The sequence below is a fragment of the Paenibacillus eucommiae genome, from assembly GCF_017874215.1.
GTDB classification, from domain to species: domain Bacteria; phylum Bacillota; class Bacilli; order Paenibacillales; family NBRC-103111; genus Paenibacillus_AI; species Paenibacillus_AI eucommiae.
In genome coordinates this window covers 1-115,343 of record NZ_JAGGLB010000033.1, presented here as the reverse complement: position 1 = coordinate 115,343, position 115,343 = coordinate 1, and the positions used below count along the sequence as shown (strand labels likewise).

The 115,343-nt window shown below is 46.5% G+C and carries 87 protein-coding genes, 1 pseudogene, 1 riboswitch and 1 other annotated feature (1 of these 90 running past the window's edge); of the genes and pseudogenes, 67 read left to right on the top strand and 21 right to left on the bottom strand.

The annotated features are described in order from the left end of the window. The 11 genes from J2Z66_RS33875 to J2Z66_RS33825 form a co-directional block, all read left to right on the top strand. Positions 1-573: the 3' end of an amidohydrolase gene (locus J2Z66_RS33875; RefSeq protein WP_209977203.1), read on the top strand. It extends 1,062 nt beyond the left edge of the window; the window shows 573 of its 1,635 coding nt (coding positions 1,063-1,635); the start codon falls outside the window, past its left edge; the stop codon is at positions 571-573. Next, positions 545-1,693, top strand: coding sequence for an ABC transporter ATP-binding protein (locus tag J2Z66_RS33870; protein ID WP_209977202.1), 1,149 nt, complete (start codon positions 545-547; stop codon positions 1,691-1,693). Before J2Z66_RS33875 ends, J2Z66_RS33870 begins: the two co-directional genes overlap by 29 nt. Further along, entirely contained in the window at positions 1,693-2,541 is an 849-nt protein-coding gene (locus tag J2Z66_RS33865; RefSeq protein ID WP_209977201.1) for an ABC transporter permease, read from the top strand. The genes J2Z66_RS33870 and J2Z66_RS33865 overlap by 1 nt, the downstream gene beginning before the upstream one ends. 1 nt (position 2,542) lies before the next feature. Then, positions 2,543-3,325, top strand: a complete 783-nt coding sequence (locus J2Z66_RS33860) for an ABC transporter permease (protein ID WP_209977200.1) — start codon at positions 2,543-2,545, stop codon at positions 3,323-3,325. Positions 3,326-3,467: 142 nt separating this feature from the next. After that, positions 3,468-4,154, top strand: a complete 687-nt coding sequence (locus J2Z66_RS43910) for a GntR family transcriptional regulator (protein WP_209977199.1) — start codon at positions 3,468-3,470, stop codon at positions 4,152-4,154. Positions 4,155-4,194: 40 nt separating this feature from the next. Beyond that, entirely contained in the window at positions 4,195-5,388 is a 1,194-nt protein-coding gene (locus J2Z66_RS33850; protein WP_209977198.1) for a tRNA-dihydrouridine synthase, read from the top strand. A gap of 113 nt (positions 5,389-5,501) precedes the next feature. Further along, complete coding sequence (locus J2Z66_RS33845) at positions 5,502-6,890, top strand: aminotransferase family protein (protein ID WP_245376050.1); 1,389 nt, start codon at positions 5,502-5,504, stop codon at positions 6,888-6,890. Positions 6,891-6,924: 34 nt separating this feature from the next. Then, positions 6,925-8,382, top strand: coding sequence for an NAD-dependent succinate-semialdehyde dehydrogenase (locus tag J2Z66_RS33840; RefSeq protein ID WP_209977196.1), 1,458 nt, complete (start codon positions 6,925-6,927; stop codon positions 8,380-8,382). Positions 8,383-8,434: 52 nt separating this feature from the next. Then, entirely contained in the window at positions 8,435-9,334 is a 900-nt protein-coding gene (locus J2Z66_RS33835; RefSeq protein ID WP_209977195.1) for a DUF6282 family protein, read from the top strand. Between the two features lie 18 nt (positions 9,335-9,352). Next, entirely contained in the window at positions 9,353-9,688 is a 336-nt protein-coding gene (locus J2Z66_RS33830) for a cupin domain-containing protein (protein WP_209977194.1), read from the top strand. Then, a complete protein-coding gene (locus J2Z66_RS33825; protein ID WP_209977193.1) occupies positions 9,675-10,466 on the top strand; it encodes an HpcH/HpaI aldolase family protein in 792 nt (263 codons plus the stop codon). Before J2Z66_RS33830 ends, J2Z66_RS33825 begins: the two co-directional genes overlap by 14 nt. A 212-nt stretch (positions 10,467-10,678) precedes the next feature. Here the strand turns inward: J2Z66_RS33825 and J2Z66_RS33820 are convergent. After that, a pseudogene (locus J2Z66_RS33820) lies at positions 10,679-11,491 on the bottom strand (Rpn family recombination-promoting nuclease/putative transposase). Positions 11,492-11,676: 185 nt separating this feature from the next. On the opposite strand from J2Z66_RS33820, the gene J2Z66_RS33815 reads away from it, so the two are divergent. The 6 genes from J2Z66_RS33815 (at position 11,677) to cysI (ending at position 17,592) form a co-directional block, all read left to right on the top strand. Beyond that, entirely contained in the window at positions 11,677-12,084 is a 408-nt protein-coding gene (locus tag J2Z66_RS33815) for a hypothetical protein (RefSeq protein ID WP_209977192.1), read from the top strand. 108 nt (positions 12,085-12,192) lie between these two features. Continuing rightward, positions 12,193-12,642, top strand: coding sequence for a YdeI/OmpD-associated family protein (locus J2Z66_RS33810; RefSeq protein ID WP_209977191.1), 450 nt, complete (start codon positions 12,193-12,195; stop codon positions 12,640-12,642). A gap of 400 nt (positions 12,643-13,042) precedes the next feature. Beyond that, positions 13,043-13,219, top strand: coding sequence for a hypothetical protein (locus J2Z66_RS33805; RefSeq protein WP_209977190.1), 177 nt, complete (start codon positions 13,043-13,045; stop codon positions 13,217-13,219). A 363-nt stretch (positions 13,220-13,582) separates the two neighbouring features. Next, a complete protein-coding gene (locus J2Z66_RS44365; RefSeq protein WP_512699958.1) occupies positions 13,583-13,696 on the top strand; it encodes a hypothetical protein in 114 nt (37 codons plus the stop codon). Positions 13,697-13,987: 291 nt separating this feature from the next. Next, a complete protein-coding gene (locus J2Z66_RS33800; RefSeq protein ID WP_209977189.1) occupies positions 13,988-15,832 on the top strand; it encodes an assimilatory sulfite reductase (NADPH) flavoprotein subunit in 1,845 nt (614 codons plus the stop codon). A 35-nt stretch (positions 15,833-15,867) separates the two neighbouring features. Then, complete coding sequence (cysI, locus tag J2Z66_RS33795) at positions 15,868-17,592, top strand: assimilatory sulfite reductase (NADPH) hemoprotein subunit (RefSeq protein WP_209977188.1); 1,725 nt, start codon at positions 15,868-15,870, stop codon at positions 17,590-17,592. A gap of 672 nt (positions 17,593-18,264) precedes the next feature. Here the strand turns inward: cysI and J2Z66_RS33790 are convergent. Next, complete coding sequence (locus J2Z66_RS33790) at positions 18,265-19,179, bottom strand: polysaccharide deacetylase family protein (protein ID WP_209977187.1); 915 nt, start codon at positions 19,177-19,179, stop codon at positions 18,265-18,267. A gap of 133 nt (positions 19,180-19,312) precedes the next feature. Next, on the bottom strand, positions 19,313-19,741 hold the full coding sequence (locus tag J2Z66_RS33785; RefSeq protein ID WP_209977186.1) for a hypothetical protein: 429 nt from the start codon (positions 19,739-19,741) through the stop codon (positions 19,313-19,315). Between the two features lie 123 nt (positions 19,742-19,864). On the opposite strand from J2Z66_RS33785, the gene J2Z66_RS33780 reads away from it, so the two are divergent. The 5 genes from J2Z66_RS33780 (at position 19,865) to J2Z66_RS33760 (ending at position 34,626) form a co-directional block, all read left to right on the top strand. Next, positions 19,865-22,342 carry a family 78 glycoside hydrolase catalytic domain gene (locus J2Z66_RS33780; RefSeq protein ID WP_209977185.1) on the top strand — a complete coding sequence of 826 codons (2,478 nt, stop codon included), beginning with the start codon at positions 19,865-19,867 and terminating at the stop codon, positions 22,340-22,342. 317 nt (positions 22,343-22,659) lie between these two features. After that, a complete protein-coding gene (locus tag J2Z66_RS33775) occupies positions 22,660-24,696 on the top strand; it encodes a cohesin domain-containing protein (protein ID WP_209977184.1) in 2,037 nt (678 codons plus the stop codon). A gap of 122 nt (positions 24,697-24,818) precedes the next feature. Then, complete coding sequence (locus tag J2Z66_RS33770) at positions 24,819-25,889, top strand: S-layer homology domain-containing protein (protein ID WP_209977183.1); 1,071 nt, start codon at positions 24,819-24,821, stop codon at positions 25,887-25,889. Positions 25,890-26,664: 775 nt separating this feature from the next. Next, positions 26,665-31,239 carry a DUF4838 domain-containing protein gene (locus J2Z66_RS33765; RefSeq protein WP_209977182.1) on the top strand — a complete coding sequence of 1,525 codons (4,575 nt, stop codon included), beginning with the start codon at positions 26,665-26,667 and terminating at the stop codon, positions 31,237-31,239. A gap of 198 nt (positions 31,240-31,437) precedes the next feature. Then, positions 31,438-34,626: a carbohydrate binding domain-containing protein gene (locus tag J2Z66_RS33760; protein WP_209977181.1), complete on the top strand. Its 3,189-nt coding sequence runs from the start codon at positions 31,438-31,440 to the stop codon at positions 34,624-34,626. A 4-nt stretch (positions 34,627-34,630) separates the two neighbouring features. On the opposite strand, the gene J2Z66_RS33755 is transcribed toward J2Z66_RS33760, so the two are convergent. After that, positions 34,631-35,488, bottom strand: coding sequence for an AraC family transcriptional regulator (locus J2Z66_RS33755; RefSeq protein ID WP_209977180.1), 858 nt, complete (start codon positions 35,486-35,488; stop codon positions 34,631-34,633). A gap of 925 nt (positions 35,489-36,413) precedes the next feature. On the opposite strand from J2Z66_RS33755, the gene J2Z66_RS33750 reads away from it, so the two are divergent. The 4 genes from J2Z66_RS33750 (at position 36,414) to J2Z66_RS33735 (ending at position 42,741) form a co-directional block, all read left to right on the top strand. Continuing rightward, positions 36,414-37,730 (top strand): ABC transporter substrate-binding protein, encoded by a 1,317-nt coding sequence (locus tag J2Z66_RS33750; RefSeq protein WP_245376049.1) that lies wholly within the window; start codon positions 36,414-36,416, stop codon positions 37,728-37,730. Positions 37,731-37,839: 109 nt separating this feature from the next. Beyond that, complete coding sequence (locus tag J2Z66_RS33745) at positions 37,840-38,718, top strand: carbohydrate ABC transporter permease (RefSeq protein WP_209977179.1); 879 nt, start codon at positions 37,840-37,842, stop codon at positions 38,716-38,718. After that, positions 38,711-39,541, top strand: a complete 831-nt coding sequence (locus tag J2Z66_RS33740) for a carbohydrate ABC transporter permease (RefSeq protein WP_209977178.1) — start codon at positions 38,711-38,713, stop codon at positions 39,539-39,541. The genes J2Z66_RS33745 and J2Z66_RS33740 overlap by 8 nt, the downstream gene beginning before the upstream one ends. Positions 39,542-39,606: 65 nt before the next feature. Next, entirely contained in the window at positions 39,607-42,741 is a 3,135-nt protein-coding gene (locus tag J2Z66_RS33735; protein WP_209977177.1) for a glycosyl hydrolase, read from the top strand. Positions 42,742-43,054: 313 nt separating this feature from the next. Here J2Z66_RS33735 and J2Z66_RS33730 read toward each other — a convergent pair whose 3' ends face one another. After that, a complete protein-coding gene (locus J2Z66_RS33730) occupies positions 43,055-43,198 on the bottom strand; it encodes a hypothetical protein (RefSeq protein WP_245376048.1) in 144 nt (47 codons plus the stop codon). An 88-nt stretch (positions 43,199-43,286) separates the two neighbouring features. On the opposite strand from J2Z66_RS33730, the gene J2Z66_RS33725 reads away from it, so the two are divergent. Next, a complete protein-coding gene (locus J2Z66_RS33725) occupies positions 43,287-44,189 on the top strand; it encodes an AraC family transcriptional regulator (RefSeq protein WP_209977176.1) in 903 nt (300 codons plus the stop codon). A gap of 154 nt (positions 44,190-44,343) precedes the next feature. Further along, complete coding sequence (locus tag J2Z66_RS33720; protein WP_209977175.1) at positions 44,344-50,139, top strand: S-layer homology domain-containing protein; 5,796 nt, start codon at positions 44,344-44,346, stop codon at positions 50,137-50,139. A gap of 153 nt (positions 50,140-50,292) precedes the next feature. Here the strand turns inward: J2Z66_RS33720 and dapA are convergent, their stop codons facing one another. Further along, positions 50,293-51,168: a 4-hydroxy-tetrahydrodipicolinate synthase gene (dapA, locus tag J2Z66_RS33715; protein ID WP_209977174.1), complete on the bottom strand. Its 876-nt coding sequence runs from the start codon at positions 51,166-51,168 to the stop codon at positions 50,293-50,295. Positions 51,169-51,319: 151 nt separating this feature from the next. Here dapA and J2Z66_RS33710 point away from each other — a divergent pair, with 151 nt between their 5' ends. The 3 genes from J2Z66_RS33710 (at position 51,320) to J2Z66_RS33700 (ending at position 53,762) form a co-directional block, all read left to right on the top strand. Next, positions 51,320-52,189 (top strand): LysR family transcriptional regulator, encoded by an 870-nt coding sequence (locus J2Z66_RS33710; RefSeq protein WP_209977173.1) that lies wholly within the window; start codon positions 51,320-51,322, stop codon positions 52,187-52,189. Positions 52,190-52,228: 39 nt separating this feature from the next. Continuing rightward, positions 52,229-53,137 carry a MerR family transcriptional regulator gene (locus J2Z66_RS33705; protein ID WP_209977172.1) on the top strand — a complete coding sequence of 303 codons (909 nt, stop codon included), beginning with the start codon at positions 52,229-52,231 and terminating at the stop codon, positions 53,135-53,137. Between the two features lie 106 nt (positions 53,138-53,243). Then, entirely contained in the window at positions 53,244-53,762 is a 519-nt protein-coding gene (locus J2Z66_RS33700; protein WP_209977171.1) for a GrpB family protein, read from the top strand. 13 nt (positions 53,763-53,775) lie between these two features. Here the strand turns inward: J2Z66_RS33700 and J2Z66_RS33695 are convergent, their stop codons facing one another. Next, positions 53,776-54,231: a VOC family protein gene (locus J2Z66_RS33695; protein ID WP_209977170.1), complete on the bottom strand. Its 456-nt coding sequence runs from the start codon at positions 54,229-54,231 to the stop codon at positions 53,776-53,778. A gap of 168 nt (positions 54,232-54,399) precedes the next feature. On the opposite strand from J2Z66_RS33695, the gene J2Z66_RS33690 reads away from it, so the two are divergent. Continuing rightward, positions 54,400-54,834, top strand: coding sequence for an Lrp/AsnC family transcriptional regulator (locus J2Z66_RS33690; protein ID WP_209977169.1), 435 nt, complete (start codon positions 54,400-54,402; stop codon positions 54,832-54,834). A gap of 143 nt (positions 54,835-54,977) precedes the next feature. Then, entirely contained in the window at positions 54,978-55,898 is a 921-nt protein-coding gene (locus tag J2Z66_RS33685; protein ID WP_209977168.1) for a polyprenyl synthetase family protein, read from the top strand. 294 nt (positions 55,899-56,192) lie between these two features. On the opposite strand, the gene J2Z66_RS33680 is transcribed toward J2Z66_RS33685, so the two are convergent. Then, positions 56,193-57,317 carry an ROK family transcriptional regulator gene (locus J2Z66_RS33680; protein WP_209977167.1) on the bottom strand — a complete coding sequence of 375 codons (1,125 nt, stop codon included), beginning with the start codon at positions 57,315-57,317 and terminating at the stop codon, positions 56,193-56,195. Positions 57,318-58,454: 1,137 nt separating this feature from the next. Between J2Z66_RS33680 and J2Z66_RS33675 the strand changes: the two genes are divergently transcribed. From J2Z66_RS33675 to J2Z66_RS33650, 6 genes are all read left to right on the top strand, one after another. Beyond that, positions 58,455-59,387 carry an ABC transporter permease gene (locus J2Z66_RS33675; RefSeq protein WP_245376047.1) on the top strand — a complete coding sequence of 311 codons (933 nt, stop codon included), beginning with the start codon at positions 58,455-58,457 and terminating at the stop codon, positions 59,385-59,387. 12 nt (positions 59,388-59,399) lie between these two features. After that, on the top strand, positions 59,400-60,284 hold the full coding sequence (locus tag J2Z66_RS33670) for a carbohydrate ABC transporter permease (RefSeq protein ID WP_209977166.1): 885 nt from the start codon (positions 59,400-59,402) through the stop codon (positions 60,282-60,284). 125 nt (positions 60,285-60,409) lie between these two features. Next, positions 60,410-61,210 carry a sugar phosphate isomerase/epimerase family protein gene (locus J2Z66_RS33665; RefSeq protein ID WP_209977165.1) on the top strand — a complete coding sequence of 267 codons (801 nt, stop codon included), beginning with the start codon at positions 60,410-60,412 and terminating at the stop codon, positions 61,208-61,210. A gap of 70 nt (positions 61,211-61,280) precedes the next feature. Then, positions 61,281-62,411 carry a Gfo/Idh/MocA family protein gene (locus J2Z66_RS33660; protein WP_209977164.1) on the top strand — a complete coding sequence of 377 codons (1,131 nt, stop codon included), beginning with the start codon at positions 61,281-61,283 and terminating at the stop codon, positions 62,409-62,411. A gap of 32 nt (positions 62,412-62,443) precedes the next feature. Further along, a complete protein-coding gene (locus J2Z66_RS33655) occupies positions 62,444-63,625 on the top strand; it encodes an MFS transporter (RefSeq protein ID WP_209977163.1) in 1,182 nt (393 codons plus the stop codon). Positions 63,626-63,782: 157 nt separating this feature from the next. Continuing rightward, positions 63,783-65,300, top strand: coding sequence for an ABC transporter substrate-binding protein (locus J2Z66_RS33650; RefSeq protein ID WP_209977162.1), 1,518 nt, complete (start codon positions 63,783-63,785; stop codon positions 65,298-65,300). A gap of 743 nt (positions 65,301-66,043) precedes the next feature. On the opposite strand, the gene J2Z66_RS33645 is transcribed toward J2Z66_RS33650, so the two are convergent. Both J2Z66_RS33645 and J2Z66_RS33640 read right to left on the bottom strand, forming a co-directional pair. Further along, positions 66,044-66,670, bottom strand: a complete 627-nt coding sequence (locus J2Z66_RS33645; RefSeq protein ID WP_209977161.1) for a hypothetical protein — start codon at positions 66,668-66,670, stop codon at positions 66,044-66,046. 2 nt (positions 66,671-66,672) lie between these two features. Then, entirely contained in the window at positions 66,673-67,278 is a 606-nt protein-coding gene (locus tag J2Z66_RS33640) for a DUF2087 domain-containing protein (RefSeq protein ID WP_209977160.1), read from the bottom strand. 342 nt (positions 67,279-67,620) lie between these two features. On the opposite strand from J2Z66_RS33640, the gene J2Z66_RS33635 reads away from it, so the two are divergent. After that, positions 67,621-68,244 carry an AAA family ATPase gene (locus tag J2Z66_RS33635; protein WP_209977159.1) on the top strand — a complete coding sequence of 208 codons (624 nt, stop codon included), beginning with the start codon at positions 67,621-67,623 and terminating at the stop codon, positions 68,242-68,244. Then, positions 68,225-69,157 (top strand): acetamidase/formamidase family protein, encoded by a 933-nt coding sequence (locus tag J2Z66_RS33630; RefSeq protein ID WP_209977158.1) that lies wholly within the window; start codon positions 68,225-68,227, stop codon positions 69,155-69,157. The genes J2Z66_RS33635 and J2Z66_RS33630 overlap by 20 nt, the downstream gene beginning before the upstream one ends. A 72-nt stretch (positions 69,158-69,229) precedes the next feature. Here J2Z66_RS33630 and J2Z66_RS33625 read toward each other — a convergent pair whose 3' ends face one another. The 4 genes from J2Z66_RS33625 to J2Z66_RS33610 all read right to left on the bottom strand — a co-directional run bounded on the left by J2Z66_RS33625 (position 69,230) and on the right by J2Z66_RS33610 (position 72,983). Beyond that, the gene (locus J2Z66_RS33625) at positions 69,230-70,417 is read right to left on the bottom strand and encodes an amidohydrolase (RefSeq protein WP_209977157.1); all 1,188 of its coding nucleotides are present in this window, start codon (positions 70,415-70,417) and stop codon (positions 69,230-69,232) included. Between the two features lie 511 nt (positions 70,418-70,928). Beyond that, positions 70,929-71,420, bottom strand: coding sequence for a DinB family protein (locus J2Z66_RS33620; RefSeq protein ID WP_209977156.1), 492 nt, complete (start codon positions 71,418-71,420; stop codon positions 70,929-70,931). A 6-nt stretch (positions 71,421-71,426) separates the two neighbouring features. Continuing rightward, complete coding sequence (locus J2Z66_RS33615) at positions 71,427-71,909, bottom strand: DinB family protein (protein ID WP_209977155.1); 483 nt, start codon at positions 71,907-71,909, stop codon at positions 71,427-71,429. 75 nt (positions 71,910-71,984) lie between these two features. Beyond that, complete coding sequence (locus J2Z66_RS33610) at positions 71,985-72,983, bottom strand: aliphatic sulfonate ABC transporter substrate-binding protein (RefSeq protein WP_209977154.1); 999 nt, start codon at positions 72,981-72,983, stop codon at positions 71,985-71,987. A gap of 125 nt (positions 72,984-73,108) precedes the next feature. Here J2Z66_RS33610 and J2Z66_RS33605 point away from each other — a divergent pair, with 125 nt between their 5' ends. The 5 genes from J2Z66_RS33605 to J2Z66_RS33585 all read left to right on the top strand — a co-directional run bounded on the left by J2Z66_RS33605 (position 73,109) and on the right by J2Z66_RS33585 (position 77,536). Further along, positions 73,109-74,014 carry a LysR family transcriptional regulator gene (locus J2Z66_RS33605; RefSeq protein WP_209977153.1) on the top strand — a complete coding sequence of 302 codons (906 nt, stop codon included), beginning with the start codon at positions 73,109-73,111 and terminating at the stop codon, positions 74,012-74,014. A 125-nt stretch (positions 74,015-74,139) separates the two neighbouring features. Beyond that, on the top strand, positions 74,140-74,910 hold the full coding sequence (locus tag J2Z66_RS33600; protein WP_209977152.1) for an ABC transporter ATP-binding protein: 771 nt from the start codon (positions 74,140-74,142) through the stop codon (positions 74,908-74,910). Positions 74,911-74,939: 29 nt separating this feature from the next. Beyond that, positions 74,940-75,713, top strand: coding sequence for an ABC transporter permease (locus tag J2Z66_RS33595; RefSeq protein WP_209977151.1), 774 nt, complete (start codon positions 74,940-74,942; stop codon positions 75,711-75,713). Positions 75,714-75,715: 2 nt separating this feature from the next. Continuing rightward, entirely contained in the window at positions 75,716-76,657 is a 942-nt protein-coding gene (locus J2Z66_RS33590) for a DMT family transporter (RefSeq protein WP_376774533.1), read from the top strand. Between the two features lie 120 nt (positions 76,658-76,777). Next, on the top strand, positions 76,778-77,536 hold the full coding sequence (locus J2Z66_RS33585) for an alpha/beta fold hydrolase (protein WP_209977150.1): 759 nt from the start codon (positions 76,778-76,780) through the stop codon (positions 77,534-77,536). A 196-nt stretch (positions 77,537-77,732) separates the two neighbouring features. Here the strand turns inward: J2Z66_RS33585 and J2Z66_RS33580 are convergent, their stop codons facing one another. Continuing rightward, the gene (locus J2Z66_RS33580; protein ID WP_209977149.1) at positions 77,733-79,412 is read right to left on the bottom strand and encodes a glutamine--tRNA ligase/YqeY domain fusion protein; all 1,680 of its coding nucleotides are present in this window, start codon (positions 79,410-79,412) and stop codon (positions 77,733-77,735) included. A gap of 69 nt (positions 79,413-79,481) precedes the next feature. Beyond that, positions 79,482-79,735: a binding site (T-box leader), on the bottom strand. A 170-nt stretch (positions 79,736-79,905) separates the two neighbouring features. Between J2Z66_RS33580 and J2Z66_RS33575 the strand changes: the two genes are divergently transcribed. Next, complete coding sequence (locus tag J2Z66_RS33575; RefSeq protein ID WP_209977209.1) at positions 79,906-80,352, top strand: GlcG/HbpS family heme-binding protein; 447 nt, start codon at positions 79,906-79,908, stop codon at positions 80,350-80,352. 23 nt (positions 80,353-80,375) lie between these two features. Here the strand turns inward: J2Z66_RS33575 and J2Z66_RS33570 are convergent, their stop codons facing one another. Beyond that, positions 80,376-80,726 (bottom strand): VOC family protein, encoded by a 351-nt coding sequence (locus J2Z66_RS33570; RefSeq protein ID WP_209977148.1) that lies wholly within the window; start codon positions 80,724-80,726, stop codon positions 80,376-80,378. Between the two features lie 580 nt (positions 80,727-81,306). Here J2Z66_RS33570 and J2Z66_RS33565 point away from each other — a divergent pair. Further along, a complete protein-coding gene (locus tag J2Z66_RS33565) occupies positions 81,307-82,248 on the top strand; it encodes a methylenetetrahydrofolate reductase (RefSeq protein ID WP_209977147.1) in 942 nt (313 codons plus the stop codon). A 35-nt stretch (positions 82,249-82,283) separates the two neighbouring features. Here J2Z66_RS33565 and J2Z66_RS33560 read toward each other — a convergent pair whose 3' ends face one another. Both J2Z66_RS33560 and J2Z66_RS33555 read right to left on the bottom strand, forming a co-directional pair. Continuing rightward, positions 82,284-82,937 carry a DUF2238 domain-containing protein gene (locus J2Z66_RS33560; protein ID WP_209977146.1) on the bottom strand — a complete coding sequence of 218 codons (654 nt, stop codon included), beginning with the start codon at positions 82,935-82,937 and terminating at the stop codon, positions 82,284-82,286. A 130-nt stretch (positions 82,938-83,067) separates the two neighbouring features. Further along, complete coding sequence (locus J2Z66_RS33555) at positions 83,068-83,586, bottom strand: DUF3231 family protein (protein ID WP_209977145.1); 519 nt, start codon at positions 83,584-83,586, stop codon at positions 83,068-83,070. 806 nt (positions 83,587-84,392) lie between these two features. Here J2Z66_RS33555 and J2Z66_RS33550 point away from each other — a divergent pair. From J2Z66_RS33550 to J2Z66_RS33530, 5 genes are all read left to right on the top strand, one after another. Continuing rightward, positions 84,393-87,137, top strand: a complete 2,745-nt coding sequence (locus tag J2Z66_RS33550; RefSeq protein WP_209977144.1) for an alpha-mannosidase — start codon at positions 84,393-84,395, stop codon at positions 87,135-87,137. Between the two features lie 78 nt (positions 87,138-87,215). Next, positions 87,216-88,115 carry an ABC transporter permease gene (locus tag J2Z66_RS33545; RefSeq protein WP_209977143.1) on the top strand — a complete coding sequence of 300 codons (900 nt, stop codon included), beginning with the start codon at positions 87,216-87,218 and terminating at the stop codon, positions 88,113-88,115. Continuing rightward, the gene (locus J2Z66_RS33540) at positions 88,109-89,053 is read left to right on the top strand and encodes a carbohydrate ABC transporter permease (protein WP_209977142.1); all 945 of its coding nucleotides are present in this window, start codon (positions 88,109-88,111) and stop codon (positions 89,051-89,053) included. Before J2Z66_RS33545 ends, J2Z66_RS33540 begins: the two co-directional genes overlap by 7 nt. Before the next feature lie 64 nt (positions 89,054-89,117). Then, positions 89,118-90,725, top strand: coding sequence for an extracellular solute-binding protein (locus J2Z66_RS33535; protein ID WP_209977141.1), 1,608 nt, complete (start codon positions 89,118-89,120; stop codon positions 90,723-90,725). A gap of 94 nt (positions 90,726-90,819) precedes the next feature. Then, positions 90,820-95,784: a hypothetical protein gene (locus tag J2Z66_RS33530; RefSeq protein WP_209977140.1), complete on the top strand. Its 4,965-nt coding sequence runs from the start codon at positions 90,820-90,822 to the stop codon at positions 95,782-95,784. Positions 95,785-95,860: 76 nt separating this feature from the next. On the opposite strand, the gene J2Z66_RS33525 is transcribed toward J2Z66_RS33530, so the two are convergent. Together J2Z66_RS33525 and J2Z66_RS33520 are read right to left on the bottom strand one after the other, a co-directional pair. Continuing rightward, positions 95,861-97,945, bottom strand: a complete 2,085-nt coding sequence (locus J2Z66_RS33525; protein WP_209977139.1) for a hypothetical protein — start codon at positions 97,943-97,945, stop codon at positions 95,861-95,863. A gap of 211 nt (positions 97,946-98,156) precedes the next feature. After that, positions 98,157-99,248, bottom strand: coding sequence for a GntR family transcriptional regulator (locus J2Z66_RS33520; RefSeq protein ID WP_209977138.1), 1,092 nt, complete (start codon positions 99,246-99,248; stop codon positions 98,157-98,159). A 167-nt stretch (positions 99,249-99,415) separates the two neighbouring features. Here J2Z66_RS33520 and J2Z66_RS33515 point away from each other — a divergent pair, with 167 nt between their 5' ends. The 12 genes from J2Z66_RS33515 to J2Z66_RS33460 all read left to right on the top strand — a co-directional run bounded on the left by J2Z66_RS33515 (position 99,416) and on the right by J2Z66_RS33460 (position 112,431). Continuing rightward, positions 99,416-101,998 carry a glycoside hydrolase family 2 protein gene (locus J2Z66_RS33515; RefSeq protein WP_209977137.1) on the top strand — a complete coding sequence of 861 codons (2,583 nt, stop codon included), beginning with the start codon at positions 99,416-99,418 and terminating at the stop codon, positions 101,996-101,998. 61 nt (positions 101,999-102,059) lie between these two features. Then, positions 102,060-102,794, top strand: a complete 735-nt coding sequence (locus J2Z66_RS33510) for a phytanoyl-CoA dioxygenase family protein (RefSeq protein WP_245376045.1) — start codon at positions 102,060-102,062, stop codon at positions 102,792-102,794. Between the two features lie 163 nt (positions 102,795-102,957). Next, positions 102,958-103,746: an SDR family oxidoreductase gene (locus J2Z66_RS33505; RefSeq protein WP_312894904.1), complete on the top strand. Its 789-nt coding sequence runs from the start codon at positions 102,958-102,960 to the stop codon at positions 103,744-103,746. Next, positions 103,743-104,567, top strand: a complete 825-nt coding sequence (locus J2Z66_RS33500; RefSeq protein WP_209977136.1) for an acetoacetate decarboxylase family protein — start codon at positions 103,743-103,745, stop codon at positions 104,565-104,567. The genes J2Z66_RS33505 and J2Z66_RS33500 overlap by 4 nt, the downstream gene beginning before the upstream one ends. Then, positions 104,567-105,034, top strand: a complete 468-nt coding sequence (locus J2Z66_RS33495; protein ID WP_209977135.1) for a RidA family protein — start codon at positions 104,567-104,569, stop codon at positions 105,032-105,034. Before J2Z66_RS33500 ends, J2Z66_RS33495 begins: the two co-directional genes overlap by 1 nt. Then, on the top strand, positions 105,031-106,002 hold the full coding sequence (locus J2Z66_RS33490) for a C-terminal binding protein (protein WP_209977134.1): 972 nt from the start codon (positions 105,031-105,033) through the stop codon (positions 106,000-106,002). The genes J2Z66_RS33495 and J2Z66_RS33490 overlap by 4 nt, the downstream gene beginning before the upstream one ends. Beyond that, positions 105,999-107,099 carry a mandelate racemase/muconate lactonizing enzyme family protein gene (locus tag J2Z66_RS33485; RefSeq protein WP_209977133.1) on the top strand — a complete coding sequence of 367 codons (1,101 nt, stop codon included), beginning with the start codon at positions 105,999-106,001 and terminating at the stop codon, positions 107,097-107,099. Before J2Z66_RS33490 ends, J2Z66_RS33485 begins: the two co-directional genes overlap by 4 nt. Before the next feature lie 27 nt (positions 107,100-107,126). Further along, positions 107,127-107,888, top strand: coding sequence for an SDR family NAD(P)-dependent oxidoreductase (locus tag J2Z66_RS33480; RefSeq protein ID WP_209977132.1), 762 nt, complete (start codon positions 107,127-107,129; stop codon positions 107,886-107,888). Between the two features lie 18 nt (positions 107,889-107,906). Next, on the top strand, positions 107,907-108,983 hold the full coding sequence (locus J2Z66_RS33475) for a DUF4432 family protein (RefSeq protein ID WP_209977131.1): 1,077 nt from the start codon (positions 107,907-107,909) through the stop codon (positions 108,981-108,983). 26 nt (positions 108,984-109,009) lie between these two features. Continuing rightward, entirely contained in the window at positions 109,010-109,759 is a 750-nt protein-coding gene (locus J2Z66_RS33470) for an SDR family NAD(P)-dependent oxidoreductase (RefSeq protein WP_209977130.1), read from the top strand. Between the two features lie 48 nt (positions 109,760-109,807). After that, the gene (locus tag J2Z66_RS33465; protein WP_209977129.1) at positions 109,808-111,202 is read left to right on the top strand and encodes a neutral/alkaline non-lysosomal ceramidase N-terminal domain-containing protein; all 1,395 of its coding nucleotides are present in this window, start codon (positions 109,808-109,810) and stop codon (positions 111,200-111,202) included. Between the two features lie 14 nt (positions 111,203-111,216). Beyond that, entirely contained in the window at positions 111,217-112,431 is a 1,215-nt protein-coding gene (locus J2Z66_RS33460) for a Gfo/Idh/MocA family protein (RefSeq protein ID WP_209977128.1), read from the top strand. A gap of 408 nt (positions 112,432-112,839) precedes the next feature. Here the strand turns inward: J2Z66_RS33460 and J2Z66_RS33455 are convergent, their stop codons facing one another. Further along, positions 112,840-113,334, bottom strand: coding sequence for a hypothetical protein (locus J2Z66_RS33455; protein ID WP_209977127.1), 495 nt, complete (start codon positions 113,332-113,334; stop codon positions 112,840-112,842). Positions 113,335-113,539: 205 nt separating this feature from the next. Continuing rightward, positions 113,540-113,619: riboswitch (ZMP/ZTP riboswitch) on the top strand. A 77-nt stretch (positions 113,620-113,696) separates the two neighbouring features. Here J2Z66_RS33455 and J2Z66_RS33450 point away from each other — a divergent pair. Beyond that, positions 113,697-114,143, top strand: coding sequence for a hypothetical protein (locus tag J2Z66_RS33450; protein ID WP_209977126.1), 447 nt, complete (start codon positions 113,697-113,699; stop codon positions 114,141-114,143). Between the two features lie 176 nt (positions 114,144-114,319). Beyond that, positions 114,320-115,087, top strand: coding sequence for an HAD-IIB family hydrolase (locus tag J2Z66_RS33445; protein ID WP_209977206.1), 768 nt, complete (start codon positions 114,320-114,322; stop codon positions 115,085-115,087). Positions 115,088-115,343: the final 256 nt, after the last annotated feature.

The following is a 115,343-nucleotide window of genomic DNA, read 5'->3' as shown; positions in this document are numbered from 1 at the left end:
CAGCATCCGAGAGCGGATTCCCGGCATCGCATCGAGCATTGCAAGCTGAGCCATCCGGGCATCACAGAGCGTATGCAAAGGTCAGGCATCATTCCAGTTCCGCAGCCCGCTATTTATCATCAGGCTGGGGATGTCTACAATCAGATTCTGAAACCGGATATATTGAAGGATTACTGCCCGCTGCGTTCATGGCTGGATGCAGGTCTTAAGCCGCCGGGCAGCTCGGATTGCCCTATTGTTTCATGCTCTCCCTTGCTGGGGATCTATGCGGCAATCACACGTAAAACGCGATCAGGAGAAACGATCGTCCCGGAGCAAAGCATTTCCTTATACGAAGCGCTGCAAATGTACACGAGTCATGGGGCTTACGCTTCTTTTAGTGAAGATGAGCTTGGAACCTTGGAACTTGGGAAGATGGCTGACCTGGTTGTTCTGCCCAAAGGCTTTATGGATTTTTCCGCTGAGGAAATCAAGAATACGGAAATCGAGATGACGATTATAAACGGAAAGGTATGTTATGAAAAGAAGCAAGGAGGTCCATCGGATGGCAATTGGAGCGAGCTTGGAAATTGATGGCGTATCCAAATACTATAAAAAATTTGCAGCTGTAGACAAGGTAAGTTTTTCGGTTGAAAAAGGTGAGTTTTTCACGATACTGGGTCCCAGCGGCTCCGGGAAAACATCTCTATTGAAGCTGATCGCGGGTTTCGAGGAAGCCGATCAAGGATGCATTCATTTAAATGGAATAGATATTACGCATATTAAAGCGTTCCGCCGCGATATCGGGATGTTGTTCCAGAATTATGCCCTGTTCCCGCATCTGAGTGTTTTTGATAATGTGGCCTACCCGCTGAAAAACAGGAAATTTTCCAAGAGCGAGATCAAGGAAAAAGTAAAAGATGTACTGAAAATGGTGAAGCTGGATGGCTTTGAAGCCCGCTTCCCCAAACAGCTGAGCGGGGGACAGCAGCAGCGTGTAGCACTTGCCCGTGCGATTGTGTACGATCCGCCCCTGCTGCTGCTGGATGAGCCCTTATCCGCTCTTGACAAAAATTTAAGGCAGCAAATGCAAATGGAAATTAAGCGGATTCAGAAAAAAGTCGGAATTACAACGATTTGTGTAACGCATGATCAAGAAGAGGCGCTTACGATGTCCGACCGGGTATGTGTGATGAATCAAGGGGGAATCGTTCAAATCGACACCCCGGAACAATTGTATACCTTCCCCAAAAGCAAATTTGTGGCCGAGTTTATTGGCGAAACGAACCTGATTCGCGGAACCGTTGCAAGTGCAACCCGTACACAAGCGGCTGTGCAAACGGAAGGGGACGTCGCCTTGTCTGTGAATCTTCCTGCTGACGGAGACAAGGCAAATTGGAAGCCGGGCCAAGAGATATGGATTGCAGTAAGGCCCGAACATATCCATGTCGTGACGCAGCCTGATCAATTCGATACGATCCTTGATGGTACGGTTGAGGAAACCATTTATGTGGGGGAAGCGATTAAAGCGAAAGTAAAAACATCATTCGGCAAAGAGCTGCACATGAAAGTGTCTACCAATTATGCTGCGCATTTGAAATCAGGCATGCCGATCCGTGTCGGATGGGATAGCCATCATGTTTCTCTTATTCCTGACGATCACGCGGAAGCTGCCCCTACGGATAAATCGGTTGAACCGCAGGTGGCTGTATGATGGGTTTTGCAAAAGTTCCCGGTCTTAAATGGTTACTTCTTGTTATCCCGGTCTTATTCGTTCTTGTTTTTATGGGTTATCCGTTACTGGGCGTTTTAAAATTGAGTGTTACGGATCAAAATGGGTTTACGCTAAATAATTTCATTCGTATTTTTCAGGAACCGATTTACTTTCAGGTCATTGTGAATACCCTCAAGGTTTCGTTCATTGTGACTGTTTGCGCACTTATTCTTGGATATCCGGTGGCCTATTTGCTTACCAAGACGCAGTCCAACCAGTTGAAAATATGGATTACGGCGGCAGTATTGCTGCCATACTGGACAAGTGTGCTTGTTCGTACGTATGCATGGACGTTCATGCTGCAATCCAATGGGATCGTGAATAAATTGCTGATGGCGCTAGGTCTTGTTGGGGAACCTGTGAAATTACTGCATAACATGCTGGGTACTACCATAGGCATCACTCATGTTTTACTTCCTTATATGGTGTTGAATTTATACGCCGTTATGCAGGGGATCGATCGTAATTTGGTCAGGGCGGCTGAAGGCATGGGCTCAAGGCCTGCAAAAGCATTTTGGACCGTATTTTTCCCGCTTTCCTTGCCTGGAGTCATCTCAGGGTCGCTGCTTGTTTTCGTACTAAGCTTAGGCTTTCTGATAATTCCGGCTATCTTAGGCGGACCCAGCAGTCTTATGATTTCTACATTAATTGAAACGCAAGTGAATCAATTGTTGAATTGGAACTTCGGATCAGCGATTGCTGTCGTGCTGTTGATAATAACCCTGCTATTGACCGGAATATCATACCTCATTGTAGGCAAGTATCCCGGGGCAAAGGAGTTGAAATAAAATGTGGCTGTTGATCGTCGTTGCCATTATCCTGATTCTGATCGTGGTTCCAATCTTGATCGTGATTCCGTTGTCTTTCAGTTCATCGAGTTTCATTACGTTTCCTCCTCCCGGCTATTCCTTGCAGTGGTATCAAAAAATATTCGAGCAGGATGCTTGGATCGAGGCTATCATTCGCAGCTTGGAAATTGCTGTGGGCTGCGTAATCCTGTCGCTGATTCTGGGAACGATGGCGGCCTTGGCCATGACCAGACTGCAGTTTAAAGGTAAAAATGTGGTCATGGCGCTTATGCTTTCCCCGATGATTATTCCTACAGTTATTTTAGGAATAGCGATGTATCGTTTTTACTCGATCACGCATCTCTACAACACGCCGCTAGGCTTGCTTTTTGCTCATACGCTAATTGCACTGCCCATGGTTTTCATCACAGTATCGACAAGCCTGCGGGGAGTCGACCGCAATTTGGAGCTGGCGGCTATTGGGATGGGCTCCACTCCGGTCGGGGCGTTCTTTAAAATCGGTCTTTCGTTAATCAAACCAGGATTGTTATCCGGAGGGCTGTTCGCCTTCGTCACTTCGCTTGATGAAATCACGGTCACTTTATTTATTGGAGGGTCCAAATCGACGACACTTCCAAAGCTGATGTGGGAAGGCATGCAATCGGAGACTAGTCCGATCATATCGGCCGTTTCAGCACTGCTTATCGCCTGTACCTCTTTGCTGTTTGTGATTCAGGCATTTAGCAGCAGGAGAAAGAAAAATAAAAATTCATTGGCAGCCTAACAGGCTTATGGATTACAGACATTTGGATTAGATATGATTTCGACGAAAGTATATATGTTTGGCAAGAAAATAGCGTATAATTACAAATGACAATATTTTCAAAAACCATACTATTATATAAAGGTAAGGTCAGGTGGTCAAAGTGGAGACAAAGCCAATCAAAAACGTGGAAAGCGAAGCAAACAGCAAATCGGATCAAGTGTATGAATACATCAAAGAGAAAATTATTAACAATCTGCTAAAGCCTGGTCAAAAAATCGTCATCCGGGAAATAGCCAAGCAATTGGGGGTCAGCGATATCCCCGTGCGGGAGGCGTTAAAAACATTGGCGTCCGAATCTTTGGTCGAATTCAAAACGAATAGCGGAGCCAAGGTGGCCACTTTTGATATCAAAGCATTGGAGCAGATTTTTCTAGTCCGGACAGAGCTTGAAACTTTAGCCTCCCGTTTAGCCGTTTCGGTAATAACCGAAGAAGAAGTAGCTGAATTGGAACAATTAATCGAGCTGATGAACGAGTGCTATGCGGAAGATGAGGTTTTCAAGTTCGGGATCTATAATCGTAAGTTCCATAATATTCTTTATCGGGCCTGCCGGATGCCAGTACTCATTGAAATTATTGATAATCTCTACGCCAGAAGCAGTCGCTCGCAAGGTGTATTCAATACGGATCGGGACCGGCTTCGCCATTCCAATGAAGAGCATATTGAAATCGTTCAAGCACTTAAGGAACGTGATGAGGCGAAGGTAGCGCAAATCATTCGTGAACAAAAGGAAAAAGGATTTAAGAAGGTATTACAAACGCTGCGTGATATGATAGCTTTTTTTTAAAATATGATTTCTCGATCCCCTATAAATTGGAGGAACAAAGATGAAGCCGGATTTATCTACAGAATTTATGGGAATGCAGCTTAAGAATCCAGTCTGGCTAGGGGCAAGTGATGCAACGAATATCGCCAGTATAGAACGGGCGATCGCGTCCGGCGCGGGTGCTGTCGTTATGAAGTCTGTAACGGATTTGACGGAGTATCAGCAAAGCGCGATCACCCGCTATTATCTCCTTGATGAGCACAATAAGCCTGCCCATGGGGAGCCGAAGGGGATGTACACCTTCTTCTCCAGGGGTGGCCCGATGCAATCCATCGATAGCATGCTTCCGCAAATGCCTGAGTGGAAAAAACAAGCCGTCAACCGCGGTGTGCGTCTGATCGGGAGCATTAGCGCCGGAACACTGGAAGGCTGGAAACAGCTTGCTATCCAGCTGGTAGAAGGCGGAGCGGATGCATTGGAGCTCAATTTCGGCAATCCGCACGCCCGCTTTACCAGTCATGTTATGGGTCTTAAAATCAGCCAATCCACCGATTCATCAGCAGAAATTGTCCGTCTGGTGAAAAGTGTGGCTGATGTACCTGTTATGGTGAAGCTGAGTCCGCATGCTTCGAATTTCAAAGGCGTGGCCGAAGCGGTCTATGGCGCCGGTGCAGCAGGTGTTACCATCATGCACCGGTTCCAAGGCCTGATGATGGATATTGAAACAGGCCGGCCCGTGCTCGGTGGCTATAACGGTGTTGGCGGCCCTTGGATGAAGCCGATTTCGTTATATTGGATTTCCCAGGTTTATAATGAAATCGGCTGCCCGGTTATTGGGGGCAATGGGATTGATTCCTGGGAGGATGTGGTTGAATTTCTATTATCAGGCGCTGGTGCCGTACAAATTTCAGGTGGTGCCATTGTCAGGGGATATGAATTTATTGATCGTATCTTATGCGGTCTCGAATCGTATTTACAGAGAAGAAATGTACCTCGGATTACGGAGCTTATAGGGGCAGGCGCCAAGCATCTGCTCGGCCAGGAGTCCGTAACATACCCTGCCCAAAATTTGCTCGTTGATACAAATACATGCGCGAAGTGTTTGGATAAGCCATGTGCAGACGCCTGCTTTTTCGGGGCATTATCGCTGGAAAACGGCGCACCGGTCATTCATAGCCATTGTAACGGCTGTAGTATGTGTGCTTCCCTATGTCCTTATGAGGGAACCCTTACATTTCAACCGCTAGGAGGTTAAGAATATTTCATTTGACGATAGTTTTATTATTATATATAGTTTAATTACAAATCATATATAATAACAAATTTATTATATATTAAAAAATGAATTATCATATGGAGGCGTATATCATGAGCACACAGGATAAAAACGCGGCAATCGAAGAACTGAAGCAGCTGGATCGCAAGCACTATCTTCATCCCACATCGTCTCTCAAACAGCATCAAAAAGACGGTCCCGCACAAATTTTTGTTGAAGGCAAAGGCATTTACCTGACAAATATAAACGGAGAAACCTTTATAGACGGAGTATCGACACTGTGGAACGTCAACGTTGGACACGGGCGTGAAGAGCTTGCCGAGGCGGCCAAGCAGCAAATGATGAAATTGGCCTACACCCATTCCTTCCATACGTATTCTCATGAGCCTGTCATCCGCTTGTCGCAAAAATTGGCATCCATGGCGCCAGGGGATTTAAACGTCAGCTTTTATACATCAGGCGGATCGGAATCCAACGACACAGCCTTCAAACTCGTCCGCAATTATTGGAAGCTGAAGGGTCAGCCTAATCGTACCAAAATCATTTCCCTGGAGCGTGCTTATCATGGAGTTACAGTCGGAGCTACGAGCGCAACCGGTCTCCCGACCTTCCAGGCATTTGCGAACGCGCTTGCGCCCGATTTTTACCAGGCGAAGCCATTTAGAACAAATGCTGAATTAGGGGATAAATCAGACCCGGATTATGAAGGAAGTATTCGCGGTACGATTGAAAAGCTGGGTTCTGAAAACGTTGCGGCGGTTATCGTGGAGCCTGTTCAAGGAACGGGGGGCGTACATATTCCTCCAGCCGGGTATTTACAAGCCGTTCGGGCGCTTTGCGATGAATTCGGTATTTTCATGATAACGGATGAAGTGATTTGCGGATTTGGCAGAACCGGTACGATGTTCGGTGCCGACAATTGGGATTTCGTCCCCGATCTGATGTGCATTGCCAAGGGGATTACAAGCGGTTACATCCAATTGGGCGCCGTCATGATGAAAGAGTCGTTCCGGGATGAATTGGTGGAAATGACCAGCGATATCTTCTTTCATGGTTTTACGTACAGTGGTCATCCGACAGCATGCGCAGTTGCTTTGCGTAACATTGAAATTATTGAGCAAGAAGGCTTAGTAGCGAATTCATTGGAAATGGGCAAAGAGTTAGAAAAAGGGCTTGCTTACCTGGAACAAACCTTCCCTTTTATCGGAAAAGCAAGATCCATCGGCTTGATGGGAGGCTTTGAGCTCTTCAAGGATGCTGCGAGTGGTGATAAGTTTGAGCCTTCTATGAGAATCGCCCACCGGTTTGCGCAGGCTTGTCTGGACAGAAAATTAATTCTTCGCCCGATCGTCTACGAGGGCTCTTATGTAGTCGCTATCGCGCCACCGCTTATTATCACCAAGCAGGAAAACGATAAAATGTTTGACATTATCGCTGATGCAGCTGCGGCTATGCAAAAGGAATTAGGACTTGGCAAATAAATATCTCAAATAAATATCATTAGGAGGGAATCATATGTCTGCTGCTGAAACAGCCCAACAACATCAATTATTCATTAACGGTCAATGGACCGAGCCTTCTTCAGGTCAATATTTTGACGTTATTAACCCGGCAACCGGAGAAATCGTCGGGAAAGCGGCAATAGCTGACGATAGCGATGTAACGAAGGCGATTGAAGCCAGCCATCGGGTATTTCCTGAATGGGCAGCGAAGCCGGCAGCTGAAAGAGCAAGAACGCTCCGAAAACTGCAGCAGCTGTTTCTGGAGAACAAGGATCAATTGGCGCGCACGGTTAGCTTGGAGACAGGCAAGCCCCTTCAACAAGCCTTAATGGAAGTGAATACCTGTGCAGAGTACTTGCTATGGAATGCTGAGGAAGGAAGAAGGGTATACGGTGAAACCATCCCGGCCGGAGTTGGCAACAAAAGGTTGAAAACGATCCGGCAGCCGGTAGGTCCGGTGGCAGCGATCACCCCCTGGAACTTCCCGCTGTCCATGGTTATTCGGAAGATTGCTCCTGCTCTTGCCGCAGGCTGCACGGTTGTCCTCAAGCCAGCGGAGCTTACACCTGGCAGTGCTGCGCAGGTATGCAGGCTTGCGGAACAAGCAGGCGTACCGGCAGGCGTACTTAATATGGTAACCGGAAACCCGGCGCAAATAGGCAATGTGCTGTTAAGCGACAAACGTATTCGCAAGGTTACCTTTACAGGATCTACACCAGTTGGCAAGCTTCTGCTAAAGCAGGCTGCCGATCAGGTGAAGAAAGTATCCATGGAGCTCGGCGGTCATGCTCCCTTTATCGTCTTCGAAGATGCAGATATCGAGAAGGCTATTGCCGGGATTACACAGGTGAAATTTTTCAATTGCGGACAAACCTGCATATGTCCAAACCGAATCTTTGTGCAAAATTCCATAAAAGATAAGTTCATTGCTCTTTTTAAGGAGAAAGTGCAAGGGTTGAAAGTTGGGAATGGCATTGAGGGTAACGTTGATGTAGGTCCACTTATTAATCAAGCCGGGCTGGATAAAGTGTCGAGACATGTGGAAGATGCGGTCGTAAAAGGGGCAACGCTGGTCGTCGGCGGGGAAAAGCTTACAGGCGAAAATCACAAAGATGGATTTTTCTATTCGCCAACGATTTTAAGTGATATCAAGGAAAATATGCTCGTTTCCACTGAGGAAACGTTTGGTCCTGTCGCTTCCATCCTCACCTTCGAGACGGAACAGGAAGTGATTGATAAAGCCAATAGTGTAGATGTTGGACTCGCCGCCTATTTCTTTACGAATGATCTGTCGAGGTCGATTCGGGTATCGGAGGCTTTGCAATACGGGATGGTCGGCATTAATGATACGGCCCTTGCCCAAGTTGAAATTCCTTTTGGCGGAGTCAAAGAAAGCGGTATGGGGCGGGAAGGCGGACCTGGAACGTTGGATGATTTCCTCGACTTGAAATTGATTGCTACAACGATTTAATTGCCCTTTTTTATAAAAAATAAACATAGATGTTTGCAAAGGAGAGAATACAATGTCAGTTAGTGATTTGATGAAAGGTGCTCTCGATGTTCATATGCATGCAGGTCCATCTGTTATTCCGCGGATCATCGATGTGGTGGAAGCGGTCAAAGAAGCGCAGGAAAACGGGATGCGTGCATTGGTCATCAAAGATCATCAAGTTCCGATGGTTGGTGTGACGGAATTGGTACAAAAACATCATGTGGATCAAAAAGGTTTTCGGGTTTTTTCCGGAATTGCGTTAAATAACCATATTGGCGGGTTGAATTTGTTGGCACTGGATACGGCACTCGTCATGGGAGCCAAAATGGTATGGATGCCTACGATTTCCTGTGAAAATCATCACGTGAAGCATGCACAGAGAGGTCTTAAGTTCCCGGCTTCCAAGAAAGGCTCCGGCGTTCAAGATCACCACCATATTCATATTCTTGAGGGTGGCGTATTAAGTGATCAAATCAAGAAGGTTATCGATCTAACGCTTTCTTATGAAGATGTCGTCATCGGTACGGGGCATGGTACAGCCGAAGAAGTTGATGCCATTATCAACTATGCCTTGTCTAGGGGGGCCAAAAAAATTATTGCGAATCATCCGGGATATATGATTGATGCAACGGTCGAACAAATGAAAGACTGGGCATCCAAGGGAGTTTATATCGAGATTTGCGCGACGACTTCCGATCCGCGTTCCAACTTTTACACGCTTAACATTGACCAGACTTGTGAAATTATTCAGCAGGTCGGTATGGATCAAATTATCGTTTCCTCCGATTATGGTCAAATCAATAACCCGAGACCTTATCCCGGCTTTGTTCAATTTGCTGACTTGCTTTTGGAAAAGGGTTTTTCGACCCATGATATTACTACGATGATTAAGGATAATCCGTTGAAGGTCTTGAATATGGACCATCTCTAGGAATCTGGGAGGAGAACTATGAAAGTAGCTAATTGGACCGCCATGGAAGAAGTATTCGTACGTGAGGGAGTAACCCGCAAAGGATTTACCGGAGAAGGAGCAACACTTGCCCTGCATACGCTGCAGCCTGGTCACGAGCCCAAACCGCATAGTCACGCTTACGAACAAATTGTTTATATTTTGAGTGGTAAAGTGAAGTTTCATATTGAAGATAATTTTACGATTTTGGAGGAAGGCGGATTACTGGTTGTCCCTCCCAATGTGATGCATTATGCGGAAGTTCTGGGAGATGAGCCGGTGCTCAATTTAGATGTCTTCACTCCTAAAAGAGCTGAGTACGATGAACAAGGGTAGACGGGTGGAGCTATCATTTAAACAAAGCTTAAATAATGGGCAATGTTTACATGGAACCTTTGTCAAAACGCCTTCTCCGGAAATCATTGAAATATTAGGTTTGGCCGGGTTCGATTTTATTATCATTGATATGGAGCACACCACGTTATCGTTTCAGGATGTGGAACGAATGGTGCGTGTCGCGGACTTGCACGGTCTGCATGCAATCGTACGCATCCATGGCAACTTGGGGTCGCACATTTTGCACGCTTTGGATTTAGGGGCAACCGGTGTCCAAGTACCGCAAATTGATACGGCTGAAGAGGTAGCCTCCCTTGTGAATCATACCAAGTATCCGCCACTCGGAATTCGCGGAGCTACTTCAGCCCATCGGGCAGCGAACTACGGTTTTTCGGATATAAAAGAGTATCTGGACACTGCGAACGCTTACAGTACGGTCGTCGCTCATATTGAAACCAGAAGGGCTTTCGAAAATATAGAAGAAATTTGTCAAATCGACGGACTTGATGTCGTATTCATCGGTCCGCTGGATCTCTCGATTTCGCTCGGAACAGATATGAATATGGTGAATGGGCAATTATCGGAATATGTAATGCAAATTATCCATACCTGCAAGGAATATGGGAAATATATAGGAACCGTTGTAAACAGCGAAGCGGAGTACAAATTTGCCATGCAGCACAATATTCCTTACATCGTCTGGGGCTCAGACCTAAGCTTATTCAAAAGTGCAGTAGTTAAGGCTATGGATGTTATGAAACAAATTCAGAGTGGTTGATTGAGCCTTTAGGGGATACTATTTAAAATACATGGGTTATTTACACATCGTATTATGTCCAATAAAAAGATGTTATACTATATTTTACCTTTTTATCATTTGGGTTGGCACTTAGTGTTTCGTTTCAATGAATATGAATAGAGGAAATCGATGGAGTGATATTCCTTCCATTGATTTCCTCTATTTCTGCTTTTTTAGGCGAGGCCAATGCCTTATTGCTCCAGCGTCAACGCTTTTATATCATCCTGGGGCAGCTCAGTTATATCTGCTACAGCGGCGATATCGTAACCACGAGCGAGAAGTTTTCGGGCAGTCTGTTGCTTGCCTTGAATAAAGCCTTCCGCTTTTGCACCTTCTACTCTCGATGCTTCATCACGAAGAAACTTCAGCCTGGCTTCGTATTCCATTCGTGTCTGTGCGTCCTGACTCAGGAATTCTAAAGTATCCATCGCTTTTTTTAGCATGGGTTCGTTCATCGTCAACGCCTCCCAGTTTGTTTTATCGACACCTTTTAAAAATAATAACCAGTTCACCAAGCCGCCTTTCACTGGAATCGCGTGCTCCTCCAGCTTTGTAAGTTCCATCACATGGACTTCGATATCATCAATCAGCGGGATGAGGGTATGATCCTCACGTAAATGAAAAATATTATGGTAACGATCATTTGGCAGACAAGAATAGTTCAGAATGTTGATAGTTACACATTTTTTCAAATGGCTGTAATTGGAACCTTCTTTAATCTGATGGAAGTACATCCCGCTCCAGTAAAACAGCGTCCTTTTTTCCATATGATACGGGTTGAACAATTGCATTTCAATATTAATCAGCTTGCCTTCGGCTGTTCTTGCTTTAATATCCAATATAGACTGCTTGTCCTGGGGGTTGTCTTTGTCTGTGTAGGGTTCATCAAAATAATCTCGGCAAGTGGCAACTCTCCAGCCTCTATAAACGTACTGTTAAGAAACGCAAGTAGCGAATATTCGCTTGAAAATAAAGTCATTGCGAGGATCCAGCAATTCCAATATTATCAACTCCAATCCTATGTTTATTATACCATGTATCGTAATTTACATGAAATCGATTCGTGCTAATTAATTTTAATATTAATTATTCAGTGTATACATTGTGTGCACATGGTGTTGACAATGCAATCACAAATGTTTTATTATTAGCATATTCTTTGCTTATTCTTTAAGGAGGTATTAGTTGCATGGATGCCAATTTGCACATACGAATGTCGAAAGAATTGAAAGATGTTTTTCAACAGATTGCAAAAGAAAATAATAAAGATACCTCATCCTTAGTGAGAGACTGGATTTCAAATTATGTAGCTGAACATCAGAAATGTAATGAAGATCTAGCGGCAGATTTGTATCTGGCAGGGTACCAGCTGCAGCAAGCGTTTGGGGGTAGGGAAAAGGTTGATAAGGAATTTGCAAAGCAATTGCAGGAACACTCTTTAACGAATCAAAAGGAATTCACACAGCAAATACTTTCCACTTACTTGGACCTTGACCTGACCATTCCATCCGTAGTTTCAAAAACGTCAACTGGGTTCGCTTATTCTCAAATGTTTTTACTGGGCTTATTAGGTGATAAACCGAAAGAAGTATTCTAGGGCTGTTTAGGTTCAGCGCGGGCGAATGAATAAGACTTATTAGACTTTTTGCAAAACAGGAAATTTGATGTGTTTCTCGAATATTCACAGATAGGAGGGGATTCGAACATGGGAGTAACGTTCACTACCGCTATTATGAAAGCACAGGGGAAAAACGCCACTGGAATTTCGGTTCCAAACGAGGTTATAGCCGCGCTGGGTGGACAAAAGAAGCCTAGTGTCACTGTAAGTCTGAACGGTTATACGTATCGTAGTACGGTAGCTGTTATGGGCAATGAGTTTCTCATTCCCTTGAGTGCTGCCCACAGGGAAGCTTCAGGCTTGAGTGCAGGTGAGCAGGTGGAAGTCACACTTGAGCTTGATCTGGAGCCTCGTACTGTTGAAATACCGAATGACCTCATGACAGCATTGTCAGCTCAAGAAGGCGCGATAGAGGCGTTTGAAGCTTTGGCTTTCTCGAAGCGCAAGGAGTTTGTTCGTCAAGTGAACGATGCAAAAACACAAGAAACCCGGGAGCGACGGATCATGGGAGTTGTCGCCAAGCTGAGTGAATCCTAACGCGGCCCAATGGTTAATTTTGGGAATATCAATGTACCATGAATAAAACTTCTTATCCGCGAGCAATAGGGCGGTAGGGAGTTTTATTATTTTGTAAGAGGTGCTTTGCAGCGGTGAAGTGTTAGGGCTATAGCGTATTCGGAGCAGGGGGCACCATTGGAGTAGGAGTGTTAGTAGTGTTAGTAGCAGTGATAGTAGTGATAGTAGTGATAGTAGTGATAGTAGTGATAGTAGCGTCTAAAAGAAGTCAGGCTTCCGCCGAAATGAGCGTGTGCTTCACTTAACGATGTTTTTCATCGTTAAAGCGAGTGTTTTCCAGGTCAATCAGCACGCTAACGATGTTTTTCATCGTTAAAAGAGGTCAGACGGCCACATCTGGGTGGATAACAGGGAGTTAACGATGAAAAACATCGCTAAAGCAAGGATGTGGAGAGGACCTGGTGGTTTAACGATGAAAAACATCGTTAAAGTAGCAGACTCCTCTCGGTTGTGCGTGCTGGCGGGGCCGTTCTTCATTCACGGTGCCTTTGCCACCAGGAAATCGCCCCTATCAAGAGAAAAAAACCTTGTTGGCTGACCGTTTGAGTTTGGTTTGAGCTTGCTTGAGCTTGCTTTTAGCCTGCTGTTCGTACGATTCGTGCGATTGTAGCTGAGAAGGGGGAATGGCTGTGGGTGGAAGGGCGTTAGCGCCCGCCTTTAAAGATTTGTTCCAACCTCTCCATCTTTTCCATTGAAGTGAACAAATCTTTAACAGCGGCTGGAGGCCACAGCCATTCCCTCCGCAACACACCAAAGCCATGAACAAGCACCTCAAAGAACGCCGCAAGCGTTTTTCTTATTCAAAAAGACACATTCCACTGCAGCGATTATGGACTCAATCAGTTATAATTAGATAAACATTGTGCTATGTTGACAGCATAGAGGACGGGGGGTAAGAATCATGCTTGTGCCTACATGGATTTGGGTAGTATCGGTCATTGTTATTATCGTTGTCGTTTGGATGACCATATGGGTAACTAACAAGGCCTATTCCAAAAAATGGGAAGATGAATAAAGCAGATGAATAAAACTGACGAATAAGGCTGATCAATAAGGCTGATGAATAAAATTTCCGAATAAAATTGCTGAATAAAGGGATTGATAGCTTCTTTTTCACATAAATAGTCGGTTTAATGATTAGTTTGCTCTTGAATGTTCAATTTATCAAAATTATTGATATTACTTATAAAATCATTCTAATTGATCCATTTCCCATACTATGATAGGGTCAGTAGAGGTAAAATGAACTGAATATGAAAATTAGCTGTTACACTAATCATGGTATGGCTACGCGAGGTGGATATCGTTGGAACTTCATGTAACAAACAGTCCTTTTAATCAGGATCAAGTAGAATTGCTCAATCGGCTTATGCCTACGCTTACAGAAACACAAAGAATCTGGTTAAGCGGCTATCTTTCGGCATTTCAAGGAGCATCTGGAGCGACGACTGGAACGGCTGGTGCGGTGGCACCCGGCGCTGCGCCGCTAGCAACATTGTCAGCGAATGCAGTAGTAACCCCCAAAGAAGTAACCGTGCTTTTCGGTTCGCAGACCGGCAATTGTCATGGGCTGGCGAAGAAGCTGACCAAGAAGCTGGAAGATCAAGGCTTTCAGGTAACCCTATCCTTGATGAGCGATTTTAAACCGAACGGATTAAAGAAGGTCCAAAACCTGCTTATTCTGGTGAGTACTCATGGAGAAGGCGATCCTCCGGATAACGCTATTTCCTTCTATGAGTTTCTCTATAGCAAGAGAGCGCCTCAATTGGAAGGCATGCCTTATTCCGTGCTGGCACTGGGAGATACCTCCTATGAGTTTTTCTGCCAAACGGGTAAGGATTTCGACAATCGCCTGGAAGAACTGGGCGGCAAACGGATTGTTCCGCGTGCTGATTGCGATGTGGATTTTGACGCGTCTGCTGCGGAATGGATGAATAATATTCTAAGCACTCTAAGTGAAGGGTCAGCGGCTCCAGTGATCGCAAGTGGGGGCAGCGCGGCTCTTGACAATGGAACAGAGTCGGAATATTCAAGGACGAATCCATTCCAGGCCGAGGTTCTTGAGAATTTGAATCTGAACGGCCGCGGTTCGGACCGGGAAACTCGCCATGTTGAGATATCCCTCGAGGGTTCGAATCTTCAGTATGAACCTGGTGATAGCTTAGGCATTTATCCAGAGAATCATCCAAGACTTGTCGATGAATTTATCGAAGCTATGGGCTGGAAAGCAGAAGAGCCCGTTGCCATCAATAAGAATGGTGAAAAGCAAGCTTTGCGAGAAGCACTGCTTCGCCATTTTGAGATCACTGTACTGACGAAGCCATTGCTCACTCAAGCGGCATTGTTCGATTCAAGCAATAGGCTGAAAGAGCTTCTGGAAGCGGGACAGGAACTGGAGCTCAGGACTTATCTTAACGAGCGGGATTTACTGGATTTAGTGCAGGATTATTCGCTTAAGGGTGTTCCTGCCAATGAATTTGTCTCCATTCTTCGGAAAATGCCTGGGCGCTTGTACTCCATCGCCAGCAGCTCGAAAGCATTCCCGGACGAGGTGCACGCGACAGTACGCGCAGTTCGCTACGAAGCTCATGGAAGAGAGCGCTATGGAGTCTGCTCTGTTCAGCTTGCGGAGCGGGTGCAAGCAGGCGATACTTTGCCGGTTTACATTCAGCATAACTTGAATTTCAAGCTTCCGGAAAGCTCGGATACGCCGATCATTATGATTGGGCCGGGCACGGGTGTGGCTCCGTTCAGAGCCTTCCTGCAAGAGAAGGAAGAAACCGGAGCGAGTGGGAAGACTTGGCTGTTTTATGGCGATCAGCATTTTTCTACAGACTTCCTGTACCAGGTTGAATGGCAGCGTTGGCTGAAGGATGGTGTCCTGACTCGTATGGACGTCGCGTTCTCCCGGGATACCGACAAGAAAGTGTATGTACAGCATAGGATGCTTGAAAAGAGCAAGGATCTTTACCAATGGCTGCAGGATGGGGCTAGTGTATATGTTTGTGGTGATGAGAAGAAGATGGCGCATGACGTTCATGCGGCTCTGGTAACGATCCTCGGTCTTGAGGGCGGTTTGAGCCCGGAGGAAGCTGCGGAATATTTGACCCGTATGCAACAGCAGAAACGTTATCAGCGGGATGTTTACTAAGCAGAGTCCAAAGATCGTGAGAGGAGAGGGCAAGCATGTCGGAAAATAATTTACTTTCATCGAAAAGTGCGCCGCACAGCGATGTTGAACATATTAAGATAAAGAGCAATTACTTGCGGGGAAGTCTTACCGAGACCCTTGAGGATGTTATCACAGGTTCGATACCCGAAGATGACAACAGATTAATGAAGTTTCATGGCAGTTACATGCAGGACGATAGAGATTTGCGCAATGAACGGAGCAAGCAGAAGTTGGAGCCGGCCTATCAGTTCATGCTGCGCGTGCGCGCGGCGGGCGGGGTAGTCTCGCCGGAGCAATGGCTGATGATGGACCGTGTAGCACAGAAACATGCCAACGGAACGATTCGCCTTACGACCCGGCAGTCCTTTCAAATGCATGGCATCATCAAATGGGATTTGAAGAAAACGATTCAGGAAGTGAACGAAGCGCTGCTGAGCACGTTAGCCGCATGTGGAGACGTGAACCGTAACGTGATGTGCAACCCGAATCCATATCAGTCGGAAGTTCATTCCGAAGTGTACGATTGGGCACGCCGGGTTAGTGATCATCTGGATCCACGGACAAAGGCCTATCACGAAATCTGGCTTGACGGCGAGAAAGTGGTCGACAGCCTGGATAACGGGGAAGTGCAAGAACCGATTTATGGACCTGTTTATTTGCCGCGTAAGTTCAAAATCGGGATGGCTGTCCCGCCTTCCAACGATGTAGACGTATTCTCCCAGGATCTGGGCTTTATCGCCATTATCGAGGAAGGCCGCCTGAAGGGTTTTAACATCACGGTAGGCGGCGGAATGGGAATGTCGCATGGCGATACCAAAACCTATCCCCAAGTGGGCCAGTTAATTGGGTTCTGCACACCTGAGCAGATTATCGACGTGGCGGAGAAGACAGTTATGATCCAGCGTGATTACGGGGATCGTGCGGTTCGGAAGCACGCCAGGTTCAAGTATACGATAGACGATCGCGGTATTGATTGGTTCATCGATGAATTGACCCAGCGTATGGGGTGGAAGCTCGAGGATGCGCGTCCTTACCATTTTGACCACAATGGGGATCGCTATGGCTGGGTAAAGGGAAGCAATGGAAAATGGCATTACACCCTTTTTATTCAGAATGGCCGGATCAAAGACGAGGATGACTATCTTCTGATGACGGGTTTACGGGAAATCGCCAAGGTCCACACCGGTGACTTCCGCCTTACCCCGAACCAGAACCTGCTCATTGGCAGCATAAGCACCCACAAAAAGAAAAAGATCGAGGAATTGCTCACGAAGTATGGGCTTAATGATGGGGCTCACCATTCCGCATTGCGGAGAAGCTCCATGGCCTGCGTAGCATTCCCGACTTGCGGGTTGGCGATGGCCGAGTCTGAGCGTTACCTGCCTACGCTGCTGGATAAGATCGAGCCGATGCTGGAAGCTGTTAGCTTGCGTGATGAGGAAATCGTCATTCGCATGACTGGCTGTCCAAATGGCTGTGCCAGGCCGATGCTTGCAGAAATCGCGTTCATTGGCAAAGCGCCGGGCAAATACAATATGTATTTGGGTGGCGGATTTACCGGGAACCGGCTGAACAAGCTGTATAAGGAAAACATTGGCGAAGAGGAAATCCTCGACTCACTGCAGCCGATTCTAGGCCGCTTTGCGAATGAACGCCATACAGGCGAGCATTTTGGTGATTTTGTCATTCGTGCTGGGTATGTTAAAGAAGTTCGTTCGGGGCAGGATTTCCATTCTTAAAATGTTCCATTGTGAAATGAAATACAATTATGAAGGCCGCGGAAATCGCGGCCTTTTCTCCATGTGGTATTATTAAAATTAAAAAAAAGCGCTTTACAGCGGCTGGAACCCACGGCCCTTACCTTTCTCCATGCACTTAGTAATGAACACGCACCTCAAAGGATTTGAACTATAAGTAAGTTTAAGTTTTTGGGGAAGATCAGCCGCGCAGGCAGCCGGCCTCCCCCGAATGCAGCGTGTGCTTCACTTAACGATGTTTTTCATCGTTAAAGTAACTGTTGCAAGGTCATTCAGTCACTTTAATGATGATTTTCATTGCTAAAAGTGGCCCGAAGGACTATTTGAGTGGGTGAAGTGACTTTTAACGATGTTTTTCATTGTTAAAGTAAGCATTGGAGACGAGCTGGTGCTTTTAACGATGAAAAACATCGTTAACTCAGCAGCGCTTCATCCCAACTTCCCGGCATTGGATGTGGTGACAGAGTGAGGGCGAGGGGGGAACCAACTGATGACTAATACAACTGGTGTTTTCATTTTCATCAATTAAACGCGATAAAGCGTTAATGTATTAATTCATTAATGTATACGGAAATGGAATCCTACGTCAACTCAGATTCTCATATGTTAGATATATCTTCACTATCCCGTAGCCTCAGGTACGTTCGTTTTTTCTTACATTAAGGTGTTCTTGCCATTTGCACAACGCTGGCTATCACGGAGGTCTTTCCAGGATATTAGCTGAATATTCTCTTCATTGAGCAGCTTTTTGATTTCTCCATCTCTAAAAATTTGGTACTCTATTTCTCTTTTTTCCCAGTGTGGAGTCATGGCTCTTAGTTCGGGCGTATTCTCTGAAGGATGGATGACAACTTCTGTTATCCCTTCGTGTACACTTCGTATAGCTTTGAACATTTTATCTTGAATGACTCTGTAATTTTCCCCGTTCTCCATTTGATAAGGAAGACAGATTAAATCGTCGATTAATGAAATACCCCGCTTATGTGCTGATTCAATCCTATTTTGGAATAACTTTTTCATATCGGAATGGATAAAGGGTTGATTTACTATATTTTTGGGCAGTTTAAACGGCAATTGAAACTCTTCACATAAATCGAATGCGACCTCTAAAAAATCCCGCCCTCTCGCCAGCCCTAACAAACTACCGTCATGACTATCCAGGTGCGTCGGGTTTATCTCTAGCTGAATTGCCATTTCGATCTGATTTCGAATTTCCGTTTTTACCGCTTCTTCAGTTGCTTGCTCCTCAACATCGGATGCGGATTCTAGAAGATAGCCATCTGTAGTGGTTAACGACTTGATGCTCGGATTTTTCGTAACAGGACCCCATCTATGGCTGGGTGAACCAGAAGTAAGTGTAAGATGAATACCAACGTTTGCTTCCGGATGCAGCTTAGCATAATTTGCAGCGTGTTTTGCCCATGGACATGGCATCATAATCATAGCGGAATTAATGGCGCTTGCTTGAAACAGGTTTATGATCGCTTTATTCATGGAACTGCTCATGCCAAAATCATCTGCGGTAATAATTAAAAATCGGCCATGCACACTTTGGTTGTTAGCCAGCATCTTCGCCCCTCCATTTTCCAAAATAAAAAGATGATACTCAAGCTGACATGCTGCTATACGTTATTGCCTGCGAAGTCTAAGAAGTCAAGAGCCGCGGCGCTAGAAGACTAATAGACCCATTGATTTAGTGCTATTACGGTTTAGCATCCATTAAAACAATTTCTTTTGCATCGAAGCTTCTATGATCCTGACTTATATTTTTCGGCTTAGAGAGAATGATTCGAATTATATCCCCTTGAGAAAAATCTTTGAATTGTATAGAATTTCCTTCGCTATCTTCCAATTTTGTTGTGCTAGTAACGCCTACCTTGCACAAATAACCTAAAGAATTTATAGGCCCCTTCTTATCTCTGTTCACCTGATCTGAGCAGTTTACTACAAATTCATTTGTATTTATGCTGTCAATGGTCTCCTCAAATGATTGGATTGGGTTACGGTTACATGCTGTCATTATTAGGAAAACCACGACTAGCAGTACGGATATCCTTTTGATAAGAACCCTCCTCACATCTCCCTGTGTAAAATTATTCCAAATTATACTTATATAACGTTGCTGATTCAATTATTGTTGCACCAGAAGATGATAATATCAGCATAGCAAGTTGAATAGATCATCCTGCATTTCTCAGGACTTTATGTAGTAGAATACTAGCGCAGACTACTTTGTAATGGGTAACAGGAGGATATGATGTTTGAAAATAGCAGAAAATCAGGTTGGATTTGGTTCGATTCGGAAGATATTTCGGGTAATTTCCCGGGGAATGTATTTATGGAGGCCCGAAAAATTATACACCTGAGTGGTGCCATTCGTAAAGGTAGTATCCAGATTAGCGCCAATCAAGAGTACATGCTTTATGTGAATGGATGCTTCGTTGGAAGAGGACCATCTCCCTGCGATTACCGGTGGCAGTATGTGGACACGTATGAGATCGGTGATCTTCTGCGGGAAGGTCAAAACTGTTTAGCTTGCCTCAGCTACCATATCGGGCAAAGCGAATCGACGATTGCGTACGAGCGCGGACCGGGTGGGCTGTTCGTGCATTTAGAAGCGGAAACGACGGAGCAAACCGTTGAGATCGGGACAGATACGACCTGGAAAATACGCCGCTCACCGCGTTGGGTCCAGCAAGTTAAGCAAATCAGCCGCTGGGGCGGGTTTAAAGAGGTATATCTGGCGGATCAGGAAGACGATTGGATGTTGGTTGATTATGACGACCAGTCCTGGTTGATCCCCGGCATTGTTGCTGCTGAGAGTGGTTCGGAGAACGATTCTGAAATCGATGATGAAAACGATATTGAAAGTCCATTTACGCAGATGCTTCCAAGGGAAATTCCACATCTTCACAGGGAAGTGCTGGCCCCGAAAACGGTAGTGAGGGTGGATAACAATCTTGGTACTGTACTAGGTGCTGAGCGGTTATTGGACAGCTCGGAGTCCTTGCAGGTTCAATCGGACGGTTCGGAGCGATCAAAGATTGAGCCGGATAGCTCGGAGTTATTGCAGCTCCAATTGAACATTTTTGCCCCTTTGCATGTGAAGCTGGACGCTTCGACAGCGGGTTCGTTCCCGGGCTTTGTGCTTGATTTTGGCAAGGTGGTAGTCGGCTACCCGCAGCTGCGGATTTACGCAGCAGAGGGAGGCGTAGTCGACATCCGTTATGGCGAATCGCTTGATGTCCAGCATGTGGACACGGTGATTTTACAGGCTGGACTGAATGAATGGTCGCCTTTTGGCCGTCGTGCTTTTCGGTACATGCAAATCAACGCTCATGCCTGTCCTGTGCCGATTGAGATACAGCATTGTGCGATTGAGCAGGTGCATTACCCGTTTGGGCAAGAGGGGACTTTTGCCTGCAGCGATCCGTTGTTAAACCAAATATGGGAGACGGGGAAGCACACGGTTGTGATGAACAGCCAAGAGCATTTGGAGGACTGCCCCTGGCGGGAAAAGGCGTTATGGGTCGTTGACGAGCTCATTATGGCCAAAGTGATTTATTATGTTTTTGACGATAGCAGGCTTGTTCGTAAATCGCTGCTGCAAGGAGCCCGCATTCAAAAAGAGAATGGTGCTATCCCTGCGACTGGACCGGAATCCAATTCATCGGTATTTGTTGATTTTTGCATGTATTGGCTGCTTGCGGTGTGCGATTACTGGAAATATGCATCCGATGTGCAAATGATCGATACGATTCGTCCTCATATAGAACTAACGCTGGACTGGCTGGCGAAGCAAGAGGATGAACAGGGACTGCTGCATATTCCGGATGACCATTGCTTTATTGACTGGGCACCTTCGATTGATCGGCGGGAGAAAGTGACAGCGGTATCTTGCTTGTACATGAAAACGCTGTTGGAGCTGGCCCATTTGGCGAGAGCATTCGGCTGGACGAACCAGTCTGCCATTTGGGAAGAAAAGGGGAATGTGACGCGGGCTGCAATTCGAACGTATTGCCTGGAGCCGAAGCGCGATCTCTTTGTCGACTGCGTAACGAATGAAGGGAGATCTGAGAGCATTTCATTGCAGACCAATTTTTTGGCTGCCTGGTGCGGAGTGATGACGCAGGCGGAGGTGGAACGGTTTATTCATTTTTATGAGCATCAACAAGAGCTGCCGACGATCAAAAGCCCGTTTTTTCACCACTTTGTGCTGGAAAGTTTATATGACTGTGGCAATGACAAGTTGATGCTCCAAGTGATGCGGAATTACTGGGGAGCTATGCTGGCGCGCGGAGCGACAACCTGGTGGGAAACGTTCGATCCGGCGACGCCAGACTGCACGATTCCACACCGCTTCCAAGGAAATACACCGACTTATTTGCGTGATCATGTTCCTGTGAGCCATTGCCACGGCTGGGGCGCGGCGCCTACGTATATATTGATGAAGATGCTTTTGGGGATTGATGCGAGCAATAGGAATCATCTATGCAATACGGTACTTTTTCGCCCACGGTTGGCAGATATCGACTGGGTACAAGGTTCAGTGGCGACGAAATACGGCTTCATTGAAATTGCCTGGCGGCGAGAAGCAAACAACTCGTGGGAGTGCTCAATCCATGCCCCCGATTCTATTAAACTGGAAATGGATTTAAGCGATTTAGACGCTCAAGGAATAGGCTCTAAACAAGTTTATTTAAATGGGAAGGCTTTATTCCAGCAAAATTAAAACATCTTTTGAGAATCTGGATGGAAGAGATGAGTGATTTCCTTGCACTAATTTCCTTAATAGGGCAGGAAATCATGCACTCTTCGTAACTTCAGAGGTCTTAAGTGAATCATGATGAAATCAGCACCTAAAAATGCAAATATCAACTTATATATTTTAGCCGGTAATCGATTAAGCTTAACAAAGAAACATGATAGCGGTTTCAAATGATATCGGTATTTGATAACTGAGGAGGGACGGAAGTATTTAGTCAGTCTGATTATAAGCTTTTTGTATCAAAGTTTGAAAATATGAATGAAGAAAAGGATGTGTGGAGGATGAAGCAAGCAAAAAGGTTAATAGGTATGATGATCGTTTTAGTATGTATAATTTGGCTGCCCAGTTTTCAGATTGCATTTGCAGACGCGGTAGAGGTTAACGTCACCGATTACGGGGCTCTAGGCGATGATGCCATTGATGATACAGTGGCCATTCAGAATGCGATTGATCATGTAAACGCTAACGGAGGTGGAACCGTTTTTGTTCCATCCGGAACTTATTTAGTCAGTAATTTAAAGCTGTACAGCAATATGGAGTTAAAAGGAACGGGATGGAATTCGATTCTCAAGCAAAATGGGGGCGTCTATGTCGTCTCGGTTAATCCTGGCGCAGAAGGTGTAGGTAATACCAAGTCGAATATCCAGATCAAGGACATTCAATTGATGGATAGAAGTGGTGAGGGTGCAGCCTTCTCGGAGCATCAACATATCCTTAACATTAATGCTGCAACCGATGTACTGGTGGATCGTGTGAAAGTAACCGGCTTCCTGGGCGATGGGATTTATATCGGATCCAGCAATGTCGGCGGAGTTGAAGTGCATAATGAACGAATAACGGTAAGGAATTCTTACATTGACGGGGTTACGAAAGATAACCGAAACGGAATCTCCATCATCGATTGTGACGGTTGTACGGTTGAGTATAATCATTTCACGCGCACAACCCGGCCGAATATGCCTGGAGCTGTCGATCTTGAGCCGGATCATGATTACAGTATTATCAAAAACATTACGATTCGCAACAACACCTTCGATGATATCGGTGGCAACGTTGGCATGATCTCGGTTGTGCTCGGTATTGCGCAGAACAATATGATTGTGCCTTCCGAGAACATAGTCATCGAAAACAACCGTGGCGAGAATTTGACCGTTAACTCAAGAGCCATCACCGCGTTGCAAAGAAATTCCGGGGAACCGCTCGTTGCCAATGGTATAATAATCAGGAATAACACCGTGAGCAACTCGCTTACCGGGGGAGTCGGACTGTTTGGCGTGAAGGGCGTTACGGTGGAAAATAATTATTTCTCTAATCTGGAAATGCCCAATTATATCGGCTATGACGGTTCACCAACCTGGGATGTGAATTACGTCAACAACGTGTTTCATAACACGGGTAAGGGGTCTGGAGAAGGTTTAAACATTTTTTCAACGGAACGGCTGCTGCTGGATGGGAACAGGTTCGAAAACGTGGGGAAGGTAAATGGAACCCAAGGCTTTGCCATTAATTTTATTGCTAAAGAGAACGCAGCTCCTGGTGAGGGCTCTCACTTGAAACTAAAAAACAATACATTCATTTCGTTCGGACGAACGACGTATGCGATTAAAAATTCAGGGTATCTATTTACAGATCCCACCACAAATGAGTTTACGAACAATACGTTTATCAATGTATCAGGGAATGATTTTCAATATAGTGTGCCTGAGCCAACAGCAGCTCAAACTTCGTTAACTGGAGTAAGCTCGGCTGCAGTAGGGCAGGAATTTACCGTTAACTACGGACTGAACGGAGTTGCTGGTGCTGTTTACGCACAAGATATCAAGCTGGACTATGATTCTAACGTTATGGAATTCGTATCTGCAAGATCCCTAATCGAAGGGGTAGCTCTTGTGGAGACTGTTAAGGAACCAGCAGGAAAGCTTCGTTTGATTGTGGCCAGCCAAGGCTCTGAACATGCTATTACAGGTAATGGCCAAATCATAGAGCTTACCTTCAAAGCGAAAAATGTTCCGCAAACGACTGCAGGTTTGATTTCGATTACGAGTGCTGCTCTAGGAGATGTAGAAGGAAATGAGCTTCAAGCAGCTTCTGCTTCTATAAGCGTTAATATAACCGCAGGAGGAAGCTCGGGTGGAAGCATAGGGGACATCAATCAGGATGGCATCGTATCCGTTGGTGATTTGGCTCTCATTGCTGCACATTACGGCAAAGACAGCAGCAGCCCTGATTGGCAGCAAGCCAAGAAAGCGGATGTGAATGGAGACGGCAAAATCGATATTCTGGATCTCGCAGCAGTAGCCAAGAAAATAGTGGAGTAACGAAAAGAATAGACGGGGAGGGGGATAATCTGGATCTGGGGATGATCCTCCTTCCTGTTTGTTTAAAGAGATTCCCAAAAAAAGGACGGCTCAGAGCCGTGTAACCGTGAATGGAGGATACTATGAACCATAAACCGCATCAATGGATTGCTTCCATAATTGCTTTTTTTCTCATTACACTGCTCTATTTGCCCATGCTGCCAACTGGAACCGCCCAGGCGGAGGCCGCACCATCCTTTCTTTTAACGGCTAATAAACCTGTTGATGGTAAAATTACCGTAACTATGAGTGGTACAAATATGAAAGATTTATATGGCTATGAGGCGCGATTTACATTCGATCCTGATCTGCTTGAGCTGGTGGAAGCCAAATCCAAGCTGGACGGTTTTTCCGTTTCGCCAGTCATCAAGAACAAGGAGATCCTGATTGCTCATACCAAGATAGGTAATGTAAAGGGAGAAAGCGGGGATGTCACCATTGGTACCCTGACGTTTAAGACGAAGAAGCAAGGAACCTCTACCGTAAAGTGGGAATCCATTAAAGCGGTAGATTCTAATTTGTCACATCAAACATATTCCGTAGAAAAGAGCGTTTCAGTTGTTGTTGATGTTCCTGTTCCATTTAAACCAGGTTTTGTTGATCTTGAGGGTCACTGGGCTAAGGCAGATATAGAGCTGCTCGCATCCAAAGGCATTATTGAGGGAATGGATGAAAAACATTTTGTACCGGAAGCTCATGTAACAAGAGCTCAATTCGCGGCGATGATTTCAAGAACACTGAATTTGAATCTAAATTTGAATTCAACAGCAAATACGAAGCCAAATCCGTTTATCGATGTTGGCCCTGCTTCCTGGTACAGAGATGTCGTAAACAGCGTATATTCAGCAGGTATTGTTGAAGGTATGACTGCAACGAGCTTTGCTCCGGACAAAGAAATTACAAGGGAAGAAATGGCTGTGATGATTGTGAGAGCGAAGCTCAATCTGGAGGACTCTACTCTAGAGAAAAGTGTGCCCACTGAAGGGCTGAAGTTCGATGATATGAACACCATAAGCGATTGGGCACTCAAACACGTTCAACTTGCGTTCAGCTCGGGCATCATAAATGGTCGAACAGACCAGTTGTTTGTTCCTCGAGGGAATGCCACCCGAGCGGAAGCTGCCGTAATGATTAGGCGATTATTATCCAATTAATTAAGGATGAGGGGATATCCTTTCTGACTGAACTATAAGGGAAGAGCATACCGGAAAGCAGTCCGCCCTCTGCCGAAATGAGCGTGTGCGCCACTTAACGATGTTTTTCATCGTTAAAGTAAGTGTTCCAGGTCAATCCGTCACGTTAACGATGATTTTCATCGTTAAAGGAGAGCGGATGGCTCCATCTGGGTGGATAGCAGGGATTTAACGATGAAAAACATCGTTAAAGCAAGGATGTGGAGTGGACCTGCTGTTTTAACGATGAAAAACATCGTTAAAGCAACAGGTCCTTCTCAACTACCCGCGTCCTCAGTCCCAGCGGCTTAGCCCGCGGGGAAATCTCCTCCAATCAAGAGAAAAAACCTTGTTGGCTGTCTGTTGGAGCTTGGTGTTCGTGCGATTCGTACGAATCGTACGATTGTAGCTGAGAAGAGGGACTGGCTGTGGGCGGAAGAGCGGTAGCGTCCGCCTTTAAAGATTTGTTCCTACCCTCCTCATCTATACCGTTCAAGGGAACAAATCTTTAACAGCGGCTGGAGCCTACAGCCACTCCCTTTCGAAATGCTCCCTAGTTTCAACGATGATAGGATTGCCCTGTATTAATGATCATATAGCCATGGATGTACAATTCTTATTTTTGCTAAGATAGGGATTGTTAGAAACGAAAGGAGGCAAGTCAAAGCATACCAGCTATGCAAGTATGTAATCGTTTTACAGTACGTGCTGCAGATGTTAGCGGCATGACATCAATTTATTTAGAGGGAGCAAAGATATGAGAATAGCTCGATTATTTGTTAAGTGTGTCGCGTCTATCCTGATCATGTGCATGCTGATTTCAAATTTCGTAATGGGAACGCAGTTAGGAAATATCGCGTACGGTAGCGCTGTAGCGGCATCCAATGATACGGGAGTTCCTTTGTTTTCTGACACGAAGGGGCACTGGGCTGAGAAACAAATTGCTGACTGGGCAGCTAAGAAGTGGGTTCAAGGTTATTTGGACGGGAAGTTCGAGCCAGATGCGACTGTAAGTCGCGGAGAATTTATGGCATTTATTAATCGTTCCTTCGGATTTCAAGAACGAGCCTCGATTGACTTCTCGGATGTAACCGCTTCCGATTGGGTGTACGATGAGGTTGCCAAAGCCGTCCAAGCTGGATATATCAACGGCTATGAGGATGGAACGGTCCGGGCAAATCGTCCGATTAGCCGTCAGGAAGCAGCTGTAATCGTGGGTAGACTGTTGAAGCTGGATGAGACGGCTAACCGCGAAGCCGCAGATGATTTCAAAGATGCCGCTCAGATTGAGCAGTGGAGCCAGGGAGCGGTAGGTGCTGTGGCCGAAAAGGGTCTGATGGCAGGATACGGGGATCAGAGCTTTAAGCCCAACGGCTTTATTACAAGAGCCGAGGTGGTGGTGACGTTGGATCGCGCAATCGCCGTAAGATATACGGTCACCTATGATCAGGCCGGTACATACGGACCTTCAGCAGGTAGCGAAATCGTTAGCCAAGACGTTGTTGTGAATGTACCTGGAGTCACACTTAGAAACATGAAGATTACAGGGAACCTGATATTGGCCGAAGGCATCGGCGAGGGCGATGTTTTCCTTGACAATGTTCAGGTCGAAGGGGTAACAACTCTAAAGAGTGGATCCGGGAATAGTCATTTCAACAATTCCACATTGACGAACTTCATCATCGAAGGGAAAGATGGCAACGCCAAAATTGTCGTCAAAGGGAAATCAACGATTGCCAAGTTGAACATCCTGTCCACAGCAACAGTGGAGCTTCAGCAGGGAACGGTAGAGGAGCTGACGATTTCCAAGCAAGCAACCGGCGTAAGCCTGGACATCGGGTCGGAAGCGACCGTTGCTGTACTGAATCTGGAACGTTTGTCCAAGATTGTGGGCAAAGGTACAATCAAGCTTGCTGTCATAAGTGAAGAAGCACGGGAAACAATCTTTGAGAAGCAGCCAGAACGTAAGGAAGGACCAGGATCGATAGCGAAGCCAACATCAGGAGGAGGAAACAACCATGTCGTGACACCGACGACGGAGCCGACACAGACACCGGAGCCAACCCAGACACCAGGGCCAACGCCGACGCCGCAAAATCAGTATGAAATCGTAAAAGATGGTGCGGCAAAAGCTGTGATTGTCATCCCTAGTCAACCGAATACGGTTGAGAATTATGCCGCTGGCGAGCTGCAATATCACATCAAGGAAGCCACGGACGTAACGCTGCAGATCATAAAAGAATCTGAAACATTGCCTGAAGGGGCTCTTCCGATCTATCTGGGTAGAACTGAATCTGCATTGGCAGCCGGAATTGACGCAAGCGCCTATGAACCACGGTCTTACGCCATTCGCACAACGTCGCAGGGGATCTACATTTCCGGCCGCGATGAAAGTGGATCGTTCTCCTATGAGGAAGAACCTCAAGGAGCTGGAACGTTGTTAGGCGTATATGAGATTCTTCGCAATGATCTGGAAGTGAAGTGGCTTTGGCCTGGCAAATTAGGAGAGGTCATACCGCATACCGCTTCCATTTCCCTTGGAGAGTATGATGTCAAGAATGTAGCGCAGCTTAAGCATGTACGATGGAGAGATGCTCCTTTTGCCATGGGTGATGTGAGCGGCGTTTCCTCAGAGGTAAAGATGAAATTCGTTGAAGATCAACTTACTTGGCTTCGCCGGCACGGGTTTACTCAAGGGATCAGCCTGGAGTATGGGCATGCATTCGAGGATTACTGGGATCGCTTTAAAGATTCGAATCCCGAATATTTTAACTTATTACAGGACGGAACACGCCGTCCGGGGCATCCTTTTTATCCAGGTGCCGGGAGCTTGATCTCCATGAATGTCGGAAATGAAGGGTTTCAAAATCAGGTCATTCAGGAATGGCTGAATAATCGCACGGTGAAAAGACCTTATGTGAACGGTGCTGAGAACGATACTCCCGGAATGGACCGTTCACCTGAATCGCTGGCTCTGGACAATACCACGAATCCATATCCCATTCCGGTTGGCAAGGAAGATGTGTATTTACCTTATTACGTATCCGACAGGTACGCCAAATTTTGGCTGGCGCTTCTGGAGAAAGCGAAAGTTCACAATCCCGACGTCAAAGTAATCGGCTATGCCTATGAAAACTATAGTGCACCTCCAGTCGATACCCAGCTTAACGAGGATATTGTGATCGCGATTGTGCCGGAGTACATCTTTCCGTGGTCTGAGCAGAACAGGCAAACATTCAGGGAACAATGGAACGGTTGGTATAACAAGGGAGCTTCATTATTTTTAAGACCTAATTATACGTTGTCTGGTCATAACATGCCGATTCAATATGCGAAAGCGTTCGGGGAAGATTTCAACTATGCGTATGATAGAGGCATGATGGCAACCGATTTTGACTCTCTTACTGGCATGTATGGTACACAAGGGCCAACTTTATATATGATAGCCCGATTAAACGAAGAGCCTGGGACAGATGTAGACACCATTTTAAAAGAATATTACGAAGCTTTCGGTCCAGCCAAACCCAAAATTGAAGAGTACTTTAGCAAGTGGAATGAAGTAACAGTACGAGCAGAAGCTACATTCAAAACGCTTGATCTTTCAAAGGAGCATGTCGATAGCATTTATGCCGATTTCAATCAAATTATTGATTCGTTATTTACACTTAGTGATTTCATCGAGGCTCAGAGCGTGTTAGACGATGCGAAAATTTTAGTTTCGGGAAGCGACTCGAAGTATGTACAGAGGGTCGAATTTCTGGAGAAAGGATTGACGGATGCCAAATTGACATGGGAGTTGGTCACGAAGTTTAAGGAATCCAAGCTTGACCCCAGCAAAGAAACCGAGATGGTCCATGCTCTGCAAGAACTGGACAATTACAGAAAAAGTATTGCTTCATCAGGAGCAAGCAATATCTGGTACTCGAACTGGGCCGAGAATCGGACGATTAACCGGAAGCTCTACCAGCAGTTAGATGATAAAGAGCTTATTGAGGTACTTCCGAAAACATGGAGCTTCAAATGGGATCCTCTTGAGGTTGGGGATGCCGAAGAGTGGTATTCCGAATCGGCCAACACGGCGTGGGATTCGATCGCCATTGACAATGTATGGCAGAAGCAGCCGATCGGTTTGCAGTGGAAGAACGACCATGGCACGGATTACACCGGTGTAGCCTGGTACAAGACGACGTTCGAGGCGGGAGCGGAGACGTTGGGTAATTTGGCGCTCTTGTTCGGTGCCGTCGACAAATCGAGTAAGGTTTGGATCAACGGGCAGGCTGCAGGAGAGAACATCTATGATCCGGTGACTAGCCCGAATGCTTGGGAGGATCCGTTCCAGATTGCGCTTGCTGATCATATCAGACCTGGGACGAATACGGTGGTCGTAAAAGTGGAGAGCAGATTCGGCGTAGGCGGCATATACAAGCCCGTATGGTTCGTTCGGAATAAAGTATCCGCTCCGATCTCGTTGGCCGATTGGGTGCTTGCACCCGGACTGGCACAGGTAACGACTCCATCGTCGGTTGAAGAAAACATATATGATGGCTTCAACGCCTATATTCTTCATGATTCGGAAGCAGAAGGCATTGAGCTGATGCTGGATCAAGGGGCTCCCTTCGAGGTTCAAGCTTTGCAAGTGGTAAACCGTGGTGATACGGCCACGAATTTGAATATCGCAGGCATGAAAATAATGGTAGGCTCTTCAGACGATGGGATTCAGTTCGATCAAGAAATATTTAACGGGGCCGTACCGGGCGGCATCGATGCAGGAATAATGCGGCAGGTAATCGTAGACAAGGTGAAGAAGCGGTACTTCAAAGTCATCGTGACGTCCAATTTCCTAGGCCCGATCACGATGGAGATTGCCGATCGGGATCGCATTCATACGGGGGCTTTCAGTTTCGTCAGAACCCCCCCGGTGTCTCCCGTTCAGCCTACATTCAAAGCCATACATGACGGTTTTGTCATGTATACGAATCCGGATGCGGGGGCGTTAGGCTCTATCGAGCTTGCGATAGATTTGGGACAGGTGGAGAAGGTGGCAGCGCTGCAAATCAAGAATAGACCGATGGCAACTTCGCTTTCTGTAGCCGCGGTGAGCGTATGGGTAGGATCGCAGGATGATGGGGTGCACTTCGACCAGGAAGTTTATAATGGCGGTATTCCCGGAACTATCAGGGCGAATGAGGTGCGTCCTATCGAAATAACGCCAAGCACGAAACGGTACTTCAAGATCAAGATAACCCATAATTTCTTTGGACCGATTAACGGAAATGCCAATCAGGACACGGTCCAGTTCACAGAGCTGCGATATACCAAACAGTTGGATTAATAAAGCTTCACAAAGGCTTCCGGCTTAGGGGCGAAATGCCCCTTGAGCTTGGAAAGAAGAAAGAAGCAAGCAAGAGCAGGCGGCATACTCAAAGGAATGATGAGGAATGCCGCCTGTTTAATAGAAACAGGGGGCTTGATTGAGAGGAAAGTTTAGCAATTTCAAATTGTAATGAAAACAATGAAGGAGGTTTTGATGATGTCAAAAGGATTAATAAAAGTAAAAATAGTAATGACCCTATGGGTGCCAGCCATGCTTGTTCTAGGTTTACTTAGTTTGCTGCCTGTCTTACAGCAGCCTGTTAGGGCCCAGTCTTATGAGAATTTACAAACAAATCCCGGATTCGAATCCAATTGGACGGGGTGGGCTGTCAACGGGACTGCAGTTGTGGACGCGGCTGCGGCACACAGCGGTTCCAAAAGTGTCAAAATTGCTGCTGATTCACAAAACGAATGGAATGTAGTTGCTTCAGGTACACGAATGAAGGCTGTTGAAGGGCAAAGCTTTCGTCTGGATGCCTACATCAAGGATACGATAACGGCTTCTTCCTTGATGATAGGGCTGAGATTTTCCAATGCAAGTGATGGGACTGTTCAATATTTGTGGCATCCTGCTGGCCACTCAAGTAATTGGACGAGACAGGGAGATACTTTTACAGCTCCTAGGCATGCAACAAACGTTCAAATCTATATTTGGATGCCTTCAGATACAGTGGGGACAGCATGGATAGATGACTTGCAGTTAAGTACAGATAATTTAGCATCCGATCCAGGATTCGAGTTAAATAACGGGAGCTGGTCTGGACCGGCAATTGTGTATGACGCTTCCACCGCTAGAACGGGCTCCAAATCTGCTAAAATGGCTGGTTCCTCACATACCTTTAATGTAATCAGTACGACAGCAGCTCTGCCTAGTAATGAAAATCAAGAGTTTATTTTGAAGGCATTCAGTAAAGATACGATCACTTCGGGCACTTTTCAAATGGGCTTGCGCTACATAGATGCCACCGGAACGTCAATTTCTTACGATTGGGTCACGGCTGCAAATTCAAGTAACTGGCATCAAACGGTTCTAAAAGCGAGAACACCTGCCGGGACAAAGTCTATTCAAATCTATTTCTGGATCAGTCAACATGCGACCGGAAGTGTATGGATCGACGATGTGGTCTGGCAGTCTCAAAATGTATTAATAAATCCCGGGTTTGAGAACAACTACGATGGCTGGAGTTCACTAGAGGGAGTGATAGATACAACCACTTATTATGAGGGGTCAAAATCTTTTAAATTAGTAGGTAATAGCACTCAACCCTGGAATGTTGTCGCGGATTCGAATCTGATTTCTGCCAAAGCAGGAGAAAGCATGAAGCTTCAAGTGGTAATGAAGAGTACGCTTACTGCAGGCAGCTTGAAAATGGGAATACGTTATATCAAACCTGATGGAGTTACATCCATATCTTTTGCCTGGTATGATGCCGCACTATTAAGCAGCTGGAAGATGAATGAGGAAGTATTTGTGGCTCCCGCTGACACGGCCTATGTGCAAGCTTATTTTTTGCTGAGTCAAGATGCGGTCGGATCTGTGTGGATAGATAACACAATTTTATCGAAGGAGCCCGATCCCTTTCGTTTTCAATTGACTGAAAAGCATAAATGGAGCAATGAAACTACGGTAAATGCTAATTTTGACATCACACTGGCTAAAGGCCAATTATCGGATTACAAAGTAAAAATCGAAAGATTTGACTTTGGAGGAACAGTTCCGGTTTTTACAAAGGAATATACCTCACCAACCGCAAGCTTTACAGATTCGTTTGCTCTGTCCGGTCTTCCACTCGGATATTCGACTTATAAAGCTCATTTGATCAGGAAAACGGATGGAGTGACAATGTTTACAGGAATTCAGGAATTACAAAAAGTAGATCCCTACACATACCCAGTGCTTCCAAACACAGCAAGCGTAACATTCAGCCCTAATAAGGCTGAGCTGCTTAACGGAAATTCGTTTATAACCCGCAATCTTTATAATGTAGGACCAGCCAATTTCGCTGCCGTTAAGGCCAGAGGCTTCAACACAGTACTGGTTGCGGAAAGAGATGGCTATACGATGACACAGGTTCTCGATATGGCTCAAGCAGCGGGCTTGAAAGCATCAGCCGCCCTCTTCCTTGATACTTCTAATGTTGATCTCACTTATATCGAGAATACGGTGAATACAGTTAAAAATCATCCCGCATTGCTCTATTGGGTATTAAACGATGAACCGGATGGAAACGGGGTCTCCCCGGCCAATATGCAAGCAGCTTATAATCTGGTTAAAAGCTTGGATACCAGCCATCCTGTAACCTTTGTATTAACATTTAAGAAGTCTATCACCAATGGGACCTATAACGGGGCCACAGATATGATAAATAGCGATCCCTATCCGGTTCCCTACTTTGACCTGGACACTTATGTAAGGAATCGAGTAGACGCTGCTGCCGCAACTGGAAAACCAGTTGCCGCGACGATCCAATCTTTTGGCAGGTATGCTGCTTGGCCCAGAGAACCACTGCCGGAAGAGACTCGTGCAATGACTTATCTCGCTATCAATCACGGAGCGAAATCAACAGCGTTCTACTCCCTCGTAGATGTAGATGGGCTAGGCGGATATTTGTGGAATATGCCAGTGGATAGTCCCCAGCTATGGGCCTTGTACAAAGTATTAAATCAGGAATTGGAACTATTAAAGGATGTGATCGGTGCAGCTGGCGTTCCGCAAACGATAACGGCTTCCTCTGCGGATATTGACCTCAAACTGCGAAGTTATAATGGTGCGGATTATTTATTCGCGGTTAATAAAACCAACAAAGAGGTTACTGCCACATTTTCTGGTGGAGGTTTGTTGAATAAGGCCTCAGCCGATGTTGTTTATGAAAATAGAGCCAAGACCATAAGCGGCAGTGCTTTCAATGATACATTTTCACCTTATATGGTTCATATTTATAAGCTGCAGGCTGACTACTTGCCTATATCTCCAACTGTAGTGACCCAATTCGATGGTTTTAGGCAATTCAATAGTTCAGGCAGTGTAGATATTAAACTATCGCTCAGTATGGCCACACCGGTTCAAAAACTGATGATTCAGAACCGGCCGGATACAGCGACAAATCTCAATATTAAACATGTGCAGGTATTTGTTGGATCTACGGACGATGGCTCAACTTTTGATACACTGGTTTTTAACGGTGTTGTGCCGGGAACGAATACTGCCAATGAAGTTCGCGCAATTGACATTACAGATGTAACAAAGCGGTATTTCAAAATAGTTGTTACCGAAAACTTCTGGGGTACTCTTAATAACACTGTAGATCGCGATAAAATCCATGTGGGTTATATAAATTTTCAATAAATGGTTAAATTTTATTGCGGTATTGGCGGGGGGTAACCCCCATTTTTTTTTTGAACAAACGAAGAAAAAACTGCATGTCGTTGTAACCGACGTGATTGGCAATGTCCTGGATCGTTAAGGCGGTAGTTCGAAGCAGCTTGCAGCTTTCCTCCATGCGCAAATTTTGCACAAATTCGATGAACGTTTGGCTGGTCGTTTTTTTGAACAAGCGATGAAAATGACTGGGGCTCAAATACACCATGGCGGCCATTTGCTCCAGCGTTAAGGGCAGGTGATAATTCTTTTTAATGTATGAAAAGACTGTGTCCAAGCGATGGGCGGCCGGAGGCAGCTCTTGCGCGTAGGAATCATTTTCAAAGCGGTAGAGGAGGATGAGCAGCTCAATCACCCGCATGATCAGCAGCGTTCTGTATCCTAGCCGATGCTGAAGAAACTCTTTGTGCAGTTGTTCAAAAATAGTTTTGGCTTCATGCTGACTATCATGATAACGATAATAATCCTGGGTGGACTGGGCAAACATGCGCTCCCCGTCAAACGGGTGAGGAATCGATTGACACCAGGTCATCAATTGTTCGGCAGGAAAGACACAATTGTATACAATAAGCGGGGCGTTGCTTTGTGTCGATGCCGGACGATACACATGGGCGGTTCCTACCGGAATTATAAAGATATCCCCGCTCACGACGGGCAGCACTTCCTCATTGATGTAATGAAACCCCGATCCTTCAGCAATATAGTTAATTTCCAGGAAGTTGTGAGTGTGCATACGAGAATCAAAATTTTCATGAAACCGGTTCACATAAATGTCGACCTCGGAATCAAAGTAAATATTCGTATTGTTGAAATACACACGTGGGTTCATCTTGCACCTCTTGCTTCAATGATTTTGGGACTAAAAAAGTATGAATGCTTTCTAAGTAATGAAAGATCATGCTCCGAAAGTGCTTGCCTTTACTGTAAGACAATCTATGAAAATAGTAAAGAAGTATGTTTACACGATTTCTAACCTCAATGGGATCATGGTAAAATCAGCACCTAAAAATGCTAATATCAACTTATATATGCTGACCCATAATCGATTAAGATGAAGAAAGAATGAAACAGCGCATAGTTACAAGGCGGAGGTGATGCTTGTGCTGCTGCTTGTGCTGCTGCTTGATTAGATCTTCCACATGGAAGGCTAGAAGAGAGCGGTGGACTATAGTTTGTTGTGAAAAGAAATCGATTACCATATCGTTTGTGTCATTCTATTTATGTCATTCTATTTGTTCATTTTCATTTGTTTTTGTTCATTTCGCAATTAAAAAAGGCTCAACCTAATAATCAGTGCTTGACAGTCCAGCTAACATTCGATGGCGGTTAAATGCTACGAAAATGCCAGCTTATCGGCGAGGGTAACACGTGCGCTAATGGTCACCGAAGTCCGTTAGAAGCGGAAATGCAGCGAAATGAGATTGTAACGGTCACGGATGCCCCTTACAGGCTGAAAAGGGGACGATTGTGGGGAAACCGCCTTCTAATGGTCGCGGATGTCCACTAGAATCGTGAATATGTAAAAAGCAGCCTATAAAGGTCAGCGGTGACCGTTAGAGACAGGTCCTTTCCGTATCTGGAAGATATCTTCCGTCGTTGTGATATACGGATTCTGCATCGGTCTATTCCTCTTTTGTTGTTGGGTAGGACTTTTAACCGTACAGGATTGGCAGATGTTTTTCCAGTTTTAGCTATCCATTTATTTGTCAAGCACTGATTGTGGTGTTGAGCCTTAAAAAAAAGGAGGGTTTATTTTGAAGAAAATTTTAACCATATGTATGACAGCCGTGTTATCGCTTTCACTCGCAGCTTGCGGAAGCAGCAATGGGGGTTCCAAATCGCCGGAAGGCACTAAAGCACCTGAAGCAACCAAAGGGGCTGAAGCTTCTGCTGCTCCGAAAGAAATGAAGCTGAAGATTGGTCTGCCCGGCGGCTATGACGTTACGAAGAAGGAAATTATCGATGACTTTATCGCGAAATTCCCGAATATCCAAACGGAGATTGTCGAAGCTCCTTGGGAGGATTTCTCAACGAAGATTACGACAGAAATCGCTGGCGGAACCGCGCCTGATATTTGGTTTCAAGAAAACGCCATTATTCTTGGATATGGCAAACGCGGCGTTGCCGAGGATCTGACTCCTTATATCGAGAAGGATCTTAAGGCTGAAGACTACAGTTCAGGTCTGTATGCAGCTAAAGCAACAGATGGCAAAGTATACGGCATCCCGCACGGACTCAATCCTGTAGCGCTTGCTTACAATAAGCAAATATTTGCAGACGCCGGGGTTCCGCTGCCAACCGATGACTGGACGTACGACGACATGATTGAAGCAGCCAAGAAGCTAACGAAGCCAGATCAATATGGGTTTGCTGCTTCATATGGGATTACCCAAGGCTGGTATCCGTGGACGCGCTCTCAAGGCGGACAGGTCCTCGATGATACGAAGTCAAAAGCGATGTTTACCGATCCTAAATCCATTGCTGCTGTAACAACGTGGGCAAACCTTGTGAAGGAAGGCACTGCGCCGAACTTGGACTTCTTGAGTGCTGCAGGAGGCGAATGGAAAGTGTTCGGATCCGGCAAAGCGGCGATGTTCTTCATGCAGTACAGCAATCAAGTTATTATTAATAAAGATTTTGGAACGTTGGATTACGATACAGTGATGATGCCGAAAGGTACAGATGGCAAGCGCATAGTGCCAAATATTTCGAATACATGGATGATTTTCTCCAAAGCCAAGCAAGATAGCAAAGAGGCTGCATGGGAATTCCTTAAGTACTACTTAGGTGTTGAAGCGCAAACTCAGCTTGCAGAAAGCGGCAGTTCATTACCCGTTAATAAAGCTGCAATCTCTGCACTGGATACAAATGTGAATCCAAAAAACAAAAAGGCATTTAGCGAGGGCGTCGATCAAGCGGGTGCAACTACAGATGAAAATCCGGTTTGGAATGAATGGAGAACCGCTGCCCAACCGATCTACTCCGATATTTTCAACCAAAAGCTTTCGCCTGAAGAGGGTATGAAGAAAATTCAAGAGAAAGTCCAAGCTGTATTGGATCAAAACAATTAAATTCGTTTAAACATGGCGGAGAGTCCCTGCAGAGGGCTCCGCCATCATTATTTTGATATTCAATTTGATCAGCATTTTCATGATCATTTTTTGCCGGGAGGAATCAAAATTGAACAAACAGGGACACTGGGGCTATATCCTCACGTTGCCGTTTACTATCCATTTTTTCGTGTTTTTCGCATTTCCTTTTGTATTCTCCTTCTATTTGACCTTTACGCAATGGGATATGTTCAATGCCCCTAACTGGATCGGGATGAAAAACTGGACAATACTTTGGAATAATGAAGCATTCTGGTTTTCCATTCGCAATATATTGTTTTTCACTGTCCTGTTTGTTCCGCTGCAAACGATCATTGCACTCGTACTTGCTTACTTTTTAAATCAGTCTATTCGCGCCAAATCCTTCTACCGGTTGCTCTTTTTCCTTCCTGTCGTCACGCCTTGGCTTGCCGGGGGCATGATGTGGAGTTGGATGATGAACAAAACGTACGGTTTGTTTAATTATGTACTGAGTATAATGGATATAGCGCCTATCGATTGGCTGGACAGCAGTCACTGGTCGGTTCCGATTGCAAGCATTGCGCTAGTGAACGTATGGAAGGGGATCGGCTCCTCCATGATCATCCTGCTGGCTGCGCTGCAAGGTGTGCCCAAAGATCTTTATGAAGCCGCCTCCCTGGAGGGGGCGAAGCGACTGGATATGTTCTGGCACATTGTGTTCCCGATTGTGTCCCCGATGATTTTTCTGGTTTTAATTTTATCGACCATTTCCTCCTTCCAAGCCTTTGATGTTTTTCTGGTCATGTTTGAGGCACCACATCTTGTACCTGATCAGCGATTGACGCCGAACATTTTAATTTTCCGAGATGCTTTCCAAAACTTCAGGATGGGCTCTGCATCTGCCATGGCCTGGGTGCTGTTTATTTTGATTTTGACGGTTACTCTGGTGCAAAAGCAGTTTGAGAAGAGGTGGGTTCATTATGATTAAGCGATATAACTTGAAAAATTTCTTCATTCATGTTTTGCTGATTGTAGGAGGTCTGGCCATGTTCCTTCCCTTCTATTGGATGGTTGCCACCTCCTTGAAGTCCGGTGGGAATGTTACGCAAATACCTCCACAATGGATTCCGAACCCGTTTGTCTGGAGCAATTATGAGACGGTATGGTTCAAAGTTGATTTCGCGAGGTATACGCTGAACAGTTTCTTTATCGTTATCCTTGATATCGCCGGAATGGTCCTCTCGTGCTCCATGGTTGCATTCGGGCTGGCTATGTTTGATTTTAAGCTAAAAAAGTTTCTTTATATAGCCATGCTATCCACGCTTATGCTGCCGTTTCAAATTACGATGATTCCAGGGTATTTCATATGGAAATCGTTTGCCGCTTTGGACACCTATATACCGCTCATCGCTCCCAGCTTTTTGGGTGGTGCTTTCGGTATTTTTTTACTGCATCAGTTCTATAAAAGCACACCCAGAGAGCTGTTCGAAGCGGCGGCCATTGACGGTAGTGGGCCTTGGACCACGTTATGGCGCATTTATTTCCCGATTTCACGCACCGTACTATCCGCACTTGCCGTGTTTACGTTCATGGCAGCGTGGAGCAATACAATAGGCCCGTTATTATATTTGCATGACAAGAAATTGTTTACACTGCCGCTCGGGTTATTATTCCTGACAAGTGATACGGGGATAGAGCCGCAAATTCTGATGGCTGGTGCCGTTATTGTTACGCTGCCTGTCGTTATTGTCTTTTTATTCGCCCAAAAGCAATTCGTTGAGGGGATCGCTTCGAGCGGGTTAAAAGGGTGAGTAATTGAATGTGAGTTGGAATGAGCTTGGGCATGAGAAGAGAGTATGAGAAATGAGGAGAGCGTATGCTATCATTTTGGTTTTTGAATCATGATCTGGAAGATGATGAGCTGCGATGGCAGCTTGATGAAATGAAAGCAAAGAAGTTCACGGGTATTTTCATTCATCCGCGGGATGGTCTTAATGTGCCGTATGCGACTGAATTATGGTTTGCAAAAGTCACCGTTATTTTGGAGCATTGCGAGCGTATTGGCCTGCAAGCGTGGCTTTACGACGAGGAGCCTTTTCCGAGCGGTGCTGCTGGCGGGCAGGTTTTTTTCGATAAGCCGGAGTATAAAGCACGGTATCTGACGATGGAGAAGTTTGAAGTCCAGGGCGGGAGAGTGAAGCTCGATTTCACCCCAGGCCGGTTCTTAAAGACAGTAGCTATTCCCCGTACGCATAACGGGCTCAGCAGGGATTGGCTCGATTTGACAGCTCATACCGGACTGATGCGTAGTGAATGGATATCAGGGTATGTGAATCATGGCATTTACTACCCGCCGTATGGGGATTCGGGCAATCCGCATTGGCGCTCGGGCACGATACAACCTCACTTTCGCGTTGATTGCGTGCTTCCTGAAGGGGAGTGGATGGTATGCGCTTTTGTGGAACGGGAGCTGACTTCAGGCTGCTGGGGTTCTTATACGGATTTGATGAATCCCGACGCGACCCGCTATTTTATTGAGCTTACCCATGAAAAGTATGCGAAACGTTACAAGCATTTATTCGGAGGTGTGATCCCCGGGATATTCACCGATGAATTTAAAGTCATCCATGATGTGGCTTGGTCACCGGTTTTAAGCCCTTTTTTCCGCGAGCAGTTCGGGTATGAGATTGAAGACAGGCTTCCTGATCTGTTTCTCACCATCGATGATAGTACAGCACAAGTTCGCTATGATTACAGGCTTGCGCTAAGCAAGCTCTTGAAGTCATCGTTTATCGATCCGGTCGTCAAATGGTGCCAGGAGAACAATCTGATCATGACCGGCCACATTAGTCCCGAGGAAGACCCTGTCGGCCAGACGAAATGGACGCCTCATTTGCTTTCTTTGTTAAAAGGCTTCCATCTTCCAGGCACGGATCTTATCGCAGGGCAAATCGGCAGCACCGAATATCCGCTGCTGCATTTGGGGCCGAAGATGGCAAGCTCAGCGGCGCATCATACAGGGAAGCGCGAGTCGCTGGTTGAAGCTTATGGAGCGAATGGCTGGGAAACCGATTTTAAATCGATGATCAAAATGGCCGATTGGCTGTTCGTCATGGGCGTAACCGAAGTGGTCGTTCACGGCCAATTTTACTCGATTGACGGGCTTCGTAAAAAGGAAGCGCCGCCTTCCTACTTTTATCAGTCCAGTCATTGGCCTTATTTTGGCGAGTTTTCGGAATATATATTGCGCATGTCCGCTTTGTTGAAGGAAGGGGAGCCTCGCTGCAGGCTGCTCGTTTATTATCCGCAAGCTGCGTTTAGCGCGCTGATTCCAGACCGGTTCGAAGAAGCTGACGAGCTGCGCCGCAAGCTGGGCGCTTTGCTGCATGAGCTGCTCAGCAATCAATGGGATTTTGACCTTGTTGATGAACAGACATTGCTGGAGATGAGTGTGAAGGACGGCCAGCTGCAAGGGGTAAGCAACAACTATGATTTGCTGCTGCTGCCATATTCCGATGTTTTGGAAAGTGGAGCGGCTCGTTTTTGTGAAGCTTTGGCACATCAAGGCGTTGCTGTTTGGCGCGTGGGAGAGAGCCCAGTAGTTATTGCGTCTGAAGGTGAGGTGCGGTTTGAGGAAGCTTTGGATTTGGCGTCTGAAGGAAGGGTGCGATTTGAGGAAACTTTGGATGTAGCGTCTGAAGGTGAAAAGCAGTTTGGCGCAGCCTTGGATATTAATGGTGATCATGATCATCATGATGGTCTTGATGTAAGTTGGACAAAAGTTGTGGAGATGGAGCACATTGTCACTGCGTTAAATGAGAAGATTACCAGGGACATTATACTTTGGCGCTGTCTGCCTGATGGAACCGGGCTTATGGAACCAGCAAAAGTATATGTACAGGCGCGTAAAGTAGACTCCGTTCAACGAATGATGTTTACGAATGCGCTGGACGAAACACAGTGGACTCTGCTGAAGCATCCATCCTGCGATATATGCAAGGATGAGCTCCGAATGAAGCTGCCGCCAAATGGCTCAATGCTTGTTGATGTGCATCCGGATCGACTGGAAGTGATCGTTGCTGCCGGGCATTGGACTTCGGATGGTATGACGCTCAATTCCGTGCACCATTCAGAATTCAGTTCAACGCTCGATTTGTCTCGCAATTGGCAAATGAAGCCGAATGCGGATAATGTGCTGAATCTTTCTCATTGGCATTTCCGGGAAACAGCTCCACAGGGAGAAGAAGGGATAACAGCGGCTCCAGTTGTGAATATGATTGAGAATCCAGGTCCTATTTTTGAAAAAGAAGGCTATGGCTACTGCAGGTTTTATACCCGTGGCACTCCGGGACCGACGTATTTGGTCTATGAGCTGTCAGCCTGGGAAGGAGACTGCTGCGTTGCAGTCAACGGACAGCTGCTTCAACCAGCTCAAAAGGTGCGGCGTTATGACGTCAATAACTTTGAAGTTGACATTACGCCATTTTTGCACAAAGGAAACGGCAGGCAAATAAATATAGTCGAAGTTCGATTTTCGAGTGGTGGCCAGTTAAAGGAGCCGTTCCGATTGTATGGTGATTTCACGGTTTCGTTTCCATATACGGGATTTCCGCCAGGGCAGCTATCGTATGAGCCGCAGACAGGACATTTATCCGAGCTCGATAGCTGGGACGATCTGGGGTTTCCGCATTATGCAGGGACAATGACATATATCAAAGACATTACGCTTCAGGAGGAGTGGTTGAAGGGAGCAGGCGGGACCGGTGGAACTGGGGGAACCAGCTCCATATGGCTTCAAGCAGCTGAAGTGAATGATGTGGCGCGTCTGTTCATCAATGGAGTGGAGCAGGGGACACGATTGTGTGAGCCATTTGCATGGAATGTGACGAACAGTTTGAAAAGCGGTGAGAATCGGATCACCTTCGAGGTGGCCAACAGCCCGATTACCTTCTTTGAAGGCAACCGGAAACGAGCAGGGATTCGCGGTGCAATTTCCTTGACGAGACATTGAGCCTGCCTTAATCGGTTGAAATAAAGGAGGCTCAAAGTCCAACACCGGTTTACAGGCCCAAAAAACGCAACTGTACATCTTTTGGGCGCTGTATAACCAGGTAAAAGGAATTTCTGCAAATATAGTTACTACTCAGGACCTTTAACTACAATTGTTGCAATTTTACATATTTTTCAAGTAATTCAAGCTCAAATGACGCGAATTTCTGCAAAATTACATTAATTTTTCATTATTTACAATTGATGCAGGCGATGGGCTGAAAAGCTGCACTTTTGCAGGAATTAGCAGTCTAGAGCGATCAAATGGGCAATTGCTAGTAGAAAAACTGCAGATTTGAGATTTGCAGGAAGCGCTCTTCTCCCAAGACAGTCGGTGATTCCCCAGTAATCCTGTTAATGACCAGGCCTTGAATGCTGTACTCCAGCAGTTTCCCCAAATAGTTTTGATATGAAAGCAAAAAAAAAATCCCGAATTTGGTGAGACCTGAGCGGTAACTCAAAGGATATGCTATAATCCAATGTAAATACATTAGAGGTGGACGTCTAATGAAGCAGCTCGAAAGTAAAAATTTCATGAACGCAGACTTTCCATTTTGGATTCATCGCTACATCCATGAAGGGGGAGTAACTTTTACACATATTCATGATTTTATAGAGCTTGTGTACGTGACAAGTGGTCGTGGACAGCATACGTTTGAGGGTACGGCCTATGAGGTAGAAACGGGCGATGTGTTCATCATTAATCCTGGTGAGTCACATGGGTATACCGTGGAGGAAGGCGGTAAGCTCGAAGTCATTAATTGCTTATTCTGGTCAAGCCTGATCCATGACACGCTGCTGCATGAGATGGGCATTACCCAGACAATGGACTACTTTTTTGTTCATCCTTTTTTGGATCATGAGGAACGGTTTCATCATCGTATTAACTTAAAAGGGCGCATTGCGGACGTTGTACTTACCTTACTAGAGGCTATGCTTCAGGAGAATAATTATCGTGATCCAGGATTTGAAGTCATTCTGCGAATCAAAATGATTGAACTGTTAATTCTCTTAAGTCGAATCTATCATGCGCAACTAAATGGCAGACAGACGATGGAGACAAATAAGCATACTTTATTGGTGAAACGGATTTCTGGCTATCTGGAACGAAACTACGAGCAGCGAATGGGTGCTGAACAACTGGCTGCGTTATTTAAAATAAGTGTGCGGCAATTGCATCGGATTTTCAAATTAGAAACGAATCAAAGTATCATTGAGACATTACATCGGATTCGGATCGATAAAGCAAAGAGTTTACTGATTGAGACAGATGAAAAAATCATTACGATCGCAGGTTTGGTAGGTTATGATGACCACGCCTTCTTTAGTCGATTATTTGTACGTTATGTGGGTTGTTCGCCAGGTAAATATCGTCTTCGTAGGTTGAAAATCGAAAATCAAGAAGTTTAGTGTGCGATATGGCTTTAGGGATGGCCGAATCGACTACAAAATGTCTGAATGAACAATGAAGCAACAAAATGAAATCGTATACAATAATGGGGAGAATGCCTTTGTGTGATCAGCAGGGCATACTCCTTATTTTATGTTGAAGGAGAAATGTCGGATGAAGAAATTAATGTCCAAGGTGCAAGCTGCAATCTTGTCGCTGAGTCTGATTACGTCTATGACTCTCTCGTCTGTATCTGCCGAGCAGTTGCTGCTTGGTGTGTATGTGCCGCCGCAACCTGGTTTCATCAATGACGAACAGTATGATTTATTGCAAGAAGCTGGAATTAACTGGATTCATGGCGGTATCGGTTTTACAGAGCAAGAAATGAACGAGATGCTCGATTTGAGCGATGAACGAGATATAAGAGTGTCGGTAGGTGATTTGGATTACTTCGGTATGGGGAATACAACCGATGACAAATTAAGCATGTTAGCAAAACGTTATAAGGATCATCCAGCGACAGGCGGTTATTCTGTGCGCGATGAACCAAGTGCGTCCATGTTTAGGGGTTACGCATATGCGTATAACTATATGGCCCAAGAACATCCAGAAAGTAAGCCATATCTTAATTTGTTCCCGAATTATGCGTCAGATCTTCATATGGGGATTAGTCTTAACCCGATGTTTGCGCAAAAGCAATCCAGCGCTGCGAAGGCTGTTTCTAGCGCGAATGCTTTAGGGCAAACGTTCATGACAGATGTGGATACCCATTTTATTGATACGATTGAACTGTTTATTCCGAAAGCATCTTGGGTGTCGGGCTTGTTAACGCTCTCGCTGTGGGATTCTCCTGCGAAAACAACGAAGCTCGCTTCTAGTAAACTAGCCTATACGAATAACGGTCATTACCCGAGATTCCAACTGCATGCAGGCGTGTCCCCGAATACGGCTTATTATTGGGAGCTAACCAATGATCAAGGGATAGCAAGTACGGTTGCTCAAGTGCAGCATGCAACAACGGATGTGTATGCACAAGGTACCGCTTATGAGAATGGCAGTTCGCTAAGCGATCAGGACTTTTATTTCATCATCTACAACGGGACGAAGTATAGTCCGGCAAGCTCCTTTCAGTGGTGGAGTGGTAACGCCACAGTGGTGAAGCAAGAGCAACCCGTTGGTCAATCATTCTATAATCCAAAGTGGAATTCGAAGATCAAAGCCATCGATGTATATCTAGATAGCTGGAGTTGGGACGAAGGGGAAGAATTGACACTCAGCTTATATGACTCCCCTGCGAAGAACAATTTAATTGCTAGTGAGATGCTGCCTAGAAGCAATAATTTGAATTATCCAACTTTTGAACTGAACGTAGACGTTGAACCAGATACCTCGTATTATTGGGAGCTTGCCCATAACGGTGGCGGAGATAATTCCGTTTCTAGTATACAGGCATCGACGGTTAGCCGCTATTCAGATGGTGCTGCTTATGTAGCTGGTGTTGAGCAAAACTGGGATATTGTCTTTAATGTGTATTCGGAGGACATTCCTTTCGAGAAAGCTTCAGCAATGGGGCAATATGATACATCACGCAATGAAATTGCTGTAGGAGATGGAACATTCGATGGGGATGTAGTGGGTGAAGCTCCCGTTATGTTTTCCCCTGATAACCTCGGGATCGACCTGTCGACGAATAAGCAAGTACGTATCCGGGTGAAGAATGACACAGCAGGTGACATCGGACAACTCTTCTTCATAACCACAGAAGATCCGAATTATGATGAAGAGAAATATCACTCATTCTATATAAAACCTAATGATACAGATTATTCGGAATATGTTTTTGATATGTCCTACCTGTCCACATGGACTGGCACGCTTAAGGAGCTACGGATTGGTCAGTTTGGTGGAACGAGCGGTACAATGAGTGTTGATTATGTGAAAATCATGCCAGCTGGCAAGGAGTGGAATTTCACTTCGGAGGTTGAAGGTTGGCAACCTAATGAGCAGATTACGAATGTGAGCATCACTGATGGTGCTTATCAAGGTGAAGTTACGGGCGGTGATCCGAGTCTTTATTCGCCGGACAATTTGAATTTGGATGCAAGTAAGGTCAAACTTGTGAAAGTCCGCTTGAAGAATGAAACGAATAGTGCGCTTGCACAAGTCTTTTTTACAACGAATAGTGATCCGACCTATAGTGGGACGAAGGTTCTGAATTTCGATATTCTTCCAAATGATCCGGTCTATCGTGAATATATCGTAGATATGTCCTATATACCAGGGTGGACGGGTACGATTAAGCAGTTAAGGTTCGATCCGAATGTTGAGGCGACGTCTGGTACATTCAGTATCGATTATATTCACTTGATGCCAGATGCGACAAAAGCATGGTATTTTTCGCAAAATACAGAGGGTTGGAGAACGGAATGGGGCATGGTTAACGGTCGTCATGTGTCCAAAAGTGTCGGTCAAACCTTCACAACCCCGAGTCAAATTGATCGACGACTAGCATATATCGAAGTTGCAATGGATGAAGCAAAATGGGCTGCCAATGGTGATGTAACTTTGACGCTCTATGAGGGTACAGCGAAGAAGCAAATCGTTGGACAGGCGAAGCTTTCGAAAAGCAATAGTGGTAATTATCCGAAATTTTATGTAGATGCCAAATTGGAACCGAGTACTTCCTATTATTTTGAACTCACGCAAAATGGTAGTGGGGACGTATGGGTAAGTGGTTCGACCGCTGATGCTTATGCAGAGGGGACTGCGTATAACAATGGTATCGCACAGGATTATGATTTGTATTTTAGAACGGTGTTCTACTCGACTTATCAAGATTATGTAGATGCGTTTATTAGGGAAGTAGGAGCTGATAATCTAAGTTACCTGAGTGTGGACAACTATCCCTATTCGATTACGGAAGGGTCATTCAACGCAGATTATTTCGCTAATCTAGAAATGATGAGAGACGCTGCAGTTCATCAGAATATTCCGATGCAGTTCTACATGCAATCCGTCGGTATACCGGGCGGGCTCAGACTGCCTAATGAAGCGGAGCTGCGTTACAATGTGTACAATTCCTTGGCCTATGGGATGAAATCGTTGCAATATTATATTTGGGCAACGATTGAGGGACACACAGATGCGATTATAAAAGCAGATGGTACACCATCGCCACTGTATCCGATTGTGCAAGGATTGAACAATGAAGTATTGGCGCTGGGACCTACATTAATGGATTTAACCTCACAAAGTATATATCACGCAGGAGATATGCCGCGGGGGACATTAAGTGTACCGGTAGACTTTTTCTGGCAGCCTGTGTCTAACATGGATCAAGTCATCCTCTCCTACTTCTTGGATTCAGAAGGGCGTAAGTATGTAATGGTCGTCAATAAAGACTATGCGCATACGCAGTCCTACACGTTCGACATCGATCAGGAAGTTGAAGCAGTTTATGAAGTTTCTAAAGAAACCGGCGAGAGGGTGACGACGAATTATGATGATTCGACAGGCGAGCTTTCGGCCTCGTTCTTGCCGGGAGAAGGCAAGCTGTTCGCGCTAGCGTATCCTTATGATGCTGGACCGCCCGTGAAGGAGTGGGAATTCTCCACAAACGCGGATACAGAGGGCTGGATGGCCAATAATGAGATCAGCGCTTCACGTGTGAGCTTTGGCAGCTTGAATGGGAAGGTGACAGGCGATAGTCCAGCGCTTACGTCGGCAGATGATTTGAATACGGATATCAGTAATCATGCTGTGATCAAGCTTAAGATGCGTAATGGCACGGAAAGTGCGATGGGGCAAATTTATTTCACAACGACAGATGACGCCGTATGGGATGAGGCGAAGTCACTTCCTTTTGCCCTTGTACCGCATGATCGTAAGGAAAGAGAATACGTGCTTGATCTCTCTGGCGTAGCAGGCTGGGACGGTACGTTGAAGCAATTGCGCATCGTACCAAGTGCAGATGTAGAAAGAGGTACTTTCAGTATCGATTATGTGCGTATTACAGATACCCCTGCGAAAGTATGGCGCTTCTCCGTCGATGAAGAAGGCTGGGCAGCGAGTGGCGGGTTAACGAATGTGACGGTTGACGGCGCTTACAATGCAAAGCTCACGGGCACACAATTGGCCGAAGTTACGAATACGAACGAACTAGGCATTGATATTAGCAATAATAAGCGCGTCGAGCTTGTCATTAAGAACAATTCGAATCGTTCGGACGGGCAATTGTCATTTACGACAAAGACAGATGCCGTCTGGAATAATGAGAAGCGGGTCGATTTCTCTCTTGTTGCGAATGACACAGCAGCTTATACGACTTATGTCGTTGATCTTTCTGCTACAGCTGGTTGGACAGGAACCTTGAAAAATCTGAAAGTTGGTTTTGCAGGCGGGGGTGATTCGGGCTCCATTCAAATCGATGAGATTCGAATTGCCAATAGCAGCAGCAATGAGGCGGCCGTCTATCAAGGTCAATTGAATGTCCTTATTGCGAAGGCGGAAGGTACGCTAGCCGGGGTTGTTGAAGGGACAGAGCCAGGGCAATATCCGGTTGGTAGTATGGCGGCTTTGACCCAGGCGATTGAGGATGCAGCGTTGCTTCTGCAGGAAGGTACTGCAGTTGAACGTAAGCAAGGTCTTGCGGCTTTACGTCAAGCCATTGTGGACTTTAGCAAGGCGCTGATTGTGGATCCAGAACTGCCTTTCTGGACGGATGGCAGCTTGACTGCTACGAACATCACATCCTCAAGTGTGACGTTGACATGGTCTGGTGCGGATGATTTAACAGGCGTAACGGGCTATAGGATTTATCGAAATGACCAGCAGGTGGCGCAGGTTGCAGGCTCAGTGACTCAATACACGGTAACGGACTTGACACCAAGCACAAGCTATACGTTCGGCGTTGAAGCAGTCGATGCTGACGATCAGTTGAGTATGGACGGTCCACGGTTAATTGTACACATGTTGGCATCGAGCGGCGGTAATGGTGGAGGCAGTATCGTACAGCCGCCAGTTGAACCTGAAGCAGGTGTTGAAGCGGAACTAGTCTTAGAGCCGGGGGCAGGTGGTCGCGCAGGCATTGAAGGGGAAATTGTCGTGACGATCCCTTCAGGTGCAACGAATCAAGCGTTAAAGATGATGATTCAACGTGTATCGGATCTTAGTGGCTTGGCGCAGGCTTATCAACCGTTAGTCAGCCCGGTATTTGATATTGTTAAAAATTTTAAGGAACCTTTTGATAAGTCTGTGACGGTTACACTTACCTACGATGCGAGCAAACTTCGTGCATTTGAGAAGCCTGTTATTTTCACTTATGATGCGTCCACAGGTCAGTGGGTTGAAGTGACAAGTGTTGTATTAGAGAACAATCAAATCAGTGCGGTCGTAGACCAACTCGGTAAATTTGCCGTATTCGCAGTGAATCCAAGCCTTGTGCTGACAGACATTACGAATCATTGGGCAGAGGCTTATATCCGTGAGGCTGCGGCGCTTGATATTGTACGCGGTTATTTGGATTCGACGTTTAAACCGAATGCAGAAGTGACGAGAGCAGAGTTCGTCGTCATGTTAACGAGAGCATTAGGACTACAAGGATCTGGCACTACGCTGAACTTTAAGGATGATGCAAGTATTGGCGTATGGGCGCAGTCAGCGGTTGCGCAAGCACTAGAAGCAGGGATTGTGAATGGGTATGCTGATCAGACTTTCCGTCCGAATGCAGCGATTTCGCGTACAGAGATGGTGACAATGGTGATGAGAGCACTACAGATAACCTTGCCAGAAGCATCTGTGACTTCGTTCAACGATGATCGCGCGATTCCAGCTTGGGCGAAGGCATATGTACAAGGGGCATTTAACGAAGGGTTGATTTCAGGCAGAAGTGGTAATCAGTTTGCACCGAATGAAACGGCCACTCGTGCAGAGGCGATTAAAGTACTGATGACTGCAAGGAATAGCTTGTAAACGTTCAAAGTAATGTTTGCCTACTCATTCATATCAAAAAACCAACCTTGTTTGCGAGGATGGTTTTTTGATATGGGAAAAGGAGGAATTGCAAGGTTGGCAAATAGCCTTCTATGCTCACAGGTGGACTTCAACTATGCAAAGAGGAGCTGGTCATGAATTCAGCCAACGTTCCAAAGACAGCTTCAGTTCATAGGTGATCGGCGCCATTGGTAATCGTACAGTGTCGTGAGCTATCCAATTTTTGCGGGCAAGCAGCCATTTTAGGGGTGCTGGATTGGATTCTTGGAACAGGAGCTGGATCAAAGGCAGCAGTTGATCGAATGCTTTTTTGGCATCGACAAATCTATCTTTGTCGGCAAGACGAAACACGTTGATAAAGGCGTCTGTTTCCACATTTGCGGCCGCCAGTATGCCGCCGGAAGCTCCTGCCGCTAACATGGCATGGAACAAAATGTCCTCACCGCAAAGCACAGGCTTGCAATCGAAACGGGTCAATTCGGAAATGAGTCCGATACTGCCCGAGCTATCTTTTAAACCGATCACACCATCCAGCTCCATAATTCTCCTCGTAGTATCAGCGGTTAGCCGAACGCCGGTACGGGAAGGGATTTCATAGGCTATAACGGGGACTCCAACCTGTGCGGCTCTCCTGAAATGCTCGATAATTCCCTCTTGGGATGGGCGGCTATAGTACGGAACTACGACAAGAACAGCATCGGCGCCAAGTCGTCCTGCCATTTCCGTTCGTTTCACGGTAGAGGCCGTATCATTGGTTCCTGTGCCGATAATGACAGGTATGCTGCTGCCTGGCATGCTTTTTTTGGTCGCTTTCACGAGGGAGGCCACTTCCTCCCAAGAGACAGTCGGCGATTCCCCAGTTGTCCCGTTAATGACCAGGCCTTGAATGTTGTGCTCCAGCAGCTTCCCCAAATAGTTTTGGTACGAAGCTAAATCAAGCCCCCCGTTTGGCAAGAAGGGAGTAACAACAGGTACAAAAATCCCTTTCAGATCTTCTTCATTCAACATAAAACAACACCTCCAGTAATTTGATGATTTGCGCTTTGTGGCTTGTGGTTTGCGCTTTGTGATTTGTGAGTTCATAATAACATGGATTTTGTCATCACAGTTATCTATAATAAATGATGAGTGTTATCAATAATATTGAAGTGGTGAGGAAATGGATTTAGTCTATTTGCATACATTCCGGGAGGTGGCCATGCGCCAAAGCTTTACCCGGGCAGCTGAAGAGCTGGGATACGCGCAGTCTAGTGTTACTACACAAATTCAAAAGCTGGAGAAAGCATACAATGTGAAATTGTTCGAGCGCTATGGAAGAGGGCTTCGTCTTACTTCATCCGGAGAGGAGCTGCTAAAAATTGCTGTGCCCATGCTTGATCTGTATCAGCAGTCGAAGGAAACGATAACCCGGCAGGCAGGGGGAACGCTATCGATCGGATCGATTGATTCCATTGCTTCTTACTACCTTCCACCTTTTATTCAACAAATTAGGCATAGGTTTCCTGATCTCACGATTCGTCTGCTGCCTGACCAGGAATCTTTAATCGTAGACAAGGTTAAGGAAGGCGATATTGATGTTGGTTTTGTGCTGGACAATAAACCGGCGGACGCCTCTCTTCAATGGGTAACCATTAGAGAAGAACCTCTGATTCTGATCTGCAGGCCCGGGCATTCCCTTACTGCGCTTGAGCAAGTAGGCATCGATGATCTCAGCGGCGTGGAATGGATTATGGCCGAGGATAGCTGTAATTATCGGATCATGCTGGAAAAGGTACTAAGAGGGAAAAAAATAGCATACCGAATTGGTTTGGAGCTTGGGAATCCGGAAGCGATTAAACGGTGCGTCATGTCTGGTTCCGGGATTTCGTTACTGCCGCGAATTGTGGCCGAAGAGGAGGTAAGGAGAGGGGAGCTGGCTGTACTGCCTTTTTCACACCCTGATATCCGCTTGGATCTGCAAATGTGTATTCACCCCAAGAAGTGGATGTCGCGACCCTTGCTAGCATTTATTGAAATGTTAAAATCTTGACTGATACCTTAGGGAGTAGTCTAAAATGAGACTGAGGTGATGAAATTGCTAATTAGCGAGGTTTCAAAAATATGTAAAGTAACTAAGAAGGCTATAAACTATTATGAACAGCAGGGCCTGCTAGAATTAAAGTACAATGATAATGGGTATAGATGCTTTACTGAATACGATGTAACTTTATTGAAAGAGATCACCGTACTTAGACAGCTTGGCATGAGTGTTTCTGACATAAAGTCAGTAATTACGAGTGAAGACAAACATAAAGCCTTGCATGCTTACAGATTAAAAAAAGAAATCCACCTGCAGCAAGTAAAAGCCCAATATGACTATTTGAATTATTTGTTAGAAAGTAATCCGACGATTGAAGAAGCATTCAATGAAATTGAGCACAAATTAAATGATCATGTACAGATCAAAGATAAATTGCTGCAAGCATTTCCGGGTAATTATGGGATGTATTTGTGTATGCATTTCGGAAGATTTTTAGATGGAAAACTTGATACTCCTGAAAAAATGGCAGCCTATCAGCGAATTGTTGAATTTCTTGATCATATTGCTAGTGTCGAGTTTCCAGAAGATTTGCAGCTGTATATGGCAGAGGCATTCGATTCATTAAGCAAGATTGATCTGCAAGTGATGGAGAAGGATATGGATAGCGCAGTAAATGATTATGCGAACTTCATGGAAGAAAATAAGGATAGGTTAGAACAGTATTTAGAGTATCGTAATTCAGAGGATTTTAAAGCTAGTCCCGCATATAGGATGCAACAAATTTTACTCGATTTTCAAAAAAACAATGGGTATTACGATATTTTTATCGCGAATCTACAAATATTAAGCAGCTCTTACCAAATGTATCAAGATAAACTACAGGCGGCAAATGAGCGATTCTTAGCTGAATACCCGCAAGCACAACAAATATTTATCCAATCGGAGGAGTCACTATGAAGCAGCTCCTCACTAACCATTTCCTGTTAGCGGGGGCTGCTAAATGATGTTTTTCGAGCATGATGAAATAAAGAATATCATTGTGTACCAGTGAGGGGTTGGAAATATGCTTGGTTTGCCTAAAGGAGAGGTACTTCTTGTCCCTTGGACAGAACAATGGGGAGAAGAATTTCTATTGGAGAAACGCAGAATAGAATCTGGAAATGGTGCGTATCCTTTGGTCATTCACCATATTGGAAGCACCGCTGTCCAGAGTTTAAGTGCGAAGCCTATTATTGATATTGCTATTGAAATTATGCGGTTTGAGGATGGCGTTCAATGTGTTCCTCACTTAGAGCAAATCGGTTATTCCTATAAAGGAACTAATATTCTTCCTGAGAGGCATTATTTCAGTAAAGGGGAGCCAAGAACCCATCAGATCCACATGTTTCAAACTGGCAGCGAGCATCTAATAAGACAAGTGGCATTTAGAGATCACTTAAATCAAAATGAAAGCGATCGAAGATCATACCAAGAGCTTAAAGAGAACCTAGCTAAGACATATACGACTGACAAATGGGCTTATGCAGATGCCAAAACAGATTTTGTTCATTCTATCATGCGGAAACTTGGGTTTGAGAATTAATTTTGTGATCGGTCTATTTTTTAGCAGACATATCAAAATCAACCTCCTCAATAAATTCAATAATTTCACCATTTGGGCTGTGGATTACAGCGTTTTTTACCAAAAGGGGTGGAATACCCAGGGAAAGCTGCCCCGGTTCTACAAAAGCCTTTGCTCCATGATTAAGGGCTTTTTGATATATTTCCTCTACATTATTTACATAAAATGCGAAATGCAATAACGCTCCGTGAGCTACATCCTCTTCAGACGAGGCTTTTTTTCCTTGAGCCGGAATGACCGCTTCGTTATCAAAAATTTCAATACAGGTTCTCTGGTCAGGAGAAATAAGCATGGAAGCTTCTTTGATCAAAAAGGAAGGCAGACTCCAATGATGCCCTATTTTAAACCCTAAAACTTCAGTATAAAATGCAATGGTTGCTTGATAATCTTTAGCTTGTATGGCCACATGTGCAAGGCCTTTTACACTCATTTATAATCTCTCCTCGATATATAGAAATAGAAGTTGTTTTTATTATAGTGGTATTATTCCACGTGGTATATGCAAAACATAAGGAAATCATGTTAAAATAATTATTGAAAATAAGTTAATTTATATAAAACACCTTACTTTATAATATTACATAAGGAGGCGCCACATATGGACCCTATAATCGATGACATTGATAAAAAAATAATGCAATTACTGCAGCACAATGCACGAATGCCTATTTCTCAGATCAGCAAAGAAATTTCCATGTCTCAGCCTTCGGTTAAAGAAAGGATAATAAAGCTGGAAGAGAAAAAAATTATTTCCGAGTATTGTACCGTATTTAATTTACGGGATTTGGATCGAGGGACGACCACTTTTATTCTAATAAAGACAGAACATTGCCAAGAGTTAGTTGATTTTTGTAAAGAGGCCAGAGAAGTAACGGATTTGTTTCGCATAAGCGGGGAATTTAATTATCTTCTTAAAGTACAAACGGCATCGATAGAGGAGCTTGCAGAATTTCAAGATTCACTTGTACAGCTCGGTCCTTCTAAATCTCATATTAGTATGAAAAATATATTAGAAAACAGGATTTTACTGTGAAACAGCCCCCGTATGAATTAATTTGCAAATGAGCTCCTCATAAAAAGCAAAGAGAATGTATTTTGGTTAATTCCCAATATACACTCTCTTTTTTATTTGGTAAAATATTGAATATATTTATACATATTATTGGGGGGAAACGGGTGGAGAAAGAGATTATAGAGGAGATTTATCGCGTTGTTGATGAATATTTTACGGAGCCTGAGCTCAATAAACTGATAAAAGTATTTGTGGAAGAGAAGAACGTCGAGCGTTCCACCTGGTCCAGTATAACACGGAGTGTGCATGGCATGCTGGGTGGTGATTCACCTGCGATTCATCGTGCCGCGGCGCTGACCGAGGTGGTTATGCTGGCCCTGGATATGATTGATGACCTGCAGGATCAGGATAATTGGAGCAAGCCTTGGATGAGCTGCCCGCAGGCCTATACCTTGAATGGAATTCTTGGATTTCTCATTACGTTCATGGGTGAACTGAGCACCTTTAATACCGGGGATTCAAGTCAGCCGGCGCTCCCGGCCAAGGAAATTAGCAGGCTTCTGGCCAGAGCTGTTCACGGACAGCAGCTGGATATTAATGGATCCATTCAGACCGAACAAGACTACATTCTTATGGTACAGCAAAAATCAGGATCATTGATTCAATTAGCCTGCTACATGGGTTATGCGCTTATTGAACATCTCGATCAAGAGCAAATAGATCGCTTGAACGAATTATCTTACTGCATTGGCATCATAGCTCAGATTGGAAATGATGTTAATGATCTGCAGCGTTACGATGTAAAAAATGATTTATTGCAAAAAAAACGCACGCTGCCTATTCTTTTTCTACTAGAGGACAGTCCGAAGGAATTCCCGATTCTTACAGAGTATTATGAGGGAAGAGTTTCGAAGGAGGATTTTCTTCTAAAAAAATTAGATTGCCTGGCTTATGTAAAAGCCTCAGGCTGCCTTGAGTATTCACAGATCATTCAAGCGCTTTACAAGGAACGAGCCGAGAAACTGCTGGAAACTATTCCCGATTCTCTTTGGAAAGACCAGTTCGTTGCCGTTACAATCGGATAAATGCTGTAAATGCTGCCAGTGGCCATGTATGGTACATAATCCTTTTCGCTCAGTTGCAGACGCTTGATGTCTGTCCGTTTGAGAGTGGCTTGTTCTGCACTTGGTAGCTGAGAGAGGTAAGGACTGTGGGAGGAAGAGCGATAGCGTCCGCCTTTAAAGATTGGTTCCAACCTTACATCCATTCCATTCAAGGGAACAAATCTTTAACAGCGGCTGGAGCCCACAGTCCTTACCTCCTTCCATGCACCCAGGTAATGAACACGCATATCAAAGGACGCCCAAAGGCGTCCATTTTTATTGAACGACCTTCTGCTTAAAAATCTCATACAAGCCAAGCGTAGCCGCGCCCATAGCTGCCCCATATTTCTTCCAGTGGGAAGAGACAACCGGGGTGGCTCCATAGGGAGAGTTTTCTTTTTTATTTATGGCCGTTACGAGCTTGTCGAAAAACAGTCCGTTTTCGGTAATCCAGCCGCCAAGAATCATTTTCTGCGGATTCAGCATTTGCAGCGTTCTGGCGCAGTAGTTGGCAATATCCGCAATCATGTACTCCGCACGCTCACGATAGGGCTCGATGCCCGACAGCCCCAGCTCAATGAAAGTCCGGATCGTCTCATCTGCGGACAGAGCCTCAAACTGCCCAGGGAAATCCTCCTTCAGCTTGCCCGCCAGAACTTGCGTGCAGTAGGGCTCGAAATATTCGGTTTTACCAGCTGTTCCACGCGCACCATGATAAACCTGGCCGTTCAGTACAATACCAGCGCCTGTTCCATAGTCGATCATGATAAAGACCGTGGTGTGATCTCCCTTGGCAGCTCCGCTGAAACGTTCGGCAAACCCGGCAGCATCGAGGTCATTCGTCACCAGTACGGGAATCGACAAAGCCTCCTCCATTACAGATAACAAGGGAAAGTTATGAAGCTTTAAATAATGGGAGGTAATGACAACACTTTGCTTATCATCAAGCCTTCCCGGGACAGAAATGCCAACACGCCTGATCAGGCTTTGAGGAATATTCTGCTTCTCGATAAAGGAGTGGGTAAGACTAACCAGGTCCGAACGAAGCTGCTCCTCCCCAACGAGGGACTTGAGGCCTTGGTTGGCGATCAGCTCCCCATGCAAATTCAGCAGAACGCAGTGAGCGGGCGAGCTTGCAAGGTCGATACCCAGGACGTAACCCCCGTCGGCCTTTATATTCAGGAGTGTCATTTTACGCCCGACACCAGAGCCTGTTGTCCCGATTTCATGTACGAGTTCTTGACGTATCATGTCATCGATCAGTATCGATACGGTAGTTGGGCTGAGCTTGGTTTTACGTGATAAGTCAACGCGGGAAATAGGTCCATTGTCAAAGATCGTATGAAGCAGCGTGGACTTGTTAATTTCTCTCAGCATTTGCTGATTGCCTATTTTGATCATGATCATTTCTCCAGGTCACATTCATATTTCGATACTTTTTCTTTATTATACCACAACAATTGGAAGGATATAGGTGAGCAGCAGAAGCTTTCTACGGTAGTATCCTTAATTAATTTTACTGATGGAATAATAAGAGGTGGAAAATCGTTTCCTTACTCAAATTATAGGTATAAGAAACCAGCCTGTCAACATAGATATCATATATTTCCAGCGTTTAAAGCCAATAAAGCTAACTTTTTAAGTGAAATAAATTTCGTTGACAAAAGAATCGGAGGCAAATATAATAATCTCAAATCGGTCGAACAAAATTTTTTAGTTAATTAATTTGTCCGATGGAATAAATAATTAAACAAGCAGCAGCCCACCTCCCGCGAATGGAGCAAGTCTTTACTTAACGATGTTTTTCATCGTTAAAGCAAGTGCTTTCGGGTCAATCAGCTATGTTAGTGATGTTTTTCATCGTTAAAAGAGGTCGAATGGCCCTCTCCGGGTGGATAAAAGGGATTTAACGATGTTTTTCATTGTTAAAGTAAGATGTGGAGGCGAATTGGTGCTTTTAGCGATGAAAAACATCGTTAAGTAGCAGGCAGGTAGCAGGCGGGGCTCTTGGGGGATACTAGAGTGAATAAATCCCGATTACACAGTGCAGCTTTTCAGTGGAAAAGTAGACGGTGTGTGACCATTCATCCTCCTAAGGGAATCAGAAAGGAAGCTCAGATTATCCTATCGCCACTATCCCTTTCCCTCAGGAAAGAAACCTCTGCTGGCTGTCCGTTTGAGCTTGGTGTTCGTGATGATTCGAGCGATCGTAGCTGAGAAGAGGGGATGGCTGTGGGAGGAAGAGCGGAAGCGTCCGCCTTTAAAGATTTGTTCCTACCTCCTCATCATTACCATTCAAGGGAACAAATCTTTAACAGCGGCTGGAGCCCACAGCCATTCCCTCCTCCATGCACCAACGTCACTAACACGCTCCTCAAAGGACGCCGCAAGACGTTTTTCTTAGAAATGTAATCGCTTTATATTTGATATTTGGACTAAGCCAGGGAGGTGCTGGAGCTTGATTAAATGATGATTCCTAGAAATGAGATGCACCTTAGGCAGACTTAATAGTTATCAACAGAGGGGATGGGAACTGCCATGTCATCATGGTTGAATCAAGCCGCTTTTAAGAGTTTTAAGAAATATAAAGTATTGTATCTAATGATTCTTCCGGGAATTCTCTATTTATTGATCAACAATTATATTCCGATGTTCGGCATTATTATTGCATTCAAGGACATTGATTTTTCGAAGGGGCTTTTGGGTGGCGACTGGATTGGATTTAGAAACTTCGAATATTTGTTTAAAACGGCGGAAGCTTATGTGATAACCCGAAATACGATTTTGTATAACGTTGCATTCATTGTGCTGAATTTAATATTTTCCGTCGCCATGGCCATTCTGTTGAATGAATTGAAGAACCGCTTTTTATCCCGTTTCTATCAGAGTGTTATTTTGCTTCCGTATCTCATTTCTTCTGTCATTATTGGTTACTTGGTGTTTTCGCTACTGAGCATGGAAACTGGTTTCATTAATAAAAGTATTTTGCCTTTGCTTGGCCTGCCGGAGATCATGTGGTACACCGAGCCTAAATTTTGGCCGTATATTTTAACGATCGTAAAGATATGGAGTGGGGTGGGTTACTTATGCATTATCTACTTTGCTGCGGTAGTTGGCATCGATCATGAATACTATGAAGCTGCGACGATAGACGGTGCCGGTAAAATTCAGCAGATTTGGCACATTACGATTCCTTCGATTATTCCAATTATTGTGATTATGACACTGCTGCAAATTGGAAGGATCTTTTATGCCGACTTTGGTCTGTTTTATCAAGTTCCGCTGGATTCGGGTCCCTTGCAGCCGACTACCAATGTGCTGGATACGTATGTATATCGCGCTTTGCTCAAGAACGGTGATATCGGGATGGCTTCTGCTGCGGGCTTGTACCAGTCGGTTGTTGGCTTTGGCTTGATTCTGATCTCTAATTATATCGTGAAAAAAAGAAATCCGGACAACGCACTGTTCTAGGAGGGGAAGCCAGTGAACAAAAACAAGCTGGAGCAAGGATTGATCCAAGTTATCTTTGCGGTTATTGCTGTATGTTGCCTAATTCCGTTTTGGCTTCTGATTTCAGCATCATTGACAGATGAGAACGCGATTATTCAGAACGGTTACTCTTTCTTTCCTGGTAAGTTCAGTCTGGAAAGCTACCGGTTTTTATTTCAGGATTCGTCAGTCATTTTCAACGCCTATGGAGTTTCCATATTTGTTACGGTGATAGGCACGTTTGCAAGCCTTGCGATCATGACGCTGTTAGCCTATCCGTTATCCAAAAAGGATATGCCGCTGCGCAATTTCTTTTCATTTTTCATTTTTTTCACGATGCTCTTTAATGGAGGGCTGGTGTCGACTTACTTGATGTACACGAATCTCTTCGATATTAAGAATACGCTGCTGGCCTTGATTATTCCTGGGCTTTTGGTAAACGCTTTCTATGTGATTTTGTTGCGAACCTTTTTTTCTGTATCGATCCCGGGTGCTGTGCTGGAGTCGGCGCATATAGACGGGGCTGGGGAATTCAAAATTTTTCTGCAAATGGTGCTGCCGCTCTCGCTTCCCGTTTTGGCTACAGTAGGCTTGTTTCAAGTGATCAATTACTGGAATGATTGGTTCAATGGACTGATTTATATTACGGACAACCGGTATTACAGCATTCAGGTTTTGCTAAACACAATTTTGTTGAATGTTCAGTACTTGCTTGATAATGCGGAGTATTCCAGCAGGGTGGATGAAGCGGGGACGATTCCCACTCAGGGGGTTCGGATCGCGATAGCTGTGATCGGCGTGCTGCCCATCCTGGTTGCATATCCCTTTTTTCAAAAGTATTTTGTCAAGGGCTTGACTGTCGGGGCTATCAAAGGTTGAGTGTCCATATGTTTCTCGAAAGGGGGTGAGGCGTTCCAAGAGCGGAAGGGTTGATGGGCGGCTTTCATTAGCACAAGTGAGATCAAGTAATATAGCTATTAGGCTAATAGGGAGGACAAAACAAAATGAAAATTTGCATTGGCGGCTTTTCTTTTTTTAATACGATGAACGAGGGGAAGATGGACACCTTCGGTTACCTGGAATCCTCAAAGTACAGATATAACCTTAGCTCGGTCGATCTATGGAACGGGTCCTTTCTGGGGACGCGCCAAGATATTTTCAAACTGCCTGAGGAGGATTATATTCAAAAGCTGCGTGAAGCCCTGGATGAAAAAGAAATGACAGTCATCAATTTCGCAGTCGATGGAGCTCATCTGTGGGACGCAGATCCTGATAAACGAAAGATGCTGTACAGCAATGCAGTCGCCTATTTGAAGATAGCTGATACACTAGGGGCAAAAACGATTCGCATTGACACCGGCGACAAGCAATCCGTTCCTGTGAGCGAAGAGCAGTTCGAATACACAGTCAAACAATTTCAGGATTTGAGTGTACGTGCAGCCGATTTAGGTCTTGTTGTCGGACCGGAGAATCATATGGGTTCTTCACAAAGTCCACATTATTTGAAAAGAGTGGCCGAAGCGGTAAATCAACCGAACTTTGGGATTCTGCTTCATATGGGCCGCTGGTCGGAGGATCAGGAAATCGGTGATATCCTAGTTGCTCCATGGGTCTACCATACTCATTTTGACGGTAAGACTGTGGGGACGGACAGAGGAGCACAGCTCGTTCAAACGCTGCTGGACGCCGGATATGAAGGTTATTGGGGAATTGAATACAATGCTCCCAGCAATCAATATTTGGAGATGGAATGGGCAATTGCTTCGGTTAAGCGGATTTTGACACATGCCGGAAAAAATGATTGAGAACAAGATTGAATAAGAATGATTGGAAAATGGATCTATAAATATTGAAAATAGAGGGAGAGAAATCAGAATGGGAAGAAAAATACGGGTTGCTATTATTGGGGCAGGATTGATCGGCAAAGCTCATCTGAGGAACTACGCAACTATTCAGGATGTCGAGGTTGTAGCGATTTGCGATCTTAACGAGCAAGAAGCTAGGAATGTGGCAGAGCAGTTTCATATTCCGAATGTATACTCCGATTTCAAGGAATTGCTGAAGCGCGATGATATTGAGGCCGTTGATGTATGCCTTCACAATAACCTGCATGCTCCTGTGACGATCGCTGCTTTTCAGGCAGGCAAGGATGTTTATTGTGAGAAGCCGATTGCCGGAACCTACAAGGATGGGGAGATCATGCTGAACTCGGCCAAAGAATACGGGAAAAGGCTGCATGTTCAACTGGGAACGCTGTACCGGAAAGAGACAAAAGCAGCTAAGGCGCTTATTGATGGAGATATGCTAGGGAAAATTTATCACGCCAGAGCTACTGGGCATCGTCGCAGAGGTCGTCCCTTTATAGATGGCTATGGAACGCCGGCATTCCTGAATAAAGCGATTGCGGCAGGCGGAGCCTTAATTGATATGGGCGTTTATCATATCGCGCAAATGCTTTATTTGATGGACGCTCCCAAGGTTGAGCGAGTTTCCGGTAAAGGCTACAGAGAGATCGCCATGGATCCGAAGAGGGCCCAGGAAGCGGTATTTGATGTAGAGGAGCTGGGACTTGGCCTCGTCAAATTTGATGGTGGCGCGACTTTGGACGTTTATGAGGCATGGAGCATCCATCTTGGCGGTATTGAAGGCTGCAGCCTTGTCGGGACGAAAGGTGGAGTCAAGATGCCTGCCTATTCCGATCAGGCTGTATTGGCGCCATTCAGCTACCATACAACAGCCTGTGATATGGACCTGAATTGTACAGTCAATTTGGATGAGATGGATGGACGATGGAACCATTTGAAAGAAAACTATGATGCCTACCAATCCTCCCAGCATCACTGGGTAGCTGCGCTGCAAGGAAGGGTGGACCTGCTTCCAACTGCTCAAATTGCTTTGCAGACCATGCTTATCAGTGAGGGAATCTACTTGTCTGATCAACTGGGACGCGAGGTAAGCGGGGATGAGATTATTGAGCAGTCCAAGTCGACGGCTATCCAATTATAAGGCGGATCTAGTTAAGGGGGGATGTGTTTCTAATGGCCGAGCTTTCAGTCGGAGAAAGTGCAAAATCACTATCAACTCTTAAGCGATTCAATTTCTTTTTGTACGGAACGATTGCGATTCTAACGTCCTTTTTTCCGCTTTATTTTCAGGAAATTGGGCTAAGTAAAATTGAGATCGGCATGATCATGGCCGGCGGGCCCTTTATCTCGATATTTGCCAATCCATTCTGGGGATACTGGAGCGACCGGCTGCAAAATGTAAGAAAAATTCTGGTTATCCTATTGATTGGTAATTTGATTGCCTCCATTGCCGTTTTTCAGTTAAGGGAATATACACTGATTTTTGCGGTAATGCTGGTGTTCTTTTTCTTCAACAGCCCTACCTTTTCGCAGAGCAACAGTCTGATCCTGAACGCTATCGAGAATACGAAGCATAAATTCGGAGCTTTTCGGTTATGGGGATCGTTGGGATGGGCCATCATTGCTGTATTAGCGGGACCCGTGATTAGCCGGATGGGACTGTTGAACCTCTGGGTACTGTACGGAATCATGATGATCGTCTCTCTCTTGTTTACAATTGGCTTGCCGAGAGGGAATATCGTTTCTAAAGCGAAGACGGCAAAGCAAAGCTATTGGAAAGTGATGTTTTCCAGTAAAATTTTCTTCAGCTTTGTGGTGCTCGGGGTGCTGATTTCGGTGCCAAATTCCATTAATCAGACGTTTGTGTCCTTATATATTTCCAACCTTGGGGGCTCCAAAGAATTGATTGGCTGGTCTGTTTTTCTGTCAGCGATATTTGAAATTCCTGTATTTCTGTTGTTTGACCGGTTTCTGAAAAAATCAACCAAGATGATGATCGGCTGTTTGGTCGTTATCAGTGTACTTTTTACAATTCGTTGGCTGTTGATGTCGGTCGTTGGTGGCCCTATGCATATTGTATTTATTCAAGTTCTGCATTGCATTACATTTGGGGGCTACTATTACGTAGGTACCAGCCTGTCGGCTCATTTGATTCCAAGCGAATACAGGGCAACTGGCCAGGCGATATATGCTCTTACTTGGGGAGGTATATCGGGAATTGTGGCTGGTCTGATGGGGGGCTGGATGTTCGATTATTTGGGACCGAGAGTTATGTACGAAATTAGCGCGGTTATTTCCCTGGCAGGCGTTGTCGGTTTTCTCGTGATGTGGCTGAGGGTTAGGAAAACGGACTAAAGGTTCCGTGTGAGAACGGGAAATGGGTGGGATATAGGCTATAGGTATTATGGTTACTGTATCCGCCCATCTCTTTTGAGTCTGGAGTAAGCGCTTACGTTTCATGTTAATTTTGGGATATCCAACATTGAATTCAGAAGATCCGGGAGGTCATTTTATGTTGAAAAAATCGGTGCACTTTTTGATATTGTCTTTGCTGGCTGTAAGCCTGCTCTTGAGCGGCTGCGGTACTACTCCTGCTGAAAATGCCGGAAATAATGGAACGAAGGAAACTGCGGAGGGAAGTCAGTTGAAGCCTTACGAGGTTGCCATTGCGTTCTGGGGAAACAGTCAACGGGATATGGAGCTGGTGGAGAAGGAAATCAATAAAATCACAAAAGAGAAAATCAATGCTACCGTTAAACTGAACCGGATTGAGCCAGCAGCGTGGACTCAGCAAAAAATCCTTATGCTTGCCGGAAATGAAAAGGCAGATTTGATCTTCACCGGGGAAGACCAATATATTTCTGAAGTTGCACAAAAGCAGCTGCTGCCTCTGGATGATCTGCTGCAATCGCACGGGAAAGATATTATTGCGGCATTCGAGCCCGAAGTGCTGGCAACCTCCAAAATTAATGGCAAAACCTACGCGGTACCGAGCATTCGGGATTTTGCTTCATACCCAACGATTCTGATGCGTACGGACATGCTGGAGAAGTACAATATTGACGTGAGCGGTGTGAAAACGCTGGATGATATGGACGCAGTTTTCCAAAAGGTTAAGGAGAATAATCCTACTTTTAATCTGCTGGGTAAAGCGACTGCTGCAGCTTCGATCGCGTATTCCCATGTTATCACTACTGTCGACCCGCTGGGAGACATGGTTGGGGTGCTGGTTGATCTGGATCAGCTCAAAGTAGTCAACCTGTATGAAAGCGATTATTATGCGGATATGGTTAAGACGCTGAGAAGATGGTATTTAGCAGGGTATATTCCTAAAGATGCTGCAACAAGCAAACAAACCGGAAGAGATTACATGCAGGCCAATGTTGGCTTCGCCACAGTAAACAAAGGAAAGCCGGGAGTCATTTCACAAACATCCCAGCGTGTGGGAGTGCCTATAACAGAAGTGAAATTTGGGCCTCCAAAAACCGATACGGTAGCGATTACTAACGCCATGTTTGCCATTGCAGCTAATTCCAAAAACCCTGAGCGGGCGATGATGATGCTGAACTTGATGTACTCTGACAAGGATATCGTCAACCTTTTGGCTTGGGGAGTTGAGGGCGAGCATTATGCCAAACAGCCGAACAATACGATTAACTTCCCGGCTGGAGTGGAATCCTCCCAAATTGGCTACAATCTGAGACAAGGCTGGATGTTCGGCAATCAGCTGTTAACGTATCCTTGGGCAACGGACGGCCCGGATATTTGGAAGGAGATGGCGGAATTCAACAAGAGCTCCAAGAAATCGGCAGCACTCGGATTCATGTACAATCCGGCTCCGGTCAAGACCGAGTTGTCCGCGATCAACAATGTAATTCAGCAGTATTCCATGGGCCTGGAAACAGGAACGCTCGATCCTGACGAAACCCTGCCGAAGTTTATTGCTGCTCTGAAGTCGGCCGGTATCGACAAAGTAATCGCAGAGAAGCAGAAGCAGCTGGATGAGTGGGCGGCGAGTAGTAAGAAGTGAGACGTGAGGAGTGGAGTAAGGAGTAGGAGTAAGGAGTAAGGAGTAAGGAGTAAGGAGTAAGGAGTAAGGAGTAAGGAGTAAGGAGTAAGGAGTAAGGAGTAAGGAGTAAGGAGTAAGGAATAAGGAGTAAGTAGTAGGTAGTAGGGAGTAGGGAGCTTTAAGTAGCAAGTAGCAAGTAGCAAGTAGTAAGGAGTAGTAAGGAGTAGGGAGCATTAAGTAGCAAGTAGTAAGAAGTAAGGAATGAGACGTGTTGTGAGGCTGTCACGGAATTGCTAAGCATGTTTTGGTGAGGTTGGGTGAGGTTTGAGAAAGTTTGAGAAGGTTGAAAAGTTTGAGAGAGCATTAGAAGATTCGGAAGATCTAAGATGATTCGTGAAGATTTCAGAAGATCCGGGGGACCTGGAGGATCTGGAGGATAGACTCTTCCTGCGTCTCCCAATTTAAAGTGGCTTCTTTCTAGAAGATCGGGGCGATTACAGGTCAAGGTGGAAAATTGGTGTAGGCATTGGGTGGCACAGGGCCATTTAACGATGAAAAACATCACTAAATGGCCAAGTTTCCATAAATGTCATCTGTTAGTGATGAAAAACATCGTTAAAGTGATTCTGCACATGCGATTGCACATGCGTTTACGCATATGTTCGCGCATATGTTTGCATTTGCATATGCTTTGATGCATGTTTTTGCATATGCTTTTGTACAAGCCATTTGCAAATGTTTTTTGCGTGCTCAAGTTTCCACTTTTATTTTAGAGGATACTTGATAATAATATCTAATTCTTTCAATCCATCATAATAACAATAAGTATGGTCAGCTCCAGCTATGCATAGAATCCGCCTTCCTGGATGTTCTTTGATCGTGTTTTTGATTCTTTGGACCATAATTTGGTTTCGACATATCCATCTGAAAATTTGCGACTCTGGATTAATTTCGTACAGCCATTTATACTTTTGTCTTGCAAGGTCGTCGTATGGTTTCGAGTTGAACGGTATGGGAGTGACATTCCACACTGCTTTTTGCTTTTCGAACCAATCGGCAGATTTCTGTTGCAGCTCTTCCTTTTGCCTACCTTCAAATTTAATAAACGGGTCGAAATCATGCCACACATCGAGCTCAAACCAATCTACGGGTGAAAATACGATGTTATTTTGTTCGCAAAATGGAAATATCCAGTCATAATACAGACCTTCTGCTTCTCCCCAGAAACCTCGCTTGCTTTTGTCAGCTAAATAAATATTCCAAGTGTTCGGATGTACTTCTCCACAAATGACATCGGGCTGAAACTCTGTTATCAGATTAGCATAAAGATCTACATGACAGTTAAATCCCTCTATCTCATACATGGAACCCAAAATACCAACTATGGTCATCGTTACGTTAAAACCTCCCAATGTGCCCACATTTCTGGCGGGTTTAATTCGTAAATTTCGTTTTCCCTAAACATAAATTGATGCATAATAAATTCCCTGCGTAATGTAGCGAAATCATCATGAAAACTCATAATGAACTCATTGATTTCTTTTTCCGTGTACTTTTGACCTTTGTTTAAGCGGGAAACTAAATGTTCTAGGACGATTAGTTTCTTCTTGAGTTGAGCGGGTATGTGCTTTAATCTACCTTCTGAGGTTATGAAGTTTTTAATAACAGAATCCTTGAGGCGTTTGTTTTTCTCATCCAAAACATCCACAGCTCCTTTTAGATTTACATTTTTGTAGATTAACTCCTCCGCAGCAGTAGCATTCTTTTTAATAAAGTAGTGATTTAAAGAAAAGAAGATCGTGTTTTTATCTCTTCGCTCATTAATCAGGCTCGCTTCGCGCAGCTTTGTGGCATGATGGGTAATTGTAGCCGGGGAGATGCCTAATTTTTCTGCCAAAACCTGACCATTCAGTTCTCCTTCAGCAAGCAAAATTAAGATTTTGATCCTTGTTGGATCTGCTAGCGCCTTATGGTAATTAACCACTTTATCCAACTGCATGGGTGAAATACCTCCAAGTATAAAATTGGTTTATCTGATTTAATGTTTATCTAATTAGATATTAATCTAATTGGGAGGGGATATCAACTACATAATTTAAAAAAAATGTTGTTTTTTTCTTTGGTATTGTCAATTTATGGGCCATCTTTTTAGAAAAGTCTAAGAGGTATATACGGTCGCACTAAAAATTGAAAATTCCTCTTTGAAGAAATAAATATTGCTTTGTAGGTAAATATTATTGCTTTATGAAGTAAAAAATATTACTATATAAAGTAAATGTGGATGAAACCTATGTGAGAAGAATTAAATAAATAGACCCTGCTATGAGGAAGGTGATTAAGAATGGAACCTTTTTTTATCGTTATTAGTGGAACCTCTGGTTCAGGAAAAACAACTCTATGTAAAAAACTTGCAACATTACTTGGAAACGACTCCGTATGCCTTTCTTTTGATGAATATTTTGCCGCCTCTGAGTTTAACCTTATCATTTGGTATACAAACGGAGCGAATCCGGATGAAGTCAAAAATGCTCAACTGTTAGAGGACTTGCATTCATTGCGCACTGGGAAAAATATAAAGAATATTACTACAGGAGAGACAATCAAGCCTTCAGCATATATCTTGCTTGATGAACCCTTCGGCAGGGGACGGTATAAGACTGAAAACTTAATTGATTTTTCTGTTCATCTTGAGCTTCCTTTGGAAGTCTCGCTTGCTCGAAGAATACTTAGACACTTTGATCCAAGTGTATCAATCGATTATCAGGTTAAATCTGCAAATGATTATTTGACGGCTTATCTGAAGCATAATCTGAGAGATTTTTATGTAGCGGTTAATGCTATTGCCTTGGAGGATTGTGATGTTTCATTAGACGGAATGAAATCTACAGATGAATTAGCGCTGGAAGTGGTGGGGTTATTGTCCGAAATTAAAGGAGGAAAAGAAAATGGCCACTCATTATATTAAACCGGAACGAAAATCTTTACACGGATCATTTTCAAAAGATTTATTGCCTTTATTGACTATTGATTCTGGAGATACAGTTCAATTTGAAACACTTGATATGGGGTGGGCCCTTGAGCCATGGAAGAAACCGGGGATTCCGAAAAGATTTGAAAGAAAACAGCCAGAAGACCAAGGTCATGCAATATGTGGGCCTGTATACATACGAGATGCCGAATCCGGTATGACTCTTGAGATAAAAATAAATCATATTCGCACCGGCACCTGGGGATGGGCTTCCGCTGGAGGTTTCCCACCAGAATTAAATGATCGACTAGGTACTGCTGGTGATGAATATTTTATGCATTGGAAGCTCAATGCTGATAAATTAGAGGGAATAAGTGAGTATGGACATAAGATAAAATTAAAACCTTTTATGGGGATTATGGGGATGCCTCCAAATGAAGCGGGATTACACGCCACATTACCACCAAGATACTGCGGAGGAAATATCGATTGTAAAGAGTTAACTGCCGGAAGTGTACTGTATTTGCCAATCGCGGTAAGCGGTGCTTTGTTTTCCGTAGGAGATGGTCACGCGGCGCAAGGAGATGGGGAGGTAGCCATGCCAGCCCTGGAATGTCCGATGGAAATAGTAGACCTGACATTTATTTTGCATGCCGATATGAAAATTAAAATGCCAAGGGCTCATACAGCGGATGGTTGGATTACTTTTGGGTTTCATGAAGATATAAATGAAGCAACGATGATTGCATTGGATGGCATGCTTGATTTGATGGAAGAGCTGTATAAATTTGAGCGAAAGGAAGCTTTAGCGCTGGCAAGCTTAGTCGTTGATTTAAGAATTACGCAAATTGTAAATGGAGTAAAAGGAGTGCATGCCGTACTTCCTCATCATAGTATTGGTAAAGTTTAAGTGTTGTTAAAAAGAGGACGCCCGAAGTCAATTGACTTTCAGGCATCCCTTTTCTTTTTAAATGCATACTTATTATTTACTGCCCAGCAGCTTAAGAGCTGCCGCGAGGAAAACTTTTACGCCGATTTGCAAAGATTGTTCGTCGATCGTAAATTTGGGGTGATGATGCGGATATGTGATTCCTTGCTCCTGATTTCCGGCACCAATGTTAAAGTAAGTACCTGGAGCACAGGCCAGGTAAGCTGAGAAGTCATCGGCCGACATGCTTGGTTTAATGGTGTATAGCGCCTCGGGACCGAACAATTCGACGACCGTGTCGGCAACGATCTGCGAGACATCCTTGTCGTTAATAAGCGGACGGTAGCCCAAGACATAGTTAAGCTCGTACTCCGCTCCGTGGGCTTGTGTAATTCCGCCAATGATCTGTTTCATAAGTCGTGGAACTTCTTCACGAAGTAGCGGATCCATACAACGAACAGTCCCTGTAAGCTGGACGCTTCCTGGAATGACATTGTGGGCGTGACCGCCAATAAATTGGGTCACAGATACGACAAGCGGGTTCATCGGATTCGTATTTCTTGATACGATGTGCTGCAGATTGGTGACCACCTGGGCACCGATAGCTATTGTGTCGACCGTTGTATGCGGCTCAGCTGCGTGTCCACCTTTGCCCGTTATCGTAATATGGAACGTGTCGGGGGAAGCAAGCATAGCGCCTGCAATGACGCCCACCTTGCCAACCTCAACTGGCGATTGCAGATGAGCGCCGATAACCCAATCGACACCCTCCATGACGCCTGCAGCAATCATATCATCTGCGCCGCCCGGAGGCAGTTCCTCCGCATGCTGAAATATAAAACGAATTTCACCCTCGAGCTCATCTTGATGCCCGGATAAAATCTTGGCGGCGCCAAGAACAGTAGCCGTATGACCGTCATGACCACATGCGTGCATGACACCGTCATTCGTCGAAGCAAAGGCAAGGCCTGTATCTTCTTGAATAGGCAGTGCATCGATATCCGCCCGTATGGCCAGTGTTTTGCCGGGACGGCTTCCAATCAATCGTGCCAATACACTTGATGAAGTGGGCCTTGTGACGATGAGATTTCCGAAGGATTTCAAAGTATCTTCAATGTATTGGGCTGTTTCATTCTCTGCAAAGCTAAGCTCCGGATGCTGATGCAGGTAGCGTCTCCATGCCACAACCTGTGGTTGAAGTGTTTCGGCTTGTACAAGTAATGGCTTAAGCTCAAGTGTCATGGTGCGTACCTCCTTATCGCAAATCGAGTGAGTGGTAAATTCAGTTAACGATGTTTTTCATCGTTAAAGCAAGGGTTTCCAGGTCATTCAGCCACTTTAATGATGATTTTCATCGCTATATGTGCACGGATGGCCCCTTTGGGCGGATAAAAGGGATTTTAACGATGTTTTTCATCGTTAAAGTAAGGATGTGGAGAGGACCTGATGTTTTAACGATGAAAATCATCGTTAAAGCAGCAGATCCTCTCCGTTGTTCGTTCTGGCGGGGCCTTTCTTGGTGTCTGTTTGAGCTTGGTGTTCGTACGATTCGTAAGATTGTAGCTAAAGAGAGAATGGATGTGGGAGGAAGAGCGGCAGCGTCCGCCTTTAAAGATTTGTTCCTACCTCTCTATCTATTCGATTCAAGGGAACAAATCTTTAACAGCGGCTGGAGCCCACATCCATTCTCTCACCAACACACCCAAGTCCCGAATATGCTCCTCAAAGGACACGCCCGAGAACGGTCAGCTTCTCATCTATGAGGAATGGCCGCCTGTATCCGCTCAATCTGCTTCAAATGGGTTTCAACGTGGCGGACAATAAACACTTCAATAATATGCCTTAGGCTGTAGGCGTGAGTATCTTCCCAGCCGCATTTCTCCCAGGTCTTGTCGTCTAAGCGGTTGAGTAAGAGAGCATTATAGCGGGTGACAGCTTCGTAGATGGCGAGAAGCTCCTGCATTGTCATGCTGTTCGCCTGCTGAGCGGCTACCCACTCATCGTGGGCGTAAGGCAGCAGCTCTGCATGTGACTCGGTAAGCAGCTGGCGAATCCGGAATGAATTTACCAGGTTGGAATCAACAAGATGAGATACGACTTCTGTAACGCTCCATTTGTCAGGAGCGGACTTCCATTGCAACTGTTCGTCAGTGAAACCGCTCACGGCTTCACTGATTTTGATATACGTATGCTGATATAACTTAATAGAAGAGGGCGGACTGCTTTTGCTATTGTTAGTCTGCATGCTGTTTTACCTTGCGCTGTAAGCAGCTTTATTGCGCTCGATCTGCCCCAGGTGCTCATTTACATGATTGCAGATGAACTTATCAATAATATGAGCGATTGAAATCGGCTCATTCACCTTCATCCCTACACGCAGCCACTGCTCTTCACTAAGCTTGCGCAGCAAGATAGCGTTATAACGGGTTAAGGCATCGTAGACGTCCAAAATTTCGGACAGTGCTATTTCGTTAAATTGCTGCTGGCTGACCCAATCATCGTGGGCGAACGTAGCGAGCGGTGAAACGGGCTCAGAGATGATTTTACGAATGCGATAGGAATTGACGATATTGGAATCGACCAGGTGGCCGACGATCTCGTTGATGCTCCACTTGCCAGGACCCGGCTGCCATACAAGCTGCTCTTCGGAGAGCCCCTGTACAATGCTGCGGATTTTCGTTGCTGTTTGCAAATAATTTTCGATCGAACCTGCTCTATCTGTAGTTGTACTCATTGCTTAATCCTCCTGCTTGTTGATCGTTATCTGTGATTTATCAGTGAGACTCCCGACTGTTGTTCCCGACGGCTATTATTTACGTGATTCCTCGAAAAAGGAATTGTCATAAACTTTGCTAACGTCCAGCTTTTCTTTGATTGTGCCGGATTCCAGCAGGATGTCCGCTGTAGATTGGATGGCATCAGCAATTTCCGGAGAGATTGGCTCATTGATGTAGTGGGTGTTTTCAAGCAGAGTTTTCACCAAAGCCTTGTCCATCTTCTTCTCGGTTGCAAGAATGTCAGCAGCTTCATCGAGGTTCTGGCCTACCCAATCAACGGCTTTCTGGTACACCTTCAAGTAAAGGGCAGTAAGATCGGGATGATCCTTCAGGAATTTATCGCGGCCGATCATAACGGCAGGGGCGATGAAATTCATTGTTTTGACACTTTCAACGATGCGGGCACGGTTAGCCGCGGTTTCAGTTGTGACGAATGGATCCCAGATGCCCCAAGCATCCACTTGCCCTGCTTGGAACGCAGGATTAGCTTCGTCGGGCTGCAGCTGTACGATATTCACATCGGACTCTTTGAGGCCGTTTTTCTGCAGTGCTTTAATCAGGAAAATATGGGCGGATGAGCCTTTGGCAACAGCAATTTGCTTGCCTTTCAGATCAGCGATGGATTGAATAGGGCTGTCCGGTTTAACAACGACACTGTTCTGGTTTCCTTCAACGCCAGTTACGGAAATCACAGTGAAAGGACTGTTAGCGGCTTTACCCGTTACAACGGTGCCATCACCAATGAATGAGAAATCTACACGGTCGGATACGAGACCTTCCAGAAGGGGAACACTACTCTGGAATTCGTTCCATTGCACAGTTGCATTTGCTTTCGTAAACTCTTCTTCGAACCAGCCCTTATTCTTGGCGATGGTGAGCAAATTCAGTCCGCCGTTAATCGCGATATTGACAGTAACCTTTTCAGATGAGGCGTCCTTTTTGCCGCATGCTGCCAGGCTTAATAATCCAATCATTAAGGCTAGTACGAGTAAGCCTGTTTTCAGTAATCTGCGGTGGTTCACTTTGTTCATTTTGCATTCTCCTTCGGGGTTTGAAAATCTTTTTGATATTTGTATTGTATTATTTCCGAGTAATCTAGTAAAATAACTATGAATTATAGATGTATAACCAAAAGTTATGTAACGGAGGGTTAAGCATGAATATTGAGCAATTTGAATATATAGCCGCGATAGCAAAAACAGGATCCATATCGATAGCGGCGGAACAACTGCATGTCAGTCAGGCGGGCGTCAGCAAATCCTTGTCCAAGCTTGAGGAAGAGCTCGGCATGAAAATATTCAAACGATCACGTCTCGGAACCGAGCCGACGGAGCGGGGCAAGATCATTATCGAGAAGGTGAACGAGATTCTGACACGTATTGAGGAAATCAAGGAAGAATCGCAAATCCAGAGCGCGTTAATCGAGGGAGAGGTTCGTTTCTCTGCCGGCCCGAACATCGTGACTATACTTTCCAAGTCCATTATATCTTTCAAAAAGGATCATCCCAACGTAAGATTGGCGATTACGGCCAAGAATTCGGAGGCGATTGTCCAGGACCTCAGGGAGAATCGTACCGATCTGGGACTTATTTATTTTGACAACCACAAGCCAGAGGACGTAAAGGATTTAACGTTGACCAAGCTGCTCGATTCACGAATCGTCGTCTATGCCGGCAAGCGATCTTCCCTAGCCTCAAAAATTAGCGTTACTCCCCAAGAGCTGCTTACGCAAACGTTCGTCAACGCGGACAACAATTATTCGAACTGGTACATCCATGATTTCATGAACAAGTATGGCCCGGTTAATATTATTTTCACTTCAAACAACGTGGACATTCTGAAAAGAACGATCGCAGAGGGCGTAGCCATCGGCATATTCATAGAGTTCAGCATGAAAAATGATCCATTAGTTGCTAGTGGTGATATTGTGTCCATTCCGCTTGTAAATCATGAGCCCAATACAATTTCACTCGGATGGGCCAGGCTTACGAGCAAGCATTTCTCGATCGCCCAGCGGGAGTTTCTGAAGTATCTAATCCGCGAATACAACAATTTTAAATAATTTTGACTGGGAAAATTATCCAATATGATTATCACAAGGAGCGTATTGACATTTATTTTAACTGTCTGATAAGATTCTCCTTAAATTCAAACAAGCTTAACAGGGAGACAGCGGGGGGACTCGAAATGGCAGCAACAGCTTTGGAAATTAGCCAATTAAGCAAGACGTTCCGTTCTGCGGATACGGTTACGCATGTGCTTGATAAGATCAATATCAATTTGCAAAAAGAAGAGTTCGTTTCGATTATCGGCCCAAGTGGATGCGGCAAAAGCACGCTGCTGAAAATTGCAGCAGGCCTGGATGTCGACTACGAAGGCTCCGTTCAGCTTAACGGCATGAGGATTACGGGACCAAGCAAGGAAAAAGGATTTATTTTTCAGGAGCATCGCTTGTTCCCTTGGTTGACGGTGGAGAAAAATATAGCAGCTGATCAATCCTTGAAAGATCAAGGCGTGAGGAGCCGCGTTGACGAGATGATCGAGCTGGTTCGGCTTACAGGCTTCGAAAAGGCATACCCCAAGCAGTTGTCTGGCGGGATGTCCCAGCGGGTAGCCATTGCCCGTGCGCTGCTAAGGCATCCTCAAGTGCTGCTGCTCGATGAGCCCTTTGGCGCACTGGATGCTTTTACCCGCAATCATATGCAGGAATCCCTTCTGGATATATGGCGGCAGAACAAGACTTCCATGATGCTGGTTACCCATGATATTGACGAAGCTATTTTCCTGTCTAATCGTGTAGTTGTTATGGATGCACGCCCAGGCCGGATTAAGGCTATTATTCCTGTAGATCTGCTCTATCCAAGAAATCGGATAAGCCCGTCTTTTCAGGAGCTTCGGGCACAAGTGCTCAGCGCATTGAACCATGTTGAGGATGATAACATCAGCTGGCACATTTAATGACTTAAGAAAGTGAGGCTATTCCATCCATGTCTAGTAAAGAAAGAGTCATCCGCCTTGTGCTGGGCAGCTTGATACCGGTCGTGGTGCTGGTCGTATGGCAGGTTGCGGTCGCATTAGAACTGTTGAACCCGATGTTATTTCCAGGGCCGATCTCCATTTTTCGTGATTTCTACGACATGATTATGTCAGGTGAATTATTTCATCACTTGGGCATAAGCGTCATGCGGGCGATGGTGGGGTTTGCGATCGGCGGCGCATCCGGGCTTGTTGCCGGAATCGCGGTCGGGTTGTTTCGACGCACGGAGCACATTATGGATCCTACTATCCAGATGCTTAGAACGGTGCCCTTGTTGGCTGTTACGCCATTGTTTATTTTGTGGTTCGGATTCGGCGAGCTTTCTAAGGTGTTATTGATTTCGATGGGAGCTTTCTTCCCGCTATATGTAAATTCATTCCTTGGAGTCCGGAACGTGGACGCTAAGCTGTTCGACGTGGCCCGCGTGCTGGAGTTCAGCCGGTTTCATCAAATTACGAAGGTTATTCTTCCGGCGGCAATGCCTAATATTTTGCTTGGAGTGAGGCTGTCGCTTAGTGTGTCCTGGTTGTGTCTTGTTGTCGCAGAATTGATGGGTGCTGATCAAGGGATTGGTTATTTGATTCAGGATGCCCGCGCATACTTGCGCACAGGTGTTGTATTTGTCGGAATATTTATTTTCGCGATCGTGGGCAAGCTGACGGACTCCTTGGTACGCATTCTTGAGGCCCGATTACTTAAATGGCAGGACAGTTACCGGGGATGACGGTGAACCCTCTTAGAAAAGCATACTCAGCTGCGATATTATACGCCGTCATCATCGGGTTCTCATTTATTTTCGTCAAGCTTACATTGGCTGTCAGTCATCCGGTCGATATGCTTGCACATCGCTTCACGATCTCGTTCGGAATTGCCTTACTCCTTGTATTCGCGGGGAACAATCGTCCGCGGTTCAAGCTGGGGGATATACTCAGGCTGCTGCCGTTAGCTATTTTCTATCCATCCTTGTTCTTTGCTTTTCAGGCTTATGGTTTGTTCTATATTTCCTCCTCGGAAGCGGGAATTATTCAAGCAACGATTCCGATCCTGACGATGATAATGGCCGCTTATTTTCTGAAAGAGCATTCCACTCTTTTGCAAATCTCGTGCATCTTTCTGTCAGTGTTAGGTGTTGTCTATATATTTGTAATGAAGGGTGCACATATGAGTCCCGGAGATTTCAAGGGCTCTGTTTTTATTCTCCTATCGGCTCTTTCATCGGCAGCATATAACGTAATAGCGCGGAAAATGAGCCGGAAATATCGGGCAATGGATATCACGGTGATGATGATGGGTATCGGTTTTGTTGTGTTTAACAGCATGTCCATCGTCCGTCATGTATCCGAAGGATCGCTTGGACAATACTTTGAGCCCTTCGCCGATCTTACTTTTGTGGTGTCCATTATTTACTTGGGCGTCATGTCTTCCCTCGTAACCTCGTTCCTGAACAACTACGCCCTGACCTACATGGAAGCGTCACAAATGGGTGTTTTCATCAATTTCTCCACGCTAGTGACAATAGCTGCGGGCGTTGTTGTGCTGAAAGAGCAGCTAGCCTATTTTTATTTCATCGGGGCCATATTTATTATTGGCGGGGTGGTTGGAACCAACGTGCTGGCTCTTAAGAAAGCAAGGTTGTTGCAGGATCTAGGAGGAAGTAAGAGGGAGTAGGAGGAAATAAGTGGAGGTATCAACTGATCCAGATCTGATCCAGACTTTTTTTACAGATGGAAACCTGTACTCACAAAGAACGTATATGAATGTATTCATAACAACGTGAGGTGTAGTGCATTGCCAATTGAGAAATTAAAAATGGAAACCTCAAAAGGGAAGTTGCAATATAATATTAGTGGAAGCGGCAAGCCCAATATTGTTTTGATGAACGGCGGTTCGGGACCCATAGAAGGTTGGATGAAAATACTGCCAGAAATTTCGGAATTGGCTTCTGTTTTTTCCTATAATCGTTTTGGTGTTACTAGTAGTGATATGCCGAAAGAACCTCAAGATGGATTAGCGATTGTGGAAACTTTACGGGAGGCATTAACAATAGTAGGATTTGATCCTCCATTCTTGTTAGTTGGACATTCATTAGGGGGATTATATGCCAATTTGTATGCCCGGCTTTACCCCAAAGAAATTGCAGGAATTGTCTTTTTAGAATCCAGCCATCCGAAAGATATACAGCTTGATAAATATCAAGGTAGGGTAGTAAAAGCAATTAACAAGATGCTCGCTATGTTTGATTCCTTGTCTTCACATAAACAATTCAATGAAGTTAATTTTGTAAAAAGAACTGTTGATCACATCCATAAAATAGACCATTTTCCCGAAATACCTGTACATGTGGTTACAGGAGGGAAAGAAAATCGTATGATGCCAGAGGAAGCTCGTAAAAAACGATTGGAGAATCAATTGGATTTACTCTCGTTGTCAAAACGCAGCAAACACATTATCGCTAAAAAAAGCGGACATTTTCCTCAATTATCAGAGCCAAGAGTCGTCATTGATACTATCAAAGAATGTGTGGAACAAATAAAACAAACAAATTAGTAAGGAAAGCCCAATTGATTCTTCACTGAAGAAATAATTGGGCTTTTTTACAGTGCTATAGGATAAGAGAGATTACTTAACGATGTTTTTCATCATTAAAGTATGTGTGCCGGGACAATCCGTCGCGTTAATGATGATTTTCATCACTAAAAGAGGACAGATGGCCTCTTTGGGTGGTTAAAGCTGCTAGCTCCTTTCATCGTTTGTTCCAACTATCTTTCAAAGGTATGATGCGGTTAAATACAAACCTGTCATCAGATGTGAGTTTCGTATCTAAGCAAAAGTAACCGTGGCGGAAAAATTGGAATTTTTGTGCTATATCCGCATGCTGGGCGAAGGGCTCCAGCAAAACGTCCTTGGCAATAACCCGCGAGTTCGGGTTGATCAGATCAGTCCAATCCTTGCTGTTATCCTTGGGAATGTCTTGATCAAGCAGCAGATTCTCATACAGATGAACGTCAGCTTTTACGGCATGTTCCGCAGAGACCCAATGAATCGTCCCTTTCACCTTACGCCCGGTAAATCCGGTTCCGCTCTTTGTGAGCACGTCATAGGTGCAGCGAAGCTCCGTAATTTCGCCTGTTTCCGGGTTCTTGATCACTTCTTCGCACTTGATGAAATAGGCGCCCTTCAGCCTTACCTCTGCTTTCATACTCAGCCGATGATAGCCCTTAGGTGGTTGCTCCATGAAATCATCCCGCTCGATATAAATGGTTCTGGCAAAAGGAACCTCTCTTTTCCCAAGCGCTTCGTTCTCGCTGCTATTTTCAATCATTAACTGCTCCACGACATCCTCCGGATAGTTGGTAATGACGACCTTTAGAGGCTGCAAAACTGCCATGACGCTAATCGTTTTTTCTTTTAAATCCTGCCTGAGGCAATGATCAAGCAGCGAGATGTGTATCGTGCTTTGGGTTCGGATGCTGCCAATCTCCTCAATAAAGCTGCGTATGCTTTCCGGCGTGTAGCCTCTTCTTCTTAAGCCGCGGAGCGTTGGCAATCTGGGATCATCCCAGCCGTCTACGTAACCTCCCTCTACCAGCTGCCTCAAAAACCGTTTACTTGTCACAACACCCGTCAAGCTCAGCCGGCCGAATTCCCTTTGCCGCGGAGGCTCGGAGATCCCAAGTTCCTTTAATACCCAGTCGTATAGAGGGCGGTGGTCTTTGAATTCAATGGAGCACAAGGAGTAGGTGATGCCTTCAATCGCATCTTGAATAGGATGAGCAAAATCATACATCGGATAGATGCACCAGTCATTTCCCGTTCTGTAATGCTCAGCATGGATAATTCGAAAAATAACAGGATCACGCAAGTTGATATTGGGTGAGCCCATATCGATTTTGGCGCGAACAACCTTGGAGAAGGCAGGAAAGCCGCCATTTTTCATTTTCAAAAAAAGCTCGAGGTTTTCCTCGATAGATCGGTTTCTATAAGGGCTGTTCCTGCCTGGCTCCGTCAAAGTTCCGCGATGCTCCGTTATCTCCTCAGGTGTCAAATCGCATACATACGCCTTTCCTTGCTTAATCAAGGTGACAGCGGCGTTGTATATTTCTTCAGAGTAATCCGAGCCGAAGTAGATATGAGTTCCCGGATCGTAGCCGAGCCACTGTATATCTTCAATAATCGCATGTACATACTCGATATCTTCTTTGAGGGGATTCGTGTCGTCAAAGCGTAAATGAAAGGTTCCGTTAAATCTTTGAGCTATTGTAAAATTCGTGTGTATGGCGTAGGCGCTTCCTATGTGAAGATAGCCATTGGGCTCGGGAGGAAATCGCGTGCACATATCCCTGCTGAAGGCGCTAGCTTCAAGTTCCTCACTGATCAGTTTAAGTAAAAAATTGTCCGCGTGATGCTCTTTTTCAGTATCCAATGCCGACTCCTCCTAATGATCTAATAAGTGATAAAACAGCAAAAAAACTTCACCTCCAAGACCTCGTGTCTTGGGGACGAAATTATCGCGGTACCACCCCAGATTCATTAATATGTCGCCATATTAACCTCTTCAAGTACGGCATTGCAGGCAATGCTTATACTCTAGCTCAATAACGGGAGCTCCCGTCACGCAATCCCCAATAATGGTTCCTGCATGCTGCTCAGAGACTTGGTTCGGGAGGATGCTCTTTACTCCTTTTCAGCTGCCGGAGCTCTCTGTACAAGAACGTTGTTCCCTACTCTTCTCATCATCGCGTTTGAATATTGCTTAATAATAACAAATCATACTCTTTTTTGTAACCATTGTCTACGGTCGACTGATCCGGTGTGATCAATCATTTAAATTTGACACCCAGTACAATCATTAGATCATATACTATCAAATTAGGGAAGATTTTATGCAAATAAAGGAGAGAATATAATTGACGAAATTGACGAAATTGACGTTGGAAGTAGCCAAGGCTTTGCTGCATTATGCTGAACGTAAGGCCAAAGAGCTTGGTATATCTGAGGATATTGCGATAGTCGATGATGGTGGTCATTTAATCGCCTTTCACCGGATGGATGATGCAAGACTGGCTGGTATCGACATCGCTCAAAATAAAGCATGGACAGCCGTTGCGATGAAAATGCCTACTTCAAACTTGGCTAAATCGGCTCTTCCTAATGGGCCCCTGTACGGTATAAATACGACAAATCAAGGGCGTGTAGTTGTGTTAAGTGGTGGAATTCCTCTTGTGAGAGAAGGGAGGATCGTTGGGGCTATTGGTGTTAGTGGCGGTTCTGGTGAGCAAGACGTAGCAGTCGCCAATGCAGCTGTTCAGGCCTTTGAGTCCTATGCTCATGCACGCATTGGGACTGCTAATAATTTTATGTGACTTTTAGTAAAAAGTGCATTGCTTCAGCACCTGTTAGTGCAACGAAGGCTGCCATTTGCTTTGGCAGCCTTCCAGCAACCAAAAAAGTCGAAATCGATTCCCAGAACCTCTCCCTCGATTACCCCTCTGTTTTCTCTGATCTCGCTAATCCGCACCCCTTTACTTTGCAAATCCGATAACAGCTTCCAGATATCCGCTGCTTCAAAACCAATAACGACAGACATCCTTCGCTGGTGTAATTCTGTCTCACAGAGAAAAATAGACGGGCCTGAAGGAAGGGCAAGAATAGTCATTTTATTGTCCGGTCGTTTCCAATGTACCTGGAATCCCAGATTACTAATGTACCATTCAGTAGATTCCTCAAGATTTTCCATTTATCTTTATCAACTATATAGTCGGCATCAAACATCTGGAATAGGCAGCTTAAATATTCAAGTAAAGGGGACAAGAGGGCACAATTAATCATCGTTACGGACATCAGAGAGCTTATTTACCGTAATTCCCCTAATGTAGGAAAGCTTACGGACATCAGATCCCTTATTTGGATAAAAAGGAGCCCATTTACCCTTATGCAAGGCTAATAACGTACCTCATGTCCGTAAGATCTAAAAAAGACCTTAAAACCCGCAGATAACGTACCTTATGTCCGTAAGCTGCTTTTGATTTGCTCTGTCCCCGTTTGCACCCGTCTCTTTCGCATTCTAATTCTTTGTTGCCGACTATATAGTAGGTTATGAGGCGCGTAAATATGGGACAATCCCTAGCAAAAAACGGGAGACCCTAGAGAGCGTACAAAATCTTTTAGCTTGGAATAAAAAGTATAACAATAACTCTTTGCCTCATTTTATGCTAAAATGTGAATACAAGGATAAGATAATTACTGTCGATGATACTGCCGATGTTCTTAAAGTTTTTGGTTTATTGACCTGACGGATAAGCAAGGATGTGAAAAATATGCTAAAAGAAAAAATATTAAGTAAACAGACCGGTATATTAACATATGGCATGACACCACCAAAGGAAACGAATACGCCCGAAAAGATTGCTGAAATCTCGCAAAAACAATGTGAGAGACTTCAAGATCTTGATATAGACGCCTTAATTCTTTACGATGTTCAGGAGGAATTCGATAGAATAGAAGAGGAAAGACCTTTTCCATATCTGCCAACTATTGAGCCCACCACTTACAGTAATGAGTATTTGAACCAATTGAACGTTCCTAAAATTATTTATCGTTGCGTTGGGAAGTATTCCGAGACACATTTGACGGATTGGATAAAGGCTGACACGGATCAAGAAAGGTTTTCGGTGTTTGTAGGGGCTTCTTCTAGTAAACAAGAGGTTAAATTAGGGCTAACAGAAGCTTATAATTTAAGCAAAAGTTTAAATGATAACTTAACCTTCGGAGGAGTCGTCATACCTGAAAGACATATGAAAAAGCATGATGAGCATTTAAGAATGGTGCACAAGATCAACAATGGATGTGATTTTTTTGTTTCACAGGCGACCTATAATGTTGAGGCTTCAAAAAATTTCTTGTCCGATTATTACTATTATTGCAGAGAACATGGATTGGAAATGGTGCCCATTTTATTCAATCTTGCACCTTGTGGTTCCCCGAAAACTTTGGAATTTATGAAATGGTTAGGGATAAGTATACCAAAGTGGCTAGAAAATGATTTAAATAACTCAAATGATGTATTGGATAAATCGATAAGACTATCTCAAAAAATCTTTGAAGAAATCCTGGATTTCGGACTCGATAAAGGAATACCTATCGGCTGCAGCGTTGAAAGCGTATCGACCAGGAAGGTTGAAATTGAAGCGTCCATACAACTGGTTAAAGACATTCAATCAACTATTACAAAAAGGCTGAAGCCTGCCGTTGCAATCTAATTTTGATGATAGTAGTATTGGAGGAGGGATCTACGTCAAGTAGGTTCCTTTTTCTTTTTGTCAAAAATAAGAAAAAAAGCGAGTATACCCATAGATACTATACCACCTAGGAATCCTAATGCCATATCTTTTTGCGTATCATAAATATCGCCTTGCATTCCAACAAATTTTTCTTCTCCACCTGGGCCAGCCATTAAAGCACCGAGCATTTCAAAGATCTCGAAAAGCGCGCTGAAACTGAGTATTACGACAACTGGCAGAACATATAACCAAATCCGTCTGAGCTTAAATTTGGATTTGAATATTTCTAGGAATGGAAAAGAAAAGAATAATCCGAAGGCGAAATGAACGACTCGATCGTAGTAGCTTCTGTGTGTATGGAAATTTGTTTTTAGCCATTGGTCAAGCGGGGTGCCTTCATATGTATAATGTGCCGCATAAGTATGAAGACAAAAGAAAATCAGCATCAGCAGATAGGACAAGTTTGAAAAACGAAACTTCTTATATGTGAAGACAAGGATAAGGAAAACCACGACAAGCGATAGGCTATAACCAAACCATTGAGTTCGATCAGTGGGCGATATGGCCATTACTCCAAAAAATATGATGAAAATGAAGATCATCACTTGTAAAGATTTATTTTTAGTGAATGGAATGTCTGCATTTGTCCACTTTCGATTAGATGCCATGGAAATCGACTCCTTAAATTGATGACAATAGGTTCCCCAGTTTTAGCCAAAAGTACTCGCTGGAATACCTTTCACAAGGATTCAAGAGCAAGAAAAAATCCCACTCAATGAGCAGGATTCCAAATTAAATTTATGCGTTAACAGTTTCTAATCTCTTTAATTGAAGCGGAGGAGGAATTAGCCAACCTTTTTCCTTATTTATCTGGAGTAATCTAAGGCCAGATGCTGCTTTAGTGAGATGGTACTTAGCAAATAAAGCACCAATATCCTCTCTAATTGATTGGCCCATCGCCTGGCTACAAGCAACGAGTCCAACAGAAATATCTGCCGAAATTTTAGCGGCTATTTCAGGATCAGTAAACCTTGCGCCAGCTGGGATGTCTTCGAGCTTTACTTGTGGTCTCTCAGGTAATGTTGGTGAAGGAGCAATCCCGTTATCAGTGAGCAAGGTGTCGCATTCTTTAATTTCTAGCTTAGCCTGATCAATAAGATCACCCAGTACTTTTTTTAGGTCTTTATCTCCAGCGTGATTTAAATATGCTTGATAGCAGGATACAGCGCCTTTTGCTACTGTAGACGCCATCCATACACTAGAGATTTCCCCATAATGCATGGGTTCATCTTTGGGATTACCGCTTAAAATGCCCATTTAATTAATTGCTCCTTTTTTATCATAATTTACACAAAAATTATTATCTCCAGCAGCACAGAATTAATGTAAGGCTGAGTTCTCAAAATAAATTCTGAAAAAACGGGAGGGAAAGCATGCCGCGACTTAAATTCGAAATGTGGAAGGAGCGGCATGGCAATATCATGTTCTGATGCACAGTCGGAAAAGGTGGTTGTACTGATTCCTACTCAGGAATGATCGTATGCGGAAATTCAATGGAGAACAAGACGAAAATACGACCTGCTGATGCTGGGACTGACTTGGTGAAATTCCAAGGCCGACGGTATAGTCCGGATGGGAGAAGGTAAAGGACAACTTGTTAAAATTCAATTTTTTACAGGTCTGTTTGGCGATGCCCCGTTGATTGTACACGGGGGCATCGTCTCTTTCAGAAAGTTCAATTCAAAACATTCCACAGGAGGTTTTTGAATTGGAAAATGATTTTAAGCTAGGAGCTAAGTTTGCAAATTGGCACTCATCTGGCAACAGAGGCCTCAACGGGATCTGGTATGTGCGAAGGGATATGGGGAAGTGAATGGGTTGGATTCAAAAAATTCAGTACTTTTTTGCTACCGATGATGCTTGGAGGTGATTGATTAGTGGTGATGCAAAACTATGTAATATTATAATTGACCTATATGTTATAATATAATATAATACAATATGTAATAAAGCATATGCCAAATATTGAAAAGGGCATATGGTACGAGTCACGGCTTTGTAAATAACCTTCTGCTCAATGCATTGTTGATCAGATCTATTAATGGATAAGGGGGATCGACCATATGGACATTCACAAATTATTCGTAGTTTCCCATACCCATTGGGACCGGGAGTGGTATCAGGATTTTCAAAATTTCCGTATCCGGCTTGTTTATATGATGGATGAGCTTCTCGACACATTGGAGCAAGACCCGTCCTATAAGTACTTTATGTTGGATGGGCAAACCATAATCGTTGACGATTACCTGGAAATCCGGCCGGAACGAACGGAACAGCTTCTGGGGTTCATTCGGAAGGGACGCATTGAAGTCGGACCCTGGTACGTGATGCCCGACGAATTTCTCGTCAGCGGCGAGTCGCTGATCCGCAACTTGCTGCTCGGCTTTCGCAAGGCCCGATCTTGGGGAGTGGAGCCGATGAAATCGGGGTTCCTAAGCGATATTTTTGGCCATATCGGACAAATGCCGCAATTGCTGCAGGGGTTCAATATCGATAATGCAGTTTTGTTTCGTGGTTTCTACGGCGATGCGGATCCGTCGGAAATCATGTGGGCCAGTCCGGACGGCAGTGAGGTATTCGGGCTGAAGCTGGACGAGGACCGCAGCTACGGCGACTTTTTCTTCTTTATGCGTTGGCCGTTTTCAAGCAGGAAATACGAGCCGGCGGAGCTTGTCGATCGGGCCAAAGAGATGCTCGCCTACAAGGAACGACGTGCTACTGTTGGCATCGCGCTTGGGCTTGACGGAGTGGATCATATTGAAATTGAGCCCATGCTGCCATGGATGCTGGACGTTCTGAACAAATCCGGGCTGCCTGTGCAATTTGAGCATTCGTCGTTAAGCTCTTATTTGGAAGCGCTTCGAACGCATATACAGGATGTGCAGCTGAAGCGTTACATAGGCGAACAGCGCGATCCCGGTCATAGCGGCAATAACAACTGGACGCCGGCCAATGTACTGTCATCCCGTGTGCACTTGAAGCAGCTTAATCAGCGCTGCGAAACAACCATCGAGCGTTGGGCGGAGCCATGGGCGATATTCGGCTCCTTGGAAGGGTTGGAGTATCCGCGCGGTTTACTGTCGTTGAGCTGGAAATTCTTGCTGCAAAACCATCCGCACGATTCGATCAGCGGTTGTTCCATCGATCAGGTACACCGCGATATGCTGTTTCGTTTCGATCAAAGCTTATTAATATCCAATGCGGTGGCCGAGGAGAGACTGACGTATTTGACGAATCACATCTCGGTTGAAAGCTTGCTTGATGGCTGGAAGAAAGGCATCATTACGCTTTTCAATGCCTCCCAGCTCTCCATCGACGGTGTAACCATAATGGAATTGCGTTTACCGGGCGGCTCGGACGCCTTGATCCGATTGCCGCATTTGATGGGAACGTCATTCGTGATCCGCGATGCAGACGGTGAAGAAGTGCCTTACCAGGTGCTGGACATTGAACGGGACAGTATACAGCGCCTTCGGCCGTATCGCGACATCCCGGGCGCTGAGACAGTCGACCGGTTTCGCCTTGCGCTGCATGCTAAAGTACCGTCATTCGGGTACGCCTCTTATACGTATGAACAGAACGAGATGAAGCTGCCTGAGCATGGCCAATACGACGCTCCGCAGCTATCTGTTCCAGTGCGCTATCCCGGTTCGATGCAATCGGACGTCCATACTTGGGACAACGGGTGTTACGAGCTTAAGATCCGGTCTGACGGTACGTTCGACCTGACCGACAAGAAGACGGGAAAAACGTATTGCGAATTGCTGCAATTCGAGGATGAGTCGGACACCGGAGACGGATGGAGCCACGTATCGGCGGCTGTGAACTCCACATACACCAGTTATGGCAAACAAACGCAGATCTCTGTTGTACAGAACGGTCCTTTCGTCGCGATGATTCAGATCGAAGCGACGCTTGACGTTCCGGCGGAAACGCAGTTAGGCGCGGTAAAGCGCTCAACGAGCCGTCTGTCATTGCCTATCCGAACGACGTTGGAGCTGCGCAAGAATGACCCGCTGCTCCGGATCCGGACGATCGTGCGTAATGAAGCGCGGGACCATCGGCTGAAAGCGGTATTTCCGACAGGCATCCGTTCGGAAGCCTATATGACAAGTACTCCTTTCGAAATGGTTGAAAGACAGATCGACCGTCCCGACCGTTCGAAATCGCTCAATCCCGACCGCGAGACGGTACCGCATAACGGACTTATTTATCTCCAGGATGACGAAGCCGGATTTGCTCTATTCAGCAACGGCTTATATGAGGCAGCGGTTCGGAACGACAAGAGCCGGACCCTTGCGCTGACCTTGTTCCGGAGCACCCGGAGAGAAGTGCTGACTGACGGGGGCGACGGAGGACAGCTGCTGGGCGAATTATCCTTTGAATACGCGATACGTCTCTTTGGTCAGGATGAGAAGGCAGGACTATTCGCGGAAATGCTGCATGAGAGAGCCGGAGCCCGTGCCATACAGCGTAATATAGAGACGCCCCTGTATGAAACCCCACACCGCAGGGAAGCCAATCTCCCGATGAGCCGCAGCTATATGGGAATTAACGGGGAGGGGCTGGTTATTAGCTCCATTAAATCGGCCGAGGACGATTCGGAGAGCGTGATCGTACGCTGCTTCAACGTAACGAACCATTCCGTTTCTGGCAGTCTGCTGCTGCCTTCCGAACCGGCTCACGCGGAGTTGGTTAATCTGGACGAACAGTCGGCCGGGCCGGTGGAATGGACGGGCAGCCAAGTGCGCCTGCAGGCAGGACCTTATCAAATTGTCACGGTCAAATTACGATTCCGTCAAGTTTGATCAGCCCGAGCTATACATGTCCACGGTTCCAGAAAGGTTAGAAATCTCTTTTTCTGTTCAGTCAAGGAGGGAAGCGTCATGTCACTGCGAAAGCGGTATTGGAAATACCGATTTATTTTCATTTTATTGTTCCCTACAATTGCCTACTTTTTGATTTTCTCCTACTTTCCATTTTATGGTATCGTCATCGCCTTTAAAGATCTGCAAATCTTTAAGGGGATTTGGGCCAGCCCTTGGGTGGGATTTAAACATTTCGAAACGTTATTTACATCGGCTAAATTCGCCCAGCTATTGAAAAATACTGTCCTTATCAGCGTTTACCGGCTGGTGTTCGGATTTCCCGTGCCGATATTATTCGCTTTGCTGCTCAATGAAGTGCGCATCATTTGGTTCAAGAGGGTTGTCCAAACGATAACGTATTTCCCCCATTTCCTATCATGGGTTATTTTTGGCGGAATTGTTTTCAATTTTATCGGTCCACAGGGAATTATTAATTTATTTTTGGTTAATGCAGGCATGGAGCCGATCGGATTCGTTACGAATCCCGATTATTTTAGACCGATTGCAGTCATAACAGGAATACTCAAAGAGTTTGGGTGGTCGGCTATCATTTATTTGGCTGCTTTATCGGCGATTGATCCCCAGTTGTACGAAGCGGCCAAGATTGACGGTGCGAAAAAATGGAGACAAATCTGGCATGTTACATTGCCCGGCATTCGATCAACCATTATTATGCTGTTCATCCTTTCCCTTGCTTCCATACTGGATGCGGGATTTGAACAGGTTTTCATCTTGTCGAATCCATCCGTTCTAGATGTAAGCGATATTATAGACACCTATGTATACCGGGTCGGCTTGTTGAATGCCAATTACGGACTCGCTACCGCAACCGGTTTGTTTAAAGGGGTTGTTGGTGCGGTGTTGATCATTACCGCCAATTTCATTATTCGCAGGACGGGGGAAAAATCCTTATGGTGAAAGGTACAGCCGCCCAACTCGATCACGATGAAAAAAAACTAATCAATTATCGGAGCAGCCTCGATCGCAATCCTTGGTGGGCACAAACGATAATTTATATAATTTTGTTGCTCTTATCGTTAATCACCCTGCTTCCTCTGGTGAATGTGTTGTCCATTTCATTAAGTGAAGCAGATGCCATCTACCGCAATCCGATGATGTTAATTCCGCACCAATTTACGATCGAAGCCTTCGAATATATATTTTCTACGCGCATCTTATTAACGTCGTTTGGAGTATCCGTTTTCGCTACTGTCATAGGAACGCTGCTCAACTTGATTTTCACGATCACCGGCGGCTATGCGCTATCAAAAACACAAATTCCAGGCTATAAATACTGGATGTGGCTGATCATCTTTCCAATGCTGTTTGGTGCGGGTTTAATCCCGATGTATATTTTGTTGAAAAACCTACATCTTATCGACAGCATATGGGTATTGGTTGTTACAGGCTTGGTTGCCCCGTTCTATCTCATTCTGATGAGAAATTTCTTTTGGAGCATTCCGGAGGAGCTGGAGGAGTGCGCCCGAATGGAGGGGGCTTCCGATTTTCGGATATTGCTGCATGTGGTTATACCGTTATCCAAGCCCGCGATTGCCACGGTCGGTTTGTTTTATGCCGTAGGACATTGGAACGATCTGTTTACGGGACTGTTTTTCATTAATGATAATACGAAATGGCCACTCCAGGTATTACTGCGTTCCATCATTATCGATATGAACGCCTTGAATACGAGGTCAGTCGGAGCCTTAACCAATGATGCGGGGCGGGTGATCGTTGCCGGCGAGAACATCAAAGCAGCGACGATTATTTTTTCCATCGTTCCGATTCTGATGGTGTATCCGTTCTTGCAAAAATATTTCGTTAAAGGGATTTTATTAGGTTCGGTTAAAGGTTAGTTCATTATGATGAATCTCCCCTAGGGGATTTCATAACAATTCATTTCATGAGGAGTGAACGAAAATGAGAATGAGGGTCAGAAGAAGCGGCAGGAGTATTTCGCTTTTGTTGGTGGTTGTTATGCTGGCTAGTTTCATGGCCGCTTGTACCAGCAATTCGGAAAACAAGAAAACGAATGTTCCTGAGGAAGGAGCGAATAAGGAAGAACAGGTTAAGCAGGAGCCGTATAAGTTTTCGTATCTTCGTCCGGTGTGGGGTGCGGCTACTTATACGAAAGGCGGGCCCTACGAGAAAGAACTATTTAGTAAAGCCAATGTTCAAATCGATACGCAAATCATTCCGATTACCGAATATGATCAGAAATTGAACACCATTATCGCTTCCGGAAATTTGCCCGATGTACTTTGGGCAGGGGGGCCTGCCAGTAAAACGTATAAAGATATGCAAGACCAGGGAGCGTTTTTGAAAATCAACGACTACTTGGAGAAATACCCCGCGATCAAATCGATCGTATCCGATACGACGTGGGACAACTTTAAAGACGAAAAGGGAGATATTTATTTTATTCCTCAGCCGATTTATCCGATCGCGGTGCAGTTCCTGTTCTATCGCAAGGATTTGTTCGATGCCTGGGGGATTTCCGAGCCCTCGACCATACAAGAATTCGAAACGGTTTTGAAAACCATTAAAGAGAAAGATCCCAAGATCATTCCACTGACGGGACAAGACGATTTTTGGGGATTGGGCGCACTTTCCACGTCCTTCGGGTTCTCGCATTATGCCTGGAATCCGTTGAAAAGCGATCCGAATACAATTGTTCCTTATTTCATTTCTGAAGAAAACATGAATTACCAGCTTTGGCTGAAAAGTTTGTATCAAAACGGCCTGCTTGACTCGGAATTTAACATTGCCAAAAATTGGGATCATTCCAAAACAAAATTTATGACTGGAAAGGCTGCAATTCTTGGTATTAATATGGGCTATTACCCTGAAATAATAGCTGGCTTGAAAAAGACCGATCCGAATGCTGAAATTGCATTTATGAAACCTTTAACAGGTCCGAATGGGGAAAAAGGAGGCGGTCGTCCGCTTGGCGTAAATGACCGCGGCTTTTATGTGAAAGCCAAAATTAAAGATCCGGACCGTTTTTTTGAATTTTTAAATTGGACGCTAACGGATGGAACAGAATTTAGACGATACGGAATCGAAGGAAAGACGTTCAAGAAAGAGAACGGAAAAAATGTACTCATTCCTGATGCGGAGCGAGAGGCCGATTACATTGCTGCGCAGATTGAACCGCTTCAATTTGTTGGTTTGGTAGCCGAGACGTTCGACTGGGAAAATCTTCGTATCCAATTTGAAAGTGCAGGAATCGGAGATCAGTTTGACTACGTCAAGTCGATGTTCCTGGAGCATGCTGAAAACGAAATGTACCCCGACTATCGAAATTATTCCATTTTCTCGCCGACAGAAGTAGAGAAAGGAGCACAGCTGCAGGCGGATTATTTGGGCAGCGTATTAAGCGGAATTGTAATCAATGACAAAATCACCAAAGAAACATGGTTGGATGCCATAGAAAAATGGAAAAAGGCCGGCGGCTCAAAAATTATTGAAGAAGTGAATGATTTACAAAAAATCAAAACAAAACCGCAATTCGATATTATCAAATAAGTAGGAAGCGATTGGAGGGGATCATGGGTCCCCTCTTTACGCTAAATGAATAAATGAGACGAGGCATGCATTTGAAGAAGGGATGATTATATTGGTGAAAAATATGGCATCGGTATTCAAAAAAGCAGTAGCGTTGACTCTTATCATGATGATGGTGCTATCCGGCTATGCGTCAGCGAATATGTATACGATTATGCAATCAGGAACCGAGTATGACTCCAGATTGATTGTACCGACGGACGGCATCTACGGTCATCCGAACGTGCTCACGTCACATCCAGCTTCAGTTTATCCCTATCAAATTTCTACCGCACCCAGTACAGCCGACGACGGCATGTATGTTTTTGGCAACTATGATAAAAAGAAAAGCATTGACGATCAGGATGCCAACATTGTTTATTCCGGTAGTTGGAACAATTGGAGCGACTCGGGTAATTACAAGTCCACCGAACGATTCAGCGGCACAGCAGCCGATTATGCTGAATATACGTTTCAAGGCCAATTTATTACCTGGATCGGACCTAAAGGTCCGAACAATGGCAAAGCGGACGTATACATCGACGATGAGCTCGTACAAGCAAGCATCGATCTGTATGCGCCAAGCAAACAATATCAGCAGGAGCTCTTTACCAAGAAAGGGCTGTCGAATAAGCTGCATAAAATAAAAATTGTCGTAACGGGCACGAAGCATCCAAGCGCGAGCGACACGCAAGTCGCCATCGACAAGTTTGAATGCTCGCCTCATATTGCCGACGATCGCGACAGCTTGCTCACCTATAGTGGAACGTGGAGCAACGTGGCCGATCCAAATGCGTTCAACGGCACCGAAAAGCATAGCACGACGCCAGGCAGTTATGTCGAGTATTCCTTTTTTGGTCCGTTTGTCAAATGGGTTGGGGCGAAAGGTCCCGACTATGGCATGGCGGACGTTTATGTTGACGGTGTTCTTGTTCAAGCGGGAATTGATTTGTATGCCGCCGAAAAGCAATATCAACAAGAGCTATACAATAATCTGGATTTGACGCCTGGCGTCGACCATACGATTAAGATTGTCGTCACCGGGACAAAGAACGGTGCTTCCAGCGGGTATAACGTGGTTGTCGACAGCATTGAAGTCGTTCCGTACGGCGATGTCATTCAACGGATGGCGGACGGCTCCCTGCGGGGATGGCTGGGCGCCTACTATTATGTCACGCCAACGCAGCATTTCAATCAGTACACGCTTGATGAACATATTCTTCCTACGATTAACAGCGGTATTAACCAGGTGTTGATCGAGGAGCCAGAACTGTTCAGCGACAGTTTATATAACGCCGCTTATAAAGCGGAATGGCAGGCTTATTACGGATCGGCGTGGGAGGATCCGCAATCCAGCGAAAGCACCTTTATGAAGGCGGTAATACTGAGCAATTATTTGCTTCAGAGACGAATTGATGATGTATACGGCTATGTCAAATTGCATTATCCGTCCGTAACCACGATCATTGGCGCTCATACCGGGATGACCGAATTTGTGTGGAAAAATCCGTTCGCCGTATATGAAGGCTTCGCCAATAGCAATGTAGATGTATACGAAGGGCAGACCTGGTCCAATACGATCGAATTGCCTGCTTATTACCAGGGAGTCAGTCAGTCGATGCCATTCGAAACGGCCTATATCGATTATAGTTATTGGGCGAATGCGAAGAAGGCAGCGGGTAAAGAGCTGATCTCCATTATGGACCCCAAGGGCGATTTTTACACAAACAAACCGTGGGACTGGGTTACCCAGATGTATAGGCATCAGGTCGTCAGCACCGTGATGTTTCCGAATATTTATAAATACAATACGGTGATTTGGCCAGCAAGAATATTAGGCAACGACGATTGGAATGAAGCTCCTGACTCCTTTAAGACGGTCATGTCGAACATCATCACCGAGCTCGGGAAAATGCATCACTACACGACTCAGATTACGACCTCGAACAGGCCTGTCAAGGTCGGGTTTATGATTTCGGACACCATGAACAATCAGGTAGGCGGTCCGGGCAGTACGGTAACTCCGGCCAGCATTCATTCTTTAATTATGCCTTTGTTGAAAGAAGGCTTGCTTGTCGACTCGCTTCCACTGGAGGGAATTACCTCAACGAATGATATCTTAAGTGATTATGATGTCATCATGCTAAGTTATGACTTGATGAAGCCGCTCGATAGCGCTTATAACGTCAAGTTGAAAGACTATATTAACGCCGGAGGCATCGTGCTCTATGTCGGGGGCCGTACCGAATTTGATACGATTAGCGAGATGTGGTGGAAGACAGCCGGGTATGCCAGTCCGCAGGATCATTTGATGGACATACTCGGAGCAGGGCTTTCCGGCCGCAACGATGCTGTGACGTCCAGCTCGCTTAGTCCGCAAACGGGTTCAGCGTTGGCAACAGGAATCGGCACACTTTCCTCGACTTCAGGTTACAATATGATCGGTTATGCTTCCGGCTCAGGCGTTACGCCGATGTACAAATCCGGCGCCAATATCGTCGCTTTTCAAAAAGAGTACGGTTCCGGCAAATTCATCTACTTTGGCGTCGATCCGTATTATTTTGGAGCCAGTTCGACAGGTAGCGCAAAAATGGTTCAAATCATGAAAAACATCGCTTCGCAGTTTAAATCGGTGTCCGTATCCGCTCAAAGCGCAATCGATTATATGCGAGGTCCTTATCGAGGCATTCACAGCTTAAACGGGACCCAGACGGTTACCGGCAAATATATTGATTTGTTCGATCCGAACATTCCTCTTGTGACGACCAAGAAAGTACTTCCCGGTGAGTCCGCCCTCCTGTATGATGTTTCGGGCATAACTGTAACGACAACACCCAAGGTGCTGTTTGCGCAAGGACAATCGCCGGTGATCTCGGAGGCTTCCAACGCGACGAACGTCATTGTCGGCAAAGGATCTTCGAACACGCTCGGAACCATCCGGATTTTGAGCAAACCGGGTATCGTCCCGGCTTTGGCTACGGCGGTCGACCATAATGGCAGGAGCATGCTCTATTCCCAGGAGTGGGATGACGTCACACAATCGTTGTTGATCAAATATTGGAACGATCCGGAAGGCGTGACTGTCAACGTAAGCTGGAGCAACTCCGGCACTCCGCCATTCCATTATACGAAAACGGCCGACGATCGCGATCTTGCAGTGACTTGCAGCGGCACGAACTATTACAATGATGCCCTCCTAGGTAACTACCTGGCAACCGAAAAGTATGTAAAGGATTCCGGCGCCTATTGCCAATTTCCGTTCAAGGGCACTTCCATCCGATGGATGGGCATTTCCAGCAATCATGGGGGAACAGCGGACGTCTACATCGACGGCAGCCTGGATACTGCAAATGTGGATACGTATGATTCGAATACCGGTTACAAGCGAGTATTGTATACGAAAACAGGATTATCGAATACAGATCACGTCATCAAGGTATCCGCGAACGGCATGAAGAACGTCAACGCCTTGGATACGAATGTCCAAATCGATAAGTTCGAGTATGGCAGCAACCGGTTGATTTCCGTCGATGATCAGGACACCGCGATCTCGTATAGCGGTTCCTGGAACAATTGGACGGATGCCGCCAACTACAATTCGACCGAGAAATTCAGCAGCACGGCGGGAGATGCAATCGAGTTCGGCTTTACTGGTCCTGTTATCCGCGTCATTGGCCATACGGGTCCCTTTTACGGTAAAGTGAACGTTTATGTAGATGGCGTATTGCGAGTGGCGGGACTCGATCTGTATTCGCCGACACGAAACTATCAGCAGGTGCTGTTTTCCGATGCGACGTTGACCAAGGGGAACCATACGATCCGGATCGAATTATCCGGTACGAAAAACGTCAACTCTTCCGCCTACAACGTTGTGCTGGATAAATTCGAAGTCGGCACAAGTTCGCTGAACCGCGTCGACGACCGCGATAGTGAAATCACGTATTCAGGGTCGTGGAGCAATTCGGCAGACAATCAAAGCTACAACGGAACCGAGCGGCTTTCCAGCACAACCGGAGATTATTTCGAATATATTTTCAACGGGCCGGTCGTGAAATGGTTTGGACCGAAAGGACCCCAATACGGCAAAGCCAATGTGTATATTGACGGCATTCTTGCGGCTTCCGGCATCGATCTATATGCCCCTTCGAAAGTATATAACCAGGAATTGTTCGCCACTGTAACGGGCACAGGCCCTCATACGCTGAAGGTGGAGGTCGCCGGCGCGAAAAACGCGAGTTCGATCGGGTTCACGATCGTGACAGATAAAGTGGAGTCCAGTGGCGGTGCCGCGACAAATGTCGACGACCGGGATAGCGCCATTCACTATACCGGGGCATGGAGCCAGTACAACTCGACAAACAACTACAACGGTACGGAAACGTATTCCAGCAGCGCAGGAGCCTCCGCATCGTTCACGTTTAAAGGCAACAGCATACGCATTGTTGGACCGAAAACGCCGTTTTACGGAATAGCGAATGTTTATATTGATAACGTGCTCCAGGGCCAATTCGATCAATATTCTTCGAGCGTTTCCTATCAGCAGGCATTATTTGAGCGTAAGCTGAGTTATGGGACGCATACGGTGAAGGTGGAAGTGTCAGGCAATAAAAACGCCAATTCTACGGGGAATACGATCGTGCTCGATAAGCTCGAATACGAGACGACGCAAGCTGCGGATGATCGCGACAGCGCTATATTCATGCGTGGCGCATGGGCGGATGTCACGGATGCAGCGGCATACCATTCGACAGAGCGAATGAATGGTAACGGTGGAGACTACATGTTGTTCAGCTTCACTGGATCGACGATTAAATGGATTGGCTCGAAGGGACCGAATTACGGTAAAGCGGATGTCTATGTGGACAACAAGCTTGAAGCGAGCGATATTGATTTGTATTCAGCCAGCAAGCTGAATAAACAAATTTTGTTCGCTAAATCCGATCTGTCCAGTGATGCGCACACGATCAAAATTGTCGTCAAAGTTACAAAAAATGCAAGCTCCTCGCATTATAATGTAGCTGTCGATCGCTTCGAGTACTAGCCGTCAAAAAATAGCCAATGAAAAGCACTGATCCCTTGGAATGGGGAATCAGTGCTTTTCATTGTCCCTGGTTTACTTATTGAATCTCAATGGCGTATAGCTCTTCAGCAGCGCCTTTGAGCGTAATTTTTAATTTGGCGTCCTCTACCGCATAGGAAGATACTACACGCCCCTGGATGTCATACATCGTTAGCGATCTGTTGTTCGCATCGACGAAAGGCTCCAGGTCAACATCCAACTCGGTGTCGTCATCGGTAAGCTTAACGGCAAATAGAACAACATTGCCGCTATGCTCGAATGCCGTAACCCTTGCATCGACACTTTCGTTCGCAAGTATACAGTCACCCAAAATATCACCTTCGATGAAAAAGGATATAAATCGCTCCCTTAGCGCAGCCAATGCTTTGAGTGTTGCTGATAATTCGGGATATTCATAAATATAGGCCGATCCGTTCACATCTTCAACCTTTGAAGGAATTACATTCATGATCATATTGTCCATAAAGGAGTACTTGGCATGTAATGGACTATTATCAATATTAATATTTGGCCTTGTTGTGCGAATGACATGCGAATAGGCTCTGCAATCCCCCACGCCAGGCCAATATTCCCAGTCCCATGTGTAATCAAGGAAATTGACATCCCCTTCATAATAGAAGGTTGACTCGCCGTAGAAAGTTGCATCCGGATGCAATTCGGCCGTTTCCTGGCGGTATTCCTTAATAAGATCGATTAAAGTATTTGGCGCGGGCGACAGGATCACCTGATCCCAGCCTATGGACGGCGTACCCGCCTCGTCCCTCAGAAACCGAAGCGATGTGACCACATCTTCTTTCCATAGAGGGATGGTTTGGTCGGATATAAACGAGCAGCGGTACTTTTCCATATAGGATGCCTGAAAAACAGGGATACCCTTTATGTTTTGCGACCAGCCCTCACCCGCTGCACCTGTAGATAAGCCATAGCGTTCACCCGTTTTGTGCCACAAGGATATAAACGAGACGAACGGAGCCACATTGACGCCCATGCTATGTACGATCTCGACATTTTGTTTCCATTTTTCAAATCCGCCCAGTTCTTTACAAAATGAATCTTTCGTATAAGGCAGCATGCAGTTCGTATTTCCCCAAACGCTCAACTCATACAAGCCGTGTTCTTTCATGTCCTTCGCAACTTCGGGCAAATCATCATATTTATATTTAATCGCATCAGGGTCAGCAGGATACTGCTCGGTCATCCATATGGTTCTATACCCGAGTGCCCGTTTGATTTTGTCCGGTTGCTTGACTGCACGCTTCATATTCGTGCTCACCCACGCTTTATAAGGTGCAATCCCTCTCGCCCAGCCACCAGCATGAGGCGTAATGATGTATTCCCCGCTGTCGTATACGTCACCGTTCTTTAACGCCACATTGTGAAGATTGGCGACACGAAGCGTATGGGCCTTATTATTTAATTTAACCCATACCGCATCTCCGCGGCCCATTTCTGTAGGCACATCCGGCCCCCAGCCCCAATGTTTTCGGAACACGCACAATCCGCCTTTGAGACCGCCCACGTTGTACCAGCGCCCGATCATGCCGTCTTTGTCAAAGTAACCGCCGCCCTGATACATTTTCCCGCTAACCGGAGGACTTAATGCAAAGAATGTTTTACGGTTGTCCGGAGAATCAGCAAGCTCAATAAACGGCTTATTGCTTGCTCCGAGTGTAGTAAATCGCGTATTATCGCCATCGGTTGCCTCAAGCCCCTGAAAGTCAGGAAATACAATTTGCCTCACTTCAGTATTGGAATTGTTTCTTACCTTGCAACTCATGCCGATTGATATCCCGTCTGGCTCTTCCCAGAACCTTACCTGCGCCCACACGCCTCCTTCGAGCCGCTCCTGCTCCTTTGTGTCGATATTTTGCGGGAGTTTCTCCCAGGTGATGCATACTGAACCGTTATCCGTCTCGATGCTAGGTGCGGATGGGTAGAATTTCCCATCAGCAGATGCTCTTAATATTTCATAATCATATTTAAGAGGCCATGCCACATCTATTAAACCGCTTCCATTTCTAATAAGCTCTCCGCAGGAAGCGCCGTTTAACGAGACAAGCTCTCCTGTCGCTTTGTTAAAGCCTAACGTTGCACCGTTTAATGTACACAATACTTTTTCCATAAGTGTTCATCCTTTTTTGTTTTTGACATAGTAAAGGCCTTCATTTGCAACTCAAATTAATAGTTCTGTATTGTATTATATTATACTATATTGTATCAGTCAAATATATGTTTTGCGATAAGGTCGTAAAAAATGGGGAATTGAAAAGGAGCCGCCCGATGAAATCAGGCCGGCTCCTTGTTTTTGAAGGGGGAGACAGCATATTGGCTGATTATGAACTCAGTCCATGATACAAAGAAACAGGTATGACGCGTTGCTCAACATGAACTGGATCATGAAGGGATTTCATAAGCACTTGGACAGCTTGAAGGCCCATCTCCTCCGCATTTTGTTCGATAGAACTAAAGAAAGGGGAGGCATCCATCATTTTGATATCTGGGTTATCGTAAGAGAGGATAGCTAACTGTTCAGGAATCTGTTTACCCATTGACCGGGCTACCTGATAGACTTGCTCAGCCATTAAGCTGGAGAACGCGAATGCGGCGGTAATATTCGGGTTGCTCGATAGCCAATCAGCTATATACTGCTTGTAAATATCCTCTTGTTGGTACGTAAATTCGTCTATTCTTGTCAGCCAATAAGAAGGATTCGTCAGAAGTTGATTTTTCTTCATAGCATCCAGATAGCCTTGAAAGCGATCCTCGGAGCTGGCTGTTGTCGATTTGGTACCGGATATAATGCCGATCTCGGTATGACCTTTTCCGATTAAGTACTCGGTTCCCAGAAATCCGCCTAGATAGTTATCCGAGGAAACCGAGTTCGTCTTGATTCCCGGCAAATAACGATCGACAAGAACGAATGGGAAATTGCGGGTTTTCAAATTCAGGATTTCCTCGCTGTAAGTCTCTCCGTCTACCGGAAAGATAATCAATCCCTCTGCTCCGCAGCGAATCATATCGTTGATCGCGTTGCGTTCTTCGGATTGCAACGTTACTTGTCGGATCATGAGCATTGAGCCAGCTTCTTTGCAGCCCTCCTCTACGCCTTGGAAGAGCTTCATCGTAAACGTGTCAAGAATCATTGGCGACAAGTAACCAATTTTTTTCAAATCTCTGTTCGTGTCCGGCAAATGCTCTTTGGTTGACACAAAGCTCCCCTTGCCGGCAATGCGGAAAATAATCCCGTCCTCAACGAGCAGCTTATAAGCGTTCTTCACAGTGACGCGACTTACCTGATATTTCTCGATCATTTCAGCTTCGGTCGGAACGCGATCCCCGGGCTTCAACTCCCCGCGCTCGATCATCGTTTCAACCATTTCTTTAATTTGCAAATAAAGCGGCGTGCTTTTATTTTGATCTAACACTCGTATGTCCTCCATTGTTTGAAATCCGGCAAGCATAGGCAGATTTTATTTGTGCTGGCATAAGAAGGCAATATTGAAAGTTCCAAAGACTTTCAAAAGAATTAGTATTGACATGCTATAGTTTAATTTGTACCATACAATATAATTCAAATCAAGGGGGAAGCGTCATGTTCTTAGAACTTACACATGGTTGGGAGATGAAAGGCTCGTATTCCGGCTTCTGGAAATTCGGTCGCTCGATGGAGTTGAATTTGGAATTGAACGGGTTCATGGACTGGATTCCGACCGAGGTTCCGGGCAGCGTTCATTGGAGCTTGCATCGGGCAGGGCTGTTGCCGGACCCTTATTGGGACAAAAATACGCCGGCCTGCGAGTGGGTGAACGAAAGGGATTGGTTATACCGCACTTCATTCGATGCGGATCCGGCATGGGAAGGGAAGAGAATCAAGCTCATTTGCGAAGGTATTGACGAATCTTCGACGCTGCTACTGAATGGGCGCGAACTCGGAAGACACGAGGGGATGTTTGTCCCGTTTGTTCTGGATATCACGGATCTTATCGACCGATCCGCTCCCAACAAACTGGTCATCGCTCTGGACCGGAGCCCGGACGGACAGGCGCAGCTTGGCTATACCAACCGCGTCAACCACCTGAAGAGCAGGTTCGGATACAAATGGGATTTTTGCCCCAGGCTCGTTCATATCGGCATTTGGAAGCATGTGAAGCTGGAGATCACCGGAGAACATCGCTTTGAGAACATTCACATCACTTCAGAGATCGCTGAAGGGGTGGCTATCGTAGCGGCGGATACCTCTTGGGAAAGTGAGGTTGCGGGCGATATTATGCTGGAAGCTGCAGTTATTACGCCGGAAGGGGTAGAGGCGGCATTCGTATGCAAATCCGTGTCAGCCAGGCCCGGCTTGCAGCGTGCCCGATTGGAGCTACAAGTCCCGGATCCGCGTCTATGGTGGCCGAACAATGAAGGCGATCCCGCGTTGTACCATATGCGTGTTGCTATACGCATACCCGGCGATCATCCACAGTTATCCGACGAGAAAACAGAAAATTTCGGCATACGCCAGCTTGCTTTCAAATCGAATCCCGGCGCGCCGCGGGACGCGCAACCTTTTACAATTTGTGTAAATGGACGAGATGTTTACATAAAAGGTTGGAATTTTGTTCCAACTGATCAGCTGTACGGAAGGTACGAGCCGGAGCGTTATGAGAGGCTGATCGCACTTGCAAAAGCGGCAAATATCAACCTGCTCCGCGTATGGGGCGGCGGATTGATCGAGCGGGAGGCGTTCTACGATCTGTGCGATCAAAACGGCATTATGGTCTGGCAGGAAATGATGCAATCCAGCTCTGGCTTCAATAATGAACCGTCCTGCAATCCCGAATACTTGTACCGGCTCCTATCGACGATGAGAACTGTTATTCGTGAGAAGCGAAATCATCCGTCGCTTGTGATCTGGTGCGGCGGCAACGAATTGACCGAAGGCGGTCATCTCGACGCGCAGCTAATCCCGCTATCGGATAAGCACACAACATTGCGCGAGCTCGGGCGTCTGGTTCACGATCTAGACCCGGAACGGCTGTTTTTGGCGACCTCTCCGACAGGGCCGACGTTTTTCCTGGATGAAGAGGCAGCTGGACAAGGTCGTGCTTACGATGTGCATGGTCCCTGGAAATACGGCGGGGCAGAGGGCCATTACCGGCTTTACAACGGAAGCGACGCGCTGCTGCAAAGCGAATTTGGTGGAGACGGCTATTGTTCGTTGGCCAGCATGAGGAAGTTTCTCCCCCCGGAAGTCATTCGAGCGGATCAAACGAGTTCCTGGAGTTGGGTTCAACACGGGGGGGAATATTGGAATATGGACGCCCAACTGTCGGAGTTGTTCGGAACGATTGACGATATCGCTATCAAGGTACAGCTCTCACAGTGGCTGCAGGCGGAAGGAATCCGCTATGGATTGGAAGCCAATCGCAGAAGGTCTCCCAGGTGCAGCGGCAGTATTTTATGGCAAATGAACGAGCCTTATCCGAATGCGACCTGCACGAGCGCTGTGGATTATTACGGAGATCCTAAGATGGCTTACAGCTGGGTTGCAAGGGCGAACGCTCCGTCCTTGATTTCGATGAGCTATGGTAAAGCCTCTTATGCGCCGGACGAACGTTTCACGGGAGAAGTTGTGCTGCATATCGACGGACTCGAAACGCCTGCCGCCTATGAATGGTGCGTAACGATACTGGACCGATGCGGGAGCATTTTACATCAGACAAACGGCGTGCAACGCGTCGAGCGGCGTAACGTTGGCGAGTTCCTGTGCTCCATTGACTGGCCGATTCCGGAAGGGGTCGAAACGTTCTTTGTCCGGCTGGACGCTCGGAGCGGCGGCAGAACTGTTCACAATGAATACTCGTTCGTAGTTTCGCAGTCGTCTCCCCCGTTAGCCTCTTATTTGAGCTTGCTGCAGACCGAATTACAAGTCTTGCGGACCCGCGCAGAAGACGGAAGCTGCACGATTACGATTCGGAACGGCGGCGCAACAGTCGCGCTGTGGGTACGGGTCGAAGTCGACTTGATCGGGGTAGGACCGACAGGCGTTTGCCGACGTCCGCTCTCGGACGGTTTTCTCCTTTTTCCCGGAGAGGAGAACAGATTGGCTGCATACACGATGACGGGTTCCGGGGAGCGGTGGACTGTTTCGGCACTAAATTCACCGCCTCTAAATATTTCATTTGACTGATATAAAATAATACAATATAATACAAATGAATTAATTGATTGCAAAGGAGTGAGACATCAGGTTGAAACTCAATCAATCGGAAGTACAAAGTTACCGGGACAACGGATACAGTCTGTACCGGAAGCCGCTGTTCCCCGCTGAACGCATGGAAGTTCTTCACCGCTTGTTCGAGGAACAGTTCGAGAAGAAAGGCGCGAAGCTGTCGGATGAACTGGACACTCCCCACTGGCGGGACCCTCGCTTGCTCGACTTTTTGTTGAGTGACGAAGTGCTGGATTTAGTGGAGCCGTTGATCGGTCCCAATATTGTGCTGTGGTCCAGCCATTTCATCTGCAAGGATCCGTTCATCGGACGCGCTACGCCATGGCATGAGGATTCGGCCTATTGGAAAGGAAGACTGGATAAGTACGACAGCATAGTCACGATTTGGCTTGCTCTTGACAGGAGCAACAAGGAGAACGGCTGTATGAGAGTCATACCCGGTAGTCACCGCAACGGGTTCTCCCAATACGAGGACGTTGACTCCAAGGAAAATCTGTTCCCGACACGCATCAGGCAGAAGGACATTCAAGATGAGCAGGCCGTGTACTTCGAGCTTGAACCGGGAGAATGTTCGCTGCACGACTCCCGAATCATACACGGAGCAACTCCGAACAAGAGCCCCTACAGAAGGTGCGGATATACGATGAGGTATTTTTCAGCGGATACGAAAGTGATTCCGGAGGCGAATGAAGGGTTCAGAATCTGGCTCGCAAGAGGCAGGGATATGGCCGGCAATCGATACGAGAACGCATAATGAAAAATGGATCGGCATGACCAACGACAATCATACAATCAAGATTGTGCACAAGGGGACGAAAAATCCGAGTTCCTCGCACTACAAGGTCGCGGTAGATCGATTCGAGTATTAGATTGAGCTTTCATACGCATGCAGGTTTGGAGTGAAAAGAGTGAATAGAGTGAATAAAGTGAAATCGAATAACGACGTCAAACCCGACCTCTTTGATCTTAATGGCCGTGTGGCGATCGTAACCGGCGCTAGCCGGGGACTTGGCCAGTCGATGAGTCTCGCGCTCGGCCGGGCGGGCGCCCGGGTGTGTCTGATCGGGCGGCAGCCGAACCTGGAAGAGACGCGTTCGCAGCTCGAACGATACGGTGTGGAAGCGATGGAAGTCGTCGTAGACCAGACAGCGCCGGGAGCTGCCGAGCGGATTATAGAAGCGGTGTGTTCGCGCTGGGGCCGCGTCGACATTCTGGTGAACAACGCCGGTACGTTTCTGCGCAAGCCGGCCGTCGACTGGACGCCGGAGGAGTGGGACGAAGTCATGAACGTCAATTTGCGGTCGGTGTTCCTGCTATGCCAGTCCGCCGGACGGCGCATGCTGGCGGAAGGCGCGGGTAAAATCATCAACATCGCCTCCGTGCTCGGCTTTCAGGGCGGTTATACGGTGCCCGCGTATGCGGCGAGCCGTCACGGCGTGCTTGGACTGACGAAGGCGCTGGCCAACGAATGGGCGGCCGGCGGCGTGAACGTTAACGCCATCGCACCCGGTTATATGGATACGGAGCAGAATGCGGGGCTGTTCACCGATCCGGTGCGTTCCCGCGACCTGCTGGCGCGTATTCCGGCCGACCGATGGGGTGCTAGTGACGAACTGGACGGTGCGTGCCTGTTCCTCGCATCGCGTGCTTCGGACTATGTGCACGGCCAAACGATCATTGTGGACGGCGGGTGGATGGGGCGATGACGGACAGGATGGCGAATGGGAAGACGGATGAAACGATGAAGGATAGAGGGGCAAACGGAGCGACGGGCGGAACGCTTCCGGGCGCTTCGTTCTCCACGCCATTGGGCGCACCTCTTGTGCCGCGATTTCCGATTCGGTTCCGGGACACCGCGATCCTAACGATCGTCTACCGGACGAAGCCGGGTGCGGTCGCGGCGCTGCTGCCTCAGCCGCTCGAGCCGGTCAGCGACTATGTGCTGCTGCATTTCTATCAGATGCGCGATCCGGATTGGTTCGGACCACATCATGAATTTGCGGTTCAGCTCGATGCCGCGCTCCCGGCCAAAGGGATCCGGGGGGCCTATTCGCCCTACCTGATGCTGACGACCGACGGGGGGCTAGGTGCAGGAAGGGAAATTTACGGCCAGCCGAAGAAGCTGGGCAGTCCGTCAATCGAAGTAAGCGGCGATCTGATCGTCGGGCGAGCCGTGCGCAACGGCATTGAGGTTGCGACGGGAACGCTGCCCTATAAGCAGACGCCTGCCGACCTGGACGATCTGCTGCGGTACATGCCGTTCACGAACAATCTGAACTACAAGTTCGTGCCGCACATTACCGGAGAGCCGGCGATCAAGCAGCTGACGGCGCGCCGGTTCGCCGACGTGTCACTGCTCGAATGCTGGAAGGGGCCGGGCACGGCGGAGTTGCGGCCGAACGCGCAATTTCCGGTCTATCGGCTGCCCGTCGTCGAAATGATAGAGGGCTTCTATTGGCGCGTCGATCTGACACTGCCGTTCGGCGAAGTGATTCACGATTATTTGGCGGAGAAAGAGATGAGGTGATGCTCGTGACGGAACACGATATGATGGTGTCCAAAGGAACGGATTGCGGCGCGAACGCGGCAATCCGGGCGAAGCGAGCCGTCTGCACCGATCGCGCCCTGCATTCGGGCGCGCGCTATTCGCAGGCGATCGTCACCGGTGATTGGGTGCATGTCGCCGGCCAGGTACCGGTCGACCCGGTGACGAAGCAGCCGCTCGGTGGTTCGATTTACGAGCAATCGCTAGCGGTGCTTGGCTACATCGAAGCGATTCTGGCAGAAGCCGGCTGTACGATGGACGACGTGGTGAAGATGAACTGTTACTTGACCGATCTGGCGCAATTTGCGGAGATGAACCGGGCGTTTGCCTCGTATTTCCGCGAACCGTATCCGGCGAGGGTGACAGTTGGCGTCCAACTGATCGGCTTCGATGTGGAGATGGACTGTGTTGCCCGAATTGGTTGCGGGCAAGGAGGAGAAACGAAATGAGCGGATATCGAGTTGTTGTTACTGATCACGGGTTTCCCGATCTGCAGGCGGAGGCGAGCGCGCTGCGCGAAGTCGGGGCCGAGTTGTCGGTGTACCAGTGCCGGAACGTGCTAGAGGTCGCCGATGCCGTGCGGGAAGCGGACGCCGTTCTGACGCAGTGGGCGCCGATGACGGCCGAAGCCATCGCGGCGATGACGCATTGCAAGGTCATCGTACGCTATGGGATCGGCGTCGATAATGTCGACCTGGAAGCGGCTGGTAAGAGGGGCATTCCGGTTGTCAACGTGCCGGACTATGCCTTGGAGGAGGTCGCCGACCATGCTATGGCCCTGTTGCTGTCGCTAGCGCGCAAGCTGCCGCAGGTGACAGCGAAGGTGCGCGCGGGCAAGTGGCAAACGAATCCGTGCCGGCCGATGCGCAGCTTGCGCGGACAGACGCTCGGCTTGGCCGGCTTCGGCAATATCGCCCACCACGTCGCTTCGCGTGCGCAGGCGTTCGGTATGCGGGTTGCGGCATATGATCCGTTCGTGCCGGACGAAGCGTTCGAGGCGGCGGGCGTGCTGAGGGTCGATTTCGACCGATTGCTCGCTGCCTCAGACGCCATTTCCGTTCATCTGCCGCTCACGGCGGAAACGCATCATCTGTTCCGGTCGGAAACGTTCGCCCGAATGAAGCCGGACGCGCTGCTGATCAACACATCGCGGGGCGGCGTTGTGCATAGCGGCGATCTGGCTGAGGCGCTGGCGGCAGGGCGGCTGGGCGGCGCGGGTCTCGACGTGCTGGAGCAGGAGCCGGTCGCCGCGGACTCGCCACTTATAACGATGCCGAACGTGCTGCTGACAAGCCATTGCGCCTGGTATACAGAAGATGCGCTTGAGCGGCTGAAGCGTTTTGCCGCACTGGAAGTGGTGCGTGCGCTGCAAGGGCAGCCATTAAAACATGTCGTCAACAGGAAGTGGCTGCCGTGATCATCACTGACGTTCAGGCGTTTAAAGTCGTCCTTCCTTTGGCGCAGCCGCTGCATCTGGGTCCGCTAAAGATCGACAAGCGCGACTATGCATTCGTGCGTATCCGGACCGCGGACGGCAAGCAAGGCACTGGCTTCGGCTTCAACAGGGACGGTCTCGTTCCGGAAGCAGTCGTACGCCATTTGAAGTCGCTGTTGCTCGGAGAGGAAGTGCTGCACACCGAACGCCTATGGGAAAGCATGTATCGCGCAACGCGGTTTCATGGACGGCGCGGATTGCTCATGCGGGCGATCAGCGCGGTGGACATTGCGTTGTGGGATTTGAAGGGACAGTATGCCGGATTGCCGCTGTGGCAATTGCTCGGCGGTTATGCGGCCGAGGTTCCCGCGTATGTCGCAGGCGGGTACTACCGTGCCGATGCCGATACAGATACGTTGCGGCGCGAATACGCCGATTATCGCGAGCAAGGGTACCGCGGCGCCAAAATCATGGTCGGCGGCGCCACTTTGGCGGAAGATGTCCGGCGCGTGGCGGCAGCGCGGGAAGGGATCGGCGAGGAACTGCCATTAATGGTCGATTTCAATGGTGCGTTGTCATCCGCCAAGCAGGCGCTTGCAGCAATGGAAGCGTTCGCGCCCTATCAGCCGGCGTTCGTTGAGGAGCCGTTTCTAATGGATAACCGGGTTGCGCTCCGCGGATTTTGCGATCGGACGAACGTGCCGGTCGCCGTCGGTGAAGACGAGAGCGGCCGCTGGGCGTTCCGCGAACTGATCGGCGATGGGCTGGTCGACGTGCTGCGCCACGATGCGACACTGGTCGGCGGCATTTCGGAGTGGATCAAGGTGACGATGACCGGGTTGTCGCACGAGGTTCCGTTTTATCCACACTGGTTTCCGGAGGTGCACATTCATTTGGCGGCGGCTTTCCCGCAAGGGTGGGGCGTGGAACTGATTCCGGCGTCGTCGGGTATTATGGGCTTTGACAAGCTGCTTGACAATCCTGTCGAGATGGAGGCGGGTGTCGCGCGCGCGCCGGAGGAGCCGGGACTAGGCCTCAGGTGGAAAGAGGAAGCGCTGGAAAAATGGGCGGTAATCTAGAAGTTGTTCGGAGAGGATGCAGGAGCGATGAATGTCAAAGGTAAAACCGTGCTGATTACAGGCGCGGCGCAAGGTCTCGGCGAAGCGATGGCACTCGCGTTTGCGCAGGGTGGTGCGCGGGTTGCACTGTCCGATCTTCACGCGGACGCGGTGCGGGAGACCGCGCGGCGCATCGCCGCGCAAACCGGAGCCCTCACGCTGGCGACGGCTGTGGACGTAGGCCTTTCGGGCGATGTCGCAAGCTGGGTGGATCACGTGCATCTCACGTGGGGCCGTGTCGATGTGCTGGTCAACAATGCGGGCATTCAATTAAACCGGGCGTCGGAGGAGCTAACGGATGAGGAGTGGGAGCGGGTGCTGCGCGTCGATTTGGACGGTGTATTCTATTGTGCCCGTGAAGCCGGACGGCAGATGATTGCCGGCGGAGGTGGCGGGGCGATCGTCAATGTCTCCTCCGTGGCGACGCGGTTCGGGTTGGCGCGCCGGTTGCCTTACGGTGTCGCCAAGTCGGGCGTCGAAGCGCTCACTCGCGTGCTGGCCAGCGAGTGGGCGGCACACGGCATCCGCGTCAACGCGGTGGCGCCGGGTTATGCGGAAACCGAGCTGAACCGCTTCGCGTTCGCGCAAGGGCATATCGCCCGGTCCGAGATTGAAGCTAAAATTCCGCTCGGCCGGTTGGCGGCGCCCAAGGAAATTGCCGATGTCGCCGTATTCCTGGCTTCCGACTCGGCATCTTATATGACCGGACAAACGCTGTTCGTGGACGGCGGTTATACGGTGCTAAAATGAGAAAGGTGGTGCGGCCGCGTGCTCAATCAACGCACACACGGATGCCGTTATTGGCATTATACGATCGAGGGCAACACTTTTTTGACGCTGGAGAACGAACGGCTCAAGTTGACATTCTGGTTGAACAAAGGCTCGGACTTGATCGAACTGCGCGATAAGGCGCGCGATATCAACGTCCTGTGGCGATCGCCGCTGCGAATGCCGGAGGCCGGCCGGTACATGGCTCCGATCTCTTCCAGCTCCGGCGCCTTCTTCGACTACTATCCGGGCGGGTGGCAATCGGTGTTTCCAAACGCCCATACGCCGACAAACGCATATAAAGGCGCGCCGCTCGGCCTGCATGGCGAAGCGTGCCTGCTGCCCTGGACATATACGGTTGAAGAGGATACGGCGGATCGGATCGTCGTCTGCTTGCAAACCGAGCTGGCAAGAACGCCTTTTTGGATGCGCAAGCGCGTGACGCTGTGTACCGGCGATCGCGGCTTTGCGCTCGAGGAGACAATCGCGAACGCGGGAGCGGAGCCGCTGTACTACAATTGGGGGCATCATCCGGCGTTCGGCGCGCCGCTGCTCGAGGAGGGCTGCCAGATCGACTTGCCGACCGGGACGGTTGCGGTAACGCCAGATTATACCTATACAGAGACAGCGCTTTTTGCGGAAGAGCAACGGACCGCTTGGCCGAATTTGCAGGAGAAGAACGGGGCGACGTCGGACGCGGGAACCGTTCCCGGCCCGGAGCGGCGCACGTCGGACAGCTTCCATCTGGAACTGAAGGAGGGGTGGGTGTGCCTGCGCAATCCACGGCTCGATTTGGGTGTGGGTTTGGCTTGGGACGCAGCGGTGTTTCCCTATTTGTGGATGTGGCAATCGTACGGAGGCAACTTCGGATATCCGTTCTATGGGCGGGATTACACCCTTGCCTTAGAGCCGTTCACCATCCCGATCGAAACGCTGCCGGAATCCATCGCTGCGGGACAAGCGCGGGAACTGCGGCCGGGAGAAGCGGTCTCCACGACACTTTGGGCCGGATTAACAGAAGGTCGTTTGCCTGTCAAGCGAATCGACGCGAGGACGGGCAATGTGTTCACATCATAAGAAAATCGAGAGGACGTGAAACGGGCATGAGGCTGCTTGGCAAAACGGCAATTGTTACCGGAGGCGCATCCGGCATCGGAAGAGAAGGCTGTCTTCGCTTCGCCGCAGAGGGCGCGCGCGTAGTCATCGCGGACATCGACGATACGCGCGGCGAAAGCGTTGTCCAAGAAATCATGGGCAGCGGCGGCGAAGCTCTGTTCGTCCACACGGACGTTTCGCAGGCGACTCACGTCAGCCGGATGGTGGATGCGGCGAAGTCGGCATACAGCCGCATTGATATTTTATTTAACAACGCTTTCTGGTACAAGGTGGCGCCAGCGCTGGAGCTGACGGAAGAGGCGTGGAACCGTACGATCTCCGTCACGTTGACCGGCACCTTTCTGTGCTGCAAGCATGTCTTGCCCGAGATGATCGCGGCCCAAGGCGGGTCGATTATCAATACCGCTTCGGTCGGCAGCGTTGTGGGTTTTGCCGCGCATCCGGCGTACAATGCGGCCAAAGGCGGCATAGTGATGCTGACGAAAAATTTGGCGATCGACTACGGACGGCACGGCATTCGCGTCAATGCGATCAGCCCGGGCATTATCGAAACCCCGGTGTCTGCGGCGGCAATCCGCGATCCTGAAATGAACGAATTTTATATGAAGAAATGCTTGGTCGGCAGAGTCGGACAGCCGGCGGATGTCGCGGCGATGGCGGTGTTTTTGGCGTCCGACGAATCCAGTTTCGTCACAGGTGCCAATATGGCGGTCGATGGCGGCTGGACTGCCAAGTAGTGTGGTCTGGACGGACCGCGCAATGACAATCAGGAGGCGAAACCTTACATGTTAACGGCAGGTGTGGCAAGGCGGATCATCAATCCGTCTCTCGACGTTCCCCATGCGGGTTGGGGGGCGCAGACGCATATTGAGGCGGACAGCATAGAAGCCGATTTGTGGACGACAGCCGCTGTCATTGGCGATGACAAGATGACGGCAGCCGTCCTTATCGACGTGGACACCAGTCATTTCAGTTTGGCGCAGGCGGACGAAATCCGCCGGCAGGTGGCTGAGCGAACCGGATTCGCGCTTGCATGCGTTCGCGTATCAACAACACATACCCATTCAGGACCGATGCTGCTTAGCGAATATTACCCGAATCATCGCGAGGCGATCGACGCCTATTTCGCACATATTTGCAGCGCGACTGTCGAAGCTGCAGCGGAGGCCGCCGATCAGAGAGTTGCCGTGACCGTCCACGCCGGGAATGGCGAATGCCGGATCGGCCGCAACCGTCGGCAGCGGCTGGAAGATGGCCGGATGGTCGTTGGCTACAACCCGGATGGCATTACGGATCCGATCGTCGGCGCCATCCGCTTCGACGATACGCATGGTCATACGTTGCTCAGCATCGTTCACTATGCTTGCCATCCGACGATGCTTGGGTTTGATAACAAGTTGTTTAGCCCGGAATATCCGGGCGTAACCAAACGCGTCGTCGAAAAGTTGATTGGCGGAACCTGCCTGTTTCTGCAAGGCGCTGCCGGCAACATCGGTCCGGGACCAGAAGGTTTTCAGACGAACGTGGCGGCCATGAAACGAATTGGCACGGTGCTTGGTTACGAAGCGGCCAAAGTGTTGACGGAGCTCGCCGCGCCTGCGGCCGAATTTCGTTTCGACCGCGTCGTGGAGTCAGGCGCCCCGCTCGGCTTGTGGCGAGAACTGCCGCGCACTCTGGCAAGCCTGGAGTTCGAGGTGCGCAGCGTTCCTGTCCGATTGCCGCTTCAGACGCAATTGTCGGTGGAGGAAGCCGCGGTACGGGCGAACGGCTTGACACAGGAACTGGAGCGGCTGCAGCGGAGCGGCGCTTCCGGGGAACGGATCCGCGAGATCACGTTCCAGGCCAAAAGAGCTTATTTTGCGCTGCGCCGTTCGGAGCTGTATTTCGGAAAAAGCGAGCTGAACGTGGAGGCGCATATCGTTCGAATCGGAGATATCGCGCTGGTCGGCTTGCCTGTGGAAATTTTCAATGAAACCGGTTTGGTTGTGCGCGAAGGATCTCCGTTCGCCCATACGCTGGTCAGCGGCTACGCGAACGGCTGGCAAGGGTATTTGCCCACTCGCGCGGATTATCCGCTCGGCGGATATGAGGTAGACACGACACCTTTCGCGCCGGGAGCAGACGAACGATTGGCGGATGCGCTGATCGCTGCATTATGCGAGATGAAACACGATGATTAACGGGAGGAAAGACATTGGCAAAAAAAGTGAGATTGGCCGTTATCGGCGGCTCGCGCGGCGGGGCATTCGGCCATGCGCTTTCGATACTCGCAGATCGCTTGGAGCTGACGGCCGTGTGCGATTTGAACGAAGCGGTTCTTCAGGAATGGAAGAGAAAGTACCCCGAAATCGTTACGTTCTCCAGCTATGATCAGTTATTGGAAAGTCCGTTGGTCGATGCCATTTATCTGGCGACCCCGATGTTGATTCACGCCGATCAGGCGATTCAGGCGCTACGCGCGGGGAAACACGTTCTGAGCGAAGTGATTGCCGCTCATACCATTGAAGACGGGTGGAAGCTGATTGAGGCGGTGGAAGCGAGCGGCTTGAAGTACATGATGGCGGAAAATTATTGCTATACGCGCGAGAACAAAATGGTTCAGCAGATGGCTGACGCAGACGCCTTCGGCGAGATTACCTATGCGGAATGCGGATACATTCACGACGTCCGCAATTTGCTGCATGGCGCGGACGGGAGTTTGACCTGGCGCGGACAATGTGTACACGATTTTAACGCCTGTACATACCCGACCCATTCGCTCGGTCCGATCGCCAAGTGGCTCGGCATTCATCAACCGGGCGGTGATTTTTTCGAGGAATTGGTCACCTTCAATACGAAAAGCCGCTCAACGGCCAACTATTTTCGGGAACGGTTCGGAACGGATCACCCAGGTGCGCAGCCCGATTTCTGGCGGCAGGGGGACAGCTCCACAACGCTTATCCGCACGAAGAAGGGCGTTGTCGTGTCGCTCCGCGTCGACATCCAGTCCGCCCGTCCGCACAATATGGTGCACTATGGGCTGCAAGGGACGGAAGGCGCGTATCTCGGACCGCGATTCGAAGGCGAGGACCCGCTCATTTGGCTGCACAACGAGGTGTCTGGCACTTCCGGGAACGATCCGCATTGGGATTCACTATGGCATCATAAGAGCAAATGGGATCATCCGGATTGGCGAGCGTGGGAGAGAGAGGCGCTCCATACCGGACACGGCGGAGGTGATTTCTTCGTTATCCGGGAATTCGTCTCTGCCATACAGGAGGACAGAAAGCCTGCGATCGACGTTTACGACGCGGTGACTTGGAGCTCGCTGTTCGCGCTGTCGATGCAGTCGGTTTCTGGTGGCGGTTCGCCAGTGAAGTTCGTCGATTTTTACGGAAAAAACAAAGACAACACCCGCCTGCCAGAATAAGTTCAGGGAGTGAAACGCCCCTGATTGCTGACATGCCGTTCTGACTGCTGAACGGGATACAAGCGTGACCGTAAAGCTGCCATCGGCATTGGCGGATGCAAATATGACTGGGATGACGTAAGCATTCAGTCTTCCAATTTAGGTTCAGCCTATCGAGAAATCAACATGCGTGCAGGGGGAAAGGCTCGTCATCAATAATATCTGAGAAGATGAAGAGCGTCCGATGGCGTATTTGTCGCTAGGTTCCATGACCGAAATGTGGTAACTTGAACTCACTTATGGGGGAAATGAAAAAAGGAGGCGGGGCTTTTGCGTCTCCTTTCAACATTATGGGGAGAGATCAATGTGTTGAGCATTTTTTTCGACAATACCGATTCGAACAAGGATGTATCCATGCAAGCTCTTATGTTAAAATCTTATTGACTTCAAATACCATTGATCGGGCTGCGAATGATTCCTCGCGAGAAACCAGATGTCCGTGAAAGCGGACGATGGCTTTCTGACTTTGTCCCATGCCTGGTTGAAGTCGTTCCAGCCGAAATTGATCGAAAGATTGCGAATGAGCAAAGCAAGCGGATATTGATGGCTGTACCCCGCGCTCTTCGCTTCTTTGCGAACGACCAGTTGATTCAGCTCCTGCACCAGATTGTCGAACGATTCAATACAGACAAAGGAACGGTGCTGATGCTGAAACAGTTGTCGCGCTTCCATCTGATCATAGAACAAATGGGTAATTTCAACCCCCAATTTGCGCCCGCGGCTGTCTTGAAGAACTGCGTCCGGCTTGTCATGCATGTAGAGCAGCCGTAGACGGTTATCGGTTAATTGATTATAGAGGCCGATAAAGTGGCGAACCGCTTCCCGCTCCAGCATACGTTTGGATGTTATGGCTTTCGATTGCAAATGTTCTCCCCCTTCTTATCCGGAAAGGCCTGCCCGTACGGATGATTAGTCCTTCTATTCTATTATAGTGAATATCTGCGCGATTCGGGAGTGTTAATCCAGAAGGAACTATACCGTCGGCTCATTCGGCGGTCTTCGTATATGTTGAGATTTAAGAATTCGATTGAAGTTGTCAGAAAAATCTGATATAAATTGAATGGAGTTATCTGGTATGTGTGTCTGGTGTAAACTTGGATTACCATGGAGGAGCACATATTTCATAAGCCGTACGCCTGGGCAAAGTATTTGGTCCCTGACCGAATGCTTTTATTTATTTTAGGAAGTTATTAGAGATAAGGGATGCCGTTGAAAGGAGGATTAACTTGGAAAAAGAACAGGTTTCTGCTGAAGTTGCTATTGATTTAAGAAAGAAAATGGAGCAAATATGGGAAATTAATAAATCTTACTGGTATCCATTAAATGAATGTGATAGGCATGACGTAATAGCTTTTAATTCTGAATTCATTGAAAATAAAGAAAAAGTAAATGAAATTATTACTTTGTTAGAAGAACATGGAGTAGAACAGGTACTTGAATTTCTTGAAACAGGACAAACCTGTAGAATAAATGTTGCAAATCTACATCCCTTTTACTGTTACAATGATGATTTAACAGGGGGAGAAGGATTCTGGTTTTCAGACAAAATGGACTGGATTATTTACGCTTCTCACGAAGGGACAATAACTTTTGGCGGGAAGTGGTTAGTTGAAGTACTAAAGTCAAAATGGTCCGATTGGAACAATCATATTGATTGGGATACAAAGAACTGATACAAGTACTATCCAAAGAACCTGTCTCATTGTTAGGAGTGACTAAGGTATATCTTATGGTCGTTTCTATGTATTAATTTCAACATGTTTGTGATAACACTACCTATATTTTCATCCCATCCATTTTTGGTATAATGAGCTTAATGTGAATTATAAATACTCATTCGGAGGGCATGATGAAATTTGTTTTTGATTTAGACGGCACCATTTGTTTTCATGGACAACCTGTGTCTGAGACTCTTTTAAAATGTTTCGAAGATTTAGTTAATGAAAATCATGAAATTATATTTGCTTCAGCTCGTCCTATTCGAGACATGCTTCCCGTTATTCATCAACGCTTCCATAAGTATTCACTTATAGGTGGGAATGGTTCGCTCGTTTCTACGTATGGAAGCATCACACATATTGAATCATTTCATAACGCACAAGTATTGAAGGTGCTGCAATTTATAGAAGAGCATCAAGCCACCTACTTAATCGATAGTGATTGGGACTACTCTTATACGGGACCTTTAGATCATCATATCCTAAAAAATGTCGATGCTTCTAAGCTTGCTAAGCAAGTTCCTATCGAGTCGCTCATGTCCGTTGTGAAAATACTAATTCTTACAGCAAATGACATGGAGAATCTGGCCGAAAAGATTACTAACCTTGGCGTTGTTATTCACCGGCATAGAAACGAGAATGTCCTTGATATAAGTCCGCAAAACATTCATAAGTGGAATGCTCTAAAGCAGCTGGGAGTAAAGGAAAAGCAGTTTATCGCATTTGGGAACGATGCCAACGATATTCCTATGTTTAAAAAAGCCCAACATACAGTTATGATCGGTCATCACGATGATCTGGCACAATATGCTACTGAGACAATACCACTTGAGGGAAATTACGAAGAAAAAATCGTGGCAAAATTGAAGGAGTTGGCTTTTGGGCAGCTGATTAACTAGCTTAAATTAGAGAAAGAACCCCTTACACATACATATTAAGGGTTCTTTCTTATGGTTTAGTAACAGCCTGCCCTCCACCGAAATGAGCGTGCTTCACTTAACGATGTTTTTCATCGTTAAAATAAGAATTCCAGGTCAATCCGTCACGTTAATGATGATTTTGGATCTATGTCAATAGAGTGGACGGTCTGAAAAAAGCTTGTTTTTATAAAGCGTTGCTATAGTACATGGCTTCGAAGCGATCAGGTGACATGTA

Coding starts and splice junctions, on each gene's coding strand:
- J2Z66_RS33870 (WP_209977202.1), top strand. CDS start 545: ATGGCAATTGGAGCGAGCTTGGAAATTGATGGCGTATCCAAATACTAT.
- J2Z66_RS33865 (WP_209977201.1), top strand. CDS start 1,693: ATGGGTTTTGCAAAAGTTCCCGGTCTTAAATGGTTACTTCTTGTTATC.
- J2Z66_RS33860 (WP_209977200.1), top strand. CDS start 2,543: ATGTGGCTGTTGATCGTCGTTGCCATTATCCTGATTCTGATCGTGGTT.
- J2Z66_RS33850 (WP_209977198.1), top strand. CDS start 4,195: ATGAAGCCGGATTTATCTACAGAATTTATGGGAATGCAGCTTAAGAAT.
- J2Z66_RS33845 (WP_245376050.1), top strand. CDS start 5,502: ATGAGCACACAGGATAAAAACGCGGCAATCGAAGAACTGAAGCAGCTG.
- J2Z66_RS33840 (WP_209977196.1), top strand. CDS start 6,925: ATGTCTGCTGCTGAAACAGCCCAACAACATCAATTATTCATTAACGGT.
- J2Z66_RS33835 (WP_209977195.1), top strand. CDS start 8,435: ATGTCAGTTAGTGATTTGATGAAAGGTGCTCTCGATGTTCATATGCAT.
- J2Z66_RS33830 (WP_209977194.1), top strand. CDS start 9,353: ATGAAAGTAGCTAATTGGACCGCCATGGAAGAAGTATTCGTACGTGAG.
- J2Z66_RS33825 (WP_209977193.1), top strand. CDS start 9,675: ATGAACAAGGGTAGACGGGTGGAGCTATCATTTAAACAAAGCTTAAAT.
- J2Z66_RS33815 (WP_209977192.1), top strand. CDS start 11,677: ATGGATGCCAATTTGCACATACGAATGTCGAAAGAATTGAAAGATGTT.
- J2Z66_RS33810 (WP_209977191.1), top strand. CDS start 12,193: ATGGGAGTAACGTTCACTACCGCTATTATGAAAGCACAGGGGAAAAAC.
- J2Z66_RS33805 (WP_209977190.1), top strand. CDS start 13,043: ATGAAAAACATCGCTAAAGCAAGGATGTGGAGAGGACCTGGTGGTTTA.
- J2Z66_RS44365 (WP_512699958.1), top strand. CDS start 13,583: ATGCTTGTGCCTACATGGATTTGGGTAGTATCGGTCATTGTTATTATC.
- cysI (WP_209977188.1), top strand. CDS start 15,868: ATGTCGGAAAATAATTTACTTTCATCGAAAAGTGCGCCGCACAGCGAT.
- J2Z66_RS33790 (WP_209977187.1), bottom strand. CDS start 19,179: ATGCTGGCTAACAACCAAAGTGTGCATGGCCGATTTTTAATTATTACC.
- J2Z66_RS33780 (WP_209977185.1), top strand. CDS start 19,865: ATGATGTTTGAAAATAGCAGAAAATCAGGTTGGATTTGGTTCGATTCG.
- J2Z66_RS33775 (WP_209977184.1), top strand. CDS start 22,660: ATGAAGCAAGCAAAAAGGTTAATAGGTATGATGATCGTTTTAGTATGT.
- J2Z66_RS33770 (WP_209977183.1), top strand. CDS start 24,819: ATGAACCATAAACCGCATCAATGGATTGCTTCCATAATTGCTTTTTTT.
- J2Z66_RS33765 (WP_209977182.1), top strand. CDS start 26,665: ATGAGAATAGCTCGATTATTTGTTAAGTGTGTCGCGTCTATCCTGATC.
- J2Z66_RS33760 (WP_209977181.1), top strand. CDS start 31,438: ATGTCAAAAGGATTAATAAAAGTAAAAATAGTAATGACCCTATGGGTG.
- J2Z66_RS33755 (WP_209977180.1), bottom strand. CDS start 35,488: ATGAACCCACGTGTGTATTTCAACAATACGAATATTTACTTTGATTCC.
- J2Z66_RS33740 (WP_209977178.1), top strand. CDS start 38,711: ATGATTAAGCGATATAACTTGAAAAATTTCTTCATTCATGTTTTGCTG.
- J2Z66_RS33735 (WP_209977177.1), top strand. CDS start 39,607: ATGCTATCATTTTGGTTTTTGAATCATGATCTGGAAGATGATGAGCTG.
- J2Z66_RS33725 (WP_209977176.1), top strand. CDS start 43,287: ATGAAGCAGCTCGAAAGTAAAAATTTCATGAACGCAGACTTTCCATTT.
- J2Z66_RS33720 (WP_209977175.1), top strand. CDS start 44,344: ATGAAGAAATTAATGTCCAAGGTGCAAGCTGCAATCTTGTCGCTGAGT.
- dapA (WP_209977174.1), bottom strand. CDS start 51,168: ATGTTGAATGAAGAAGATCTGAAAGGGATTTTTGTACCTGTTGTTACT.
- J2Z66_RS33710 (WP_209977173.1), top strand. CDS start 51,320: ATGGATTTAGTCTATTTGCATACATTCCGGGAGGTGGCCATGCGCCAA.
- J2Z66_RS33705 (WP_209977172.1), top strand. CDS start 52,229: ATGAAATTGCTAATTAGCGAGGTTTCAAAAATATGTAAAGTAACTAAG.
- J2Z66_RS33700 (WP_209977171.1), top strand. CDS start 53,244: ATGCTTGGTTTGCCTAAAGGAGAGGTACTTCTTGTCCCTTGGACAGAA.
- J2Z66_RS33695 (WP_209977170.1), bottom strand. CDS start 54,231: ATGAGTGTAAAAGGCCTTGCACATGTGGCCATACAAGCTAAAGATTAT.
- J2Z66_RS33690 (WP_209977169.1), top strand. CDS start 54,400: ATGGACCCTATAATCGATGACATTGATAAAAAAATAATGCAATTACTG.
- J2Z66_RS33680 (WP_209977167.1), bottom strand. CDS start 57,317: ATGATCAAAATAGGCAATCAGCAAATGCTGAGAGAAATTAACAAGTCC.
- J2Z66_RS33675 (WP_245376047.1), top strand. CDS start 58,455: ATGTCATCATGGTTGAATCAAGCCGCTTTTAAGAGTTTTAAGAAATAT.
- J2Z66_RS33665 (WP_209977165.1), top strand. CDS start 60,410: ATGAAAATTTGCATTGGCGGCTTTTCTTTTTTTAATACGATGAACGAG.
- J2Z66_RS33660 (WP_209977164.1), top strand. CDS start 61,281: ATGGGAAGAAAAATACGGGTTGCTATTATTGGGGCAGGATTGATCGGC.
- J2Z66_RS33655 (WP_209977163.1), top strand. CDS start 62,444: ATGGCCGAGCTTTCAGTCGGAGAAAGTGCAAAATCACTATCAACTCTT.
- J2Z66_RS33650 (WP_209977162.1), top strand. CDS start 63,783: ATGTTGAAAAAATCGGTGCACTTTTTGATATTGTCTTTGCTGGCTGTA.
- J2Z66_RS33645 (WP_209977161.1), bottom strand. CDS start 66,670: ATGACCATAGTTGGTATTTTGGGTTCCATGTATGAGATAGAGGGATTT.
- J2Z66_RS33640 (WP_209977160.1), bottom strand. CDS start 67,278: ATGCAGTTGGATAAAGTGGTTAATTACCATAAGGCGCTAGCAGATCCA.
- J2Z66_RS33635 (WP_209977159.1), top strand. CDS start 67,621: ATGGAACCTTTTTTTATCGTTATTAGTGGAACCTCTGGTTCAGGAAAA.
- J2Z66_RS33630 (WP_209977158.1), top strand. CDS start 68,225: ATGGCCACTCATTATATTAAACCGGAACGAAAATCTTTACACGGATCA.
- J2Z66_RS33625 (WP_209977157.1), bottom strand. CDS start 70,417: ATGACACTTGAGCTTAAGCCATTACTTGTACAAGCCGAAACACTTCAA.
- J2Z66_RS33620 (WP_209977156.1), bottom strand. CDS start 71,420: ATGCAGACTAACAATAGCAAAAGCAGTCCGCCCTCTTCTATTAAGTTA.
- J2Z66_RS33615 (WP_209977155.1), bottom strand. CDS start 71,909: ATGAGTACAACTACAGATAGAGCAGGTTCGATCGAAAATTATTTGCAA.
- J2Z66_RS33610 (WP_209977154.1), bottom strand. CDS start 72,983: ATGAACAAAGTGAACCACCGCAGATTACTGAAAACAGGCTTACTCGTA.
- J2Z66_RS33605 (WP_209977153.1), top strand. CDS start 73,109: ATGAATATTGAGCAATTTGAATATATAGCCGCGATAGCAAAAACAGGA.
- J2Z66_RS33600 (WP_209977152.1), top strand. CDS start 74,140: ATGGCAGCAACAGCTTTGGAAATTAGCCAATTAAGCAAGACGTTCCGT.
- J2Z66_RS33595 (WP_209977151.1), top strand. CDS start 74,940: ATGTCTAGTAAAGAAAGAGTCATCCGCCTTGTGCTGGGCAGCTTGATA.
- J2Z66_RS33570 (WP_209977148.1), bottom strand. CDS start 80,726: ATGGAAAATCTTGAGGAATCTACTGAATGGTACATTAGTAATCTGGGA.
- J2Z66_RS33565 (WP_209977147.1), top strand. CDS start 81,307: ATGCTAAAAGAAAAAATATTAAGTAAACAGACCGGTATATTAACATAT.
- J2Z66_RS33560 (WP_209977146.1), bottom strand. CDS start 82,937: ATGGCATCTAATCGAAAGTGGACAAATGCAGACATTCCATTCACTAAA.
- J2Z66_RS33555 (WP_209977145.1), bottom strand. CDS start 83,586: ATGGGCATTTTAAGCGGTAATCCCAAAGATGAACCCATGCATTATGGG.
- J2Z66_RS33550 (WP_209977144.1), top strand. CDS start 84,393: ATGGACATTCACAAATTATTCGTAGTTTCCCATACCCATTGGGACCGG.
- J2Z66_RS33545 (WP_209977143.1), top strand. CDS start 87,216: ATGTCACTGCGAAAGCGGTATTGGAAATACCGATTTATTTTCATTTTA.
- J2Z66_RS33540 (WP_209977142.1), top strand. CDS start 88,109: ATGGTGAAAGGTACAGCCGCCCAACTCGATCACGATGAAAAAAAACTA.
- J2Z66_RS33535 (WP_209977141.1), top strand. CDS start 89,118: ATGAGAATGAGGGTCAGAAGAAGCGGCAGGAGTATTTCGCTTTTGTTG.
- J2Z66_RS33525 (WP_209977139.1), bottom strand. CDS start 97,945: ATGGAAAAAGTATTGTGTACATTAAACGGTGCAACGTTAGGCTTTAAC.
- J2Z66_RS33515 (WP_209977137.1), top strand. CDS start 99,416: ATGTTCTTAGAACTTACACATGGTTGGGAGATGAAAGGCTCGTATTCC.
- J2Z66_RS33500 (WP_209977136.1), top strand. CDS start 103,743: ATGACGGACAGGATGGCGAATGGGAAGACGGATGAAACGATGAAGGAT.
- J2Z66_RS33495 (WP_209977135.1), top strand. CDS start 104,567: ATGCTCGTGACGGAACACGATATGATGGTGTCCAAAGGAACGGATTGC.
- J2Z66_RS33490 (WP_209977134.1), top strand. CDS start 105,031: ATGAGCGGATATCGAGTTGTTGTTACTGATCACGGGTTTCCCGATCTG.
- J2Z66_RS33480 (WP_209977132.1), top strand. CDS start 107,127: ATGAATGTCAAAGGTAAAACCGTGCTGATTACAGGCGCGGCGCAAGGT.
- J2Z66_RS33470 (WP_209977130.1), top strand. CDS start 109,010: ATGAGGCTGCTTGGCAAAACGGCAATTGTTACCGGAGGCGCATCCGGC.
- J2Z66_RS33465 (WP_209977129.1), top strand. CDS start 109,808: ATGTTAACGGCAGGTGTGGCAAGGCGGATCATCAATCCGTCTCTCGAC.
- J2Z66_RS33445 (WP_209977206.1), top strand. CDS start 114,320: ATGAAATTTGTTTTTGATTTAGACGGCACCATTTGTTTTCATGGACAA.